Origin of the sequence: Desulfoferrobacter suflitae (assembly GCF_022603395.1) — a bacterium.
GTDB lineage: Bacteria > Desulfobacterota > Syntrophobacteria > Syntrophobacterales > Syntrophobacteraceae > Desulfoferrobacter > Desulfoferrobacter suflitae.
Map to the genome: position 1 here is coordinate 1 of NZ_JAIBKA010000010.1, position 115,343 is coordinate 115,343.

Below are 115,343 nucleotides of genomic sequence, written 5' to 3' on the forward strand. Positions count from 1 at the left end.
CTATCTGAACGAGGGTGCTACGCTCCAAAAACCGGGGGTTTCCGGATGGAAACTAGCTAATGCCGCACAAATATTCTGAAAGCCCTTCCCGAAATTTTCTCTCCGATGCCCAGTGATAAGCACGAGCGGTTGCCCGTTTGCCATCAATTCAGCGGGGAGTTCGGGTATCAGAGGTGGGTTTGCATTGATTTTCTCAACTGCCATATATAATGCATCAATCACAGTGTTTCCGGTTACGTGAATGCTGTCAGGTTGAACACCTTCTCTTATCAAATTAGCCCGCGAGACTTTGGTAGGAGCAAAGTGCAGGTCCGAAAGGATAACTTAGAAGTGAAAAGTGCAAAACCAGAGCAGTCAAGCTAACTCTGGCTTGGATACCTAAAGGAGATTCATTTTACCGGCTGGAATTTTACAAGGCGTTGTTCCCTATGGCGTGCTAATGCTTAACCTCAAGTTTGCAGGCGGTTTTACTTCTTGTTTTGCAGTATCCAGATTAAATTTCAACACCCTATACCCGAAGGGTTCTAGATCCCCTACACTGAACAAGCCATCTTTGATAGTCGGAGCATCGCCACCACTGCTGTCCGCAATAATTGTTGCAACCTGATCCTGAACACCACTTAAAATGACAGATACCGAACCGCACGCCTTGGAAAAGTGGCCATTGACAATAACAAAATATACTCGGTCCTCATGAGCCAGACAGATAGAAGACACATACGGATTGGATCCGGTCAAAAGGTCACTGTTTGTTTTGGCACTTAGCGTCAGGCTGTTATCCGCCTTTAAAGAACGAGCCAGCCACTCTTGATTAGGAATTACGTCGTTCTTAATCAGATTATACGCATCGTTCCTAACATCCGTATTTGTCTGCATTCCATCGCTGCTTATCCCCCAGCCATAGATCTGATAAGCTCCTTTTGCAAAATAGGACACTGAAGCCCAAAATTCTAACGCCATATCCCGATACGTAGGAATTCTCTGATAACTCCCGGAACTGCTTCCCTGAGCAAATTGCCAGATAGCCTTACAGTTATCACCGGCAAGAGTGTCGGTTTGTAACGTCTTCATAATACCTTGCCAACTGTGGAATGAATTCCAACCAGGATCAATGACAAAAGGGTAGTAATCGATCCCAAAAGCATCCACTACATCGCCAATATCACCCCAAGTGACTCCATTATCTTCCTTGTAATGGTCAAATATCACAAGCAAATTCGGTGCAATTTCTTTTATTTTGTTATATGCAGCCAGCATCTCCTCTTTGGTATTACCCACACCTAATTCCTCGTATGATGTAGTACCCTCATCTGGAAACGTTATGGCAAAGAGTGCCTCATGATTCTTGATTCCATTTATGTAAGAAGAGAGTTTTGCTATGTCCCTCACCAAATTCCTTCCGATTCCACAAATCCCGAAAATGCCTGCATTGGAACAAGCATCAAGCATAGTCAAGGTGCGGTTGACGTCTCCAGAATAACCAGCCCACATGTCCAACACTACATTAAACCCATTGGCCGCAACCTCTTTCATAGATTCAGCACCGCAATTCCAAATGATCTTGGGATAAAAGAAAGATCCATTGGCGGTAATTGCACCAGTGCTTTTGTTGATAGAAGTAGCAACGTACGCGTGACTTAGTCCCAAAAAATATGTTGGAATCAAAAGCAAAAACACAGTTATCAGAAGCTTTCTCATATTACCCTCCAGTCAGGCCACCATCTAACCTTGTCACTCACCCAAAACGCGTGTTCATCAGATGTCTTTTTGCATAGGCAGAGCAAATTCTGTACCAGAAAAATAAGCTGAGTTCTGATCACATAAACTTTTGGGGTCAGGTCTTGAAATATCATTTTTTTCTCTTGACGGCTGCTATCTTGCTGACTGTCGTATAGTGGATTTCGAAACAATGTGTATTTTAGGGGAAGCCGTCGAAGGTGGCAAATCCCGCTGCTGCACCGCTTTTAGTTCGGATGCAAACTGCGTGGGTCAGATTCCGAGACAGTATCGAACAGCGTTTTCTACCTTCTCCATCACAGCACTGGAAACCCTTCCGGCGGCAACCAGTGGAAATCTTGCAGGATCAAGCGAGCGAATCTGAAAGCACAGGAATACCGTTTCCATGGCTAATTCACTGTCTTCCTGCTTTATCCGAACATTGGTCGGATAGTCCCTGGTGATGTTTTCGCCTTTTGTGCCAACCACAACGGTCACCACCAAAGGCAAGCTGTTGATGGCATCGGTGGACAGAACCAACACTGGGCGTTGCCCCGCCTGCTCTCTTCCCATAACCGGATTCAGATTGACGAAGTAGATTTCCCCGCGATGAATGGGCATTAGTTGTTTCCCAATCCATCGTTCTCCGCGCAAAAGAATTCCTCATTGATCATCTGCAGCTCTCTCTGGATGTCCGGGTCGGAGGCCATGATGGCCAATTGATCCTCGCGGCCGACCCATTCGCCACAGCTGTTCTCCCTAATATAACGTGCAAGCCGCTCCATCAGCCGCAGTTGCTCACTTGCGGACAGCCGTCGGATGCTCTCTTCAATTTTGGACAGCAAACCTTCACTCATCTTGTGTCTCCTCGGTTTTTTGTTGCCTCATATTTTACACCAGTTGCCTGGCAACCTTCCAGTCCTTCACTGTTTATGCTGATGGGGTCGGGGACCGTGAGACTTTGGTTTTGGGGGACGTCCATGAAATTATGCGTTTCTTTGTATTTTTCCAGCAGTTCACTTCTTTTGTCAGGGGTCGGACCGAGCCAAGTGTTTGAATTCCTGTATTAAACAGTCGAAAATATGCCGTTTGTTGTTCTTAGGTCCGGCATTTTGGCTCTGAAATGGGGGCGATAAGGAAAAGAGTTTTAAGTTTTAAGGGCTAAGTTTTAAGCAAAAGCAGGGTCTGCTGATGCAACATTTAGGGCTTAGACCGAGAGGGTCACCCATTAAAAGGCTCCGGGGGCTGCTCTTGGACGGCGAATAGGGGACGTTGCCACTATTCCACTATTTGAATATATTTGTCAGCGAATTCCTTGCCTTGTGCTGCTCTTCTTAATGCGCTGTAGCGTCGTATAGTCAGATAGCGCCCAACCTCCCGCCCGGTATAGCCCATCTGTTCGACAGCGATATAGCAAAAGACTGATTTTCCCCTGGACACAACCCTTTTCTTGCTCGCGGATCGAAGCTCCTTAACTTTAATGCCGAAAGAAGCAGCAATTCGAGCACAGAGCGTTTCGAGAGATTGTTTTGCTTGCGCCTGGCCGCAATGATCCGTTTTGCTCAACACCTGCGTTACGAAATGTCCGCTTCCTAATATTCTCTCATCAGCCTGCTCTCGCTCCCCTTTCGGACGTCCGAGCAAACCTTGCTTTTCTCCCCCAGCACTTCTGACCAACCCACCTCCCTGCAGGTCAGGCCTCGTGCCGTGTTTGATCCCATCTTCCACGAAATTACGATAGCTGCTGCGCGCCTCGCTCAGTTTATCCCCAAACTGAATAAGTACATTCGCAACCGTTTTTTCTGCAAGCACTATGATGTGGGACTGCTGAGCTCCCGCCGATGAAACGTCGGATGCGGTATCCCTGCACACGGGTACCTGTGCTGAGGCGATGGTCCCACCGGGTACAGTATGAAAGGGTTCCTGCAATTTCCGAGAATGCTGCTATGACCGGTCCACGGATACACATCGAGCTCTTCGAGATTCTTGACCAAGCGAGCTCTCAGTGGGTTCAGGTGGATGTAACGGATCAGTTCCAAAAAATAAGGATCCTCTTCGCAGACGATGGATTTGTAACGGTTTTGAAATAAATGTCCGACTCTCCTGTGCCGCCTGTTAAAGCTGACGGCGTATCCGGTCATCAAGCGGCGCATGACTTTACTGAGCGGGCTTGCCCCAGTTCGAAGCTACAGGTGGAAATGATTGGGAATTAGAGCCCATGCGTAGCATTGTGTCTGGGTCTCTTCCAGGATGATGCCCAGCCGGTTAAGAAAGTCGTTTCTGTCTTCATCATCTTTGAAGATTTCTTTGCGCTCTATTCCCCTTGCCATCACGTGCTGCAGGGGCCCGGGTGCGTCTAGACGAGGTTGGCGGGGCATGATTGAAGCTCAAAGCTGGAAGGTGAAAGCTGTCAGGGAAAAGGACCAAGGACTGAGTGCTAAGGCCTAAGTAACATCGGGGAATTTTATGCTTCCTCTGTTTGCCCTATAATTCTATAGACCCGGCGTTTTTATTCATGGACTGATTAAGGCCGGATATGCAGGGCTTTTTTCAAAGCAGTTGCGATCCGCTCCATGATATCGGCAGGCATGATCCCAAGTCTATTTTGAAGCACCGATTCGTGTACGACAGCAATCTTTTCTGCTTTCAGTAGAGAGGTCTTCTTAAGTCCTGTGCTCGCAAACTCTGCATGCGAATCATCAAGCAGCAGCCAAGTTTTGCGTAATGTCGCATCCGGTATTCGGGAGAAAACACCCATCACAATCACGTCCTCGCCGTGGACAGCAAGAACTAGAGCAGGCCGAAGTTTTGTAGTGGTTAGATCAGTGAAAGGGAAGCGTACCAGCCAGATCTCTCCGCGCTCAGGACTAGGCATCGTAGATGTCCTCACCCTCTTCTTCCCATTCGCGAAAACCGATGTTCGCCACTTGCATCATGGCTAGAGTCTGTGCGCGATCCTCGATCATATCGTTCAATACAAGCAGCTCATCTGCCGGCAGTTGAAAAACGATCCTCTTGATTTGCTCCAAGCTAAGCTCCATCGTGATGTGGGGCATCTTATTCAGCCTCCATTCCAGTAGCAATTGCAGTCATTTATTTCTCCTCAATGACAAGGCTAACCACAATATATCCGTTTTAAGGGAGAACGTAAATGTGGGTTAAGTTTTCTCATGCAATAGTTCATAGGCAAATAAAGGGGTCACCCATTAAAAAGCTCCGGGGGCTGCTCTTGTCTCTTCTGCACGGGGAAAAGAATGCTGAATTTATTTACTTTTTGGGGGACGTTATGTTGCGAGCTTGATTATGTTGTTTGTTGAGTAACCTTACCCCGCCTATCCTGCTATCCCGCCCCTTCCGCATGGAAGATACCCCGCCTGATACCCCGCTTCCAGTAACCCAACAGCGATTTAAGGGTTTTAGGGGCCGTTCTTTACTTTTACACATTTCACATCTTATAACCGCTACGCGCAATTCGTTTTCTTCCGGTCTTTGTCTTTTCTGCAACAGCAACCCCTGCAGTGTGTCTAAAATGGCGTTGGATTAAGCTATTATTCGTTCCTGGTTCCTGGTTCCTGGTTCGTTGTTCCTGGTTTGCGGTCGATGCTCCAGAGATCGTGCCGGCAGGATCTCGCTGTTGCATGAGCTCATTTTGGATTACGGGCGATTTCCATGTCGAAATGGAATTACGGCTGCAGGTAAATTGAACCACAGAGGCATCACGCAGAGTGTGACTTTGTTTTCAACTCAGCACGGGCATAGAGTTGATTGTTTTTTACCAGCCCAGAGGCGGTCGGTAAAAAGGACGCCCCAAAGGTGCATTTGCGGGGGCGGGCCAAACTATGTCTTTGAAATCTCAACCTTAGTGTCCCAGAAATAGATGCTTTCGAGGCCAATATCCCACTTTTCGGCTACAAAACTTGCGCTATCCGTTCATAATCTTCCGTTTGTTGTTCTCGGTTCTCGAGATTCCGTCTTGTTAAAATTTTTTCGGTAATCCGGCTTGCTTCAGAACACAATTGGCTGTATGGCGAGATTTGATCGTGCCGTCAACTATGAAGTGTCGCTCTGTTATTGGGCTATACCATATCTCATGGTCTCCCTTGCCATGGCGGATAAATTGGCATTCTGCCTGGCGCAGGAGCTTTTTCAATGCCGGACTGTAGTCAGCCATTCATACAGGCCTATAAGTTATAGTCTCGGTGCGTTCCGAAGATATATGCATTGGGATGTCCACCGCTTCGTCCTGGTCCAGCAACCCATTGGCTTCAAGGAGTTCTGGAATCATGGCTCTCAGTTTTCCTATCAGCTCGTCTGCATCTCCTGCTTCCGTGACAAGCCCGGGCACGTCATCGCTCGTTGCCACCCAGACTTCCGCCTCGCTGTCCCAGAATGCTTTAACATGAATTTCTTTCATCGGTGCAGCCCTTCTTGCGAGCAACCTGTCCTTAAAATGTTCTCAAAATCGACTTCAAGCATAAAAAATAGATAAAATTAGGGGACGTTGACAACTTCGAAACTTTTGGGGTCAGGTCTTGAAATATCATTTTTTTCTCTTGACGGCTGCTATCTTGCTGACTGTCGTATAGTGGATTTCGAAACAATGTGTATTTTAGGGGAAGCCGTCGAAGGTGGCAAATCCCGCTGCTGCACCGCTTTTAGTTCGGATGCAAACTGCGTGGGTCAGATTCCGAGACAGTATCGAACAGCGTTTTCTACCTTCTCCATCACAGCACTGGAAACCCTTCCGGCGGCAACCAGTGGAAATCTTGCAGGATCAAGCGAGCGAATCTGAAAGCACAGGAATACCGTTTCCATGGCTAATTCACTGTCTTCCTGCTTTATCCGAACATTGGTCGGATAGTCCCTGGTGATGTTTTCGCCTTTTGTGCCAACCACAACGGTCACCACCAAAGGCAAGCTGTTGATGGCATCGGTGGACAGAACCAACACTGGGCGTTGCCCCGCCTGCTCTCTTCCCATAACCGGATTCAGATTGACGAAGTAGATTTCCCCGCGATGAATGGGCATTAGTTGTTTCCCAATCCATCGTTCTCCGCGCAAAAGAATTCCTCATTGATCATCTGCAGCTCTCTCTGGATGTCCGGGTCGGAGGCCATGATGGCCAATTGATCCTCGCGGCCGACCCATTCGCCACAGCTGTTCTCCCTAATATAACGTGCAAGCCGCTCCATCAGCCGCAGTTGCTCACTTGCGGACAGCCGTCGGATGCTCTCTTCAATTTTGGACAGCAAACCTTCACTCATCTTGTGTCTCCTCGGTTTTTTGTTGCCTCATATTTTACACCAGTTGCCTGGCAACCTTCCAGTCCTTCACTGTTTATGCTGATGGGGTCGGGGACCGTGAGACTTTGGTTTTGGGGGACGTCCATGAAATTATGCGTTTCTTTGTATTTTTCCAGCAGTTCACTTCTTTTGTCAGGGGTCGGACCGAGCCAAGTGTTTGAATTCCTGTATTAAACAGTCGAAAATATGCCGTTTGTTGTTCTTAGGTCCGGCATTTTGGCTCTGAAATGGGGGCGACAAGGAAAAGAGTTTTAAGTTTTAAGGGCTAAGTTTTAAGCAAAAGCAGGGTCTGCTGATGCAACATTTAGGGCTTAGACCGAGAGGGTCACCCATTAAAAGGCTCCGGGGGCTGCTCTTGTCTCTTCTGCACGGGGAAAAGAATGCTGAATTTATTTACTTTTTGGGGGACGTTATGTTGCGAGCTTGATTATGTTGTTTGTTGAGTAACCTTACCCCGCCTATCCTGCTATCCCGCCCCTTCCGCATGGAAGATACCCCGCTTCCAGTAACCCAACAGCGATTTATGATCGACCCGGTTTCATCCTTTTTGCTTGGTGGAAGCGACTGGAACATGGCCTTGCATTCGCTCAAGAAGTGGACGAAAAGAGAAAGGATCGACGTAAATGGCCCCGGGGGCGGTGCAATTTGCACGATTAGCTGACAGCGCCTCCAGGCTAGAGCAAATGGGGTCGGGCCAAGCTATGTGGTTGAAATCCCATCATTAGTGTCGAAAGATAGCGCGTTTTCGGGGCGAATATCGTACCTTTTAGGCTCGGAATTGGCGTTATTCGTTTTTGGTTGTTCATTCTTCGCACTTGGTTCCCAGTCTTTTTGCTAATATTCGAGATCGTGATCGAAACTCTTAAACAGACGATAGCACCAACTCTTCAATTTCTTCCAACACTTCTTTTAAATTGGCAGGAGGTGCTGCCACGACCACGTTTTCAGCACGGTCGTGTTTGTGGTGGGGATAGGTGGGCAGCATTAGTTTCTTGTGATGACCGGTGTTGTCATATCGGAAAATCAGACGCCCGGAGCTGCTGGCGTATTGGTAGACCTACATGAGTCGCTCTTCTACGCCTTCAACGTCAACGAATTCGCGCACATACAAGATCGACTCGTCAATGAAGCTGATTTCCGCTTGAATGAAGCCGGCATGAGTGCTCCTCTTATCCAGAGCGATGCGGATAAGCTGCGCCAAAGAGCACGATTCGATTGATTCGCGGAATTTTGAAAAGTAGATTTCAATTCTCAAACCGGACGTTCCGAAGTGCTTCAATCTTTTCCTGGAGCCGCGCCAACAATCTCACCTCCCCAATCCACTCCGCAAGATCGAGAGTCTCTCCCAGTTCATCATTTTCATATCGAGTTAAGAATTCTGCGGTGGTCAATCCGTACCGTTTTTCAAAGGAATGCAATCTTGATTGGGTGCGGCGAAGGCCAGCCTCAAGAAGGCGCAGCTCATTGACTATCGCTGCTTCAATGAGCGGCTTCAGCTGCCGGTCTGAATCGGTAATTAAGGTGAGGGCTGCCATAATTTGTCCTCAATAACTAGGAAAAAATAGGGGACGCTGGTACTTTTGTTTTTATTCTGGCATAGGTTTGTTCCGCCAGCAATTCGCCCCCGCGATGAAAAACACCATAGCAAATTTGGGGTCAGGTCTTGAAATATCACTTTTTACACGTGCCGGTGGAATCCTTTCCAGAAGCGCCAACCCACTTGAACCTATTCGTTGTATAAAGCTGTTATTCCTTCCAGAAGAGCGGATGCTCACCTGTTTGGCAGTAGTAGCGAAAACGTCTTCTTGGGATAATCTATCGTCAGAACAAAGCTGCACAGAAAACTTTTCACCCCAAGCAAGGGAGTACTGAGATTTGGCATGAAATCTACCAGCACATCTTGTGTTGAGAAATCTTCGATCGCGATACGCGTAGTATGGCCGTATGCGACAGTAATTCCATTTCCGGTGCCAATTCTCCTTACCTGTCCCGCTTGCAGGTTATGATCGAGAATCGGAGCAAAAGAGGCAGGAAACGCGCATTCATCGGCTCCCGTGTCGACCAGGGCATACACCCGCACTTCCTTGCCGGTACTCGGGTTTGTGATTGTAATGGGAAGATATGGTCTGGCGATATCACCGGGCCTGACGATATGGAAAGGATATTCACGTAGCATGATCAAAGCCTAACATGGAATAAACATGTACCACTTCCTTTTCAGGCACATAGAGCAGCACCGGATTCTCATAACCTTTCGCGGCTGCATCCTCTAACGCCGTTTCAGGATCGTCCCCCACGCCAACGATGGTATTGTCGTCAAAGCCCTTCATCGCCACATAGCGACCATCATATTCCTCAGAAGTCACCAGAACCTTCTCCATGATATCTCCTTTTCGCCAGTAAAAAATTTGGGGTCAGGTCTTGAAATATCACTTTTTCACGTGGCGGCGTAATCTTTTTCATAGATAAAAGTAAGAGGGGTCTGCTCTTGACTCTTTTTCTTGTCTCTTGAAGGCATCATCCGCTTTCTATCAACGGACAGAATGGACAGTATTGTTGAAATCATTTCAGAATTGCAATCGTAATTTCACATTTTGAGCCAATTTAAGACGCCTAAACGAGCGCATGGCCGCGATGTGCGGCACCTGCCTTGATGCGATCAACCCAGTTTTGGGGAATTTGCACGCTTCCTAACACCCGTTACCTACCTTATAATCCAGCCCAAGATTGAATGAAATTTTTATTAAAGTAGGGTATTTTTATTATTGACATACATGCTATCAAGGTGGTAGCCTTTCATCACACTACAGGAGCACTTGATGGACCTCAAAGAATGGGCACAATTGCAGGAATCCCTATTGAAATCCCAGCTTAAAGTGATTCGCCAATTCTTGCGTGGTACGGAGCAGCCGGTTCGCAAAAAAACGGGTAGGTCTCAAATGGACGTTGTCCATGACGTACTCCAGGCGGCCGGAAAGCCCCTCCACGTTACCGAGATCATCGCCATGGCAGAAAAAGACTTCGGTGTGCTGCTGGATCGCGAGACCATTGTTTCCGCCCTGACCAAAAAAGTTAAAAGCGGCCGCATGTTCCAAAGAGTTGCTCCCAATACCTTTACACTTTTGGATAGGCAAGTGACATAACCACAAACCATTAACGACAGGTGCACGACAGGGTTGAGAAATCTTGCTGCTTTCAGCCTGGGAAATGTCTTGAGCAAACTCAATCGCATCCGTGTCCGTATCTGTCAAAAACATCACCGTCCATTCCTCTACGAGCCGAAGGCCCAAGCCCGAGATCTTCTGGCTCTCAAGCTACTCCTACCAGTCACGCCAAGGCGTGAGTATATCAGAATCGGCAGTTGCGGCCGCATTCAAGGGGGGACTTTCTCACGCCAATGGCGTGATTTGCTCAATGATCGATTTCTCTTTCGTTCGCTCCCTGGTTGCCGATCGGTACGGCATCTTGGGCATTGCCTATGACCCGGTAAGTCTTTTCCTGCTCTCACGCCTTGGCGTGATTTTGCTACCAGGAAAAGTGTCCAGATCTAAAAGCCTTTCTCGAAGCAGTGCACGATAAGGAAAGGGGAAAGCACTACCGGCTCTACTCAGGGCTTCGCCACTCCAACATCCCTTGCGAAGCAACCTTTACAAACTTCAAAGGGCGGCTGGGAAAAGAGCGCTGCCAAGAGATTTTCCAGGTACTTGTCGAGATCGCGGATCTTTTGGGATTCCTCTCCCATAAGGTTATTGCCATTGACGGTACGCTTTTCCCAACCAATGCCAGGTACAAAGGCTGCGCCTACTTTTCACCCGTATGCCGTTGCATCGAGTTTCATGGGCTGATAGAAAATGTTCGTAAAGGATTATTGTTTTGGGGAAATGGAGCGGTTACAAAGTCATAGCAGCTCTTTAAACTCTTCCAGAGTAAGCCCTGCATCCTTGACAATACCTGCCATCGTGCAGGCATCAACAGGATTTGCTCGAGGAATGGTGACGATCCGTTCACCATTGGTCATTGCTATGTGCTTTCCTTGCCTCGCTACCCAGAACCCCTTCTTTTCAAGAGCTTTCACTGCTCGCAGGTGATTTATCCCTGGCAATTTAGGCATGCGAGACATCGACGTACCTGGATTCCTGGTCAGCACTCAATTGATCGGCCACTTGCAGGTACGCTTCAATGGCATCTCTGATATTTTCCAGCGCCTCGTCTTCGGACTCCCCCTGAGACCAGCATCCTGGTAAGCCGGGAACCCATACAGCGTAGCCCTCTTCGGTCCTCTTAATGCGCACTTTGTATCTCATTCGTGTGCCTCGATTAGTGAAATTTGGGGTCAGGTCTTGAAATATCACTTTTTACACGTGGCGGTGGAATCCTTTCCAGAAGCGCCAACCCACTCAGGGGCGAAGGGCCAGAGGCCAGGGGTTAAAGGACTTTGAATAGTGTAATAGGGGTCGGACCGACTCAAGTAGTTGCAATGTCTTTAAAAGCAGGCAGAAGTATGCGGTTTTTTGCTCTTAGCCCCGCGATTTTGGCCTTGAAAGGAGGGGCCTAAGCAGAGGGATACAGGACTTCATATTATGGTTCAGTCTTTCTATTTTGCTTTTGACTTTAACAGGCAAACAGGATCTTGGCTTGACCTTTTTTACTGGGAAGTGTTAGCCCAATTGGGTTCCGGTACCTCGATGGTCGTCATTTGAGCCCCAGGCTCACAAGCAACTTCAGCTGTCAACATGTCTTCTGCACCAATTCTCAGTGACTCCAGCAGCTCCTGTTGTGTCTTTTCCTGTGCGTTCACCCCGGGGAAATCAATCAGCCATCCGATCCATCAGTCATCAACTTTCTTTATGATCGCCCTATACTTCATCCCCATCACCTCACGAAAGGTATATCCAGATCCTTGCATATCTTACGCGCCAGCTCATCGACGATCTCAGTATGCCCTGGCACTTAGGTCTTCACGGTCTTCAGCCCTTCTCTTTGATAAATACTATGCCGTCTCCCTTCCCGCAACAGGAATGCACCGTAATTCTTCATGTGCTTTACCAGACGGTGTCTTTTCATAACTTATTCTGAAAAGCGGTCATAAAAGTACAATAGGGGACGTTGGCAGGTTTGTCAGGTTATTCAAAAGGTTTTACTTAGCTTCTTCCAGAAGCTCAAAGAAACGTTCTCTGGTCATCCCTGCAGTGATCATGTTAGTGCGGGTATGTGTGGCCGGGACAAGTCTTGGACTGGTTTTGATGACCAGTGGCCGTATTATTCCTGCCTGGTCATTATGATATGGTCACCTTATCGGACCCACCCCAGTCGGCGTGAATAGGGGACGTTCCACTCGCTGCAAACGAAAAGGGTCGCCAAGGATTGGTTCTTCTGAACTGTCAAGATATTGAATGAAGGGCGCTCACACCATCACGTCCTCGTCTTCTCAAGTTTGTCACCAATCCGAAATCACAGCAATGGTCAGCAAGGAATCTCAATCCGTTGCCTCTCAGCCGTAAACAGCCACTTCATTCGCCAAATAGTCGGCTGCAAGATCCCGGGCAGCAAGGATATCTTCCGGTTTGAGATGGGGGTGATCGGCAATGATCTCTTCAGTGGTCATGCCGCCCGCGAGCTTACGCAATATATGTTCGACCGTGATTCGGGTGTTCCGGATCACAGGCTTTCCAAACATGATGCCGGGGTCAATTACGATTCTGTCATGTGCTTTCATTGCCAACTCGTAAAGGGGTCGCTTCTTAAAAGGCTTCGTCGTTGGAATCCCAGTTTACCACCTCGAAAGATCATATCGGCAGAATTGGATGCGGGGTTGAATCGGTTTTGGATTACGGGCGATTTCCATGTCGAAATGAAATTACGGTTGCAGGTAACTTGAACCACAGCGGCACCGAGGAAACAGAGTTGATTTCGTTTTACCGGTCGAGGGGCGGCCGGTAAAACCATGTGTTCAATTCCCTCCCGTGGTTTGACACAGCTCCGCCAACTCGGTTACCGTTCCGCCCCGTGTGCGGTTGATTGCGCATGCCGATGGCCAGTTCCGCAACTGAGCCTAATGCATATCATAGCTTCCAAGCTGGAGTTCCGGCAAAGGCTGGGTTGCCTCACGCGGTGCGCGTGACGCAACTCGACGCCTGTTTTGCTGGGTTTCGTCCCTCAACCCAGCCTACTTGGAAGGCAAGATGATTTTCATGAGCACTGTATCATACCATAAAATGACTTCCTTTAACCTAATTGAATGGGGCGAATTGGATAATGTACCCAACCGTGAATAGAGGATTAGAATTAGATTCAAACGTCTTCTAATTACAGCAGCCTGTCAGAGAACTTGGTTCCCTTGAGGAAGAGGAGTCCGCCGTGCTCGGACGGTCTCCCGGACTCACTGTTTGGCAATTTGGGTCGCCATTTTCTGCAGGTCGGCTACAGAATCCACGATGGTCACCAGGGTACCCGAATCGGCCCACCGATAAACTTCCTGCGCCGGTTCCACGGGTAGGATGATACAGCCGTGGGAACATTTCGGCCCTGTGACGTCACCAGCATGTATCCACACATGATCGTATATGCGCATGGCCCAGGGCATCCAGGCCGGTTCGCCAAACGAATTGGAATAACTTCTGGAAACATGGTCGGGGTCTTTTTCCTCGACCTTATACACACCCACTTCGGTATCTTCTCCCGGCTTCCCGATGCAGGCGTAGCTGTCCTTGACCAGTCGGCCTCTTTCATACCAGCCCATAAAGGGGTGTTGTTTGATAATCAGAATCGCTTTCGGCACCGCAGCGAACTCCGGAACCGATTCGGGCAGTGGGCTCCATTCCTTGTAGGCCCTGAAATCGTTGGGAACCATCAAGGGAAGTTTGTTGCGCATATCATCGGAAATGCGATAAGGCGCCTTGGCATTGAGGCGCGCCAGTATTTCTTTGCACGCGGGCGGCGTCAAGGCAGGGTCCATATGGCCGGCCTGCAACAGTTCATCCATGGTGACCAGGCGAGTGGTCCAGCCGGTTGCAGGAGGCGCGGGTGCGGCAGGCCGGTCTGTTCGAACTGCTTTGCTCCGCGACGACACCTCTGATGAGACGCTCTTGACGGACTCCTGCCTGCCCGCACAGCCACTCAACCACACACACAGTGCCAAAATCACCAACCAAACACCCCGCATCACCATGCTGCCGCTCCTCGCTCCTGCTTCAAATGTCATCCTTTTGAAAATAATATCCCGCTCTTATACACCCGATTCAAAATGTCATTTGAAACGGCATTTTTCAAGGGGAATTTCGTTGCGCGAAGCGTGTGACTCAACCCGACCTTCTACACCAAAAACATTAGCCTGGAAGCTATAGTTGTGGAAACGTTGAGGACGCTTTGTTATGGTTGACATGAGAATTCAGAAACTGCCCGGGGAGAATAACAATCCATGACCAAGCCAGCCAAAGCCCATCTCAATTATGCCCGCCCGGTGCAAATAGCCGACGGCATATTCTGGGTCGGATTTTACGATGTGCAATCGGGTCTGCACTGTAATCCCTACCTCATCACAGACGGCAACGAAGCGGTGGTGATCGACGGCGGCAGCCGACCGGATTTCCCTTCGGTGATGATGAAGATCCTTTCCACGGGGATTGACCCGGCGTCCATTGCAGCACTCATCTATCAGCACTACGACCCGGACCTGTGCGGCAGCATTTCCAACTTTGAAGATATCATCGACCGTGCCGACCTCAGGATCATCTCATCCAAGTCCAATCACATGTTCATCCGGCACTATGCCGCCAGTTCAGAACTTTACTCACTGGAAGACTACCCAGGGGGCTTCCGTTTTTCCTCGGGACGCAAGCTCAGGTTCATTCCCACCCCTTACGCCCATTCGGAAGGAAGTTTCGCAACCTTTGACGAAACCACCGGAGTTCTCTTCACCAGTGACCTGTTCGGCAGTTACGGCCTGCAATGGGACCTGGTCCTGGAACTGGAACCGGTGTGCAAGGACTGCCATGATTACGGCAATTGCCCGAACGGAAAGCCATACTGCCCACTGCCCGACCTTTTAAAATTTCACCAACACATCATTCCTTCCACCAAAGCCCTGCGGTTTGCTCTCGAACAGTTGGCACAGATTCCCTTCTGTGCCATCGCCCCTCAGCACGGCAGCATCATCCGCGGGGAGCATATCATCGACACGGTATGGAATCGGCTGGCCGACCTGGAATCCGTCGGAATCGAGGCGATCGTTGGAAATCGCACACAGTTCAACATGAAGAGAACCACGGCACAGGCGGAAACGAAAAACCATGAAATTTAACCGGTTAATTCGCAAGCACTTGCGACCGGGCGAGGAGGATCATCCTTACACGGACGACTGTCTGCAGCAGCTGATTGAATACAGAGCGCTGGAAGCCGACAACCAGCTCAACAAGCAGCTCCTCAAAGAGCTGGTCTTGAAATATTCCGCGGCAGAACGCGAACTGGTCCGGCTGAACAACGAACTGCTGGAAAAACAGCAGCGACTGGACCAGGACCTAAAGGCCGCTGCAGGAATCCAGCGGACCCTGCTGCCGAGCAAGCTTCCCGAAAGCAACCACCTGCGGGCTGCCTGGAAATTCATTCCGTGTGAACATATCGGCGGAGATATCTTCAATCTGTTTCCCCTGGACGAGGATCACCTGGCTGTTTACATGATCGATGTGAGCGGCCACGGAGTGCCCGCCGCCCTGGTCACCGTGTCGGTCTCGCAGGCGCTGCATCCGGACGGAGGCTATGTGCTCAAGAAACCATCGGCGCCTGCGGTATCCAGGCAGATTGCAGCGCCCAGAGATGTTTTGAGCGGGTTGGACGAACAGTATCCCATCGAACGGTTCGACATGTTCTTCACCATGAACTACGGCATTGTCAATACGCGGGAAGGAATTCTGCAATACGCCAATGCCGGCCACCCGCCGGCAATACTGGTGCATCCCGCGGGCGGCATCGAGATCCTGGAAGCGAAGGGCCCTGTCATCGGCATGGGGGGCATTCCTTTCGAACAGCAACAAACCAACATCGCTCCAGGGGACAAAGTCATATTTTACACGGACGGCATCATCGAATACGAGAACGCCGCGCAGCTTTTTTACGGCAAAGAAAGATTCTATCGACTCTTGGAAAAATCCTGCAGAGAGCCTCTGAGCACACTCATGGAAAGGATCATTGAATCCTTGCGAGATTTCGCAGAAGATGCCGCGCCCCAGGACGACATCAGCCTGCTGGCCTTTGAGTACCTGGGCGGAACCTGACAAACAGTTCATCCTTGCTGCTCCCGGCGCCTTGCGCGGAGCGACAGGTGCACGTTTGCAGCGCGGGAATCACGCTTCCCGCAGGGCCTCGATGATGTTCATCCGGGATGCCCGGAGTGCGGGCAGAATTCCCCCGGCAAAGCCCATGATCAAAGAAAAGCCCATGGCCTTGTAGACAATCTCGGGCGACAGAGCAAAACCGAAGGCCAGTTCAGAAAATGTTTGGAAATTGGTCGTGGAAACGGTAAAAAACTGCAGAAACGAAGCGAAGCAAAGGCCCGCCATGCCCCCCAGGAAACCCAGGATGAGAGATTCCAGCAGGAACGCCGTCAAAATGTTGGAACGTTTGAAGCCAAGCGCCCTGAGGGTGCCTATCTCGGCCGTGCGATTGGCCACCGCCGCGTACATGGTGATCATGGCCCCAACAATGGCACCGATGGAAAAAACCACGGTGAGCGACATGCCGAGAATACGCAAAAACTTGGCCAGGGCTGCCGACTGATCCAGATAATAGGTGGTTTCCCGCTTGGCTTCAAGGGTCAGGCGCGGATCGTTTTCGAGGCGTTCCTTCACTCGCGGAAATTCAGACGCGTCGCGTAGCTTGAAGACGACCGAAGAATAGACCGACCTGCGGAAAGCCTGCATGAGCTGATCGACATCGCCCCAGATTTCCGAGCTGAAACCCGTGTTGCCGGCATCGAAAATCCCCACAACATCCCAGGAGCGCTGGGCAAAATTCATTTTGCTGCCAAGACCGGTATTGGCGAATCGCTTCACAACACTCTGTCCCACCATCACTTCGGTCAGCCCCGGCTTGGGCGCGCGCCCTGCCACAATTTTGACCTGCGGGCGGAGCACCAGGGAAGACTTTGAGATCCCGCGGATGATCAAGTTGGCAGGACTGTTGGTCCCCTTGCGGGGGATGTTGATGAGCACCACCAGTTCTCTGGCCGCCAGTCGCCGGCCATCGTTGCCAAACGCCACCTCAGGGTCGCTTTCCACCACCGCCGCCTGATAGCGGTCAATGCCGCTTTGCACCTCGGTTCCGGCACCTTTACGGATCACCACAACGTTATCCGCAGACCCCGTCTGCACGAGCGTCCGTTGTAGCCCTTCCGCCAGCATGACTATGGAAGCAAAGGAAAAAACCACAAGGGCCATGCCCGCCGCGGTGAGGAACGTGGTCAGCCGCCGGGTCAATAGATTGCGGAAGCTGTAGGCAACCAGTAGCCTCATCTACCCGATCCTGCGCAATCCTTCCGCGATGCGAACACGGATGGCCCGCCAGGCAGGAAAAACGGCAGCAATGATCCCGACAGACAGCGCTGCGGCAGCATCCATGACAATAGTTTCACGCGCCACGTTGAAAACCGGGAACCAGTCTCCCACCGCCTGTCCGAATGCCCTGGCCAGAGGGAATGTCAGAAGAATTCCAATAGCCCCGCCGAGACATGTGATCACCAGGGATTCGCCAAGAATCATTGCGGTCAAATACCAGGGGCCGAATCCCAGGGTTTTGAAGACCGCGTATTCCCCCATTCGCTCTCGCACCGACATGACCATGGTGTTGGCCACCACCGCCATGATGATCACGATGATGACCAGTGAAACCAGTTTAATGGCCGTGATGATGGCCTCGCTCATGGACACAAAACCCATCTGAAAAGCCTTTTCGGTTTCCGTCAAAGTCTCGGCGAACGAGTTCTTGAACATCCGGTCGACAGCCACTGCTGTTCGCGCGGCAAGATCCGGGTTGGTCAGTCCGATGATATAGAATCCTACCTTATCGGCTCTCGATGGAGCACTCTTTTTCAGGCTTTCATTCAAGTAATCCCAGTGGAAAAAAAATTGGCTCTGGTCGGTGGTTTGATCGCGCCCGGCATAAATCGCCCGCAGCACAAACTCCCAGTTGCCCGGGTAAATGGTCCCTTTCAGCGTGATGTTGTCACCGATTTCCCAGCCAAACCGTTTGGCCAGTTTGGCCCCAACAGCGCAGGCTTTCCGATCGCGTAGAAACGTTTCCTGCTGTTCGACCGGAATGATGAATTCCGGATACAACTCCAGATAGGTCTTGGGCTCGACCGCAAAGTTGGCGAAAAAGTTCTTTTCCTCAATGTAGATCCCGCCAAACCAGCTCCCGTAGGAAACCGTCTTGACTCCCTCCACGGCACGAATTTTATCCCGGTAGGAAATCGGCAGGGGGAAGACCAGGGATATGGCATTGCGGGTAATCAGCCGGCTGGTCGAAGAGGCCGCCACCCCTGCATACCAGGCGCTGATAACGGTGCGCAGCATGCCGAACGCCAGAATGGCAATGCACATCCCGCACACGGTGAGGGTATTGCGCAACTTGTGCCTAAAAGCATTCCGCAAGAGTAGCTTCAGGAGCATTGGCCAAGACGCCTTTGTCCAAATATTTCATCGATTGAGCCCGCCTGGCGGCACGTGGATCGTGGGTGACCATGATGATCGTCTTGCCAAGATTTTCGCTCAGCCGTTCCATCAACTTGAGCACCTCCTCGGCCGATCCCCTGTCCAGATCGCCGGTGGGCTCGTCGGCTACCAGTATGGTGGGGTCGGTCACGACCGCTCGAGCGATGGCCACGCGCTGCTGCTGCCCGCCCGAAAGCTGCCTGGGATAGTGATCCATGCGATCCGCCAGCTTGACCAGCTGCAGTGCCGTTTCCACGTGTCGGCGCCGTTCCTTCTTGGAAAGGCTGGTCAGTATGAGAGGCAGTTCGACATTTTCAAAAGCGGTCAAAACGGGAATGAGATTGTAAAATTGAAAAATAAAGCCGACATGGCCGGCACGCCAGTCGGCCAGTTCGGTTTCTGACAAGGTGGTGATATCAACGCCGCCGACTATGACGCTGCCCGAATCCGCCTGGTCGAGACCGGCAATGAGATTCAGCAACGTGCTCTTGCCGGAACCGGAAGGCCCCATGAGCGCAAGGAACTCGCCCTCGTGGATGGTCAGTGAAATATTCTCCAGAACCGGCACAGACTGCCCCCCGCGACGGTAAGACTTACTGAGTTCCCTGATCTCTACGATGACCTCAGCGGCATCGACCATGGTTCACCCGTTCCACCAACCCACCCCCATCCCCTGCCCTCTGCCCTCTGCCCTCTGCCCTCTGCTTTCCGCCTTCCGCTTTCCGCTTTCTGCTTTCTGCTTTCCGCTTTCACTCCGCCACACTGACCTTGTCGCCGGGTTCTACTCCGTCGACAGTCACAATGACCTTTTCTCCAACCGTCAGCCCATCACGTACACTGACCATTCCGTTATATTTCCTGCCGAGCTTGACAGGCACTGCGACGGCTTTGCCGTCCTTGACGATATAAACGGACGCTTCTTGGTCCCGCTCGATTACCGCCGACGCCGGAATGGCCGTAAACGGTTGCTCACCCTGCGCCACCTGCTGCGACAAAAAGGCCACCGTAGCGCTCATTTCCGGCAAAATACGGCGGTCTTTATCGACAAAGGCAACCTTGACCATCACGGTCGCCTTGCTGCGGTCCGCCGTCGGCACAATCATGTGAACCTTCCCGCGAAAACGGATATCGGGCAGAGCATCCAGTTGAATTTCACAAGGTTGACCCACCTTGACCTGCTCAATGTTGGATTCGGATACATCGGCTTCCACCTGCAAGGAATCCATGTCGGCTATGGTCACAACGGCGGCCTTGGCATTGGCCGCTGCCCCAAGGGGAGTGATAATGTCGCCGACATCGGCATCTTTGGTGAGAACCACCGCGTCGAAAGGGGCCTGAATGGCAGCATACGATACCCTCGCCTCGGCCTCGGCAAGCGCCGCCTGACTTGCCCTGAGCTCGGCCTGCCGTGCCGCCACAGCGTCTTGCGCTCTACTGTAGCGCGCCACCGCCTCATCATATTCCAGTTCGGATACGAAGCCTCGATCCACCACCTGCTTTTTTCGCTGGTACGCCAGTTGCGCTACCTTTTGCTCGGCCTGAGCCTCCTGCAACCGATGTTTGGCCGCCTCCACTTCCGCTTTGGCCCGGTCTCGAGCTGCTTCGGCATCCTTGTTTTCCAGCCGTGCTATCACCTGCCCTTCCTTGACCCGGCTTCCTTCTTCCACCCCCAGATAGACGAGCTGGCTGGTAATTTTTGCCGCCACTGCGGCCTTGCGCTGGGCAACCACATAGCCGCTTGCATTCAACAAGGTGACCATCTGGGAAGGGTAGTACCTTTGAACGTTGGCCACCTGGACCTCAATGGACGGAGTGAGAAAGCCCTTTTGGTAGAGCAGCAGCAGGACGAGCAACATGCCTCCGACGAAGGCCATGAGTCCATATCGCCTGGTCCTCCTGCGACGTGGAGTCACCTCCTTCTTATCGATGCGCAGCTTCGACAGGTCTTCTTCCGACACGAGAATTCTCCTTTGGGTGACCAGCAGGTGAAAATTTCAGCGGTATCACCGTCACGTTCTTGCATGCAGTCACAACAGGGCATTTATATCAACTTGTCTGCACTGAAAAGAAAAATTGTGGAGCGCCGGCGGTTTTCAGCAGAATGAGGACGTATAAAAAAAACTTTCCCGGCAATCACCTGGCGGCTGAACGGTTACCAAAACGGTTACCAATCTTCCATTGCATCAGCTGATACCGTGAGGTATAAGCCTTTACTGCACGGCCCCTTTCATCACAGAATGATTGCTGATTTGCATTGAAATATAGATTCTTGCAACACCTGCGGATGTTGCCCCACATTTACCGGGCTGCATCTGATGTGAGCGAGGCGCAAGGTATGGCTGATGAGCACCACTTGAAGGTATTGGGTGAGGGGATAACGGTCTGGAATAGCTGGAGAAGTACAAACAGCGACGTTCAGCCCGATCTGGTCGGAGTCGATCTGCGCGATCTGGACTTGCGGGAAATCAATCTTTCCAGGGCTCGTTTGGAAGGAACCAATTTTGCTCACTCCGACTTGCGTGATGCCAACCTCTCCTCGTCCAACCTGGCGGGGGCCTGCCTCGCCTTCGCGGACCTCGAAAATGCGGTCCTGGCTTTTTCCAATTTAACTTCAACCGATCTAAGAGCCGCCAACCTCAGGAATGCTTCCCTGGAGGATGCCGATCTCAAACATGCCGACATGGCGCACGCATGCCTGGAAGGTGCAAGCCTCGCGTATGCGGACCTTTCGCATGCAAATCTCATGGACAGTGACCTCATGGGAGCCAATTTCAAGGCGGCCAACCTGGAAAACGCCAATGTCTCTATGGTCAAGTACGACCGCAAAATCTTCACGCGCAGCATCAAACAGTTGAGAGGCAATCTCAGGTTGCTCTGGCAGCACAGATACGACCTCATGCTGGATACCACCATACGCTGCAGGGGAGTAAACGCCGCTGCGTGCTTTGGCAGTCAGCGATTCAAGCTGTTTTTGCAGGACCAGGATTACCTCGAGGAATTTTTAGACACTCCCTGGGGCAAGCGGGTCTTCTTTTTCTGGTGGCTCACCGCCGACTGCGGTCGATCGGTTGCGCGCTGGGCCGGCCTGTCGATCAGCATTGCCTTGGTCTACTCGCTGGTCTACTTTCTTCTTGGGGCAGACCACTTTGCTACCACCTACCTGAAGTTCAATGTCTTAAATATGATTTACTACAGTGTGGTGACCTTCACCACACTGGGCTTTGGAGACATAACGCCCAAAACGACCGGGGCTGCAATGCTCGTCATGACCGAGGTGATCATAGGCTACATCATGCTGGGGGGACTGATCACCATCTTTGCAAGCAAGCTTTCCCGCAGAAGCAATTAGCCGTCAAGCCGCCGACCATGGGCTGATTTATCCAACCCCTTCGGGGTATCAGGCCGATCAATGTGGCCACTTCGGGGCGCCAAGCAACCTGCCTCGGTCGGTGAATAAAAGTGGGATCAAATCAGATGGCTTGTGCCAGAATGATTTTCATCAACCCAGGAAGCAACTCTCTGGTGCAGGAGTCACAAACGAGGCCTAATTGCGGGTTTTGAACGTCCGGGCCATAAGGAATGTTGGGTTCAATTCAGATTCGATGGTGGAAAGCGAGCAGGCGCCCTGCTGCATGCAGGCGAAAGCCCCACCCGGGAAGTAGAAAACGCAGCCCGGCAGATACCTGGGAATGCCGGGGGTTTTACCGGGCGGTCCTCTTGTGCCTGATCAACCGCCATAAAGTGAGCAACCGTACCGCCACGATTGCAGTGATGAGACGCGGAATCCACAACCAAAATGCATTCAAGCCGAGGGACAAAAACAGCGTGGGGTCCTCCACCATGGAATGATTGATGCCTATGGAAAGCTGCAATTCTTCGAGTTCCTGTGGGCTCAAGTCTCCTCTTTTGGCTTCTTCCACTATCACCGCCGCGCCGTAAGCCAAGCCAAACACCACCGCCGTCATCCACAGCATGCCGACTTTTGGGCTCAATCCGAGGGCCTTCAAAAACGGCAGCAATACTCTGACGATATGATCGATCCAGCCAAGGGCCTTGAGATTCTCGAGCAGCAACATGATGCCCATGATGATGAAAAATATCTTTACCGCCAGGTGCCACATGGTGACGGCCCAGTTTTTCATGGCAGCCATGAAGGGCTGAGCATCCGCCATTACCTTGCCGACATGCGACATGTTCTGGATTGTCGTGGCATTTAGAAATTGAGCGGCGATGATAACGGTGATGAAGGCGGCCGCCAGGCGGAAAATGGTCGCCTTCAAGGGGTGCAAGCCTGATTTGCCTTGAATCACGCCTTCCTGAATCAAATTGTGGGCAATGAGCAGAAAAATTGCCATGAGAGTCATCTGTTCTTTGGAAAAAGGCAGGACCATCATGGCGGCAATGCCCCCGTAAACCCCGGTGAGCATTCCGATGATCAACGGCAACGCCGCCATGGCGGGCAGACCGATGACACTCATTACCGGCTGGATGAGGAAGTCCATGTGCTTCATCAGGCCGCTCCATTCCAACAACGCCGTCAGCAGTGAAATCGGCACAAGGATTTTCAGCATCCACAGGAAGCCCAGCCAGCCCTTGCGAACGCCGCACGCGGAACCTTCCTTCACTGTCCATACCAGGCTGCCGCGGGCCGTTTCGTCACTGCCGGCGGCCACCACGGTTGCTGAAGCGGCGGCGTGCATCCGCCCATCGCCGTCAGATCCAGGTCGCATCATGTGCATTTTTCCTCTTTCCAATCTTGAACGCCAGGCGATCCTCCGTGGGTCTTTGCAGGAAATATTTGTACAAGAACCCGTACATGCATGGCAAACCAAACCCTATAGTACCGATAACCGACGGTCATTCTATGCGATATTTGGGCTCTACAACATGCTCATTCCTGCAGCGCGGGCAGCGGCTTGGTTTGGTAAAGCGCGTGCGATCGGAAAAGACATACCCGCATTCGCTGCAACGGGACGGCGTCACCAGCAAGCGCTTTTTCTGAGCTGCAACTGATTTGGCAATATGCCCCAGGTGCTGATAGACTTCCTTCTCGGATATGCGCAACGCTTGCGAAATGTCTCTCGCATTGCATTCCGACTGACTCAAGAGCTCCTTGATCTGCTGGCGAGTTGTCTGCACCGGAAACAATGACCTCCCCCCGTGTTGTGCCCGGGTGACCCTAAAACCGTCGGTGCCGAACAAATACTCGACGAACCTCGGCCCTTCATACAAGCTTCCCCCTGGAGGAAACCGGCTTACCTTAACATACCGCGCCTCCAAGACCAACCGCGGTTTTCTCGCTTGCTTTATCATCATGTTATTCGTAGTTTTTAAAGGAAGATTCGGGAGGAAGCCCCTGCAATGCAGAAACACAATTCCCATAGGCATCGCATCATCAACCACAGGGCAGGCCGTCAGCCCTGCCGTCCCTGGAAAGGAGATCGCAAATGTTTGAACTGATTCGCAAAAGTTTGCTGGCAAGTCTGGGAGCAGCCGTTGTCACCAAGGAAAAGATACAGGAAGCAACCTTCTCGCTGGTTGAACAGGGGAAAATCTCCGCCGAAGAAGCGGAAAAGCTCACCGAAGAATTGGTGGAAAGTGGACAGCACCAATGGGAAGAGGTCCATGCCAAGATATCCGAGTCGGTGCGCAAGAGCATGGACAATCTGGACATCGGCAGCAAGACGGAATTCAAGGATCTCAAAGCGCGCGTGGAAAACCTGGAAAAACGAGTGGCCATGCTGGAGGCAGCTGCGCTGAGCGATAAGGAAGCAGGGCATGGAGATTAAGGCCGTCGCCCATTTCGGTCGCTTCAAAGACATTATCATCACCCTGTTCAAATACGGGTTTGATGACATCGTCGAGCGCCTCGATCTACCCGGAAAATTTATTATAGAAAAGATCTATCCCGCGCACACTGAGCTGAACACCTGGCAGCGCATCAGGCATACCCTTGAAGAACTGGGGCCGACCTTCATTAAACTTGGTCAGATACTGAGTCTGCGTCCCGACCTGATGCCGCCGCCTCTCATTTTCGAGCTGCAAAAACTGCAGGACGAAGTGACTCCGGTATCGTTTCCCGAAATAGAAAAGGTCCTGCAAAAGAACCTGTCGGCACCGGTAACAGAAGTCTTCGAGGTCTTCGAGGAAGATCCAATTGCTGCGGCCTCCCTGGCACAGGTTCACCGCGCTGTGCTCAAGGAAAACCACCAGGCCGTGGCGGTGAAGATTCAACGACCGGGAATCCGCCACATCATCGACACGGATCTCTATATCCTCTCCGCTCTTGCCCGGCAGCTGCATGACCGCATGGACGGTGCTCAGATTTATGATCTTCCTGAGCTCGTCAAAGAATTCAAGAGAAATATTTTGCGTGAACTGGATTTTCGCAGAGAAGCCAGGAATATGAAAATATCCCAGGCCAATCTGGCCGATTTTCCCAACGTCCATATTCCCAGACTCTACAAGGATCACTGCACCGAACAGATGATCACCATGGAGCTCATTCACGGCACCAAATTGCGCGACCTGCAGCTGGATACTCTGGCCGACCGCCAAAGTCTGGCCAGGCACGGTCTGCAGGTCACCATCAAGCAAGTGCTGGAAGACGGCTTTTTCCATGCCGATCCCCACCCGGGAAATGTGTTCATCCTGGACAACCACATATTTTGCATTATTGATTGGGGAATGGTCGGCAGGCTCACAGAGCAAACCCGAGCGGATGTCATCGAGCTCATCAAGTCCGTGGTGGACAAGGACAGCGAACGATTGCTCGATATCCTGCTGCGCTTCTCCAGCTGGGAAAGCACCATTAACGAACGGCTTCTACAGAGAGAGATACTGGATATCCTGGACGTCTACCACAACACTCCCATTCGTGAAGTCAACGTCAGTCAGCTTTTAATGGACATCGCCGAGCTTCTGCGCGAACATCAGATCAAACTGCCCGCCGATATGGCCGTCATGATCAAGGCCATGGTGACAGCAGAGGGGACCGCCCGTCTGCTCTACCCCGATCTCAACGTGGTGGCCGAAACGGAGCCCTCTATAGAGAAACTGATCGTGCAGCAATGGAAGCCCAAAGCGGTGTGGAGAAATCTCCGACGCACTCTGACCCATCTGCATAACCTGCAAAAAAAACTGCCCGGCCACATCGAGCGAATCATTCATAAGATCGATCGCGGCGAGCTCAGCATTCAATTCCAGCACAAGAATCTGGACGGCCTGCGCAACACGCTGGAAAACGTAGCTAATCGGATCACCTTCGGATTGATCATCGCCGCCATGATCATCGGATCGTCCATGATCATCACAACCGGGGTCGAGCCGTTGCTCTTCGGTTTTCCCGCTTTCGGCATCATCGGCTACATCATTTCTGCCATCATAGGCCTCTGGCTGATCTACAATATTGTACGCACGCGCAAATACTGACCCCCCTTGTTCCTGCTCACCCTCACTTGCTCCGGCGAAAGTCGGGAGCAGGGAGGATGGAGACGCGCTTTTTGCGTCGCAACCCGCCACACACCGCATCCATTGCGAATTATCACGCGTGCCGCGTGACCTCACCCACCTGCCCCTGTGGTCGAGGTACCAAAAGAGAATTGCTGCATCCAGTGGAGGGGCGGTTGAGTTATTGGATGTTCGAGTGTCATCCCACATCGGACGCCGGCCGCTTCGGCGCAACGACCAGGGTCATCCAGTCCTCCTGTTCCATTACCAGGTTGATTTCGCAAACATCGCCGATTAACGGCATCAATTGAGGCAGCTGGGATTTCAAGAAACCGCTCAGCACCACCTGCCGATATTTGGCCCATTCACTTTCCCGAAGCAGCTGCCTGAGGCAGGGCCATTCGAGATTCAGCAGCAGCAGGTCGGAAGGCTCTTTCAAAATCGATGGATCCCTTGCCACCAGCAGCTCAATCCGCGACCGCCGGCCATTGGCAACCGCATTGGACAATGCAACTCGTATGGCCAGGGGATTGCAATCCACAGCAATGATTCTGGAGGCGCCCAGTTTGGCGCAGGCCAGAGCCAGAATACCGGTTCCGGTACCGAAGTCCACCACCGTCTGGATGCAACTTTGTTCAAACAGGCGTGCAACGGCCAAGAGACAACCCCTGGTTGTGGGGTGCAAACCCGTTCCAAAAACCACTCCGGGATTGATTAGAATGGACAGCTTCCCTCTCATGCCGCCGGCGGTGTCGGTATGATCGCCAACCTGAATCACAAACGGACCGACTTCATGATCCCGCCCGGATACCTGCTGCCATTGAGCATAGTCAAGCTGGTAAGTATTCCTCAGACACCATCCATTGCCGTTCTCCAGGAGCCAACGGCGCACCGGAGAATCCGCCGGTCGCTCAAAAAATACATAATAATAAGGGACTTCCGGCCAGATGCCGAGATACCCCTCTGCTTGGGGCTCGGTTTCGGGGCTTGCCGGCCCCGAGCATTCGTACACATAAAGTTGTTCGGGAAGATTGATTTTCATCGTCCTGACCTTTGACTTTTTTCTCAGGATAGTCCATTGTGCACATCAATGAAAACAACTTTTGCCGGGTGCTGATGTCACGGGGGGAATCATGCAAATCATCCAGACACCGGTCGGACACATGGAAGTCTTTTGTTACCTTGTCTACGACGAGACAAGCGGTGACGGGGTTCTGATCGATCCCGCCGGAGATGAAACCCGGTTGTTACGACTTTTGCGCGCAAAGGGCGTTACCCTGCGCTACATTCTGAACACTCACGGGCATGCCGACCACACGTGCGGCAATGATATTTTGCGCGATGCAACCGGAGCCAAAGTGGTCATGCACCAGCTGGACGATGATTTTTTCCAACAACCGGAGAGTCGGCAGTGGGCCGAAATGATGGGGTTCTGTGCGGTGACGCCGGCGGATGTCCGCATTCAGGACGGCGACGAGATTCAGTTCGGCGGCATCACGGCAAAGTTCATCCATACCCCCGGCCACACGCCCGGCGCGTGCTGCATCTTGATCGACGGCAACCTGTTCACGGGCGACACCCTGTTTGTCAGTGCCGTAGGCCGCACCGATCTGCCCGGTGCTTCTTTCCAGCAACTGCTTGCATCCCTCAAGACAAAAATTCTTCCCCTGCCCCCGCAAACAATTGTCTGGCCGGGCCATGACTACGGGGACCGTCCCAAGTCGACGCTCCGGCATGAAATGGAAACGAACCCATACATCACGGATTTTCTGTTGGATGATGAGTGAGAGAGCCCTTTTAAACTACGTCAGTTTCTCGACCCCCATCGGTCGAATAGCCCTCTGTGCGAGTTCGCGAGGTATCTGCCGGATCGACTTCTGTGGTAACGCGATCCCTTCACTCGAATCGATGCTGGAACGTATGCAAATGCTGTTCGCATCGTTTGATGTTGATGCAGGAGCACACCGTGCATTGCTCAACGCCACCAAAAGCGCCATTCTCCAATATTTCTCCGAACACATCCCCTTGCCGGAAACACCGCTTGACATCAGCGCAGGAACGCCTTTTCAACAAGCGGTATGGCAGGCGCTCTGCCATATCCCCTTCGGAGAAACACGAGCGTATCTCGATATTGCGCGCAGCATCGGCAAACCCAATGCGGCGCGGGCCGTCGGGGGAGCCTGCGCGACCAACCCTATCCCCTTGATCATCCCATGCCATCGAGTCATAACGAGCGGCGGCCAATTAGGAGGCTACAGCGGTGGGCTGGATATCAAGAAAATGCTACTGAAGTTGGAAAACGCTGAATTCAACCCATAGTACCCCGGCAAGTCTTTTGCCCCAAGCCGCCATGATCAAGCGTTCACGCCGTATGAGCGAGCTTCCTGCGGGACCCCGATTCCTATTCCCTTGACATAAGCATACCGCAAGAATATGGTACAGACTCACTCGTTTGCCTTAGATAACGATATCTTATCCAGTTGAGTGGAGGATCGACCTTGAAACTGAACAACTTGAAGCTGAAAGATCAGATAGAAAAACCCGGTGGGAAATTAGGAGTGCTCATCCCAGGTATTGGAGGCGCAGTCAGCACGACATTCATCGCCGGCGTGGAGCTGGTTCGAAAAGGCCTGGCTGAACCCATCGGCTCATTGACCCAGGTGGGAACCATTCGCTTGGGAAAACGATTCGAATATCGAACCCCTTTCATTAAAGATTTTGTTCCGCTGCATTCCGTTGACGACCTGGTTTTCGGCGGCTGGGATCTATATGAAGCCAATGCTTACGAAGCCGCGTTGTATGCCAAGGTGCTGAGCCGGGAACATCTCGAATCCATTAAAGGGTTTCTGGCCGGCATCAAACCGATGCGGGCTGTGTTCGACCGGCGTTTCGTGCGCAACCTGGACGGCACCTATGTCAAGCCGGGCCAAAACCTGCGTCAGCATGTGGACGCGTTGAAGGAAGATATTGTTAAATTCAAGGAGGCAAACGGGCTGCAAAACTGCATTATGATCTGGTGCGGCAGCACGGAAGTCTATCTCAAGTCCGAAGACATTCATACGGCTCCGGAAAAATTTTACGAAGCCCTTGAACAAAACGACTCGCGTATTCCACCCAGCATGCTGTACGCGCTTGCCGCTCTGGAAAGCGGCATCCCCTTCATTAACGGCGCCCCCAACCTCACGGTGGATACGCCCGCCATGCTGGAACTGGCAAACCGGAACAAAGTGCCTATCGCCGGCAAGGATTTCAAAACCGGCCAGACCCTCATGAAAACCATTCTCGCTCCGGGGCTCAAGGCCCGCATGCTGGGGCTCGAGGGCTGGTACTCGACCAACATTCTCGGCAATCGGGACGGATTGGTGCTGGATGATAAGGATTCGTTCAAAACCAAGGAAGAGAGCAAACTGTCAGTATTGGAATATATACTGCAACCGCAGCTCTATCCGACTCTCTACAAGAACTACTACCATAAGGTGACCATCAATTATTATCCCCCTCGTGGAGACAACAAGGAAGGATGGGATTGCATCGATATCTTCGGCTGGCTGGGTTACCCCATGCAAATCAAGGTCGATTTTCAGTGCCGGGACAGTATCCTGGCGGCCCCGCTCATCCTGGACCTGGTGCTGCTGACCGATCTTGCGCAAAGAGTCGGCATGGACGGCATTCAGGAATGGCTCTCATTCTACTTCAAAAGCCCTCTGCACAAGGAAGGGCTGTATCCGGAGCACGATCTCTTCATCCAGCTGATGAAGCTCAAAAATACCCTGCGTTATCTCATGGGCGAAGAACAGATCACCCACTTCGGACTCGACTATTATATGAATAACGCCGGCTCGGCATGATGGGCGTCGGGTTGAGCCACGCGTGCCGCGCGACTCAACCCGACCTGCACCTGTCTGTCACATGATAAAGGCCCCCATGAAAAAACATCAGCATGACTTCGTTGAAGACTATGATCAAATGATCGCCTTTGGCTTTTCCAGGGAAGTCGATGAAAAGTCCCTGATGGTGTACCTGCAAAAGTTTTCTGACGATGACTTCATGAAAATCCTGGTGCCGCGCCTGAGCGACCGGGAAATCACGCAGCTGTTTGATCACATCAGCGGCCTCATGCGCAAGCACATGAGTGAGGACGAATATCATCGCTACTTCCTCAAAGATCGCTCATGACCGGTCAACGCGGCTCTCACACCGCGGCTGGTCATGGCTCGCGGCGCTGGCTGGACGACTGAAGAGCAAGGCTTCGTTTACGTGATCAAGATCCTGTCCGTTTCCGATGTAGCTGAACCGAGCCTTTTGCCTGCTCTGAAAGACAAACGGTTTGACGATATTTCTCTCATACTCTCATGTGGAGATCTTCCCCCCGAGTATCTTGCTTCCCTGACCGATACCCTAAAAGCCCCGCTCTTTTATGTGCTTGGAAATCACGATATCCGCTATGCCGCCAGGCAACCGCACGGCTGTCTGAATCTGCATCGGCGCCTGGTCACGTTCAGGAGACTGAACTTTCTCGGTTTAGAAGGTTCCATGTGGTACAATGGGGGTCCGTATCAGTACACCGAAAACGAAATGCGGCGCCTGATCCGCCGTATGCGCACCACCATCTGGTGGCGGGGGGGCGTCGATGTGGTGATAACCCATGCTCCACCACGCGGTATTCATGACGAGGAAGACCTGTGCCACCAAGGATTTGAAAGCTTTCGTTGGCTCATTAACAAGTACAAGCCTCAATATTTTATTCATGGTCACATTCACAAGAACTTCGCTGCAGCAGCGGAGCGGATATCTCAAGTAGACGCAACCACCGTGATCAACACTTACGGGCATCATATTTTTGTAATCGACGATGCGGCACATCATAGATAGACTGGTCAAGTTTTGCCGAGGCGGTTCATGCCCGGCCGAGTCCAAGAGCTTCAGTGAAACTCAGCGGGCAGCGGACGCCTTTGAAAGCCGGGTGCGGGGCCTTCGGACGGTGCCGCTCGCCAGAATTGTCGGTAGTGTCGGACGTTATCGGGACTTCGACAGCCGCTTCAAGCCCAAGGATCACCTCCCAGCGGAACGGCTGCAGTCCATCAGGGAGGCCATGAGACAAGGCCGGCACATGCCTCCCGTAAAGCTCTGTCAGATCAAAGACGAGTACTACGTGGAAGACGGCAATCATCGCATCGCCGCCGCCAAAGAACTGGGCCACGATGAAATACTTGCCCACGTGGTGGAACTGATTCCCTCCGGCAACAGCCTGGAAGATGTCCTCTACCGGCAGCGATCAGAGTTTTACGATCGAACCAGGCTCCCCGGTGAAATCACCCTCACGGAACCGGGTCAGTACGACCGTTTGCTCAAGCAGATAACCTCTCACCAGGCCTATCTGGAGAACCGTGAGGGGAAGTCTGTCGCCTTTGAGGAGGCGGCGCTGGACTGGTATCGCTGCATCTATCGCCCGCTGTGTGACATCGTCAAGCGGGGAAATCTGCTCGAGCATTTCCCCGGGCGCACCATCGCAGACCTTTACACTTTCGTGTCTGTGCACCTTTGGGAGTTGGGCGAAAGCCGCCATTACGGCATCGGCATCAACCAGCTCATCCCCCCAACCATGGAGGAGTTTCGCAGGCAAATGGACAAAGCTCGGGAACGCGACTATCCGGATATGCATCGGAGGGTAACGGCCTTCGTCCTGATAAACATTCAACCCAAGCGAGAATCAAGGATCGTTGACAAGCTGTTTGAGTTGGACGAAGTCAGCGAGATTCACAGCGTACACGGTGACGTTGACCTGCTCATCAAGGTCAAGCTGACCCGCCATCTGCTCAGCTCGGATGCCGAAATAATCGCCAACTTCGTGCAGGATAAGGTGCGTCAACTGCCGGGAATCATCAGCACCAAAACCTTGATCCCGGGGTTTTCCCGCATCAAGGATTAGCGCCTTTCCCTGGATCACTGGGGGCGCGGCCGGAGCCATTCACTGAGTCGTTGAATGACGACATAAAAAACCGGCACAAACACCACCATCAGCGCCATAGCGGCAAACATGCCACCCAGCACGGCCGTACCGAGGGCCTTGCGGCTGGCGGCCCCGGCCCCCGCGGCAATGACCAGGGGAAAGACGCCCAGGATGAAGGTGAAGCCCGTCATAAGAATCGGGCGAAACCTCAGTCGCGCAGCTTTCAGGGCAGCCTCCTCGATACCCTCCCCCGCCTCTCGCTGCAGCTTGGCAAATTCCACAATTAAGATGGCGGTCTTGCACGCCAGGCCAATGAGCAGCACAATTCCAATTTGGGTATACATGTTCACGTCCATGCCGCGCACCAACAGCGCGACCACGGTGCCAAACAGCGCCAGCGGAACCACCAGAATGACGGAAAAAGAGAGGGACCAGCTCTCATACTGAGCGCACAGCACCAGGTATACGAACACAACGGCGAGAATAAAGATCGGCATAGCCTGCCCGCTGGTCAGCTTTTCCTGATAGGACATTCCGGTCCACTCAAAACCCATGGCCGGAGGCAGCTTGGCTTCCGCCATCTCTTCCATGATGTTGAGCGCTTCTCCCGAACTGTACCCGGGCGCCGCCGATCCACTGATAGCAGCAGACGGGTACAGGTTGTATCGATTGATGATTTGCGGACCCAGGGTCTTCTCTACTTGGACCATCGTGCCCAGCGGCACCATCTCACCGCGATTGTTTCTCACTTCCAGTTGGCGTATATCCTCGATGCGTCTGCGGAAGGAAGCATCGGCCTGAACATTGACCCGATAGACCCGGTCGAATTTATTGAAATCGTTGACGTATAACGATCCCAGATAAGCCTGAAGAGTGTCGAATACAGAGGAAAGCGGGATGTCCAAAGTTTTCACCTGGGTCCGGTTCACATCGGCATAGAGCTGGGGAACGTTCGCTCTAAATGTTGAATAGACGTTTACCAATCCGGTCTGACTGTTGGCCGCCTGGACCATCTCCTCAGCCAACTGCTGCAGCGCCTGCAGCCCCACTCCGCCGCGGTCCTGCAGTTGCATCTGAAACCCGCCCGCTTCACCCAGGCCGATGATGGCCGGGGGAGGAAAGGCGAATATGTTGGCCTCCCGGATGGCAGCAGCCTCCTGCCACAAACGCCCCACAATGCCCTCCAGGCTCAGTTGAGGCGTTTCCCTCTCATCCCACGGCTTCAAGATGATCCAGTATGCAGCAGCGTTGGAAGCGTTGGCGCCGTCCAACAGAGAATAACCGGAAACCGAGACGAACCCGTCTACACCCTCCAGGCTTTCCAGCCTCTTGTTTATCTTTTGCACGACGGCATCGGTTCGCGGTTTGGAGGCGGCATCGGGCAACTGCACACTGAGCATGGCATAGCCCTGATCCTCGAGGGGCAGAAAACCGGTCGGCAGCGTGATGAAGCCCCAATAGGCGGCGGCCAGCAAGGCAATAAACGGCAGAAGCATCAACACCGCGCGCCGCACCATTACCCCGACTACCCGCACATAAAAGGCCTGCCCCAGGTCATAGGCCCAATTGAACGCGCGAAAGAACCAGTTGCGCCGCTGTGACGTGGGTCGCAGTAGAAGGGCGCACAGCGCAGGACTCATGGTGAGCGCGTTGATGGAACTGAAAACGGTGGCTGTGGATATGGTCAGCGCAAACTGGCGGTAAAGCCGACCGGTAATACCTCCCAGGAAAGCGGTCGGCAGGAAGACCGCCAGAAGCACCAGCGTAGTCGCGATGACCGGCCCGGTGACTTCCTGCATCGCTTTTATGGTGGCATCGCGGGCGTTCAACCCCGTTTCATCGATATTGCGCACCGCATTTTCCACAACGACTATGGCGTCATCGACCACCACCCCGATAGCCAGGACAATTCCAAACAGGGAAATCATATTGAGAGAGAATCCCAGCAGTCCCATGACGGCAAAGGTACCGATCAGGGATACGGGAATAGTGATGCCCGGGACGAGCGAAGCACGCCAGTCCTCGAGAAAAACAAGAATCGTGATGAAGACCAGCAGAGACGCGATGATCAGTGTCAGCAAAACTTCTTTTATGGCGGAATTGACAAACTTGGTGGTGTCAAAGGGAATACTGTAGGCCAGATCCTCAGGAAACCCCCTGCTGAGCTCCTCCATCTTATCGGCAATGCGCCTGGAAACGTCCAAAGCGTTGGCTCCCGGCAGCTGAAACACGGCCAGCGCCGCCGACGGTTGGTCGTTGTAGCGGCTGCTGACATCGTAGGTCACGGAGCCGAGCTCGACACGAGCGACGTCTGCCACGCGGGTGATGCGTGTGCCCTCGCCGGTTTTTATGATAATCTGTTCAAATTGTCGGACGTCGCTCAGACGTCCCAGCGTATTGATGGTGTACTGGAAGCTTTGATCCGAGGGAACAGGTGGCTGGCCGATTTGACCGGCCGCCACCTGAATATTTTGTTCTCGGATTGCCGCGACCACATCGTTGGTCGTCAGCGCGCGGGCCTTAAGCTTATCCGGGTCGAGCCAGATGCGCATGCTGTAGTTTCCGGCGCCAAACACCAGCACCTCGCCAACGCCATCCAGCCGGGCAAGCTCGTCCCTTATGCGCAGCGTCGCATAGTTGCTCAGGTAAAGCTCATCCAAGGTGTTGCCGGGGGAAGTCAGAGTCACGAACAGCACGATGTTGGACGATTGCTTCTGCACAGTAATGCCCAGTCGCCTCACCTCCTCGGGCAGCATCGGCTCCGCCACTGCCACCCGGTTTTGCGTGCGCACCGCGGCCATATCCAGGTCCGTGCCGGTAGCGAAGGTTATTGTCAGCTGGTACTGCCCATTGTTGGAGCAGGTGCTCGACATGTACAGCATGCCTTCCACACCATTGACCTGCTCTTCGATGGGCTGCGCTACAGTCTGCGCCAAAACGGTCGCATTGGAGCCGGGATAAGCGGCGGATACCACCACGGTCGGGGGCAGTATGTCCGGATACTGGGCGATGGGAAGTGTCCTGAAGGTGACCAGTCCGGCAATGACAATGACAATCGAAACCACACTGGCAAAGATAGGACGATCAATAAAAAATCGGCTGAACATATGCTATTCCATGACTCGTGCTGAGAGAATTGCGATCATGGGGGTCAGTGGGAGGCATCGCCGCCACTTGCCGGATCAGTAACTGGAGTGGCAGCGCTTTCCCCGGCGGCGGGCGGCACCGGAGCGACGGTCATGCCCGGCCGGGCCCGCTGCAATCCCTCCACAATAATCCGATCATCGAGCGTCACTCCCGTTTCAATAACGCGCATTCCCCGTTCTACAGGACCCCGCTTCACGGAACGGTATTCCACTTTGTCGGCGGCATTGACCACCAACACAAAATCACCGCGCTGATCCGTTCCTACCGCCAGGTCAGGAACCAGCAGGGCATTCTCATAAATGCCCACAGGCACCCGAACACGGGCAAAGAGCCCCGGCCACAGTTGGTGATCAGAATTCTCGAACACGCCGCGCACTTGAATGGTACCGGTAGAAGGATCGAGCCTGTTGTCCACAAAATCGATGCGACCCTCAAACGGGTACCCCTGCTGAGTCGACAATCCCAGATACACGGGGTTTTTGCCTTTGTGATTGGTGAGAGAATTGTCTCGCGAGGCAAGCTCCTGGTAGTCAAGCAGGTCGCGCTCGTTCAAGTTGAAGTAGACGTAAATGGGATTATCCTGCACGATGGTGGTCAGCAAGGTACGCTCGCTTGCCCCCACCAGATTGCCTTCGTCCACCAATTGCCGGCCCACTCGCCCGCTTATGGGCGCATGCACTCTCGTGTAAGATAAATTCAGCTGAGCCGTCTCGATGGCTGCCAGAGCAGCCTGAATGGCTGCTTTGGCCACATCCCGATCGGCTCTGGACTGGATGACCTCCACTTCACTGACTGCATTGGCCTTATAGGCAAGCTCTTTTCTCCTCAAAGTTGCCTCAGCCTGCTTCAACTCCGCCCGGCGCCGCGCAAGCTCTGCCTTGGCTTCATCCAGTTTGGCCTGGTATGGCTTCGGGTCAATGACGAAAAGCAGATCCCCCTGTTTCACCCGGCTGCCCTCGATGAAATTCATGCTCTCCAGATACCCTTCGACGCGCGCCCGCACTTCTACAAAATTTACGGCTTCCGTCAGACCATTGAAGTCCGCATACTCCGTTACGTTTCTTTGAATTGGATTGCTGACGGTCACCTGTGGAGGGGGAGGGGGAGCATATTCATTCTTCCTGTCACATCCGGCCGGCAACCAGGCAAAGGCCACCAGAACGATGATCCAGATTTGATTTCTAGAAACTCTTCGGCACACGGTAGACCACACGAAATGTCCTCCCATGTCAGGATGAATGGGCTGGTTGCGGATGTTCCCGCAAATGCCTGCCGATTCCTTCCCCGGTTTGGCTTACTTCCGCTTCCCAGCCGCCTCCCAGTGCCCTATAGATCTGCACCAGGTTTATGGCAAGGTTGCCCTGCGCCATGGCAAGCTGATTTTCCACATCGAACACGTTGCGCTCAGCATCCAGCACATTCTGGAAATCTCTCAGTCCATCCTTGTACAGCTGGACGGCCAGCTTGAGTGTGCGTCGAGCGGCGGATACCGAGCGTTTCAAAGCTTCCAGCCGCCTTCGTTCTTCCAGGTAGGCGGTCATGGCATTTTCCACTTCATTGAGGGCGCGCAGCACCGTCTGCTCGTATTGCAGCAGAGCCTGCTCCGCTTTGGCATCTTCCACCTGAATCCGGCTGCGAATGCTGCCGCCGGCAAACACGTTCCAGCGCAACGACGGGCCAAGGGTGTAGAAATGGCTGCCACCGGAAAACAAATCACCGACGTTTTCCGCTTCCAGACCGACGGTTCCCAGCAGGGTCAAGGTTGGATAGAGGTCGGCTGTGGCGATCCCTATGCGCGCTGTCTGAGCGGCCACTTCCCGTTCCGCCCTGCGGATATCCGGTCGCTGTCGCAGCAAATCCGCCGGGACACCCACCGCCACCTCGAGGGGCGGGAGCGGGATGGGTTTTGCTTCGCTCAACTCTGCGTGAACAGCCCCCGGCGCCTGCCCCAGAAGCAGGGCAACCGTGTTGATCGTCTGACTCAGTGCCGAGCGCAACGGCGGCACCTGCGCTTCCGAGTTGGCCAGAACATCCTCTGCCTGAGCCACATCGAGGTCCGTTGCCAACCCGTATCTAAACCGGGTCCTGGTCAGATCCAAAATCTGTCTTTGCGATTTGATATTGCCCAGTGTAGCCGCCAGCCTCGCCTGCAGGGTTCTCACCGTGAGGTAATTGCGCGCTACTTCAGCGTAGAGGCTCACCTGCACATCGCGACGATCTTCGCGAGTAGCCTGGTATACCGCTGCAGCGGCCTCCACCGAGCGAGTGATGCGGCCGAACAGATCGATCTCCCAGATGGAATCGAGTCCCAGTGCATAGCGATTGCCTTCCAGGCCGATTCCCGCCAGGGCGTTCTCACTCCCACGCTGTGCGGCCAGTTCCGCTTGCGCGTCAATCTGAGGGAAATAGACCCCCGTCACTACTCCAACGCCGGCTCGTGCTTCTTTGACCCGAGCGACCGCGGTTTTCAGATCCAGATTGCCGGTTGAGGCCCTCTCGATCAGCCGGTCGAGCACAGGATCATCAAACACCGACCACCAGGCGGGATTCATTCGCCTGTCGGTAGCGAGAGAGACATCGGACACCGAGCGCCACGCCTCAGGCATTTCGGAAGTGGGTGGCAGGTGGTCCGGCCCGACCGTCGTGCAGCTTGTCAGAAACAAGGCGAGAAATAAAAGGAAAGCCTGGTGAAGAAAAGGCCCGACGCAGGATTGTTTCACCGTCGCATCTCTACAGTCTTTAAGAACCTGTCCGAAAAAGGAAAATTCCTCTTCCCCGTGCGGCGGATAGGTTAGGTGAGAAAGTGAGATTTCAATCACTTACACCCTCACGCAACCCCCTCCCTCAAGGGAAAGGGAGCTCCCGGACAAGCCTTCGGGAAACTGGCAAATGCCGATTTACCACCAAATATTTATTATGCCGGCCCCCCAACTGAAGATTGGGAGCCGGCAAACGATATTTCAGTGAATACCGCATCGCTTAAATGTTCTTTAGATGCTTCCAAGCACAGCGGCACACAATTGAGCAGCCGAATCCCGCAGGTTGGTTGAGTCACACGAAACGCGTGACGAAATCCGACATGAGCCGGGCCGGCTAACATTTTCGTTGGGTTTCGCTGCGCCCAACCCGACCTACACCCCTGCAGGTCCGCTGCATTTTGGCCGCTCTATTGTGTGCACCCGTACTCAGCAGAGGGATGCTAGTTAACATGGATCGATGAGGGATTCAAGCAATTAGGCAAGGGCCGCCCGCTGTGGTCCATCACGGATCAGCGCAATTGCTCGAGGGGGAGGGGTTCGGAAAATCCGCGATGAACCGCTCGGTTTCAAGGAGGAATCAATCCTGCTTCCCTGGACAGCAGAATCTATTTTACCGTGAGATCTTCCAGTGCTTCCCGCAGAGTCGCAAATTGGAATTGAAACCCTTCATCCAACAGTCGCCTGGGAACCACCCGCTGTCCTTTGAGAACCACATCTCCGAATTCACCCAGCAGGGCTTTCAGCATAAAGCCCGGCACCGGAGGCATAAACACGGGGCAGCCCAGAACATCCGCCAGGGTATGCGTCAATTCCTTGTTGGTCACCGGATGAGGAGCAGTGCAATTGAAGGGTCCGGCAATATTCCTTTCGAGCAGGAAAGCAATAATGTTGCACAGATCCTCCAGGTGAATCCAGGAAAACCATTGCTTTCCACTGCCCAGACTACTGCCAAGGCATTTTTTAAACGCCGGCAGCATTTTTTCGAACGCGCCGCCCCCCTTGCCCAACACAATGCCGAATCGAGTTATGACCACGCGAACACCAAAATTTTCGGCCCTGTGCGCTTCGCCTTCCCAGTTGAGGCTCACCTCCGTCAGAAAATCGTTGCCGGGAGGGCTTTGCTCATTCAATACCATGTCATCCTTCCGTCCTCCGTAGTAGCCGACGGCTGAGCCGCTTATCAGGGCAATGTTTCTCCCCGAAGCGTCCGCAAGGGCATCCACAATGTTTCGTGTGGTCAAAACCCGGCTGTCCAAAATCATCTGCCGATTCTTGGCCGTCCACACGGTGAAAATGGAAGCCCCCGCCAGATTGATCACCGCATCGTGCTCCAATACCTTCTCCTGCCACGGCCCCGCTTTTACCGGGTCACCCTCGAGAAATTCGGCTCCCGCAGGCAGCCTTTTGCCGGCGCGCACCGAGCGCGTTAATAGAGTGACGGAATGTCCCGACCCAACAAGCTTCTCCGTCAGATGACTGCCCACGAAACCCGTTCCACCCGTCATGAAGATCTTCATGGAACACTCCTTGTTCTATGATGTTTAAGAAAATGATTCTGGCTATCCACCAAAAACATTATCTTGGAAGCTACTTTTCTGGACCCATCGCTTTTGCACCTATCAAGCCAAGAATCCTCGCTGCCAACCCTCGCAAGACGGGGTTTTTCGACCGCAGGAAGGGTTCGATATGAAGTGCCGCACTTTTCAACAAACCGGGCCTTGCCTCAGCCAGCCGCACAAGGCCTGAGAGCACACCCTGCTGGAGAGGCTCATACTCCAGAAAATTGCCGTCTTCGCGAACATAGGAAACCAGCACATGCGCATATTCCCGGGCCAACTTTTCGCTGACCGCCATGATTTCGCCCAGGGCCTCGGGGGCTCCCCAGCCGATGCAGCCGGATTCATCATTGAGATTCCACATGAAGCGTCGCATGATGACCCGCGCGGACTCCGCATCGTGCTCGGCCAGGTTGCCGACAATCACTCCAAGAGCCTTGACCGCTCTCATTTTCACCCGCTCATCCGGGTCGCACAAATGGGCAAACAGGGGATTGACGGCCTTACGGGCCGGTATCTCAAGGAGTTCCGGGAGTCTTGATTCAAAATCAGGAGCTGCCAGCAACTGATCGATGACCCTCCTGATGCTCTCTTTTTTAGCGCTCGATTGCAATTCCCACTCCAGTTGACGGTTCCGGCCTCAGTTGATCCTGCGGAGGGATCGAGTGCCCGTTCCCATCCGACCGGCAGCCTGCCCGTGAATGTCGGCTCATGGATTCAACACTTCCCCATCCATTATTCCGCTTCTTCCCAACCAATGCAGTCGCTGGGGCAGCAGTTGATGGCCTCCTGTATGCACTGCTCGAATTGCGGGCCGCTTTCCAGCACTTCGATATAGCCGGCTTCATTTTTCCGGAAGACCTCGGGGCAGACCTCCACACACGCATCACAATCAACACATCGGCTCAGATCAAGAACGGGAAACCTGGCCATACGGGGCAAAGCACTTTCCACCGGGAAACCCTGATGGGTTTCCCGGCAAACGGTTCATAAAACGTCAAAGGGCGGTCAACAACCGCCCCCGCTACCATTGCCTCATCGCTTGCCGCCGAATCTCATGCAGCGATGAAAATTTATCACTTGCGGCTCACCCTGCGGAGCTCCGCGGACAGCCGACGCAGATGTTCCTGTTCTTCCTTCACCAGCAGGTTGATGAGCTCTTTGCCTTTTCCGTCTGCTGCATCCTGCATGCTCAAAAAGAAAATTACCGAGTCCTTCTCGAAATCGATGGCAAGCTTCAGCGCCTCTTTCATGTCCGTCAGCTTGCACACCTCGTCATCGACACTGCTGCCTTTAACGAATACGTGCTGGTCCGCCATCATCTTGATGTAGTCGTCTGCCCTGTTTTCGGGATCAAAAACCGTCGGGGTAGCCGCCTCTTTGGGAAGTTGAGCCAAAATCGACTCGAACTTTTTTCTGTGTTCAACCTCTTCGCGAGCCAGCTCTTCAAACAGTTTCTTCACCTCCGGATCATTGATGCAGCCCAAACTCTGCTCGTAAAACCGTTTGCCATTCTCCTCAATTTGAACAGCGATGCGGAAAACTTCGGCAGCATTAAAATTAAAAATCATGGATTCCACTCCCGCTCATCAGTGCAAGCCTATTCTTTCTCGAAATCACTCTTGCCCGCCCCGCACACCGGGCACACCCAGTCATCGGGCAAATCGGCGAAGGCAGTCCCCGGAGCAATACCGCTGTCCGGATCACCTTTTTCGGGATCATACACATAGCCACAGATTGTGCACACATAACGGTCCATTCACATCCTCCCCTCATCATTCCTTTTCAAAATCATCCTTACCCGCCCCGCATACAGGACATACCCAGTCATCGGGCAAATCGGCGAAGGCAGTCCCCGGAGCAACCCCGCTGTCCGGATCACCTTTTTCAGGGTCATACACATAGCCACAGATTGTGCACACATAACGGTCCATTCACATCCTCCTTGCAAGCGCATTCTTGATAAAGGTCTCTCTTCGGCAGTTTCCGCTCGTTTCCATCTATTCAGAAGGTACCCAACAGCCATAATAAACGGTGTTTTACAGTGAACTCAGTGAAAGGATGCATCCGGAAATGCACATCGATCTTACTAAAAACCGCAACTTAAATTAATACTTTTCCAATCCAATGCAATCCAAACTTCGTCGGAAAATCTACTTTTGCTGCTTGGAGTGCGGCACAGCCCGTCCTCACTCTCCCCACCTGCCGCTATCCCTGGCCCACAGACGCCTCAGACGCAAGGCGTTGCTGACCACGGAAACGGAACTCATAGCCATTGCAGCAGCGGCGAACATGGGGTTGAGCAGAATGCCGAAAAATGGGTACAGCACTCCTGCCGCAATGGGGATCCCGAGGGAATTATAGAAGAACGCCCAGAAAAGATTCTGCTTAATCACCTTCATGGTCAGCCCCGAGAGTCTGATGGACGACGCAACCAGCCGCAGGTCGTCTTTGATCAGAGTGATATCACTGGCCTCGACAGCTACATCCGTGCCGGCCCCGATGGCGATGCCCACGTCGGCAGCGGCGAGTGCCGGCGCATCGTTGATTCCGTCCCCCACCATGGCAACCACTCTGCCCGTCTGCTGCAGCCTGCGAATTTCTCCCGCCTTGTCGCCCGGCAGCACTTCCGCCATAACACTGCCGATGCCCAATTCCCCGGCAATGGTCAGTGCCGTTTCCCTGCGGTCGCCGGTGATCATGGCCACCTGGAGGTTCATCTTCTTGAGCCTGGCAATGGCCGGCTGGGATGACGGCTTGGGGCCGTCCGCCAGGGCAATGGCACCCACCGGCCGGTCGTCCACGACCATATAGACACAGGTTTCGCCTGCTGCTATGGACTGGTCCATTTTGCTGATGAGTTCGCCAATGTCCACCCCCATGTTCTGCATGAGACGCTGATTGCCCAGAAGGACCCGCGACCCGTTGACCATGCCTCGTGCTCCCAGCCCGGAGAGCGCTTCAAATTGTTCCACCTCGAACGGTGTCAAACCCTCGGCACGTCCCTTCTCAACAATGGCCCGCGCCAGCGGATGTTCCGACAAGGCTTCCACGGAAACCGCCATCTGCAGTAGCTTCGTGCGATTCTCGCCCGAATCCAACAGCACCTGCGTCACTTGCGGGCTACCGCGCGTCAAGGTGCCGGTTTTGTCGAACACCACCGTATGGAGTTGATGCGCTCTTTCCAGGCTCTCACCGCCTTTGATCAAGATGCCGTTTTCTGCACCGATACCCGTTCCCACCATGACGGCGGTGGGAGTAGCCAGTCCCATGGAACAGGGGCAGGCGATGATCAAAACCGACACAAAATTGAGCAACGCCCGGCTGAAAAGAGGATCAGGAACGACCAACCACCAAACCGCAAAGGTAATTATGGCGATGCCTATGACTACCGGTACAAAGATCGCCGCAACTTTGTCGGCGAATCTTTGAATTGGGGCTTTGGATCCCTGCGCCTCCTCCACCAGCAGGATAATTTGCGCCAGGGCTGTCTCCGCTCCCACTTTGGTGGCTTTGAAAGTGAAACTGCCACTCTGGTTGATGGCACCGGCAAACACTTCATCACCCCGCTCTTTGAACACGGGCAGGCTCTCGCCGGTGAGCATGGATTCATCCACCGAAGACGTCCCGGCCTCAACCACGCCGTCCGTGGGAATTTTTTCGCCCGGTCGCACAACGACGACATCCCCGTGCACCACTTGTTCGACAGGAATATCCAATTCCTGATCGCCTCGGACCACCCGTGCCGTTTTCGGCGCCAGTCTGACGAGCTTCTTGATGGCATCGGAGGTCCTCCCGCGCGCTTTATGCTCGAGCAAACGTCCCAGCAGGACCAGAGTGACAATCATCGCAGCCCCGTCAAAATAAACATGGGCTGCCTGGCCTGGTGCAGCCGCGGCGAAGAAGCCGGGCCACAGGGTGACCGCAGCCGAATAGCAGTAGGCGGAAAGAGCCCCTATGGCGACCAGGGTGTTCATGTCTGCGGTTTTCTGACGGGCCGCCTTGAGGGCACCGATAAAAAAACGGCTCCCCACCCAGAAGACCGCGGGAGTGGTCAAGACAAGCAGAATAAAAAGCATGATGGATCTGGGAACAGCGTCAAGCAGGGGGAACCATTCCTGCATGGTTCCCGCCATGATCACAAGACTCAGCCCAATTCCCACAATCAGCCTGGCCTTTAGATCTTTTGCCTCCTTTTGGCTTGCAATCTCAGAAGGATCTCCGAAACTCTCGCGAAAAAGTCCAAGGTATTCATACCCCGACTTTTCGACAACCTCCTTCAGCCGGGCGGTATCAACATTCTGCCCCGGATGCAAGAGAGTAGCTCTGGAAGTGGCCAGGTTGACGAGCGCATCTGTGACGCCCGGAACGGTCTTCAGAGCCTGCTCGACTCGACGAACACAGGCGGCGCAGGTCATGCCCCCAATGATGATCTCGGTTTTGTCGGCAGGAGCCTGAGAAACCACGGGAAGATCCGCCGCCTCATAGCCGATGTCCCTGATTCTCCGCTTGATGTCCGCGTCGCTGACGACCGCCGAGTCATATTCGACCGTCGCCTTGGAGGTGGCAAAGTTCACCACCGCACTGCGCACCCCCGGCACATCGTTCAAGCCGCCTTCCAACCGCCTGACGCAGGCTGCACAGCTTATGCCCTCGATATGAAAATCCTTTTTAGCCAAGTTCGTAACCCGCCTTCTGGATTCGATCGCGCAGCACACTCTCCTCAACAGGTTCGGCCTCCTCGAAACTGGCCTCGCCCCTGGCCAGGTCAACGGTCACATTGGAGATGCCCTCGATCTCACTGAGCCCTTTGATCACAGCCTTGGCGCAGTGTTCGCAGGACATTCCCCGAATCTTTACAGTGCGCATAAATTTTCTCCTTCTTCAGGTTTGAGGCAGAGATCACCGGGTTCTCCTGCCCCCGAGCACCATTCACCGGCTACCGCACAAATCTCCTCCACCGTGTCATCCGGCATCAGCCTCCCCACGGCATATGCGCATAGACATCGGAGAGTTTATCTCGATATTCACGGAAAAAAGCTTCATGTCCCTTTTCCCAGGATGAAAGCATTGACAGGGCTTCTCTCGCCTTTCCGTCAGTTTGCTTGGCCATCTTTGCATAAAACTCGCTCAAATCCTTCTCAATGAGCCAAGCGGTGTTGAACACGGTCACATCGGGAATCATGGAACCTTCCACACACTGCTGCAAAAACTCCTTTTTGGCCCGCTCGTCAAAATAGTTGGTCGGCTCCAGCACGACATCTTTCAGTTGAGAAGGCTCCAAGTCGTGGCCCTGCTTTAAATCGGACAAAATTCGATTGATGAATACAATGTGCTTTTCCTCCTCCTGGATCAGGCGCTTGAAGGCGCTCACCGCAGCACCTACTCCCATTCTTTGCAGGGAATACTCAAAGAAGCTCATGCCGGTTTGCTCCTGGTTGAGCGCGTACTCAAAAATCTTAATCAATTGCTCCTTTGTTGCCATAAAGCTCTTCTCCTTTCGATGCGTGCTGTCAATGCTATCCGTTTTAGCCAATTTTTAATTTTAGTGTTTCTATATCGGCAGAGGGAGCCTGACACGCAAAATTTTCACAAATGTAGGCAAGCGGCTCACCCCCCTTCGATTTCATCGCACCCACATAATGAGACAGTGCAGCAAGCCGGTCCCCCTGCTCACCGCCATCTTTCACCAGCACCACCCGGTTGGGCGAAAATGTCCTGTGCAGCAGTTCCACCATGGTTCGCGTGCGGGGGTTTTCCAGGTCCCCTGCGATGACCACCTCCTGGGCAGGGCCCAGAACAAAATCCACGGCATTGAGAAATTGCGTGTAGGCCGAAGGATAGTCTGCAATCATCGCGGAAAATCGCTGAAGCAAACGATCCGCTCGATCTTCCAGCACCGCATCTCCGGTCAATCTGGCCAGTCGCAGCAGATTGAGGGCCGCGACCGAGTTGCTCGAGGGAACCGCCCCGTCATAGATTTCCTTATCCCTGATGATGAGGCTTTCGCTGTCCTGGGCGGTATAGAAAAATCCACCTTCTTTTTCATCCCAAAACAGATCAAGGGCCTGCCGGTTCAGCTGCACCGCCCGCTCCAGACAGCCAACATCAAACGTCGATTCATACAGCTCGATGAACGCCCACACCATGAAGGCATAATCATCCATGTAACCGGGGTTGGCCACCTCTCCCTCGCGAAAGCGGCGAAACAGCCGGCCGGAATCGAGTCGGAGCTCCCGCAAGATAAACTCTGCAGCATTGCCAGCCGCCTTCAGGTACCTTTCATCCCCAACAGCCCGATAACCCTTTGCCAGGGCAACAATCATCAGACCGTTCCAGGAAGTCAGTATCTTATCGTCTTTGAGCGGATGGATGCGCTTTTCTCGTGCATGAAAGAGCTCCTGTCTGCACTCTTCGAGCAGCCTCTCGAGCGCCACCCGATCCATTCCGACCACTTGCGCAAAAACATGGGGCGGCTTGGGCACATGCAAAATACTGCGGCCGTGCTCGAAGTTTCCTGCCTCGGTGACATCGTAATAGCGGCACAATAGATCCCCTCTCTCTGCTCCGAGCACATCCTTGAGCTGGCGCGGCGTCCACAGATAGAAAAGCCCTTCGACCCCCTCACTGTCGGCATCTTCGGCGGAATAGAAAGCCCCCCCGGAGTCCGTCATATCCCTCAGAACGTATTCGAATATCTCTTTGGCCACACCCGCGTAGCGTTCCCTGCCAGTCACCTGGTACGCTTCCAGATACGCCATGGCCAGCATGGCCTGATCGTAGAGCATTTTCTCGAAATGGGGAGCGAACCACCGCTCATCCACAGAATAGCGCGCAAAGCCAAATCCGAGGTGATCAAATATTCCCCCACAGCGCATGGCATCAAGGGTCTTTTCAACCATTGCCAGCGCCTGAGAATCAGGCTTTCGCCGATGCCAGCGCAGCAGGAAAGTCAGCTGGTGCGGCGTTGGGAACTTGGGTGCCGAGCCAAATCCTCCCCATTGGCTGTCGAAAGCAGCGTTGAGCTGCCTGTAGCCCTTCTCCAATACGGCCAAATCAACCGCTGGGCCTGCCTGGACCGCACTTTTTGGTTGAATCGCCGCGGTGATCTGTTCAGCGGCATCCAGGGCCCGCTCCCGGTTACTCTTCCACAGCCCGGCAATTTGTCGCAGAACATCTACGAACCCCGGCATCCCCATGCGACTGTTCCTGGGGAAATAGGTGCCCGCATAAAACGGCTTCCTCTCGGGAGTCATGAAAATTGACAGGGGCCAACCTCCTCTCCCTGTCAGTGCCTGGCAGACGGACATATAAATCTGATCGATGTCGGGGCGCTCTTCCCGATCCACTTTGATGGATATGAAGTTTTCATTCAGAACTTGCGCCACCTCTTCATCTTCGAACGATTCATGTTCCATCACATGGCACCAGTGGCATGTGGCATAACCGACGGACAGGAAAACCGGTTTGTCTTCGTCCAGGGCCTTCTTGAAGGCTTCGCCTTTCCAGGGAAACCAGTTTACCGGATTGTCGGCATGCTGCAGCAGATAAGGGCTTTTTTCCTGACTCAATCGATTGGACATGAATTCAGCTCCGGTCGAAATATAATTGTTTTCGAGTTGATGAGGGGACATGGAGGAAAATATGAGTGCCTTTTCCTCCATGAAAATGAGGGCGTTCGAAGAAGAAGAATGGAAATTTACACTGGCAGCGCTACGATTTCCGCTGCCACAGTGTTGCTGCAAGACGCTGCAAACCCGGGGATCCGCACAGACTGTCAGCGAGGACCGGCCGCCGAGCCACCCGCTTCAAAACTGCACTTGGTGAAGTCGATTTCCTTCTGGCATCCGGGGCAAACGTGCTTCTTGTCGAACTCGTCTGAGAAGATCTCCTTTTCCTTGCCGCATTCCGGGCACTTGCACACAAAAGAACTCAGGTTCTTGAAACTTTCCCATCCGGGGCAGTGTTGAGGTGTCGTCATCTATCTCCCTCCTTATAGTCCGTCAGACCGGTTAACTTTGAACCACCAAGGGATGGTCGATCCATCCAGCCGCACATCCGCAATCTCCGTATTTTGAAATTGCAATTTATTCGTCTACTTCCTCTTCTTCCACAATCAATTTTCCCCTGTGCCTGGTCCCGCAGCTCGGACAGCGGATCTCAATTTCCTCTTCGGGGCCAATGTACTTATCCTTCATGGTCTCCGGCGGAATAAATGTCACATCACCGCATGCACATTGGGGGCACTCCCCTCGAACTTTATGCCTTTTTCTCTTAGCCATCATTTCCTCCTAAAGTTAACGATCACGTCAACCATTGTCATCCCGATCACCCAGTATGCGGTCATACAAAAAAAGCAATTGATCACTGCCGAAGCTTTTCGAGCTCTCTGACCAGCACCTCGAGCTGGGGCCTTTGGTTTATGTCATGGACATCAATATAACGAATTGCGCCCTGCTTATCTATCACAAAAATCGCCCGCTCCGCAGTGCCGTCGGAGCGTAGCACTCCGTATTCTTTGGCCACCTTTCCATGGGGCCAGAAATCGGACAAGACCGGAAACCATACCCCTCCCATCTCCTGCGTCCAGGCATACAGGGTCGGGAGATTGTCGACACTTATTCCGAGCAGAATCGCCTCATGCTTCTCGAAAATGTCCCTGGCAATGTTGTACCCCGGCCATTGTCCGGAACAGACCGGGGTCCAGGCGGCAGGCACAAAAGACAGTACAATATGCTTCTCGCCCAGGTACCCGCTCAGCGACACTTTTTCCCCTCCAATGGAAGGCAGGATGAAGTCGGGAGCCTGGTCCCCGACCCTCAAGTGAGTCTGACTGTCCACCGGCTTGAGTTGGCCCACAGCGTATATTTGGCCTCCATCCTGAGGTCCGGATCCATAGACGGCGCCCGCGCAGGCGACAAAGAAAATGGTGAGCACCAATGATTTGCTCCAATGGAATCTCATGCTTGACATGGTTCATGCTCCCTTTTTTATTTTCGCCCGCTCCAGCAGGAGGTCGAGAAAATCCTGAGGATCCCCAAAGCTGCCGAGCTGGGAGTAAATCACCTGATGGGATCCGTCCTGGTTGATCTTAACGGCAATGAAATAAGGCGTTCTTACCTCTCCCAAGATTTTGTGAATAGAAAAGTCGGGATCGGCAAACAACGGGAAAGGCACTTCATACCGATCCTCGAATACCCCGACTTCATAGGGCGTATTGCCCACCCCGATGCCGATCAATTTGACTTTATCCTTGAGACTTTTGTTGGCTTGAATGATTTGAAAGAGCCTCTCTACGTTGGGAGCTTCCGCCTGGCAATAGGGGCAATACATACTGAAAATTTCAACTATTACGACTTCGGCCCGGATCTCCGGCAGCGTGAAAGAGCTTTTGCCGGCCAGCCCAAGGTAGTTACTTGCCGCAGGGCTCTCCGGAGAAGGCAGGCTCATTTCCGGCAAAACCCCGCCTACAGAGGGTGCTTCGGTCGCCGCAAAACTTTCCGGTACCCGGAGGCGGGGACTGTCGACAGCCAACGCCAGCACCATCAGAAGGAGCCATATCGCCTTGCCCGAGACCCTCCTCGAAAATCTGCAAGTGCCGGAGTGTGCGCGACGTTTCTCTTCATTTCCGCTTCCGAGACAATTTCGGCGGAATGCGTGGTTTGGCTCGCCAGATCGGCCGGCAGACGCTCTTAGCATGGACCCTTTCCTTTCCTTCCAAGTGGTCAAGGATGGTGCTATCGTTTCCTCAGAGCCGTGTGAATCTGCAACCAGTCATTCATTTCCTGTATGTTTTTGGACAAATTCCATCTGCCATTCTCAAACACGCCGTAGTCCGCCCCGCACATCGCCGAAGAAAACCGCGTCGAATTGGCAAAAAACAGCCACTGCTCAACCCACATTTTCTCGATGAGGTCGTCAAAAACATTGTCGTTATGCGGCAGCCCTCGAACCAGATCCTGCTTCCAGGCCGAGCTCAGGATCTGCGTCGCAGTGAGGGTCATGGCATTGGAAGTCCTTAGGGTATTCTCAAACCTTGCCCAGTGTCCGTTTACCCAGCCCTCTCCATGGCAGGCCAGACAAATCTTCTGCATGGTTTTCCGGCGCTTGAACTGCTCATCCGCATCGATCAAAAACTCACCGACCGGTTCCCCGGTCAGCTCAGTGGGCAAGGGCAAACCGGCCTTATTCTTAATGTTGCTGACGTCGGCCGATGTGGGATGCGGATGGGCATAAATCAGGCCAAAGATCCTCCAGGGAAGCCGATCGCCAACCTCATGGCTCCTTTGGGCAACCATTTGCCCTTCTTCGTCGACCACCAGGCTCATGTGACAACCGGCACAGGTGGGCGTTGTGAAGTCTTTCCCCACGGTCCAGGGCACCTTCTTGAAATCCCACTGGTGCTTCAGCGAATTGTATATGTTCCCGTGTTTGCTCACGTCATACACTTTATAAGCCGGTACATCGGGACCCTTGTGACATTCCGAGCAGGTGTAGGGCTTGCGGGCCGTTTCAATGGCAAACTGATGACGCGCGTGACAGGCGGCACAGGAACCCCGGCTCCCGTCCGGGTTCAGGCGCCCCACCCCCTGATTAGGCCAGCCGGACAAAATCGGAAAGGTCATTTCTCCGAACTCGGTCTCCTTGGTTTGAGTCCCCTTCACTTCGACCTTGGTTCCATGACAAAACAGGCATGAATCTGCAGTGGTCTGATCATCCGGCGGCTGCAGGGCTGTCGTCATGTCCGCAAAAGTCTGATGGCCGTTCACCGATTTCATGAAATCCTGATAGAGACTGTTGTGCACAAGATTCCCATAGGCATGCGCCATCATACTGCGGGAAAACTGTTCGGTTTCCTGGGAATGGCAGGTCGAGCAATCGACCGGGGTCACAACCACATGAACGTCGTACCCGTTGTGTTCAAAGGTATCCTGATGCTTATCATAATTCATGGTGTGGCATTCGGAGCACCCCACGGCGTAAGCCAAAAGTTGTTCAGGGATTTTTTCACTGGAAACTTTCTTTTCCAACCCTGACTGCTTCAGTGCTTCTCCCGGGCTGGTTTCAGCATGGCGGCTTCTCTCCCAGTCGGCTACTATCCCTGGGGAAATGGAAATATGGCAGCCAATGCATTCGTCGGTCGCAGGGCTCACTTTTGCAGCGTACCCATCAGCAGCCCAGGCGGCGGTTAGAAAAACCAAGCCAATCAGTAAACCAGTCTGTCTCATTGTCATTCCCCCTAGGTTCCGCTCCTCGTCTCAATGGCCGGCCCCATGGCTCAGCCGGGAGGCTGCTGGGCAACACCGGTCCGATGTCATCCCGGCGCCATGGCAGTAATCCAGAACTGCACACGGCTGCTGGATTCCGGCGCCCGGTCCTGTTTTTGACCGTCATTAACCAAATGCCACATCCAGAATCATCATCACTGCAAATCCAACCATAAAGGCCATAGTCGCCAGGTCCGTGTTGCCTTCTCGCTGAGCTTCGGGGATCACTTCCTCCACCACTACGAAGATCATTGCTCCGGCAGCGAAGCTGAGAGCGTAAGGAAGCATGGCTTGAGACAATAATACGACGGCGGCGCCGGCCACTCCGGCCACAGGCTCTACCATTCCCGACAGCTGTCCGTACCAAAAGCTCTTGCCGGCAGACATGCCGTCTCTGCGAAGAGGCATGGAGACGGCCAATCCTTCCGGAAAATTTTGGATGCCAATTCCAGCGGCAAGCGCCACAGCCCCGGCAAAAGTGGCTGAAGGCAAACCAGCAGCACTGGCTCCAAAGGCGACTCCGACAGCAAGACCTTCAGGGATGTTATGCAGGGTGATGGCCAGTACCAGCAGGGTGGCCCTGCGCCATTTGGTGGCGATCCCCTCAGCCTCCGAAGTTGGGAAGCCGAGGTGCAGATGCGGCAAGACTCTGTCAATAACGCGCAGGAAAACACCGCCGAGAAGAAACCCGAGGGCTGCGGGCAACCAAACCGGCCCACCCCGGCCTTCCGACATCGCCAGGGCAGGCGCCAGGAGGGACCAGAAACTCGCAGCAACCATGACTCCACCGGCAAAACCGAGCATCCCGTCAAACAGCTTGCGGTTCATGCCCCTGGAGAAAAACACCAGGGCCGCCCCCATGGCGGTCATGGCCCAGGTGAACCCGGTAGCCAGGAGCGCCTGAACGACTGGGTTAAGGTGTTCGAGCGTCGACATAACTCAATGCGCAGCGTCAAACGGCCGCTGAACACCACGTGAGACGGCGCGAGCAACATCAGACATAAAACCGAAGATCCTTTATCTTCCGTTCACAATCACACCACTCCCGGGTCCCTCACCAGGCAGCGAAAGGGAGTTTGTTTTGCCGTCGGCAGGTCGATCACGTCACCGCCCCGGCACCATCCAGCCTGGCTCTGCTCTTTTCCATGAACCATGCTTCCGGGTCAGTGTAATAGAACTTGAGATCGGCAAGCAGGATATAGTGATCTCTTTCTTCCGCCAGCATGCGGTTGATGAACTCGCGCTCGAGGGCATCCATTGACCCCTGCAGCTGTTTTTGAAAGAAGTCGATGCTGGAATTCTCCAGCTGCATGCCCGTTTCGATCGCAACCACATCGTCAAGGCAGGCTCTTGGCATCTTGCCGTGCTCTTGCGCAATTTTTCTCAAAATGGCCTGCTTGTCCTGATCCTCTATCGGATGATATTTGCACGCATCAGCCCAGACTTTGCCCTTCTTAAGTTCTTCATAGGTTTCGTGGATCTGTTTGAGATGCCCGGCCTCAGCGTCCCTGAGCATGCGAAATGTTTCAATGCCGACCTGATCGGGGCAGGTACCCATAGCGTCTTCATAAAGCGCTTTCTTCTTTTCCTTCATCTCCATAACCGTGCAAAACATTTCAAATGCTGCATCACGCTCGTTAGTCATACTGAACTCCTGCGAATGTTAAGGGATTTTCCGATGAGTCGAACACGCACTTCCATTTGTTTATAATGGCTATCATCCATGGTGTCCATGCAAACCTGGAGCGGCACTGCCCGGGAAAAGAGCGACTGACCGGGATCCACCGGCGCCGAACATTCCGCTAGCTTTTCCACATTCCGTGAATGTTGCAGTGTTCGCGCGCTGTCACCTTTTGCGCATCGATGCAGAAGACCGCCTCCGGAGCCTGCCCCGGCGTCAAGAATTGACGGTACGCCTTACCCTGCTCATCGATCACCTCGATCCACTCGATGAAATGCTTGTCCTCCATCGGGTGAGGCACATCTCCTACCTTGACTCTAAACCCCTGATCGGTCTTCTCAACCACGGGCACATGTTTTTCTTTGCCTTCGTCGACGCTTCTTTCTTCCAACAGCTTCATATTTTCGCCACAGCAGACCAGGTCCCCGTCTCCCCCATGCAGCACTTCGACGATGTTACCACATGCTTCACACTTATAGACCTGCAGTTTTTTCGCACCCATTGATTGACCTCCTGTCTGAAATTGATAAAAAATCACCGCCCTGTCTCGAATCAGGGTTCCGCATACATTCTACTCTTGCCATGCTGCGACGGATTCTCAACGAAAAAGAAGCTCTTGGCCGTTGAAAAGAAACCGTCAGTCCCGCGGTACTCGGGGGACGATCCCTCTCCCCCGGCGGAGGAGAGGGGGAATTGTCGGAAAGCATCCTCGCGTTATTCAGCATTTTGATCAGACTCGTGAAAACCGGGATGCCACAACGCTATGCATCATGTACTGCGGTGTCAAGGCGAAATGGTAATGGACCGATAAGGCATTGGGAGGCAAAAAGTCATTGCGGCAGTTTAATCGCTTATTATCTTGACGCGGATTTTGCGCGTTCGCGGTCCATCGAATTCGCACAGGAAGATGTGCTCCCAGGTGCCCAGCTGGAGCCGACCGTTGTCTATCAGGATGTGGGCGCTGCCGCCCACCAGGATCGCTTTGATGTGGGCCGCCGAGTTCCCCTCCCTGTGTTTGTAGCCTGCCCGCCAGGGCACCAGGCTGTCCAGGCTGCTTATCACATCTTCCATCACGGCGGGATCGGCGCCCTCGTTGACAGTGACCGCGGCAGTGGTATGTGGAACATAAACGATGCAAATGCCGCCCAACACTCCGCTATCGCGCACTTTCCGCTCAACCAGGCCGGTGATGTCAACGGCGGCGCTGTGGTCCGGCGTGTTTACCTGAATCGTTTCAACCATTGTGCTTCCTCCCCCCATTAGCGCGGTACGATCAGGCCCGATTCCGTCTCCTGGTAAGACCCCTCGCGCTCTTCCTGCCGGGCAAATTCCTCGGACCAATAAAATTGCATAGAGAGAACAACCACCTGATTCATAACCGGATTTTCGCTCACCCTGGCCGAACTTGCAAGATGCCGGGCGACAAGCCAGGCCTGTCGAGCCAGCTCCATCTGTTTCGATTCCTTGAGGATCAATGCATGCTCTTCAAACAACCGCTGATAATAGTATCTGTTCTCTTCGATGACCAGTTCATCCACGGCTCTGTTCAGCTGTTCCGTCAACCGTTCCTGCTGGATTTCCGGAGGCACCACCAGTACCGATTGCTCCAACTGCCGCAATTTATAAAAATATGGGGATAAGTCCTCTTTCGGCAAGAGCAGGGAAGGCAAAAAAACGCCGTCGAGCAGAGCCTCGACGTCGATTTCCTGCAGTCGTTCCTGGGCATGCTCGATATCGTTAAAAAACTGATAGACGTAGGGCGGTTTGTTCGGGTCATGGTAGGGTTGAAAAAACTGCTTTGCCTTGTCGATATCAGGAGAAGCGCTCTTTTCCCGATTGAATCGGATCATCTCGAAAAAGATTCGCGCCGCATGCCATATCGGCACCTCAAAAGGGAGTCTTTCGGGCAACTGTCGGGTAAGTTTTTGAATGAATTCTTTGTAAAGCTTTTGTGAGCTTCCCACCGCGCGCACGCTGAGCAAGGCAAAATGATCGTCCGCGTAGGCGGTGACCGCAACCGGCTCATCGCCCCCCTCTCCAGGGAAGAAAGCACAAATCAACCGATCCACATCCGGCGCGGGAATCAGATGGGCCACCACCTGCCGAGTCTCTTTGGGGATCAGCACCACTCTGGACGCAGCCTCGTCAGCATCCGAATCCTCGGCGTAGCCCCTCTGGCGGAAGCGGTAGGCCGCCTGCTTTACCACTCGTTTGTATTGTTTGTTTTGTATCCCGTCACGCAACGTCAAAAAGGCCTGAAACCCCACCGGCGAAGGATCTCTGCTCAGGGCGGCGAGCAAGGCCGCCGTCAGATTCTCGCGCCCGGACAAAGCGCTGCCCAGTGACTGGAGATAGCTCTGCAGGCTTTCCCCCTGAGGATCTTGCACCCGCAGCCGGTCCAAAATCATCTGCAGTTCATGCTGCTCTTCCGGATCGAGGCTGATTTCTATTTTCATATTCTTCTTAGGGTCTGGTTTTGCGCTCATGTGACACCACCCCGTCAGCAAACAAAAAAGCCCCATAGGCCGCGCATCAGCGCAGTTCTGGGGCCGACTTAATAGAGGAATAAGGAGTCTTATTCCGATTCTTCTTCCCGCGGCTCAATGATCAATGAATCTGCCACCAGCTCCCACAAATACTTAACTTCGACATCCATGAAGTCGTATTCTTTGCGCAAACTCTTCATGATCTGGTCACGGCAATTGTGGCAGGGGGCTATGAGAAGCTTGGCACCCGTGTCCTTAATCTGCTTTGCCTTGGTCCGGCCATAGTAGATTCGCTCTTCCACGTACGGCGAAGCCCAAGCCCCACCACCGGCTCCGCAGCAGAAGTTATTGGCACGATTGGGATACATGTCCACAAAGTTCTCACAACACTGCTGGGTAACCCAGCGCGGCTCTTCGTAATACCCGTGGCCAAACGCTCGTTCACTCTTGCGCGCGTAGTTGCACGGATCATGATAGGTCGTCAATTCGTGGTGAATCGACTTGTCCAGTTTGATTCGCCCCTCTTCGATGTATTGCTTGAGCAGATCGTGAACGCTGAGAAACTTGACGCCTTCATTGGGAAACCATTTTTGCAGACCAAGCCTGGTCGCATAGTAGGCGTGCCCTCATTCGGGCAAGACGAGATACTCGCATTCGAGATCTTTGTAATTCTTGACGATGCGGCCGACTATTTCTTTCATCGATTCGTCATCACCGGTGAAAAGACCCCAGTTTACGCCCTCCCAGTTCTCCGAAGTGGTGGTCCAGGACTCTTTGGCAGCGTACAGGATCCGCCACCAGAACATCATGTCCTCCGGCTCGCCAAAAGGTTCTTTGGAATTGATGGTGAACAGGTATTTGGCACCCTTCTTGTCAACGGGAACTTCAAAACCGGGAAGCTCTTCCGCCAGCTCCACACCCAGGTCTTCCAACAGGAACAGAAAGTCTTCCTTAGGGATACCAACATTGTTTCCGCTCTTCAGGCATTGCTCCACACCTTTGTGCAGCACACCAGGCACCTGCTCTCGGGCTCTCTTCCCCCGGGCGGACCTCAGCAATGCCAACAGATCAATGTTCATGGGGCAGGCGTGCTCGCAGCGCCCGCACAGCGTACAGACCCAGGGGAATTTGGAATCAATCACTTCCTGATCCATACCCAACAAGGCCAGGCGCACGCACTTTCGAACATCCAGTCCGTCCACCCCGGTAACCGGACAGCCGCCCGCACAGGTGCCGCAGGTGAGGCACAAATCGGCGTACTGGCTGGCCAGCTTGCGTTTTTCACGCTTTGTCAATAACAATGGCTCCATAATTCTCTCCCCTAACGTTTCATGATTGTAAGCAGCGCTTTTTCCTATAACACAGAAGGCCTTGGGTTTAAAGCTTTTTTTCTCAAAGTCATGAAGGCTTAGGCGTGATCAAGTAATCTCATTGATGCGCGACCGAAACCCTGAGTCGCGCTGCTGCAGCGCACACCTCTCAGTACTCGTTGGGCAGGCGCGAGAGCTGTTCAAGGGTAAAAACGGGACCGTCCTTGCACACATATTCCGTTCCGATGTTGCATCTTCCGCAGATGCCAATGCCGCATTTCATCCGCATCTCCAGACTGGTAATGATGCGCTCGGCAGGAAATCCCAAATCGGTGAGCACGGGCAATGTGAACTTGATCATGATGGGGGGACCGCACACAATGGCGTAAGCGTTTTCGGAACTGGGAGCTTTCTCCTTGGTTATGGCCGGGACAAAGCCGATATTGTATTTCCAGTTTGGATCATCCGTGCCATCCACCGTGATGTGCATGTTGATGTCGTCACGCTGCTCCCAGGCTGCCAGTTCCTCTTTGTAGAGCAGCAGCCCCGGGCTGCGCGCACCATAAACCACGGTGATGTCGCCGAAGCGCGACCGGTTGGCGGAATCAAGCATGTAGACAATAGACGATCGAAGGGTCGTGAAGGCGAAACCGCCGCCGATGATGACCACATTTTTACCTTCAAGTACGTCCCATGGATACCAATTGCCAAGGGGACCACGGACGCCCATGATCTCGCCCGCCTGCATGTTGTGCAGGTGATTGGTCACTTTGCCCACTTTATTCACGGTGAACATGATGTAACCTTTTTCAGTGGGCGAAGTGGCAATGCCGATGGGAATTTCTCCCAGACCGGCGATGGAAAGTTCGGCAAATTGACCCGGCGTGTAGTTGAATCCGGCCTCATCGTCGGGGTTGAGGAAAACCAGCTTGAACGTTTTAAGATTGCGATCTTCAGTTTCCGTTACAACAGAATCAATTTTAACAGGATAAGGCAAGTAAGGGTTGTTCACCTCTATTCCTCCATTATCAAATATCTAGACCGGGCAGACACAGCTTTCGGCCATCAAACGAGCCACCTGGCGGATGTCGATATTGACCGGGCAATGCTGCACGCATCGCCCGCAGCCGACACAGGCAATCCCGTCCGCATACTTGTCCGGATAGTACTTCAGCTTGTGCATGAACCGCTGCCGCACCCGCTTGAGCTTCTGGTCGCGCGGATTGTGTCCGGCCCCGTGCAGGGTGAACAAAGGAAACATGCACGAATCCCAGATGCGAATGCGCTCGCCACGGCTTTGGTAAACCTCATCCTGAATGTCAAAACACCAGCAGGTCGGGCAGAGGAAAGTACATGTCCCGCAGTTGATACAGGAAAATTGCACGTCCTCCCAAAACGGCGCATCGAACAGCTCGACCATGCTCTTTTGCTTGACGGGGTCCAGGTTGAATTGAATCCCCAGCTGTGCCTCAGCGGATTGCTTCAGGGCAGCTGCCTGCTCAGTGCAATGCTCCGGAACCGATTCGCCCCCCGCAAGATCACCCATCAGCTGCTCGCCTTTATGCGTCACCGCCTGGAGCAAATAGCCTTCGCCCAAATCCACCAGCAAGACGTCGAGACTACTGGTATCGAACGGACCGCTGCCGGCTGAGGTGCAAAAACACGTGCTGCACGGATCATTACAGGCGAGTCCCACCAGGGTCGTACTTTCCCTGCGCTGCACCCACCATGGGTCTTTAAACTGATCGGTTATGAAGTTTCTGTCGTCCAGTTTGAACGCATAGGCATCGCACGGCCGAATGCCCAACACAATCCGCGACCTGTAATCCTTGGGAACCTCTTTGAGAATTCCCGCATCCGGATTTCCCTTCTCCAGAGTGAACTCGAACATCCTTTCGGAATGAGGGTGAAACAACGCCTTGGGGGAAAGACGCGTATTGCGGAAGGCCAAATCCAGATCCGCGCTCTCTTCGAGCAGCGCAAATTGATGATACTGACCTTTAAGAATCGGTCCGAACACCCGGTGAGTCCCCATCAATTGCTCTACTATTCCGGGCAACTTTTCTTTACTGACATATGTTTCCGACATCACCATTTCCTTCTATCGCCGTAGGTGTAGTTTGGGTTGAGTCACGCGTTTCGCGTAACGAAACCCAACGCCTATTTTGCCGGGTTTCGTCCCTCCACCCAGCCTACTTGAAAGCCCAAATCATTTGCTTAAACACTATATCACCGTAATGGGCAGTCACATTCAGCCTGCAACTTCGCATTTGGGGTACCGTGGTATGGCAAATGCTCCGGATATGCAATGCCTTGCTCAATCACTTAAAAAATGGCTCGGGATCGCCCGGTCGATAGGTATCCAGCGGGGGTCTCTCGTCGGTGCTCAAACCGACCTCGTAGCCATAGAGTTCCTTGATGTCCTTTTCCAGTTTCTTGGTGAACCGCCGCACTTTGATTCCCACCGGACAGGCCCTCTCACAGGCCCCGCAGTCAGTGCAGCGGCCGGCAACATGATAAGCGCGCAGAAAGTGGAAGGTGCGCGTGTCGGTGCGATCGATGCTCTTCCCAACCCATTGAGGCCGCGATTCGTCCACAAAGCAGGTGGGGCAGTAGCAAAGCGGGCAGGCGTTGCGGCAGGCATAACAACGGATACAGGGAGCGATCAGATCATCGAAATACTGCCAGCGCTGTTCCGAAGACATGGCCTCAACACGCCGCACGTCGGAATAGCGGTCGACATTTTCCTGCTCCGCCACCAGATCTCCCAGAAGCTCGTCATAGACGACGGGATTCCGGTGAATGCAGATGGCACAGTTATCCTGCAGACAGCTCGAGCGCTCCAGGGTCTCTTCAAAATCCCGGCCGATGAGCTTGATCGTGCCGTTGGCCTCCTCGACCTGCAATGGTTCTTTTCCATCAAGTGCGGCCAGGATGCGCCGCCGATCGATCATACCGTGACAGGGGGCCCCCAGAATGTAGAGCTGTTCGCGTTTGATCTGGTTTTCCAATAAATGGACCACAATGTTTCTCGAATCGCAGCCCTTGGCCACAATGGCCACCCTGTCGGGCCTCTTGGGGAGGTAGTTGGCCAGATTGATTCCACAATTGCCGTCCCAGTAGAGGCGGTCAACCTGATCGAGGCTTTTCACCAGAAAAGGTTCATTCATCAAAGCAACCGTCCCTTTACGAAAGCCAATCACAACATCCACCCGATCTTCAGACAGTAAGCGCTTAGCCGCCTCTCGAATCTTCTCCGTATATGCTCGCATCTATGCTACCTCAGCTTGCTTCTTGATAAAGTGTTGGGCCGGTCCCGCTTTTTTCACTGCATCGACCACCTGTTTTGCGGTCTCCGCAAATTTGGTTGCTTCGGCAGAAGAGATCCATGAAAAGTGCAGCCGCCCGGGTTCGATTCCCGTATGCTCGAGTAAATTGTTCAGCAGCGTAAACTTGCGCCTGGCATAGAGGTTGCCTTCAATGTAATGGCAGTCTCCGGGGTGGCAGCCGGACACCCAGACTCCGTCCGCACCGTGGCGAAACGCCGCCAAAATGAACTTGGGATTGACGCGCCCGGAACAAGGCACCCGGATCACCCTTATATTGGCCGGGTATTGCATCCTGCTCACACCGGCAAGATCCGCCCCGCCATAGGAACACCAATTGCACAAGAATGCGACGATTTTCGGCTCCCAATCGGTCATTTACAATTCTCCCTATATGCTGTCAATCATGGCAAAGATTTGAGCGTCATCAAAACCCTTCAGCCGAATGGCCCCGGAGCGGCAGGAAGCCACACAAAGACCGCAGCCCTTGCACAGCGCCGGGTTGATTTCGGCTTTGCCCTTCTCGTTGAAGCTGGGCGCAGAATATGGGCAGATGCTCACACAGGTGCCGCAGCTGCTGCACATCACCTGCACTGTACCGGCCACCATTCCGCTGAACTGAATGGTTTCCCGGGCAAGCAGCGTCCCCGCTCGAGACGCAGCCGCCTGGGCCTGCGCTATGCTTTCATCGATGGGTTTGGGATAGTGTGCCAGCCCGCAGACGAATACCCCGTCAGTGGCAAAATCCACCGGTCTCAACTTGGCATGCGCCTCAACAAAAAAGCCGTCCTCGTTGACGGGCACCTTGAAAAACTGCGCGAGGCTTTCGTTCCGGTTCGGCAGTATGGCCGTCGCCAGCGTCAGCAGATCCGGTGTCAGTGTTACCGGCCGCTGCAGAACATGATCCATGACGGTCACCTGGATCGTACCATTGTCAAGCTCCACCTGCGGCTTTTGATCCACATCGAAGCGGATAAAAAGGACCCCGGCTTTGCGGGCCTCCAGGTACAGTGCCTCACGTTCCCCATAACTTCTGAGATCGCGGTAAAGCACATACACGTCGCAATCGGGATTGATCTTTTTGAGCTCCAGTGCACTCTCCACCGAATGGGTGCAACATACCCGACTGCAGTACGGTCGGTCAGGCTCGCGCGAGCCAACGCATTGGATGAACACTGCGCTGTTTGCTTCCCTGAGGCGGGCATCACCTTCCCGGAAACGCCTGTCAAGCTCCTGATGGGTCATGATGCGGGGGTCGCGGCCGTACTGATACTCGTCCGGCTTCCATTCGACGGCGCCGGTGGCAACAATCGCGACCCCGTGCTCGACAACTTGGGATGCGTCTCCAGTGACAAGCGTCGTTTTGAAATTGCCGACAAATCCTTCCACTGCCTGGACCGAACTGGAAAGGTAGACGGTCACATTGGGATGCGCCTGGATCTCCTCCGTCAACTGCCTGACATAGGGCTGAATTTCCTCGCCGCGCCAGGTCTTGTGCAGATGCAGGGCCTGCCCGCCGAGCGCCTCGGACTGCTCGACCAGATAAACCGGATATCCCTGATCGGCAATGGCCCTGGCGGCGACCATGCCCGCCACTCCGCCGCCGATGACCAGGGCCCGCTGATCAACCCTCAGCTCGGACTCATGCAACGGTTCCAGCAGCGTCACCTTGGATACCGCCATACGCACCAGGTCTTTGGCCTTCTCGGTGGCCAATTCCGGGTTGGCGCTATGCACCCAGGAATTTTGATTGCGGATATTGGCCATCTCGAAAAGATACTTGTTCAAACCCGCATCTGCCATGGTTTCCTGGAATAGCGGCTCATGGGTGCGCGGTGTGCACGCCGCGACCACGATGCGGTTGAGACGGTGCTCCTGGATGAGGTCCTTCATGGCAACCTGCGTGTCCTGCGAACAGGTATACAGGTTGTCGGTGACGTATTCCACATACGGCAGCGTCCCGGCATAATCGCGTACCGCCTGGACATCCACGACGCCGCTGATGTTGATGCCGCAATGGCAGACAAACACTCCAATGCGCGGACGCTCGCCGGTCACATTGACCTGATCCGGCGCCTGCTTTTCCTTGGTCAGAGTGGCGCGCGCCGCTGCCAGCAAGCCACCCGCCGCAGATGCCGCTGCACTTGCCTCCACTACCGACTGCGGAATGTCCTTGGGAGCCTGAAATGATCCGCACACAAAAATACCGTCGCGACTGCTCGCCACAGGCGCAAAGGAGGATGTCTTGCAGAATTGGTTGTCGTTTACCTTTAAATTGAGCCGTTCGGCCAGTTCCAGCGCAGACCGGGAGGTCTCGAGGCCAACCGAGAGCACCACCATGTCAAACACTTCGCCCCGGATCTCACCCGCCTCACTCACAAAATGGATTTCCAAATCATCACTGCCCGGCAGCGGCTCGATGCTGTGCACGCGCGACCTTACAAACCGCACTCCGTGCTCTCCGCGGGCGCGGTTGTAATACTTCTCGAAATCTTTTCCGTGGGTGCGCATGTCCATAAAAAAGATAGCGGCATCCAACTCGCCGCCCGCGTGCTCCTTGGCAATCACCGCCTCCTTTATGGCATACATGCAGCAAACGCCGGAACAGTAGGCATGATCACAATGGTTGATGTCCCTGGAACCGACGCACTGCAGCCAGGCTATCTTCTTGGGCGCCTGGTGGTCCGACGGACGAGCCAGGTGACCCTGAGTCGGTCCGGAAGCCGACAACAGCCGTTCGAATTCCATGGACGTCACCACATTGGGCAGCCTCGCATAAGCGTAAGTGTCGAAAGCCGTCGGATCGAACGGGTGAAAACCGGGTGCAACAATCATGGCGCCTACCCGGATGGTTCTCTCCTGCGCCTGCTGCTCATGCTCGACGGCATCGGCCAGACACGCCTCGACACATTGGTAACATTCGGAACAAATACCGCAGTTCAGGCACCGTTCCGCTTCCTTTTTAACCTGCTCCTCAGTGAAGCCCAACTGCACCTCGTCAAAGCCGTGCTTTCTGGTGTGGGGCGCCAGACGCGGCATCTGTTCCCGCGGAACTCGGTCGTAGCCTTCCGTGCGCACCTCTTGAACGGCGGTCCACTCCTTCTCGCGCCCTTCCCGCAAATCCTTGCCCTGCAGAAAACGCTCGATGGAGACGGCCGCCTGCTTGCCGGCCGCAATGGCTTCGATAACCGTCCTCGGACCGGTCACTGCATCGCCGCCCGCAAAAATATCGGCATCATCCGACTGCAGCGTCAACGGATCGACCCGCATGGTTCCCCAGTCGGAAAGCCGGCAGGAGCATTCCGGCGTCAGACATGCCCAGTCGGATTCCTGGCCAATGGCGGGGATGACGACATCCACTTCCATTTGGAATTGCGAACCGGGAATCGTTTCCGGTCGTCGCCGGCCGCTCGCATCGGGCTCCCCGAGGCGCATCTTGACGCACTCAATGGCCTTGACCCGGCCATTCTCGCCGATGATTCGAATGGGGTTGGTTTGCGTCAGGATATGAATGCCTTCCTCGTGGCACTCTTCGATTTCTTCCTGATTGGCGGGCATTTCCTGGTAACTGCGCCGATAAATGACCATCGGCTCTTTGGAGCCGAGCCTGAGGGCTGTCCGCACGGCATCCATGGCGACATTGCCGCCGCCGATCACGGCCACCCGATCGCCCAGGGCAACCTTCCTGCCAAGATTGACGTCGCGCAGGAAATCCACTCCGGGATAGACCCCCTGCAGATCTTCTCCCTCGATGCCGAGCATTTTGCACTCATGCGCACCGATCGCCACAAAAAACGCCTTGTATCCCTGTTCACGCAGTTGCGCGATGGTGACGTCCGTGCCGACTTCGACACCGGTTTTGAATTCGACTCCCAGGGCTTTGACGACGTCGATTTCAGCCTGGATGATGTCGCGGGGAAGCCGGTAGGAAGGAATGCCCACCGTGAGCATGCCGCCCAGCACCGGAAGCTTTTCGAAAACGGTAACCTGATAGCCGGCGATGGCAAGATAATAGGCACAGCTCACGCCTGCAGGACCGGACCCGATAATGGCGACCTTTGCCTCGTGCCTTTCTTTGATTTCCGGAATGAAACGGCTCTCAGAGCGCAAATCCAGATCCGCGATGTAACGCTTGATGAAATCAATGGCTACAGGCTGATCCACTGTTCCCCGCTTGCACACCGATTCGCACGGATGATGGCACACACGCCCACAGATCGCGGGCAGCGGATTTTCTTCCTTGACCAGCTTGAGCGCCTCGCCGTATTTGCCTTCGGCTGCCAGCGCAATGTATCCCTGGACCGAAATATGCGCAGGGCATGCCACCTTGCACGGCGAAGTTCCGCTCTTTTCAATGGCAAACGCCCCGGGAACCGCCTGGGCATACCTGCGATAGGCCGCGCGCCGTTCGCTCAAAGCCATATCGTACTCGTTCTTGCGAACAATGGGGCACACCTGCGCGCACTCACCGCAACCCGTGCATTTATCCGAATTGATGTAGCGGGGTTTCCGCACTACCTTCACATCGAAGTTGCCCGGTTCTCCGGCCACTTCCCGTACTTCCGTCAGTGTCAACAGTTCAATATTCAGGTGCCGGCCGACCTCGACCAGTTTGGGCGAGATAATTCACATGGCACAATCATTGGTGGGAAAGGTCTTGTCCAGTTGAGCCATGGCTCCGCCGATGGACGGCTCCTTTTCCACAAGGTAGACGTAATAGCCTGAATCCGCCAAATCGAGAGACGCCTGCATCCCTGCAATGCCGCCCCCCACAACCATGACTGCGCCGGTCACCGGCCGGTTTTTGTTGATTGCATTCATATAGATTCACTCCAATAATGAAATTCTCTGATAAATCCTTGACTTACCAGGATGCGTTGGTGTATCCACTGCCACTTTTCCGATTCATGTGATAAGGGTCACAAGGATTGCGGTTTCATAACAAAATTGAAACACTATTTAAACCTTTTTTTGCTTCGAGATCAACGAAGCGACACTTGGTGAGGCATTAATCATTTCATCTCATACAGGTTATTGACAACTGACTTTATCTATTCATTTCACGCAGCTCAGAGAACTTCACGACGACGGCAGCGGCAATCCGGAAAAGGGGAACAGCCCGCTGCCCTCCCCACCCCTCAAAAGTCGCCGTAGGGAATATCGTCCGCAGGGTCATACACGGCATCATAGTATTCGATCACCTGAGCGTCCTGCAGGGCCGCAAAGCGATGAGCGCAGTTGGGGTGAAGCGCCACCTTGTGACCCGCCCGTACCTCCACATGGCTTCTCTCTTTACATTCCAGATCCACCAGGTCGATTCGAATCCTGCCCCTGACAACGTAGAAGTGTTCGATTTTGTTCAGATGGTAATGACCGCCACGATAGAGGCCTTTGCCGGCCTTGAGGGAAAAATAGCCCAGATGACGGAACGTCCTGCCGTCCTCTATCAATGCCAGTTCCCCTCTCTCCTGGATCAGCCGCTTTTGCCGAATAAACTCCTCAGTCACGGGAAGCTCTTCAATCTGAATTTTTGTAGTCAAGGTTCTTTCTCCTTAATTTCTTGAGGGATTGACCAGTCTCTTTTTGCTTTTATCTATAGCACAATGCCTGATATTTTTATCGACTCCACACCCCATGCCGACAATAAGGGAGGTATCCCCATGCTCAAGACCTTGGCAGTGATGACCAGTGGCGGTGATTCACCGGGTATGAACGCCGCCATTCGTGCCGTAGTGCGTCGCGCCCTTGACGGGGGGTTGACGGTATACGGCGTGCGCGACGGTTACGAGGGACTGGTTCAGGGAGGCGATGCCATTCGCCCGCTTGAATGGAAGGATGTGGGAGGCATTCTGGCGAAGGGCGGCACTTTTCTTGGCACAGCTCGCTGCCAGGAATTCAAGAGCAGGCCAGGCAGGCGGCAGGCCGTGGGTAATCTGCTGGAGCATCGGATTGAAGCGCTGGTGGTGATCGGAGGCGACGGTTCGCTGATGGGTGCACACATTCTGGCGACCGAATGGCTGGAACACCTGCAGGAATTGAACGGTCTCGCTGCCCAGACAGGCGCTGAGCCCTTTCCTGACTATACGCTTCAGGTGGTTGGTCTGCCGGGCTCTATCGACAACGATCTGTACGGCACCGACATGTGCATTGGAGCCGACACGGCGCTCAACCACATTGTCCGCGCTCTGGACGATCTCAGCTCTACCGCGGCGTCCCATCAGCGCACCTTTGTGGTTGAGACCATGGGACGCCACTGCGGCTACCTGGCCCTGGCATCCGCCCTGGCCGGTGGCGCATCATGGGTGCTGTTGCCCGAGGAAGAGCTCGATCCGCGTTGGCATCAGAAAATGACCGGCGCCATCGAGAACGAGCGAAAAGTTGGGCGCCCGCATCACATGGTGGTTGTGGCGGAAGGGACCCGTCACCTGGATGGGTTGCCCATTCACACCGAAGAAATTAAAGAAATCCTGACCAGGCGGCTGGGGATCGATGTGCGCGTTACCGTTTTGGGCCACGTCCAGCGTGGGGGAACCCCCACCGCTTTTGATCGCAATTTGGCCACACGGCTCGGAGTTGCCGCGGTAGACATTCTCATTAAGAATCCCACTACATCCCATCGTCATATGGTTGGCTTGATCCGCAACAATATTACCGCTACTCCGCTGGTAGAGGTGGTGGAAAAGAGCCGCGCGGTGGGGGAACAGCTCGAGCTTGGCAACTACGAAAAGGCTAGAGAACTGCGCGGGGAGACATTTTCCAAGACCCTCGAACTGGTTAAAACTTTGACTCGCATAACACCGGCCCAGGAGAAGCACATGGACGGCGCCGTCGCCATTCTTACCGGTGGAGCGGACGGACCGGGCATGAACGCAGCCGTCAGCGTGGCTGCGCGCTGCCTGCTGAACCAGGGGATATCGGTGGTCGGCGTCAAAGACGCCTTTCTCGGTCTTATCCGCGATAATCTTGTGGAACTCAACTGGAATGACCTGGTCGGGTGGCTCAACCGGCCGGCGTCCGAAATCGGTACAGCGCGCTTTGATTTTCTTTCGGAACACTTTGCAGCGATCGCACAAAACCTTAAGAGACACAACATCCGAGGCATAATAGCCATCGGCGGCTGGGGTACTTACGCCAAGGTCGCCGAGTTGATCGAACGGCGCCCCCGGTTTGATGCCTTCAACATCCCGATGATTCTCGTTCCCGCCACCATCGACAACAATCTGCCCTGCACCGAAGCGAGCATTGGGGCGGACACGGCCCTCAACACCATTGTTGAAGCGGTCGATAGAATCCGTCATACCGCCGGTGCCACGCATCGGGTGTTTATCGTCGAGATCATGGGACGCGATTGCGGTTTTCTTGCCTTGATGGGAGCACTGGCATCCGGTGCGGAAAAGGCTTACCTTCCTGAAAACGGCATCTCCCTGGCGGAATTGAGCGGGGATATGGAATCGTTGCGCAAGGCTTTTGCCTCGGGAAAACGCATGGTGATCTACCTGCGCAATGAGAATTCATCAGACTTTTATACCACGGACTTTATTCGCAGGGTGGTACAGGCGGAGAGCAATAATGAATTTGAGGTCAGAACGGCCGTGCTCGGACATATCCAGCGCGGGGGCGTGCCCATGGCGTTCGATCGCATCCTCGCCTGCCGCATGGGAGCCGCGGCAGCCTTTACCATCGCCGAGTGCATGCAAAATGCCAGCAGCGATGTGCAAGCCGTTGGGCTGCGTGGACGCGGCGTGGAGACCAGGCCCTTTTCCGAAGCACTCAGAGAAATGGACGTGCAGCGGGGACGTCCCAAGGATCAATGGTTCCTGCAATTGGTGGAAGTTGCCGATGCACTCGCCAAGTACGCCCCCTTCAACCACCCCGGGCAGCAAAGCGCAAAACCACGGATGCGCTCTTCGGCATAAACCGCAGCCAACCCAGAAACCAGAAACCAGAAACCAGAAAAAAATGCTCGACCTACACAGCCACATACTTCCCGGACTCGATGACGGCGCCGCCGACTGGCGGGAAAGCCTTGCCATGGCCCGATCGGCGGCAGACGACGGCATCCGCGGTATGGTATGTACGCCCCACTGGATGATCGGCGTGTATGATAATACGCGCCCCATCGTTTTTGAGCAGGTGGCGGCTCTCAGGAGAAAATTGCAGAACCACGGCATCCCCCTGACACTTTATCCCGGCTCGGAACTGCGCCTCGATGCCTCCCTTTTGCAGAGGATCAGGCGGCGAGAGATACTCACTGTGAACGACGGGGGGCGGTATGCCCTGATCGAGTTGCCTGAAGCTATCATGTCCGAACGTCTGGAAATGTTTTTGTGGGACATGATTGTACACGGCATTACACCGGTCATCGCCCATCCCGAAAGAAATGCATTCGTTCAACAGCATCCGGAGAAGTTGGCAAACTGGATCCGCATGGGGATCATGACACAAATCACGGCGGCCAGTCTGCTGGGGCTGTTTGGCAGCCGAACCCTGGAGTTCACCAGGATGATGCTCGAACACCGGCTGGTGCACATCATGGCAACCGATTCTCACGGACTGCACACTCGTCCTCCAATACTCTCCAGGGCCGCAGAGCGACTGGAAGAAATAGTCGGAAAGGATGAGGCACAGCGGATGACGATGGTCACCCCGCACAGAATCGTCTCAGGTCAACCGTTCAGCGTCGCATCACCACGACCGCTCCAAAGGCGGGCATCCCTCTGGAAAAAATTTCTTGTCAACATCGGTATGGAGCATAAAACATAGCAGCTGTAGCAATGTTATGAGCCGGCTTTTGCTGATGCCGTAACTGAACCATCCGTAAGAAATCCCTGCAACGAAAGGAGATGAACAACCCATGTCCAAATTATTCGATACGACTTCAATAGGAACCATGACACTGGCTAACCGTTTCGTGCGCTCGGCTACCTGGGAGGGAATGGCTGCAAAGGACGGGGCGCCTACCCAGAAGCTCATGAATCTGATGGTACGCCTGGCAGAGGGCGGAGTCGGGCTGATTATCACCGGACATGCCTATGTCAGCCCCGAAGGCCAGGCGGGTCCCTGGCAGCTGGGAATTCACCGAGATGATTTTGTCGAAGACCTGCAGGAATTGACCAATGCGGTGCACGATGCCGGCGGCAAAATTGTCATGCAGATCGCCCATGCGGGCTGCCATGCAAACACGGAACTGTCCGGTCTGGAAGCCCTCGGCCCGTCGGTTGTGACGGATGAGAAAGGCCCCATCTGCCGGGAAATGAGCCCTGAGGAGATTGACAGACTGTCGCGGGCCTTCGGGGAGGCAGCCCTTAGAGCCCTGCGGGCGGGATTTGACGGAGTCCAGATGCATGCGGCTCACGGCTATCTCTTGAGCCAATTCTTGTCGCCCTTTTACAATCAGAGAAGCGATCGGTACGGCGGCAGCCTGGAAAACAGAATGCGCTTTGTCATGGAGGCTTATCGCGAGATCCGGCAAAAAGTCGGCCCCCAGTTTCCCGTTCTGATCAAGATGAACTCGGAGGATTTTGTCGACAGAGGTTTGACGGTGGACGAGATGCTTGAGGCGGCCACTGCGTTGGAACAGGCGGGTATCGATGCCGTCGAATTGAGCGGCGGCACCATGTACTCGGGCAAATATGTCGCCGTCAGGCGAGGCAGGCTCAAGAACCGGGAAGATGAAGTGTATTACCTGGAAGCGGCCAGGCAGTACAAGGCCCGCGTCAAGACACCCCTGATGTTGGTTGGAGGAATCAGGTCGCTGGAAGTGGCTGAGCACCTGGTCAATGAAGATATTGCCGATTACATTTCGCTCGCCCGCCCACTGATTCGGGAACCCGACCTGGTCAACCGCTGGAAGTCCGGAGATAGGGCCAGGGCCACCTGCCAGTCGGATAATTTGTGTTTTAAACCGGCCATGCAGGGAGAAGGGATATACTGTGTGACGGCGGCCAAAGGATGAAGGAGCGGGACCGGAACGACATCGCCATGTGGGCCTGCCTTTGCCATTTCAGCGCATTGCTGGGACTCATTTGGTGGATGCCCATGAGCACCATCTGGATACCCTTTGGACATCTGGTCGGCCCCCTGGTGGTGTGGCTCCTGAAAAGAAAGGAATCCGCCTTTATTGACGAAGCGGGCCGCGAGTCCTTGAACTTCCAGCTGACAATGACGCTGTACGGTGCGGTATTCGGCCTGGCTTTCATGGGCGGTATCGGCAAGTTTGTGGTGATGGCTCTGGTAGCGGTCGATAGTTTGCTGGTTGTGCAGGCCGGCATGGCGGCGAGCAGAAGCAAAGCGTACCGCTATCCGCTGATATTCCGGCGTATGCTGTGACCTAATCGATCTCTCTCCATTACAGCTTTCAACCCCCGAACAGGGCCTCTGACTTTGGACCATCCTAAACCTCTCAACGACGCCACTATCACCGCCTGCACTCTCGACTGCCCCGATGCATGCTCCTTGCTGGTGAGCGGGAACCGGATAACAGGCAACCCGGACCATCCGTTCACTTCCGGGTTTATTTGCAGGAAAGGGAAAAATTTTCTGCAGCGGCTGCGCAGTCCACACCGCATCACTTCGCCTCTCCTGCGGTCCGGTGCTCGATGGCACGGCATCAGCTGGCAGGAAGCCCTTGATCTTTGCGCGCAAAAAATTCAGCAGTATCGACAACAGCCGGCTTCCATACTGCATTTTCATGGTGAAGGAGCCAAAGGGGTTCTCAAGCAGGCAAGCAGGTTGTTCTTTGCACTTCTCGGTTCCAGCCGGGTGAAGGGGTCTCTGTGCGATGCAGCAGGCTACCTTGCCTTTGTTGCGGATTTTGGTTCAAGAGATAATAATGACATAACCGACCTACTCAACGCGCGGACCATCGTCAACTGGGGCAAGGACCTTTCCAGAAGCTCCATACACACGGCGGCTCTGGTGCGCCAGGCACGGCGCCAGGGCACCACGGTCATCAGCATCTCTCCGGGGGGCGACGGAAACGGCCCCTTTTCCGACGTATTTCTGCGCATTCGCCCCGGCACCGACAGATTTCTGGCTGCTGCCGTAATCCGCCTTTTCATTGAGCGCCACCGGTTGCGCTCGGACATTCTGCAGCACACCCGTGGATGGCAAGATTTCCGCCGCGCCGTCATGGCGCGGCCATGGGAGGCATGGGCAGCCAAATGCGACGTGGCCCCCCTTGAAATCGAAAAGTTGTTCGCCTGCTATGCCTCTGAACACCCGACGGCAAGTCTTCTCGGCGCCGGTTTGCAGCGCTACCTCCACGGCGGCGAAAACGTGCGGTTTATCAATGCACTTGCCGTTCTTTCCGGCAATATGGGGCGTTCCGGGGGAGGCAGCTATTTTCATCTGCACTCCCTCAGAAACGTCAACCTCGCCTGGACTAAAGACCCGGAGCGAAAACCGCGACGCCCGCTGCTTATGCCGACCATCGGTGCGGATATTCGCGCGGCTCAGGAGCCTCCCATCAAAATGATTTGGGTCGACGGCTCCAACGTCATCAACCAGGCCCCCGATTCCAAGGCAGTCGTGCGCGCCTTCCAGTCCATTGATTTCAAGGTGGTGGTGGACGCTTTCCTGACCGATACGGCGGAGCACGCCGACCTTATCCTTCCATGCAAACTCATGCTGGAGCAGGAAGACATCGTGGCCTCCTACCTGCACGACTTTGTACACTCTGTGAGAGCGGTATTCGCCCCACCGGGGGAAGCCAGATCAGACTATGAGATCCTTTCCCAACTGGGACGCAAGCTGCATCCACCCATCCTGCTGCCGGAACCGGAAGCCATTTTGCAGGCTGCCCTGGACACGCCTCACCTGGATATTTCCTTGCAGGAACTGCGCGCTCAGGGATTTGTCAGAGCCAGAAGGGCTCCCATTGCTTATGCCGACATGCGCTTCAATCATGCCGACGGCAAATATCGCTTCCCCTCCACACTCAGCGGCGCAACACCGCTACCGGAACGGTTTCCGCTGCGCCTCATTTCCGCACTGCGCCGAGACACCATCCATTCGCAAATCCTGCCGGAGCGGCAGGAAATTCCTCCACGCCTTTGGGTTTCACCGGATAACCCGCTTCTGAATGATCTCGATACATCCCGGGCGATATTTGTGGTTTCACCTTTGGGCCGGTTGCGGGTAACATTAGAACTGATGCCCGGCCTGCATCCACAAGCTGTGCTTTACCGGCGGGGCGACTGGATGAAGCTGGGAGGGGGCATTAATCAGATTGTTGCCGCAGGCCTGACGGATGTTGGCAACGGCGCCCCCTACTACGAGCAGTGTGTGAGGATTGAGAATTGAAAGCGGAAACGATATTGCCGGTTGAAGCGCTTCGGCTTTGAGGAGTTGACGGAACGTTATGAAAATCTTGGACGATGGGGTTCGCACAGCGATAACAGATTTTTGCATGATTTTTTCCAAGCGGCTCCAGGGTTTGCGCCGTTATAGCGAGTGCCTTGAACTGGCCGGCAACCAATTGCCACAGTTGCTGCTCGACAGGTCACTCATGACGACACTCGTGGAACATATTGCCGCCGGGGCGGATTATCCCGACGTTCGCGTCCCGACTTTGTTTGACAATGAATTGTTGCTCTATCAGGAACAATCGCGCCTCTTTTCGCTGCGCATGTACCTTTGGGGGCCCGGTGAATACACCGCCCCGCACGACCACAATTCCTGGGGGGTGATCGGCACCGTAACGGCAGGCTTTGAAGTGATCAATTACCGGCGGGAAGATGACGGATCACGCGAGGGCTATGCCCGCCTTGCAGCACAACCGGCAATCCAATTGCAGGCCGGCCAGACCGCTTCCACATTGCCCCTTAACGATGGGATTCATAAGACGGGTAATCCGGGCGGGGAAACCATCATTACCCTGAGCATCTACGGGCGGCCGCTGAGTAGAGGATATCTGCAGGGTTTTAATGTGGCCACTGCTCGAGTCTACCGGATACTCTCCCCCAAACGCAAGAAGATCGCCCTTGCCTGTCAAGCGCTGCAAGGGCTCGAGCGCGCAGAGGGAAGCCGGGGTTGAAGTCAAGCCGACGGCACCGCATGAGTTCATGGCACCCTTTACAAGCAAAGGAGAATGATTATTGTATTTTTGACAATCTTCTCAAGGAGGTGTCAATGATGTTCAAAACAAGTCCCTACATATGGGCTAAAGATGAAGAGGGAAGACGGTATCTGTGCCCGTTCGATGAGCTGAAGGATGCCAACTTCGTGAGCTCTATGGAAACGAACCGTTGTATTCACGACGATTCGGAGCTGGCGAGCCGCAAGTTCGTTCCCTCCAATGATCCGGAGGGCAAACTTCATTTTGCCCGATCGGTGAGTTTGAATTAACGCGCAACACCAAAGAAAAGTGATGCAAACCCAGGCCGGGCCACCAGTGGCTCGGCTTTTTTAATTGCTGCTTTATTTTCTCGGGTGGATTGTAACTCCTTCAAAAATCGTTCAATATAAGGAGGATTTCACTGAACTTGAGAGGGCTGCACTTTCCCGGTTATCGGCATACTATTCAGGGCTGTCGGCCTTGCCGGCGCGGAAAGAGCCTCAGGATAAGGAGAGAGCCATGGCCGTAGCAACAGGTAAGAAGCGGGTTGCAGATCTCCCATCTGCCCTGGATCAAACCGACGTCATCAAGCAGCAGACGAAGCACAAGCGTATAGCTGTTTTTCTGGATTACGACGGGACCCTGACACCAATTGTCGAGCGTCCTGAAGATGCCGTGCTGTCCGATGATTCACGCCAGGTGGTGAAAAAACTGGCCGAACACTGCACGGTTGCCGTGGTGAGTGGCAGGGATCTCCAGGACGTTCAACAACTGGTGGCCATCGACGGCATTTTTTTTGCCGGCAGTCACGGTTTCGACATCGCGGGACCAAGGGACTGGCGGCTGCAAAACGAGACCGGAACAGAATTCATCCCCCTGCTCGACCAGGCAGAGGAACAATTGCGCAGCCGGCTCGGTAACATTCAAGGGGCTCTGGTCGAACGTAAGAAATTCTCCATAGCAGTGCATTTCCGGCAGGTTGCCGAAGAGCGGATCGCTTCAGTGGAACAGGCAGTCGACGAGGTGATCACTGAGCACCGGGAGTTGCGCAAGGGTTTCGGCAAGAAGGTGTTCGAACTGCAGCCCGCCATCGAGTGGCACAAAGGGAAGGCTTTACTGTGGCTGCTTGAGGCTCTCAATCTTGACAAACAGGACGTGCTGCCGATCTATTTGGGCGATGACGTCACCGATGAAGATGCTTTTGAAGCATTGCAAAACACGGGCATCGGTATTTTCGTCAAGGGGAATGAAGGGCCACGGAAGACGGCCGCTCATTACGCCCTCGAAGACCCCCAGCAGGTGCGGCGGTTTCTACAGACTCTGGCGGAAATGAGAACCGGTTAGGAAGTTGCGTGAGGGCCAGGAGCGTCGTTTGGATCGATTTCGACCGAACGCGTGCGGGAATAAGGACCGTTTTACCAATTCATGAACGAACTTTTCCGATGGCTGACGGCAATGACATGCAAAGTGCATCCGTAACATTGAAACATCGCCATTTGCAGCAGATTTTGCAGGAAATGCAGAGTGTGCTGGTTGCCTTTTCGGGTGGAGTGGACAGCTCGCTGCTGCTGCAAGTTGCCGGAGAGCAGCTTGGTGAAGAGCGCATCCTGGCGGTAACCGCCCAATCGGAAACTACCGCCCGGCATGAGATGGATGCAGCCATCCAAATGGCGGCTCGTTTGAGAGTATCGCACCTTGTCATTGCCGGGGCGGAAATGAGTTTACCCGAATTTGTCAACAACCCACCGGACAGATGCTATGTTTGCAAAAAGCACCGGTTCACTCGAATGCTGCAATTGGCAGGAGAAAAGAGATTTGCCTGGGTGGTCGACGGTACCAATTTTGCCGATCACGCAGACTATCGGCCGGGCATCAGGGCAATCCGCGAGCTCGGGGTCAGGAGCCCCCTGAGTGAGGCCGGCTTCAGCAAAGGGGAGATCAGGGCACTTTCAAAACAGCTCGGTCTGCCCACCTGGAACAAAGCGTCCCATGCCTGTCTTGCCTCCAGAATACCTTACGGGACGCCGATCACAGCCGAAACACTGCGGCAGGTGGATGCCTGCGAGGAATTCATGCGCAAATCAGGACTGTCTCACCAGGTGCGGGTTCGACATTACGGCCATATGGTGCGCATCGAAGTGGACGTCGAGAGCATCGCGCGCGTGGCGGAACCCGCGACTAGGAAGAAGTTGGTCGAATACTTCAAGACGATCGGAATCAAGCACATCGGCCTCGACCTGGAAGGCTATCGCATGGGCAGCATGAACACAGCGCTCGATGTGGAAAGGGTGAAACTTGGACAGCAGCCTGCTTAGAATCCTTCTGGAAGACCTCCAGAAGGGAGAATTGGATATTGATTCTGCCCTGCGGAAACTGAAGACGCTGCCCTTTGAAGACTTGGGTTACGCCCGGATTGACAGTCATCGCTGTCTGCGTACAGGAGTATCCGAAGTAGTTCTTTGCGCCGGCAAAACCATCGAGCAAATCGTCGGCATTGCTCAAAGGATAGCTCAGAATCACCGGAATATTCTGCTCACCCGCGCATCAAAAGAGGTTTTTACGGCCGTCGAAGCGGCCATTGACAGCTGTCAATATCACGCAACGGCGCGCATCATTGTCGTCAACCCGACACGGCTGAACCGGTTGGGGAAGATAGCCGTGGTGAGCGCCGGCACTTCGGATATGCCGGTCGCCGAGGAGGCGGCCGTTACCGCTGAAACGCTGGGAAGCGACGTGGATCGTTTTTATGACGTTGGAGTGGCCGGTATTCACCGGCTATTGCACGTGTGCGATGATTTGATGAAGGCCAATGCCGCCGTGGTGGCTGCCGGCATGGAGGGGGCGCTGGCCAGCGTGGTGGGAGGGCTGGTCGCCTGTCCGGTCATCGGGGTTCCCACCAGTGTTGGCTATGGTGCCAGTTTCGGCGGCCTGGCGGCGCTCCTCGGCATGCTCAACAGCTGTGCTCCCGGCGTTTCGGTGGTCAACATCGACAACGGTTTTGGCGCCGGCTACCAGGCCCACCTGATCAATAAGGCCGTATGCTGCGCAAGCTCTTGATCGCCGCCCGTCCGACGCTCGTGCCCCAGCCCGCAATGCGCAACCGGCGCCAACCCAACACAGCCGAGGTTCTCCGGGATTTTCCGCTCGGCTCGTTAAGAGACCCCAACCGAATGGCGGTTTAAGAGACGTTTTCAACCTCGACCAACATTAATTTTAACAGGATCATCGGAGGCTTTCCCATCATCGGAAGGGGTCAGCATTGCAACCAGTTTTTCCACGGCGAAGAGCAATGCCTTGATCTCGTCCTTTTCGAGCTTTTTCAATCGGTCGGCAAATCGTTCCTCGAGAGGTGCCGGAGCTACAGCGATGAACTTCTGGCCCTTATCCGTGATTTCCGCATGTATTTGCCGGCGGTCTTTGCTCACGCGAGTGCGGCGAACAAGACCCCGCTTTTCCAGACGATCAACGATACCTGTCACCGTACTGCTGTTCACATAAACTATTTTGCTCAAAGCGCCCAGCGAGATGGGACCATTGTCATGAATTTCCCGCAGACAAACCAGTTGAGGGATGGTTATCTGGTAGTTCTCCTGGAGATACTTGGAATATCGGTCCACTTCGTGCATGATTTGGCGCAACCGCTTGGCAATCTGTAACACTACCGGATCAATCATTGTAGCACCTCGGGCATATTAAGAAGATGCGGGAATCCACCCGCGCGAACGGGCATAATAATACCCGCGGATTGAAAGGCCGCAAATCAAAATTTGCGCTGAAGCCACTTGGCACTGGCTGCTCATGCCACTGGGTGACACTGGTGCACAAAGGACCGGGCAAAGTCATCCGCGGGTGCGCTTGCCGGGAATCCTTCAACAGTCGCACGTGAAATCCCGCTTAAAGATTGCGGCAAGCGTAGTCTGAGGTTAATCTGACAAGGTAGAAGCGGAACTGAAAAGACCGAACATTGCGGATTTGAAGGAAGCAGCTTGAAGACTCTGATCTTAACGGAAAAGCCGTCCATCGCACGAGATTTCGCCAAGGCCCTGGGGGTGAAAGGCAAAAGGGAGGGATACCTGGAAGGCGGCGACCACGTGATTGTCTGGGCGATAGGTCACCTGGTGGAGCTTGCCGACCCGCAGGACTACGCCGCCAAGTGGAAGCGATGGAGCCTCAACACCCTTCCCATTCTGCCGCAACAGCTGAAATACAAACCCATAGCTAATGTTCGAAAACAACTCAAAGTCGTTCAACAACAGCTCCAGCGCAGCGACATCGGCCGGATCATCATTGCAACGGATGCCGGACGGGAAGGAGAAGTGATTGCCCGCACCATTCTCCAGACCGTCGGCCGGGTCGGCTCTGAACTGGTTCGATTCTGGACCTCGCAGGCGTTGACGCCGCAGGTCATCAGGGAGACTCTCGAAAGTGTCAGGCCTGCCGCTGAATACGATCGACTCTGGCATGCTGGACAAGCCCGGCAGGCGGCGGACTGGCTGGTAGGAATGAATCTCACCCGGGCGGCAACACTCAGAATGGGAAACTATCCGAATGTTTTTTCCATCGGGCGGGTCCAAACCGCTGTCCTGGCGCTCCTGGTCGATCGACAGATGGAACGGGACAATTTCAAATCCGAGCCCTACTGGCTGCTTGCAGCCAACTTTTTCAACCCGGCCAAAGGAACCTGGCGTGGAACCTGGTTCAACAGGGAAACCAACCGGTTCACCAGCAAGCACGAGGCCGACCGCATAACCGCCCTCCTGCAGGGGCAAACCGGGTCGGTCAAATCGGTCAAACGCGAAAAGAAGAAGCAGCCGCCGCAGTTGCTCTATTCCCTGACGGATCTCCAGCGGGATGCCAATTCCAAGTACGCCTTTCCCGCCAAACAAACCCTCGATATTGCACAAAAACTGTACGAACAGAGGAAATGCCTCTCCTACCCCAGAACAGACTCCCGGGTGCTCGGCTCGAAGAATGTCTCCCTGGCCGCAAAGTTGATCGGCAAGCTTTCATCCGTCTACCCCGAGCTGTTTGCGGGAATCAACGAGCAACTGATCGTTGCCTCCAATAAGAGGGTTTTTAACGATGCCAAACTCACGGATCATCACGCTCTCATCCCTCTCGCCCCCCTGCCGGAGCAGGCCGCTCGCAGTGAGAGACTCGTTTACCACCTGGTTCTGCGGCGTTTTGCCGCCGCGTTTCATCCGGACTATGAATACGAGGCCACCACGATCATCACCGAGGTTGAGGGTGAAACGTTCCGCACCCAAGGGAGCCGGCCCGTTGTGCTCGGCTGGAAAACCGTCTACAGCAGAGCTGAAAAGGCTGAAGAGCACACTGGCAAGGACGGAGAAGAACCCGAAGTACAGGATCTTCCGCTGCTCGAAAAGGGTGATACGGCGCAGGTGAAGGATGCTCGACTGGAAGAGAAGATGACCCAACCGCCGCCGGAATATACGGAAGCGCTTCTGCTCAAGGACATGACCAACCCTGCCCGCTACGTCTCCGAGGATGAACTCAAGAAAATTTTTAAAGGCGAGATTGGATTGGGCACCCAGGCGACCCGTGCTCAGATCATCGAGACATTGCTTGCACGCCACTATGTGGTTCGCGCAAAAAAGCTGCTCAGTCCAACCGCCAAAGGCCGCCTGCTGATCGACCGCCTGCGTCTTCTTTCCAGCGCAAAAGCCATTGCAACTCCTGAGGAAACGGCCCGCTGGGAAATGGAATTGGAAAGGATTGCTCAGGGCATGGGAAACTCGGAAGCATTCATGGATGCCATCCGAAAGTTTGTTATAAAAGGAGTCGAGGAGTTTAAAATGAATGAGATGCAGCAACAAATCGAGGAGCCTTTGGGAAAGTGTCCAGCCTGTGGAGGCAATGTCATTGAAGGGAAAAAGGGATTCGGCTGCGCCAACTGGCGGCAGCAGGACGGAGCATGCCGGTTTGTGGTGTGGAAGAAAATTGCCGGCCAGACCATAACTCCAGACCAGGTGAGAATGCTCCTGGCCGGTGAATCGATTCCCGCCATGGAATTCATCTCCAAAGAGGGCAGGAGATTTTCGGCCGGTCTAAAGTTGGAGCAGGAGGGCGAGGAGGGGCGATGGACCACACGATTTGCCTTTGGCGACCAGGACGCTGCGCCCTCCGACTCGGTTTCCGCCGAGCCGTCGCGAGCAAAGCAATCCCTCGGCACATGCCCGCTCTGCGGAGGAGCCATTGTCGAAGGGCGTAAGGGGTTTGGCTGCGCCAATTGGCGTAGCCAGGACGGAGGTTGCCGGTTTGTCATCTGGAAAGAAATTGCAGGCAGGAAACTAAGTCCGGACGACGTAGTCATGCTTCTGAAAAAGGGCGAGACGGGGGTGATATCCGGATTCAAGTCCAGGAAGGGGAAAGATTTTTCCGCCCGGCTGAAGCTGGAAGGGGAAGATTACAAGACGGTTTTTGTGTTCTCATAATCAATCATCTGTTGAGGTGACAACATGCATCCACCCATCATCGATGCACACGCTCATTGCGGACGTATGGATCAATACCCTCCCCAGGATTTACAGGACTATCTGCAGTATGCCGGAGGCAGCGGCATTCAAGGTGCAGTGATGTTCCCCCCGGTCATGGAGATTTACAACCGCTACGATCCCCATTTTGAAGATGACCCGCAATGGTCGGCAAGAAGACGGGCAGCCAACGAGTATCTGGTTCACCTGGCCACCGGGCAGCGTCAAAAATTTAAGGTTTATCCCTTCTTTTTCATTTGGAACGATTTTGCGGTAGAGCAACTGGCGGCCGAACATCGCGGCATCAAATGGCACCGCCACTCGGATGAACCCCGCTACCGCTACGACGCCCCACGCTGCGCGGCGGCTATTGAAGAAATTCGCAACAGGCGCATGCCCGTCTGCCTCGAGGAAGAATGGCCAAATACGCTCCGGTTCATAGACCAATTGGCACCGGACGTGAGGGTGATCATCCCCCACTGCGGTCTTCTAAACGGCGGATACGAACGCTTCTGTAACGCCGGGGTGTGGGAGCGGCCAAACATCTTTGCCGATACGGCGCTGGCACCCTCCCACGTGATCGCCGATTATGTTAGAAGGTATGGAGTGGACAGGATCATGTTCGGATCGGATTTTCCCTTCGGTGATCCCAAGAGCGAGCTTCACAAGATCTTGCGGCTTGATTTGACCGAGCCGCAGAAACGGGCGATCTTGTCGGACAATATCGAGCGGCTGATGGCGGACAGCAACCGATGAAGAAATGGGGAAGCGAGATTGTTGCGCGTCAATGAAATTTTCTACAGCCTTCAGGGCGAATCCAGTTATGCCGGATGGCCGTGCGTCTTCATTCGACTGACCGGGTGCAACCTGCGCTGTTCCTACTGTGATACCCAATACGCGTATGCGGCCGGTGAAGCCATGAGCATCGGCGACATTCTCTCGGCCATTCGGCCGTTTGCCTGCAATCTGGTGGAAATCACCGGAGGTGAGCCGTTGATTCAGGATGAGACCCCGGCCTTGGCGGCCAGCCTGCTCGATGATGGAAACATTGTGCTGGTGGAAACCAATGGGAGCATCGACATCAATCGGGTGCAGCCTCGCTGTATCAGAATAGTGGACTTCAAATGCCCGTCCAGCGGTGAGGCCGACTCCAACGACTACTCCAACATCGACCGCTTGCAGCTTCATGATGAAGTGAAATGTGTCATAGGCAATCGCCGCGACTACGAATTTGCGCGCACGCTGCTGCAGCGTGTGAGGGACAATGGGAAAGGCGGGAGCACGGTGCTGTTTTCGCCGGTCTTCGGCAAGCTGGCACCCCGGGTGCTTGCCGGATGGATTCTGGATGACCGCTTGCCGGTGCGCTTTAACTTGCCGCTCCACAAGTATATATGGAACCCCGAGCAGCGCGGCGTGTAGCATCGACGCGCGCGGGAAAAGCGCGAAACGAGGCAAAGGACGGGCCGCTTCGACGGTGTGAGCTGCACACCCTGCGGGGTTGCAGCCCGGTGAATCGGATTGTAACGAAATCAACGAAATAGGGCAGACATATGGAATCATCCAGGGCGGTTGTGTTGTTTTCCGGAGGGCTGGATTCGACCACTTGTGTGGCCGTTGCCAAATCCATGGGATTCGAAGTCTTTGCCTTGAGTTTCGATTATCATCAGCGCCATCGGGTGGAAACGGAAATGGCCGGAAAGGCGGCTCTGGCGATGGGAGTCGCACAGCATTTGACATTGACGTTGCCGCTCGACCGCATTGGCGGTTCGGCATTGACGGCCGACCTGGCTGTTCCCAAGGACGTGCCCCTGGATGAAATCAAGAAGCGTATCCCGGTCACTTACGTGCCGGCCAGAAACACCATCTTTCTGTCGCTGGCCGTGGCCTGGGCGGAAGTTCTCCAAGCGCAGGACATCTTTATCGGGGTGAACGCACTGGACTACTCCGGCTACCCCGACTGCCGCCCGCAATTTATCGAAGCGTTCCAACGGGTGGCCAACCTCGGCACCAAGGTTGCCGCGGAAGGCCGGCTTCAGTTCAAAATTCACACGCCGCTGATCGAGCTCAGCAAAGCTCAAATCATCCAAACGGGCACAGCCCTGGGTGTCGATTACAGCCTGACGCATTCGTGTTATGACCCGGATGATGGCGGACGCGCATGCGGCCGCTGTGACAGCTGTCTGCTGCGCAGGAAGGGATTCATCGAGGCGGCCGTAACGGATCCAACCAGATATGCAGAGGAGGCCCCACCATGACGCTCCAGGAAAAGCCCCAACTGACCCAACTGGGCCACCATGTCGAACAGCCGGCAACCCCCGCGGAAGCGATTCTGGAAACCTTCGCAAACCCCCACCCGAACCGGAACTACGTGGTTCGCTTGACGGCTCCCGAATTCACCAGCCTCTGCCCTGTAACGGGACAGCCGGACTTTGCCTGCATCATCGTGGACTATGTTCCACAAAACAGCCTGGTGGAAAGCAAGTCGTTTAAGCTGTTTCTGGGTAGTTTCCGCAACTGGCGAACCTTTCAGGAGGATTGCACCGTTTACATCCACAACCGCCTGCAGGAGGCGACTCAGCCGCAATTCCTGCGAGTGGTGGCACTCTGGTATGCGCGCGGCGGAATCACCATCGATGTCACCATTCAAAGCGGGGCACTCCCTCCCCAATGCACGCCGCTGCCTTTGGGCAGGACCGCCTACCGGGGCGGGAGAGACTAGATCCGCCTGCCTGCTTCCACCATCGGTTGTGCGCTCAGCGTGCACTTGATGCGTATGGGGCGGCGGGCACCCCCTTGCAGACGGGCCGATCAACTCACCTGCTGGAGGCGAGCCCCTTGGAAAATTGGCCGGCAAACGCTTTGTTCAAAAAATAGTCGACCCGATGCCCCTTCATGGCAATGTCTTCCTCGATCAGCTGCTGCACCAGTTCTTCTCGATTGTTTTCAAGAAACCGGGCCTTTGACCGATTCAAGTCGGCGTAATCGCATAAAGCGGTGGAGCGGCTGGCGCTGAAATTCGAAATTGACTCGCATTGAGCGATTTGCTGATCGATGCAGGTGTTGTAGAAACGCTCCTGCTGACTTTGGTCCGACATTGCCGTGCCTGCACTTGCCAGCACAATCAGGATAAAGCAGGTAGTGACAATTGTGGATTTCATTACCGTACTCCTTTTTTGGTGAGGGGGTTAGCGGCACTGCAACAAGGTTCTTATCCCCCCTCCCGGGTCTTTGGAAGAGCGGATCGCGGTGATGGGGTGTCGCGGGACGATCCTCCTTCACCTCGGCCCTCTCTGCGAAGGAGAGGCAGCGTCTGTGGCCGCAGACGATGTGAGAAACCTTGTCCAAGTAGTCATATGGATCAAATCCTTTGGCATGAGCTGTGCCAGGTGGCGGAAGGGACGTCGGCCAAAATGATTAAGCAATTGATATTCAAGTACATATTTTCTTATTCATCGGCTATTCAATGGAATTCAACAGGCAGAGCTCTCCATGAAAAAAAGTCAACAAAGTTGATCTTTCTCATCTGCCCTGCACGCAGTTTGAGATGCTCGGAGCTTTTCCGGAAACGGTAAAACCTTTTTCCCCTCGAAGGCTGACAAAAAGACACACCTGACCCCGTGAGTGGGGCGCAGTGTCTCAATCCGAGCAATTCCAGCGTACTGGGTTTTCTCTCCTCCCGGGGTGAGAGGGCGCGTCCCGCGCGCACCGCCGGACCATGTTCAGGTAAGTGCCGGTCTTGAAGCGGGTAGGCATAACCTGACAGCCCGCAAGCAGGTCCCCACCAAGGGCGCCGCAATACCCTGCTGAAAATGGCCCCGAGTGAGGCGTGCATGCAAAAAAAAGGTTGAAACCGACGGTTGCATTTGCCATGAAGAGGCCCTTATAGTTTTGACTAATCGAGCCCATCTGGTTTATTGCTGATGCCTCCGAGACGCTGCGCCAACGGTTGGCTCCTCAGTGTCAACCTGATTGGCAGCCATGAGTCCGGCAGTTCTCGTCCGTACTGCTGCAGCCCGTGCAAAGACGAGCCATGGACTCGCTCCAGTGCGACGCACGCCCGCTGGTCGGAACCCGGCCATTAATGCCTGCAGCTGCACCGTCCGGAGCCGCTTTCATCAGGAACCTCGCAATTCCTCAGCCCCCGGGATGCAGGGGGATGGGGGAAAGAAAGATAGCTTGCCATGACAAGAGATAAACTTGGCGCGCCTCCTGCCCAACCTGGTGACACCGTCACGCCCCAAGCCGCGGTCCAGAAGCATCCCCCGGAGCCGCATCGCGGTTCTTGCGGGAGGGGCACTGGAGGACCCTTGCAGGGGGCTCTCGGGGTATGGATGATTGGCGCTCTGGGTTCAATCGCGACTACGGTGATCATCGGCACACTGGCTCTGCGCAAGGGCTTGACCGAACCTCTGGGAATGCTCACGACAGGCGATCCATTTAAGGACATGGCACTTGCAGACCTTACCGCCATTGAGTTCGGCGGCTGTGACATACGCCCGACGGAGCAGCGGAGTGTGGCGCGACAGGTGCTGAACCTGTCGGATATAGCGGATCCCGCAGGCTGCCGGGAAATCGAGAATGCATTCCTCCAGATTGTTTCACGCATTGACAAGGGAACGGCGCGGAACTGTGGCGACGCAATCCAGCAGTTGACCGACTCATCGGTCATGAGAGATTGCTCCCTGCGCGAAGAGGTAGCCGAGATCAGACGCTGCCTGCAGCAGTTCAAGCGGGAAAGATCGCTCACGGAAGTAGTGGTGGTGAACCTGGCATCGACTGAACCGCCGCTCGAGCTCGACCGATGTCACATGGACCTGCAAGCATTTGAAACGTGTTTGGATCGCAACGACGCCGCCGCAGTCAAAGCCAGCACCATCTATGCCTACGCCGCGGTCCGGGAGGGTTGTCCCTACATCAACTTCACTCCCTCCAGCGGAGCCCTTGTTCCTGCCATCATCCAACTGGCGGAAAAGAATAAGGTTCCGGTCATGGGAAACGACGGCAAAACCGGAGAGACGCTGGTCAAGTCGGCCCTGGCTCCCATGTTCACCTGCCGCAATCTTGCCGTCCTCAGTTGGGAAGGCTTTAATATTCTTGGCAATATGGATGGCTCGATTCTCAGGCATCCGGATAACCGCGAGTCAAAAATCAAGACAAAAGACCAGATCCTTTCCAGAATACTGGGCTACGCGCCGCATTCCAGAGTTCACATAGATTATGTGCCGTCGCTGGACGATCAGAAGACGGCGTGGGATTTCATTCATTTTAAGGGATTTTTGGGCGCCAAGATGTCTCTGCAGTTTGTCTGGCAGGGCTACGATTCGATGCTGGCGGCCCCCCTGGTGTTGGATCTGGTGCGCCTGGCCGACCTCGCCAAAAGAAGAGGAGAAGGCGGCCTCATGCCGCAATTGGCCTGTTATTTTAAAGCCCCCCTGGGAGTGGAAGAACAGCGTTTGTATGAACAATTCAAGATGTTGCTCGATTATGCGGAATTGGCCACAGCCACAAGGAGTCACCATGAGATTTGCGTTTAGTTCCAATGCGTTTCGTCGCTACAGCCTGATCGAAGCCATGAAGATTCTGACGGCGACCGGTTACGAAGGAATCGAAATCATGGCCGATGTACCCCATGCATTTCCGCTGCATTTGAACGCAAGAGACCTTAAGGAAATTCGCGCAGCCTTGCGCGATACCGGCCTGGCCGTTGCCAACATCAACGCATTCATGCACCATGCGGATGGCGACACCTATCATCCATCCTGGATTGAAAAAGATGCGGCTCTGCGCGCCAAGCGGGTGGACTACACGCTGCGCTGCATTGATCTGGCCAACGAACTGGGTGCCCAAACCATCTCCACCGAACCGGGAGGACCGCTCCAGGACATGACCCGAGAGCAGGGGCTGGAGCTGTTTCTGGAAGGTCTGAGGCAGGTCGGGCAGAGAGCCAAAGATCAGGGTGTCCGGATACTCATCGAACCGGAACCGGACCTTCTCATTGAAAACAGCAGTCAATTCCGGGAGCTCTTCAGAATGCTCGACGCCGATGCATTCGGGCTCAATTTCGATATAGGCCACTTTTATTGTGTCAACGAGGATCCCGTTCAACTGATCACCCGCTTGAAAGACTATACCTATCATTATCACCTGGAAGACATCGCCGCGACGCGCCAGCACTATCATCTCAAACTGGGTGAGGGGGCAATCGATCTGCCGGCCGTGCTGAAAACAATCGAGGGCATTGGTTTTGAGGGGTTCGTGACCGTAGAGCTCTACACTTACGAAGACCGGCCGGGGGAAGCGGCCTTCGACGCCTACAGGTACCTCGACCAGTGGCGCCAGGCGACCCAATGAACGACAGAGATCTGGGCCGTTGGCCGCAGCTGAGCGCAGCCATCTGTGCCCGGCTGGTTCTATACCGGGCTCTGTTCCCCGCTAAACGCCGTGGGGGGAAAACAATTCCCTACTCAGCAGAGCGGCTTCATCAGTCGCCCGGTTTAGGACTGCATGATCGTCGATGCGGCAAACCGGCATGATTCCAAGCAGCGAATTGAGTACCCACACGGTTTCGGCGCGCAGCAAGTCCTGCAGAGTCGCTTCCCTTGCTCGAACGACCGTCCCTCGGCCCGCCAGCAGGTTTGTCACCTGCCTGACAGTTATGCTCGGCAACTGGTGTGCATTGACGGGAGTCCACCAGCTTCCACCGGTCCTGGCAAGGAGTGATCCTGCCGATGTTTCGGCGACATTGCCATGCGCATCCAGGATGAGCGCTTCGTCCGCACCCGCATCGAAAGCCTGCTGCCGAGCCAGCATGAAGTAAAGATAGTTGAGGCTTTTGTGCCCGGCCAACGGCGGCGCAAAGCCGGCAAGCGCAACCTGCAGACGCCACCCGCGCCGGTAGACCTGGCTTGCGGGAAGATGGTAGGGCCGAACCATCAGGCACACGGTGGGCGATTCACAGGCGGGCAAACCAAATCCCTGGCAGGTGCCCCGGGTGACAATGATCTTCAGGCTCGCCACGGTGTCGGACAAGCCGTTTTCTATTAACAGTTCCCCCGCCAGTTGCTGCCAGTTTAGTTGGGGCAGGGGTGCGATGCGCAGGGTCTCGAGCGAATCAAACATGCGCTCCAGGTGATCCTGTAGATAAAGAATGCGACCATTCTGGCAGCGGATGGTCTCAAAGACACCGTCACCATACAGGAATCCCCGGTCCAGGGGGGAAATCGCGGCTTCCCGCACGGACACAAAGCGCCCGTTCAGCCACACGACTTGCCCGGCGTTGACGGGCTCACAGGTCATCGGGAACGTTCTCCTATCCTGTTAATGACTTGGAAGAGAGTGCGGCCTTTGTGCAGGGTTTCCTGGTACTCGTCTTCTTCGTTGGAGTCGTACACAATGCCGCCGCCCACGGAAAAGTAGCAGACCCCTTTATGGACCAGGGCGGTGCGGATGGCAATGTTCAGGTCCATGTTTTGATGCCAGCCCAAATAGCCGATGGAGCCGGTGTAGATGTGCCTCACCGTGGGTTCGAGCTCGTCGATGATCTCCATGGAGCGAATCTTCGGACACCCGGTTATGGATCCCCCGGGAAATGTCGCCCGAATCAGGTCTCCATAAGTGGCTCGTTCTGCGAGTGAACCGATAACAATGGAAACCAGATGATGCACGTTTTGATAGCTCTCGAGACGTTTATGTTCGGCTACTCGAATGGTTCGCGGCAGGCAGACGCGTCCGAGATCATTGCGCAGAAGGTCGACAATCATCGACAGTTCCGCATCATCCTTGGCACTGTGCAACAGTTCCTGTTTGAGCCGTTGATCTTCCCAATCCGTGCCGCCTCGTTTACGGGTTCCCTTGATGGGTCGGGTTTCGAGGTATTGCCCCTGGCGTCGCAAAAAGCGCTCCATGGACGTTGAGAGCACCTGGTGATCCCCGGCCTGTACCAGGGCATAAAAAGGGGCGGGATTGATTTCATGCAGGGAACGCCAGAGCTGAAACGGATCGCCTGCAAAGGGAAATTGATAGCGCTGGGAAAGATTCACCTGGTAGACATCACCCGCACGGATGTATTGCCTGACCCGGCGCACTGCCTGCAGGTATTCGGCATGACTGAAATTGCTGGTAAGGGGCCCGAGCACAAATCGATCCCCTGCCTCCCCCTCCAACAATTTTTCAGGGGCCGACGTCACATCGACCCTGCCCGACGTCTTTTCTTGCCGCACGGCATTTTTTAGGCCGTCACCTTGGTAAACCAATTCCAGCCAGCGGCTCTGTTGTGAGAATCGATCATAAATCACCAGGCGGCGGGGCCAGAAGAGCAGCACATCGGGCAGCTGCAGATCATCGACGGCGGTTTGGGGAAGCCTTTCGAGGACATTTTTCAGGTCGTAGGAAAAATAGCCGACAGCGCCGCCGCTGAAGGGCGCAGAGACCAAAGAAAATTGCGGCTGAAAAGCGGCGCTGAGCTCATCCAGCAGCTCCAGGGGATGAGTGTTGGAGGAGAGTGTGCCGCAGGATGATATGATTTTTGCCGAATGCCCCTTGCTGGAAAAAATCAGCTGGGGATCCCACGCCACCATGGAATAGCGATTTTCTTCCTGCGCTTGTACCGGTCCCCCGCTGAGTAGCACTGCGGCGTAAGGTTGCGCCGAGACCCGGTGGGCAAAACGCAAGAATTGTTCATCGCTTTCAACCACACGGGTAAAATCCTCATGGACCAGGTCGACGGGGCAAGGTGCCAAAGGAAAACCCTTCATGGCATGCTCCCCGGTTGCCGCACAGCGCCTGAAGGCATTGGCTGGCTCGGCCGACCGAATCGCGGAAAGCGGTCTTCGCTGCTGTGTTTGGCAGCCATGCGGAAACGGAATCCTTCTTTCAATGAAAGGAAATTGATCACCAGCTCCATACCGAATTCCGTCATGAAGGATTCCGGGTGAAACTGCACCCCGCAAAGGGGCCACACGCGGTGCTGGATCGCCATAATGACGCCATCGGCAGCGCGGGCGGTGAGCAGGAGTTCCTGGGAGGACGGCCGCTTCTGCGCTGCTCCTTTCGGGTTGCGGGGAACGTGAGGTTCAATGGCGAGCGAATGATAGCGTGCCGCCCAAAAAGGCGAAGGAATATTGGCAAGTATCCCCTGACCCGCGTGATGCACTTGACAGCGCTTGCCGTGCATGGGTACAGGCGCCTTACGGGTTTTGCCCCCGAACACTTCGTTGATCACCTGCATCCCCAGGCAGACCCCAAGGATCGGTATACGGTGAGCGAAATGTTTCACCACCAGCTTGCTGATTCCGGCATGGGCGGGATCCTTTGGCCCCGGCGAAATGCAGATCCAGTCCGGATTCAGGGATTCAATACCGGCCAGTGTGATTTGATCGTGGCGATAAACCGCCACCTCCAGGTCGAATTCATAGAACAATTGAACCAGGTTGAAGGTGAAAGAGTCGTAATTGTCGATCATCACCAGCCGCATTGGCTCTACTCCGAATCTGGCGCATAAAAAAAGCCATCCGGACCAATGAGTCTGGATGGCCTGCGCCTGGCATAACTCATGTTAATGTGTGGGCTCTGCGCGGATCAGCGCGATAGAGCACCCCGTTTTCTTGTCGCATTGCTGTAAAGTTTTCTTCCCAAAAAAGCAAAAAATTGTCAAGTAGTGTTTATGCCGATGCAGGCCAGGGAACAGGATGGAGACATGACCAGCGAACGACGGAGAGAGCCGGTGAAAGCCATTGATGTTCTGTGCGTGGGGCTGGCGACCCACGATCTCGTCATGACGATCGATCACCACCCCGGAGCGGATGAAAAATGTTTTGCCTCCAGCCTGCTGAGTTGCGGAGGAGGACCGGCAGCCAATGCCGCCGTTACCGTGTCGCGCCTTGCAGGCAGAAGCGCTTTCGCCGGTTGTCTGGGCCGTGATGTTTTCGGAGACGAGCATCACCGGGAGCTCCTGTCTGAAAGGGTGGATACGGGATGGGTGGTGCGCCGGGCAGAACCGACCCCGCTATCGGTCATTCTGGTGAAACCGGACGGAAACAGATCGGTAGCGTGTTACAAGTCTGCAACAGCCCCCTTGAAAATATCGGACATCAACCCAGCCGAGCACAATCCTCTGACCATGCTTTTTGATGGACATGAACCCACCCTTTCAATCGCGCTGGGACAAATTGCAAGACGGAGAGGAATCCCGACCGTTCTGGATGCCGGCTCGGTGCACCAGGGGACGGTGGAATTGCTTCCCCATACCGACTACCTGGTTGCTTCGGCAACATTCGCCCGCCAGTTTACCGGCCAAAGCAATATGCAGGCCGCTGCCGAAATACTGAGTCGCCATGCCCCTTTTGTTGTCGTCACCCTGGGTGGGCAAGGTCTGATCTGGAGACTCGGCGCCCAACGGGGTAAAATGCCCGCGTTCCGCGTGGAAGCAGTGGACACGACCGGGGCCGGCGACACGTTTCACGGCGCCTTCGCTCTGGCCATCGCCCGCGGCCTCGAATTCTCCAGCGCCATGCGCATAGCAAGCGCCGCCGGAGCCCTGTGCTGCACCCGACTGGGGGCTCGTCCCGCCATTCCCACACTTGCCGAATTGAACAGCTTCCTCAACTCTAGAGGTCTACGATCTCTACCTCAGACTCGACAATAGGTTCCCCGAGGAATGTTTGGCCCACCCGAGCAAACCGCTCCGCCCCATCGGTTGCATAAAAGCGCACATGACCCGGATGGGTGGGCATGGTGCGCAGGAGCTTTCTGGTCTCAAGTTCGTGCGTTACGGCAGCTGCGGTGGTATGTGCCGAATCCACCAGGGTGATGTGCAGCCCGACAACTTTTCGGATGGACTCGGTCAGCACCGGAAAATGCGTGCACCCCAGAACGAGGCAGTCTATCGGTTGCGTGCGCGAACTCTTGAACAACGGGTCGAGGTAATGCGCAACAATTCCTTCTACGAGATGCCCCGCCACCCAGCCCTCCTCGGCGAGAGCCACAAACAGAGGACAGGCAATGGACACCACGGAAGCGTCCGATCGGATGCGCGCGATCGCCTGCGAGTACGCTCCCTGGCGCACGGTGCTTTCTGTGGCGATGATCGCTATGCTGCCGCCGACGGATGCCTTGCAGGCCGCATCGGCACCCGGATCAATGACGCCGATGATGGGGAGAGGATGAAACAGCTCCTGGAGCGAAGGCAATGCGATGGCGGAGGCGGTGTTGCAGGCTGTCACCAGGAGCTTCACATGCCTTTCGACGAGCAGTCCAGCCGCCTGCTGCGCATAGCGTGTGACCGACTGCGCACTCTTGGTGCCGTAGGGAAGCCGCGCGGTATCCCCGAGATAGAGGAAATCCTCGTTCGGCAGCTGCTCTCTGAGAGCCTTCAAAACCGTCAAACCGCCAACCCCGGAATCGAAGACGCCAATGGGCCGTTGCATGATATGTTCGCTCATCACCTTTCCCGTTCCGTCACCAGGAGTCACACACCACTTAAGCGTCCTGCCAAAAATGCAGGTCGGAGCTCGAACAACCGTCTCCCAGGACGTCGCTGCACAAACTCCCGGACCTGCTGCCACAGGGTCCCTGCAATTTGTTGGGATCAGCAGGATACAACCAAAACAGGCGGTGGAAAATCAACTCTTTTTCGCGTTGACGTTCATTGAATGATTCAGCTTTGCCCTAAATCATGCTATCAGATCAATTTTACTCGACATATTTCAGGAGGGATTGCTATGCGCACATTTGGCGGCGGAAATGCCGCAATGCCCTTTGGCGGCAGCATTGTTGGGTTCAGAGGAGCAATAGCCAGTGAACATTACTTGTCCGCTCAAGCCGGCATGGACGTTTTAAAGCAGGGGGGCAACGCGTTTGATGCAGCCGCTGCGGCAACGCTGGTGGAAGGTGTTGTCAATCCTCATATGTTCACCATTGGCGGTGAATGCCCGATGCTCCTCTACGCGGCGCAGGAAGACAGGGTGGTGGCCATCAACGGCAATACCGAAGCACCGGCTGGAGCAACTCCGGAGGTTTACCAGCAGCGCGGCTTTCAGCTGATTCCTCCCGAGGGGGTCTTGGCCGCCGGAGTGCCGTCGGCTTTTGGCGCCTTGATCACCATGCTCCTGCGCTACGGAACACTGCCCTTTGAAACCATCGCGGAACCGGCTTGTTGGATCGCGCGCGACGGATTCCCCGTACATGCCGGGCTGGCTCACATGCCGAGATTTTCCATCCGGGCCAACCGCGAAAAGTTTCTCGACCTATGGCCATCTTCCGCCAAGCTTTACCTGGATTCGCATCAATCCGTGCCCCTGCCTGGGCAGAGACTGAAGAATCAAGCCATGGCAGATCTTTTGGAGGCGTTGACCAGGGCAGCTGGAAATGGTCGGAAAAACGGGCGCCAGGCGGGTCTCAAAGCTGCCCTCGAGATGTTCTACAGGGGAGATGTCGCTGCTGAAATCGAGGCGTTTGTGGTTGCTCAGGGGGGCTTGCTGCATCGGAGTGATCTGGCCCGATTCCAAACCTTTGTGGAGGAGCCTGCTGTCGTTGATTTTCACGACACGACCGTGTTCAAGTGTGGACCCTGGTCTCAGGGACCGGTTTTTCTGCAGCTGCTCAAGTTGCTGGAGGGATTCGATCTGGCCGGCATGGGGCACAACTCGGCCGACTACCTTCATGTCTGGATCGAAGCGGCCAAACTGGCCTATGCCGACAGGGAACAGTTTTACGCCGATCCGCGCTTTTTCGATGTGCCCCTGGGAGAGCTTTTGAGTGCCGATTACGGCGATGCAAGGCGTTCCCTCATTGACCACCGTCATGCCAGCGGGCAGCATCGGCCGGGCGATCCGCGGCGGTCGGCGCCGCTTTTGCCGGAAAATGAGGTGTTTTCCTGGTCGAGCTGGGGATACGGCACCGTCCATGTTGCCGTAATCGACAAATGGGGAAACATGGCGGCGTTGACTCCAAGCGGCGGATGGATTTCCGGAAACGAAGTCATACCTTCGCTGGGATTTCCCCTCACCACGCGCCTGCAGACCTTTTATCTCGACGCTCGCCACCCCAACGTGATCGCCCCGGGCAAGCGTCCGCGCACCACTCTGAGCCCGTCTTTGGCGTTTCGCTGGGGAAAGCCCTGGATGGTTTTTGGAACCATGGGCGGTGACCAGCAGGACCAGTGGACCAGCCAATTTTTTCTGAATCGGGTGCTGTTCAATATGTCCGTTCAGGAGGCCATCGAAGCTCCCAAAGTGACTTTCGACCACAGCCCGGCGATCTTTTATCCACACGATGCATTTCCCAAACAAGTGCGCCTGGAGGGGCGCATACCGGGGCCGGTGGTCGATCGGCTCAACAGCCGAGGACACCTTGCCCGACATGAAGCCGATTGGGCTGCCGGTTTCATCTGCGCCGTAGGGCGCGACACCGACGGCATGCTTGAAGCCGGCGCCGACCCCAGGGGCAACAAGGCCGCAGTGTTCCCCGCATGCGCCTTGGCCTGGTGAAATTTCAACGTCAACGGTTGCGGCTTGAACCATATCTGCTATTATGCTGCGACTTTGCTCCCCCAACGCATTGGGTTCCCTCTTCCCGTCAAGGGAGAGGGGCGGGGTGAGGGAGACATGATACGCAGCATCTGAGTTGAGGGCGGCAGCCCGCAGGAATCGGATGGAGGAAAGATGTGGCGGATAACGAAAATTGTTGGCGGCATTGACCGGCTCAATCAAAGGGTGGGCAGGGCGGTATCCTGGCTGAGCGGGCTCATGGTCGTGGTGGTGACCGTTGATGTCGTCATGCGCTACCTGTTTCGAACCAGCTATGTTTTTGTTCAGGAGCTGGAGTGGCACCTTTTCGGGGCGCTTTTTTTGCTCGGTGCAGGCTATACACTGCTGCACGATGCCCATGTGCGCGTCGACATCTTCTACCAGAGACTCACCGCCAGGCAGCAGGCGTGGGTCGATTTGCTCGGGACCCTGCTCTTTCTTTTGCCCGGCTGCATACTGGTCATCTCAACCTCCTGGGAGTTCTTTATCAATTCCTGGTCCATCGGTGAAGGATCGCCCGATCCCGGTGGCATTCCGGCACGCTATATCCTGAAAGCGGTGATTCCCATCGGCTTTTTTCTCGTCGCCCTGCAGGGAATATCCCTCGCGCTCAAGTCTCTAACGGCACTCTTAGGCTATTCGTTGAAGACCGATGAGGAGGAGGCGCTATGATGGAGTCCCTGCCAATCATCATGTTTGCGGTTCTTACGGTGCTCCTGATGATCGGCTTCCCGGTGGCGTTCACCTTGTTGGGAACCGCGCTGTTTTTCGGGCTCATCGGTTTTGGATGGAACTTTTTCAACCTTCTGCCCCTGCGCATCTGGGGCATCATGACCAACTTCACGCTGCTTGCCGTGCCGCTCTTTGTGTTCATGGGAGTCATGCTCGAGCGCTCGGGAATTGCCGAAGAGCTGCTGGAAACCATGGCGCTGCTGTTCGGCCGCATACGCGGCGGGCTGGCCATATCCGTTGTGATTGTGGGGGCTCTGCTGGGGGCATCGACGGGCATTGTCGGTGCAACGGTTGTCACCATGGGTTTGCTTTCCCTGCCCACCATGCTGCGCCGCGGCTACCAGGCCGAATTGGCCACGGGAACCATTGCCGCTTCGGGGACCCTGGGACAAATCATCCCTCCCAGCATTGTGCTGGTGCTGCTTGGCGACATAGTCGGAGTGCCGGTCGGGAACCTCTTCGTCGGAGCCATCATACCCGGCATGATCCTGGTCACCCTTTATTCCCTTTACGTGCTGGTGATCGCACGGCTGAAGCCACACTGGGCGCCTCTCATCCCCGACAGGGAATGGCGCGAGATTCTTGCCGGGGGATTGGGGAAGAGAGTCCTCAAGGCGCTCTTCCCACCCATGTTTCTCATGGTTTCAGTGTTGGGATCGATCTTCTTTGGCATCGCATCGCCCACCGAAGCCGCTGCCGTAGGCGCCACCGGCGCAACCCTGCTGTCCATAGCCAACCGAAGGTTCGATTTTAACGTCCTGCAGCAGGTCATGGCCTCCACCACCAGGCTCACCTGTATGGTGTTCATCATTCTCGTCGGCGCGGGAGCCTTTGGCCTGGTATTCCGCGGTCTGGGCGGAGACCACGTGGTGCGCAGCTACATTCAGCACATTCCCTACGGAAAATGGGGAGTGGTCTTCATTGTCATGTGCATTATTTTTGTCATCGGGTTTTTTCTTGATTTCATCGAGATCACTTTCATCCACATTCCCGTACTCGCACCGATTATGGCACACTTGGGCTTCGATCCCCTGTGGTTTTCCATCCTGTTTGCGGTGAACCTGCAGACATCGTTCATGACTCCCCCCTTCGGGTTTTCCCTGTTTTACCTCAAAGGGGTCTCCCCGCCCGAAATAACCACCGGGCACATCTATCGAGGGATCATACCGTATGTCGTTTTGCAGTTGATCGGATTGCTGCTGGTGGTGTTCTTTCCGGAAACGGCAACCTGGCTGCCGCGCGCATTGGCTGGTCGCTGAGCACCTCCTTCCCACGGCAGGGCCGGCAAGCGTACACATGGTTCCGCAGGAACGGCACGGTGAGGCGGCAAGATATTACGGGCAGGCGAAAAGTCCTTGCGACATGGCGGATTGTCAGGGAGTGCCGGCGCACCCCCTGACCCCCTGCCGGCACTGCAGCTTACTGCTGCGGACCAAAAGCGATGTAGTCCTGGTATGCTTTTTCGGAAACCTTGTTCCAACCTCCCAGCTTCTTCCTGTACGCTTTGAAAGCTTCATTTACTTTTTTCGCCGCAGCATCCTTTTCAGCCTCTTCCTCCAAAACCTCTGCGGAAAGCTTCTGGAAGTCCGTCAGGACCGAATCGGGGAAACGCAGGAGCTCAACCTTGTGCTCATTCACCAGCGTCTCGAGGGCTTCACCGTTGCGACTTTCAAACTCGCACAGACTCCACATGTTCGTTTCGGCCGCCGCAGCATCCAGAATGGCTTTCAGATCGCTTGGCAGTGCATCGTAGGCCTTCTTGTTGAAGATCACCTCGAGGCATGTCCCGGGCTCATGCCAGCCGGGATAATAATAATACTTGGCCGCCTGGTAGAAGCCCATGCGCAGGTCATGCAGGGGGCCGACCCATTCGGTGGCATCAATCACGCCGCGCTCCAGTGACGTGTAGATCTCGCCTCCGGCCAGCAGCACCACGGTGGCGCCCGCCTTGGCGACCACTTTGCCCCCCAGGCCGGGAATCCTGATCTTCAGTCCCTTAAAATCATCAACGCTTTCTATTTTCTTGTTGAACCAGCCGCCCATCTGTACGCCGGTGTTTCCCTGCGGCCGCGGAACAACATTGAAAGGAGCATAGACTTCCTCCCACAGCTGCAGGCCCCCTCCCGAATAAAACCAGGCATTGATCATCTGCGGATTGAACCCGAACGGCACCGCCGAGAACCACTGGGCTGCGGGGACTTTGCCGGCCCAGTAGTAGGCTGCGCCGCTGCCGCATTCCACGGTACCCTGTGAGACCGCATCAAAGGTGCCGAGGGGGGGCACCAACTCGCCTCCGGCATACACCTGGATCTTCATGCGGCCGTTGCTCATCTCTTCGACACGTCTGGCAAAACGCTCGGACCCGGTTTGAAGAATCGGAAGCTCCGGAGGCCAGGTCGTGACCATCTTCCAATTGTAGGTCTTCCCCTGAGCCCACACATAGGGGGCTGAAACCGCCGTCGTGGCGACTGCCGCCGCACCGACTGCGCCCACCTTTTTGATGAAATCCCGCCTGCTCTTGTCCACCTTTGCTGTTTGATCCTTGGGCATCTCCAAAACAGACAAAAGACTCATACGATCCTCCCTGCATGATGTGAATGATACGGCCCGGAACATCCGGGCCGGCAGAACACCAACCGCCTTGATTGAACGCCGTGGGACTGCGGGCAAGGCCCCCCTACCCTGCTGTTGAAGGCCATCGTAGAGAGTCATTTGAAGCACTGGAAGTTTGAAGTGTGAGGAGAAGTCAGCAGATCATTCCGCAGCCACTGGAACAAGGAGAGCGCAATCGCCGGGTGCCGCCCAGAGTCGGGTTCATCACGCATACCACATTACCGCTCATCCAGCAAATGATTACACCGCGGTGTGACGGCACCCGTTTCAGAGCGACTCGGTTTTCAATACCGAGTCGCTCTTGGAGTCGGTCTTGTTCAATTGGACCGCGGCGCCGCAGGTCCGGGCTTCAACAATCTGCCGAACGCCCGCATCGGGCAGTGAAAGGAAGCATCGTTGTAGTGCTAACGAAGCTCAACGATGCCGCGGCTCCGTTCGGAGACGCGGCCAATGATGGCGGATTGCTCGATCCCCGCCGCATGGAGATTCTCCAGGGCTCTTGCCGCCACTTCGGGCGGCAGGCTGACCAGTAATCCGCCGGACGTTTGCGCGTCTGCCATGACATCGAGCAAAAGCGGATCAATGGTCCCCGTCTCGCGCACGCTCGACGCACAGAAGTTGCGGTTGGCGTAGCTGCCCGCGGGCACCAGGCCCATGCCCGCATGATCGAGCACTTCTGCCATGATGGGAACTTCTGCCGTTTCAATGGTCAGCGTCACCCTGCTGGCCTGAGCCATCTCCAGGGCATGCCCCAACAGACCGAAGCCGGTGATATCGGTGCAGCCGTGGACGGGATAGAGCAACAAGACTTCCGCCGCCTGCTTGTTGAGGGTCGCCATCAGCTCGATGGCGGCGGCCTCAGCGGCGGCCGAAGCCAGGCCGGCCTTGATGGCGGTCGCCAGAATCCCGGTGCCGAGCGGCTTAGTCAAAATCAACACATCCCCGGGCTTGGCCCCGGCGTTGGCCCATACACGGTCCGGGTGCACCAGCCCGGTGACCGAAAGCCCATATTTCAGTTCCAGATCGTCTACGCTGTGCCCGCCGGCAAGCGCTGCCCCGGCTTCATAAATCTTCTCCAGACCACCCCGCAGAATTTCTTTGAGGATCGACTTGTCGAGCTTGCCGATGGGGAAGCAGACAATGTTCATGGCCGTAATGGGGCGGCCACCCATGGCGTAGACATCGCTCAGGGCGTTGGCCGCGGCAATCCTTCCGAAATCAAACGGGTCATTGACGATGGGGGTGAAAAAATCAACGGTTTGGATCAGCGCCAGATCTTCACTTATGCGATAGACTCCCGCATCCTCGCAATGTTCCAGGCCGACAATGAGGTTTGCATCCGGCTTCAGCGGCAGTTCCAGTAAAATTTCAGCCAGGTCCCCTGGACTGATCTTTGCCGCTCAGCCCGCAGCCCGCACGCCTTTTGCAAGTTCTACTGTGGTTTTTTCCATAAATCCAATGTCACCCTTCATGTCATGCTGATCACTCGGTCGGCCAGTTGCATGGAGGTCACAATATCCAGCATGTTGGTGGTCTCACCGACCTTTTTCCGCTCCAGCAGCTCAAAGTGGTTCAGGCAGGTACCGCATACCAGAATACCGATGCCTTCCTGTTCCAATTCCTGCAGCGCCGGCAAAGCGGCGGAATCTTCCACGGCCAGTTTCACGCCGGAATTGAGCAGCACCAGACGCCACAGGCTCGATCCCATTTCTTTCAAAGTTCCCAAAAAACTGATCATCAGCTTGGTGCCGAGCTCGTCGTCGCCTCTGCCCAACCGATCGGCTCCTACCAAAACAAGCACCTTCTGTTCGCTTTTTTCAGCAGTCTCGGGCAAAGCGATTTCACACACAGCCTGTTGTGAACGGCTGCCGCTTACGGCAATATCCTCTCCATTCCGTTCCGACTGCACCTGGTATCCGCTGCGCACCAGGAAACGACGCACGTTCTCTCCCGCTGCCTCATTGTCGACAACAACGGTCAACCGCTCCACGTCCCCCCGATCGATCAGCTCCCTGGTTTTGAGAACCGGGTTGGGGCACGCCAGCCCCCTGCAATCCAGTCTTACCTCTGCCATACCTTCCATCCATTCTGCGTCAATGATTTTAGTCATGCAACTTGCCTTCGGTTTCCAGCAAATCCGCCAGCGCCCTGTGGATCATCGCAACGATTTGCCCTATCTGCGTGGCGGGGGTCGGCTCTGCGTAGCAGCCCGCAATGCGATTGGCCCGAGCGGCAGCAACGCAGGCTTGGGCAATCTTCACACCGGACTCGATCAGCGCGGAAACGATGCCCGTGAGCACATCTCCCGTACCTCCAATGGCCTCCATCGCCTCCTCGCAGGGCTGATCGACGACCGCCAAAATGCCGTTCCGATCCGCAAGGTAATCACGATCTCCCTTCACCAAAAGATAGCGCGCGCCGTTTTCATGCCTGTAGGTTCTCTCGATAAGCTTCGCTACCCGGTTGTCCTGGTGCAGGATGAACCCGCGCGTGTAAAAGGGATGAGGTGCTTGTTCATCAGCCAGAAAGGCAAGCTCACCGGCGTCGGGAGTAAACAGGTCATAGGCTGCCGCCTGCCCGCTCATCTTGGCGGCATACATGTAGCCCGCGTCGGCGATCAAGACGGGTCTGACTTCCATTTCTTCTATAGCGAACAAAATCTTGTTGTGCCAGTCGACATCCGGTTGCAGATAATGAAACACAAGGGTCTGAAACTCAACCTGCGAGAGATGGCGGGCGAGATGCTCATAGAGCCGGCGGCTGCCCTCTCCCAAACCGATGTCGCCCACCAGGTAGGCGAAGGGAGCCGGTTGGGCCAGAGATTCGGCGGTCCTTACGGCGGCGGCGAGCAGAGCCGGGGTTCCGCGCAGGATCGGCACCAGTCTGTCGGCAATTCGGAGATGCCCGCCGGCAATCTGCACCTCACCCCAAAGCAGAGGAAAGTCCTGATCCGGCACCGTTCCCACTACGCCAAGCATCGGCGTGATAGCTCCTCATAGGCGAGATGGAGGGCGTAGCCGCAGAGAGTATGTCCGATCTCTTTGGGGTTGGGTGCTTCGCCAAGGGACTTCCCCACCATCTGTGCGGCAAGGTAGGGCACATCCGGACAGCCGCCGCCCGATACATTCACGATAACACGGGTCTCCTTTTCGACGGTGAGCTTCATGTTGGCGGCTCGAACCATCAGGTAAGGACCAAAGTCTTTGACCTGGAAGAGGTTCACCGGCTGCAACAGAGGGCTGCTCACCGGCACCGCCCCTCTGGGGCGTATCCCGGCGGCTTCAACGGCACGCAGGATATTGAGCTTTTCTATCAGCGGAAACTCGATGACCAGGTCACATCCGCTTCGTATCTCCGGCGGCGGCCCCATAACCCGGATTGTCCACCCGTGACTCCGAAGGATCTGCTCCGCCCGTATCACGTCGCTGGTATGGTCAAAGACAAGAATTCCTCGATCTCGACCATCCCGTGAAGGCGCCGCCTTAGTTCGGAAACGTTTGAAAAAGTGCAGTATTGACAAGGTCAAACCTTTGCCACAGTGATTCGATATTCAATCCCTTCCGGTTGAACACTCCTCACCTGCCATCCTTTGCTCGAGGCCGCACGAATCACATTTTCTTTGGAAGTGTCGGTATCAACGAGAATAACAATTTCGCCATGATCCACTGTCTTGAGCGTGTCCAAAGTCATTAGAACCGGTTGAGGACAGGAAAGTCCTCTGGCATCGACCGTTGCACTCATCTTTTGTACTCCTCAATTTGTGCTCAAGCTGTTTTTGTAGCGGCAGTCAACTCTTCCTTGAGCGGCTGTCGAACCGATTTCTGCCTCATGGTGAAGCCGATCACAAGGCAAACGGCGAAACCGATGATAACCGCCGCCATGCCGTGCGGACCAATGCCTTTGGGAGAACTGGCAAGTCCGAAATTGTGCGCAATTCCCGCCCCAACAATCATCCCGAGAACAAACACCGCTGCATCCCCGTCGCCCTCGCCGGCCAGGAAAAGCTGGCGCCCGGGGCAGCCTCCCGCCAGTGCAAAGGCCAGTCCGGCCAGCGCCATGCCGGCGAAATTCCACAGCTGCATGGTGTGAGCGACCGGCTGTCCGGCAAATCCAAAATGAAACTGTTTGAGGATCAGATTGGTGAGAAAGGCGCTGACTGTCAGAGCAACCACGCCCATGAAGAGATGCGATTGACGAAACAGGATCAGGTCGCGGAAAGCACCCATGGTGCAGAAGCGGCTTCGCTGAGCCAAAAATCCAATGACAAGGCCGGTAATCAGCGAGATGAGCACAGGGGCGTGCATTGATCCGGGTCCTTCCACACTGTAGAAGAGAATCCCGCTCTGCGGCTGTCCCTCAACCTGTGGATAAACAATCAGGAGCGCCAAAAAACCGACCATGATCATGGGTAGCAGCCATCCGACTGAGGAATGGTTGGCCTGTGTACGCCCCAGGTTGTAGCCGGTTCTGAAAAAAAGAGTGCCGATCCATATGCCGGCCGCCAGTCCCAGCAGACCCAGGATCGCATTTCCGTCTCCGCCCGCAAGCCGCAGCATGGCGCGCCACGGACAACCCAGGAAAACCAGCGCGCCGATCATGGCAAAAACTCCCAGCACAAAGCGCGCTATGGGAGCAGAACCGGATTGGGCACGAAATTCCTTGAAGAGATAGGCCGCCACCAAAGAACCAAGCACAAATCCGATTATCTCCGGGCGCATGTACTGAACCACGGCAGCCCGGTGTAAGCCGATGGCCCCGGCTATATCCCGCTCAAAACAGGCCACACAGACGCCCATATTGCCTGGATTGCCGAGCTTTTGCAGAAGCGGAGCCAACACGCCGATGGCGGCCCCGACAAGGATGATTCCCCAGCGGGTCGCGAGCAGGTTTCTATTGCTGAACATCTCGAATCCTCCCCTCGTTCTATGAAGCCATAAGTTCCAGAGCAAACACCCTCCTTTCCCGACGGCTTTTTCATATACATAGGGCGGCCGAATAATACAAATTGATATTCTTGATCATTTGCAACAAACGCATAGACCACAGGCATGCATCAGGATAGTATCGCGTTCCCGTCAATATGGAATTTTCTCATGCGCGTCGCAGCACCGGTTTCACTTCACGCCCTTTTGCGAGATGATCGCATCCCAATGCAGACAAAGCGAACAAAGGCTCCTCGGGTAGAACCCCTTCGCAACCCTTCGACTGAAGGATGGTGCAGCCAGGAAGATCAGCCGCAACGCCCCCTGCCCCTGTGGCAGCGGCAAAAAAATATAAGAAGTGCTGTCTGCCCAGGAAGGTGGTAACAGCGGAACAAATGGATTAGGGAAGGAAGCCGTCGGAAAGTCGGAAAACCTCAGTCACTCCCCGAGGGGTGCGGGCTCATAGCCCGGCGGGTATTTGCGCCACGGCTGACCCCGACGGGCCAGTTGGTAACCCAATTGAAAAAGCTGGTTCATGTAGGCCGTATCGAATGACGAGATGGGCCTGGAGGTAAAGTCTGGGGGGATGTAGGCCAGGTTATAGTCAAACTGATCACGCTGAGCAAAAACATAGAGGCGAAAGAGGTCGCCGACCCCCTGGGATTTAAGGAGGGTGTCAATGCTCCTGATAGCGATGTATTTCAACTGTCTCTTGACGTCCTGCCATTCGGGGTGAACCTGCTCGTTGCGAATAATAAAGAGTCTACGGGAGCGCCTGGATGACACCGTTAGAAACCTGATGGAAGACTCGTACAGCATCACCTGCGCTCTGGTGCCGCCATCCACATGCATTTCCTGGAAATTTTGTCCTGCTGCCTCCACTTCGAAGTTCTGTGGAGGAAACATGACAGGAATGGAGGCCGATGCCACCATGATTTTCCGGAACAGCTCAAGGGCTTGGGGATGGGCGCTGACAGCGATGGCCCCCATGTTCCAGATAACCAACCGCTGAGCGTCCAATTGGGTCGTCCCAATGAGCAACCGCCGCCCCTTCAAATGCTCTTGGGCGACTTTTTGCAGTAAATTCGCATCGATGACCCGAGCCACCAGGCGGGTCAGGGGGCGGCTGTCGGCCATTGACGGCAGCGCTTTCAGGTTAGCCAGCGACAGCAGGATCGTGAGCGGCCCGTATGGTTGATAGATGTCGTCACTCGATATGGTCGTGTAGAATTTTTCGAGCTGTTGATCATAATCTGAACCGAGAAAAGCGAACGGCGCCATCAGCGCCCCGGTACTGATGCCGGTCACCATTTTGAATTGAGGACGGGTGCCGGCCTTGGTCCAGCCGCACAGAATGCCCGCCCCGAATGCCCCTTCGGCTCCGCCGCCCGACAGTGACAGCACGTAAACCACCGGCTCCAGTTCGCCATTATTGGCCACTTTCTCTTCCTCGACGGATTCTAACGCACTCCGTTCGAAGCTTTTGCTGTACTCATCACCCCACGCCCTCACTCCAGGCATGCCCGGCATCTGGACCCGATTTTCGAGATCAACGGGCAACGGATTATTGAGCTTCAAAATGGCGCAGTTCTGAAAACTCAGTGATACCGCGGCGCAGCACACCAGTAACGCCAATTTCCCGAGATCCAAAGTTAGACAACCCTTGACGGCTCGCCTTCTACCTCCTCTCCGTGCAGTTATATCCTGGCAGGTCACCTCGTCTCCTTTTATCGGCATCAGCCACCTCACGGGCTTCTCCGGCCCCCCTGACAGCCTTGATGGAAATTCCTGTGACTCATTCCAGGTGAGCGGCAATGACGACGAGGGCGGCGGCTGCGCCGAACAGCCCTAACAGCAGCGGCCACATAAACCGCAGGTACTTGTCGTAGCCAACCTTTGCGATGGCCAGACCAGCAACCACCACCACATTGGTCGGTGAAACCAGCAGGGTCAGACCGTGGGCCATAATCCAGGCGGTGATGGTGGTGGCTCGACTCACACCGGCAAAATCGGCCAGAGGGGAGAGCAGGGGCATGGCCAAGGTGGCGTGACCGGAGCTGGACGGGATCAGGAACGCCAGGGGAATGTTCACCAGCATCGTGGCTACCGCAAAGGTTCCTACCGAGGCGCCGGCCATGAGCTTCTCAATAGAGTAAAGGATTGTGCCGAGGGTCTGGGTGTTGGTCATGATGACGGAAACTCCCCCTGCCAGCAGCATAACGATGGCCGGCTTCATCATATCCGAGGCGCCCACCGCGATCAGCCGCACGATCTCCTTTTCGTCCATTCGCGCCACCAGCCCAACGAGAACCGACATGAGCATGAACAGCATCGCCAGTTGCGGGAACCACCAGTCCAGTTCAAACCAGAAGGGCTCGGCGCCGGCCACCTTATGCGTCCCGTAGTAGTCGGCCGGCCCGGTGGTGCCGCCGATGAGACTCGACCAGGGGATCACCGAGAAGATCATGAGGCCGAAGGCGAAGACCGTGATAGCGAGCACCCATTTCTGAGTGCTTGTCAGGCGCTCATCGGCAATTGTGGGATTGGCCGTCAGGTCTTCAGCCATAAGATCAGCAGCCGACTCGTCCTCGGTGCGGACATCCTCGAACCCGATCAACGAGGCACTCGGATCCCGGCGCACCTTGGCGGCATAGCGCAGCACCCAACCCACGGCCATAGTAGTCAAGACCGCCCAAAGAAACAAACGCAGCACAATACCGTCGCCGATGCCGACTCCGGCCTCGCCCGCAGCCACACCAATGGAAAAGGGATTTACCGTAGAGCCCATGATGCCGATGGTGGCGCCGACGATAATCATCGCAGCGGTAACCAGGCGGTCGTAGCCCAGCGCAGACATGAGCGGGATGAACAGCGCGTAGAACCCGAGGGTCTCTACCGAAAAGCCCATGGTGGAACCGAGCAGAGAAAACAGCACCATGACGACGCTTATGAGCAGCCAGCCGCGTGTGCGCAGCCGGCTGGCAAGTGCAGCAACGGCCACTTCGAGGCTGCGGGTTGCAAAGCTGATGGAAATGAAGGCGCCGATGGACATGATGAAGACGATAACGCCGATCTGACCGAACAGGCGCCCGACTCTCTCGGTACCGATCATGCCGGTTTCGGGGTTGAACAGGCCGTAAGTGCCGTTGACGGGTGCCAGAACCAGTTGCCCGATCCTTTCGCCGAAGGTGAGCGGCGATTCGACCCTGTGGTAGGTGCCGGGGATAGCGGAACCGTCAGCATCGATGAGATATTTGCCGGGGGGAATGAACAGAGCGGCAAGCCAGACCAAAATGGTGACAATCACCAGCATCGTCACGGGACCCGGAAATTCGAACTCGCGCTTGCGCGGTTGAGCCATATAGCCGGCATTCAGTGTTTTTTCAGCCATAATTACACCTGGCCATTTCTGAGCTGTTCAAGAGCCTCATGCAAAGGTTCATAAGCGTCATGCGGCGCACCCCGGATCAGGCGCTCCGGGGCCGTCGCCGGTTTTGGCACTAGAAGTCGATGGGATCTCGAATCAGGGGGCAGGTCATGCAGTGTCCGCCACCCCGCCCGCGGCCGAGCTCGGCCCCGACAATGGTGATGACTTCGACCCCGGCCTTGCGTAGCTCCGTGTTCGTCCAGGTGCTGCGGTCATAGGCGACCACCACCCCAGGGGACAGAGCGACCAGATTGTTGCCGCTGTCCCATTGTCCGCGCTCGGCGGCGTAGTGATCCCCACCGGTCTCGATGACCCGGAGCTTCTTCAGGTTCAGCGCCTCCGCGACCACGTCGACGAAAGGCTTCTTCTCCAGGGTCTTTTCGATCCCGGAGGGCTTGTCGCTGGGGCGCAGTGAGATGGTATGGACCTGGTCCATGATCGGCGGGTAGAGGGTCACGAGGTCACGGTCGGCGAAAGTAAAGACCGTGTCCAGGTGCATGGCGGCACGCAGCTTGGGCATGCCCGCCACGATCACCCGCTCGGCGGCGCCATTTTCAAACAGGGCGGCGGCGAGCTGAGCGATCCCCTGGCGGGAAGTCCGCTCGCTCATGCCGATCAACACCACTTTATTGCCCGCAACCAAAACATCCCCGCCCTCCACAGTCGCCAGTCCGAAGTTCTGGTCCGGGTCGCCCCACCAGACTTTGATTCCGGCGTTGGCAAAACTCGGGTGAAACTTGTAAATGGCGGTGGTCAGCAGGGTCTCTTCCCGCCGCACCGGCCAGAACAGAGGATTCAGGGAGACGCCGCCATAGATCCAGCAGGTCGTGTCCCGGGTGTAAAGAGTGTTGGGCAGGGGCGGCAGCAGATATTCATAAACACCGTGGGCCTCGCGCACCAGGGACAAGTATTCGGACGTTGCGTATTCTTCCGGAATGTCGACGACCGAAAGACCGCCGATCAGAAATTCCGCCAGCGCCCGGGGCTTCAGGCTTTCCAGGTAAGCCCGGGTGTCTTCCATCAGTCCCAAACCAACGTTGTTCGGGGTGATCTTGCGGTCGAGGATCCAGGATCGCGCCTCCGGGATGGCAACTGTCTCCGCCAGCAGGTTATGCATCTCCACGACTTCCACTCCGCGCTCGCGCATCTTGTTCATGAAGTCGAAGTGGTCGCGTTTGGCCATCTCGACCCACAAAACATCATCGAACAGCAGATCGTCGTTGTTGCTCGGAGTGAGGCGGATGTGCCCCAGCCCGGGAGCGCAGACCAAGACCTTGCGCAGGATGCCCACTTCCGAATGAACGCCATAAACGGGCTCCGTGTTGCTTGTGTCACTCATCTCAATTTCCTCCGTAATTACATGGTGATCATGCCAGTGGCGAGGGCGGTGACACCGACACCCGCCCCGCACAGTATCAGGGCCAACAAGCCCCATTCAGACGCGGTAAACAGTCGTCCGGCCTGCTCCCGTTTGGCAAAGACGAACAACAGGGTGCCGGGCGCAAAAAGTATGCAGGAAAGGAGTACATGTTTGAGTCCGCCCGCAATGAGCATGAAAACGGCATAGATGGTGGCGACCGCGGCAAAGATCATGTCCTTACCAAGATCTGCGGATCCTTGCTGATAAGTTTCCCGGGTCAGAGTCAGTTTAAGACCGTAGCCGGCCACCAGAACGTAAGGGATGAGCGTCATGGCGCTGGTCATCTCCAGCGCCAAATCAAAGGCATATTGGGCAAAAAGGGTCAGGATCAGGAAGACCTGCACCAGGATGTTGGTGATCCACAGAGCCACTGACGGGACCTGGTGCGGGTTTTGGCGGCCCAGCGAGGATGGCACCAGCCCGTACTTGGCGGCGGAGTAGAGGACTTCAGCGGCCAGCAGCGACCATGCCAGATAGGCTCCCAGTACCGAAACGATGAGCCCCGCGCTGACGAACTTGAGTCCCCAGGGGCCAACTACGGCGGCAAAAGCCCCCGCCATGGAGGGCTGCCGTAATGCTCCCAGTTCAGGTCGCGGCAGAACGCCATAGGGCAGAAGGGTCACCAGCACCAGCAGACAGAGCACGCCGATAAAGCCGGCCACAGTGGCCCAGCCCACGTCCTCGCGTCGTTTGGCGTAGCGGGAGTAGACACTGGCGCCCTCGATGCCGATGAACACGAACACCGTTACCAGCATGGTGCTGCGCACCTGATTGAATATATCGGCGCCGGTGTAATCGCCCCCGCCCCAAAAACTGGCGGCGAACAGGTCGTATTGGAACGTAAAGGCCATGACCACAATAAAAAGAATGATGGGAATAATCTTTGCAATAGTTACGACTTTATTGATGAACGCCGCCTCCTTGATGCCCCGCAGGACCATGAAGTGCACCGCCCACAGGACAATGGAGGAGACAAACACCGCGGCCGGCGTGTTGCCGTCGCCAAAGACCGGAAAGAAAGCCCCGAGGGTGGATTTGATCAGCACGAAGTAGGTGGTGTTGCCAAGGCAGGTCCCGGCCCAGAAACCGAAAGCTGCCGCAAACCCCAGGTAGTCACCGAACCCCTCCTTGGCGTAGGCGAAAATGCCCGCATCGAGGTCAGGCTTGCGCACCGCCAGGGACTGAAACACAAAAGCCAGCATCAACATGCCGAATCCCGCAATAAGCCAGGCAACGATCGCCCCGAAGGGCCCGGTGGCTGCTCCTATACGGGCCGGCAGAGAAAAGATGCCGGCCCCCACCATGGACCCGACGACCATGGCGGTCAGCGTCATGCGTGAAAATTTCTGTTCCGATGCCATACTTTACTCTCCTCTGTCATAAGATTTGCAGCGGCCTACTCAGACGTTAAACCGCCAAGTCCTGCACTAAGGATGCATTGTGATCGGCTCCCACCCGCCCCCTAATGCCTTGTAGAGCTGCACCACGGTCAAGAGCTGAGCCAGGTGCACCGAAGCCAGATCCAGCTCAGCTGAAAACAGCTGACGGTCTGAATCCAGCACGGTCAGAAAAGTCTCAAGCCCGCCTTTGAAGCGCTTCCGTGCCAGTTTGGAGTACAGTTCGTAACTCGCAACCAGCGCTTCCTGTTCGTTGCGTACTTCCTCCAATTTGCTGTGGGCCACCAGCCCGTCGGATACCTCGCGGAACGCCTGGCGCACGGTCAATTGGTAAAGGACCAGCGCCTGCTCCTGCTGGGCCTGGGTGCTCTTGAGGGTAAAGTAGTTGAAGCCACTGGTGAAAATAGGAACGGTCATGGTGGGTCCAATATTCCAGATGCTGGACGGCCCCGTGAACAGTTTCCCCAGATCGACACTTCGCGTGCCCGCCAGGCCGGTAAGAAAAATCCGCGGGAAAAAATTCGCCCGGGCGGAGCCGATGCGATAATTGGCGGCGATGAGCGTTTCTTCAGACTGACGGATGTCGGGTCGCCGCTCCAGCAGGACGGAGGGGAGCCCGGCGGGGACAGTGGGGCGCACCGCCAGCTCGCTCAAGGACTTGCCCCGTTGAATGGGTTGCGGGTTGTCTCCCAAAAGAATGCAGATTTGATTTTCTTTTTGGGCTATCTGGCGCTCCAGATCAGGAATTTTGACACCGGCGGTATGGATGAGGACGTCCGCCTGAGCGACGTCCTCCCCGGAAACCAGGCCCTGCCGCTTGCGTAACTTTACGAGGTGTCGAGATGTCTCGAAGGACTCGAGCGTGCTGCGGGCAATCTCCAACTGGCGATCCAGAGTGCGCAGTTCAAAGTAGGCACGGGCCACGTCAGCGACCACCGCTGCCCAGACGGCCCGCTGCCCCCATTCGGAGGCGTAAAAATCTGCCTGGGCGGCTTGGGTCAGATTGCGCAGACGCCCGAAGATGTCGATTTCCCAGAAGAGATCAAAGTTGAATTGGGCCAGGCTCTCAGTAACGCTGACCTCCGGCGGGATCGGCGGATTAGAGCCGGTCCGGCTCACTTTTTCCCGGCGATAGAGGGCCGTGCCGCTGAAATCGGGGAGCCACGAGGAGCGGCTGACGCCCACCTGGGCTCGGGATTCGGCCACTCGGGCGACTGCCAGCCGGACATCGTAGTTTTGCACAAGGGCGGTGCGAATCAGATTCTGCAGTACCGGGTCGTCAAATATTTGCCACCAGGAGAGGTCCGCCAGACTGTTGAGGTCAGGCTGCGCTTGGCCCTGGGCAGACTGAAAGCGATAATCCTGGGGAACCACTCCAGGGTCGCGTTGGTATTTCGGTGCCATGCAGCCGCTCAGGAGCAAAACGGTGATCAGGAGCAAAACCAGGCGTCTCATGACCGTCCCCCTTCTCCCCAGCCGGGCGGGTTGGATATTTCGGTTTTGACCGCGACGGCTGCAGTTTGAGATTTGCGCCGTTTATCCACGAGAGTCTGGACCATGTAGTAGAGCACCGGAATGAAGAACAGGCTCAGGACCGTGGCCGTGGCCATACCGGTGACGACGGCCGTGCCCACCGACCAGCGGGCTGCGGCACCGGCCCCGGAGGAGAGAACCAGGGGCATCAATCCGAAGACTTCGGCCAGGGCGGTCATCAAAACGGCCCGGAAGCGCAGCCGTGCACCTTCCGCCGCTGCATCAAAGGTGGAATAGTCCTCCATGTCACGCTTGTTCTTGGCAAATTCCACGATCATGATGGAGAGCTTGGCGTTCAGGCCGATGAGCATGACAATGCCGACCTGCACGTAGACGTCGTTGGCCAGACCTCTGAACCAAATCCCGGACAGTGCGCCGAAGACGGTGATGGGAAGGCCCATCAGCACCCCAATTGGTATTGCCCAGCTCTCGTACAAGGCCGCCAGGGTCAGGAACACGAACAGCAGGGAAAAAGCGAAGATATAGCCTGCCTGACCGCCCGCCAGCTTTTCTTGATAGGCCAGCCCGGTCCACTCGTAGCCAAAGCCACGGGGCAGATCCTTGGACAGGCGCTCCATGGCGGTGATGGCCTGTCCGGAACTGTAGCCCGGGGCGTATTGGCCTGAAAGTTCGGCGGAGCGAAACATATTGTACCGATTGATGTGGGTTGGGCCGCTCTGAGTGTTGACTTTCGCCAGGGTGCTGAGGGGGACCATGCCGCCGGCCGTGTTGCGCACATAAATGTTGCCGATGTCCTCCGGGTTTTCACGGAATTGCGGCTCCGCCTGAAGCATAACCCGGTAGACCCGGCCAAACTTATTGAAGTCGTTGATCGTGTAACCGCCCAGGTAAAGCTGCAGGCCGTCAAAAACATTTCTCAAGGGGATGCCCAAAGTCTGGACCTTGTCGCGATCGATATCCAACTTCAACTGCGGCACATTGACCTGAAAGGTGTTGAACAGTGCGGCAATGGCGGGTTCCCTGGTGGATGCGGCCACCAGACTCTGGGCCACCTGGAAGAGCTCCTCCGGAGTGCGCGCCGAACGGTCCTGCAGTTGGTACTGGAAACCGCTCACATTGCCCATACCGGGGATGGAGGGTAACGAGTAAACGAATGCGCGAACCTCTGAATATCCGGCAAATTCCCGGCGCAGCTGCTGCATGATGGCCGAAATTTTCATATCGTCGGACGTGCGTTCATCCCAGGGCTTCAGGGTCATGACCAGAGTGGCGGCATCCGAGCTGAAGGTGTTGGTCATGAGATTGAAGCCGCCCCAGCCAAGGACGGTCTGGATGCCGTTGACTTCTGCGGCAAATTGCTCAGCCCGCGTCAATATGACACCCGACCTCTCCAGGGAAGCCCCCGGCGGCAGGTTGAAAGTGGCAAAGATGACTCCCTGGTCTTCCTCGGGCACCAAACCTCCGGGTAGGGTTTGCAGCAGTCCGCCGGCCCCAAAGTACACTGCCAAGAGAAGGATCAAGGCCACCACCAGACGGCGCATAAGGAACTTCACGCCATTGAGATAGCCGGAGGTGGTGAGATCAAACAATTTATTGAATTTGCGATTAAAGGCTGCCAAAAGTCCCTTGGAATCTCTTTTGGGACGGAGGATTTTAACGCACAGCGCCGGCGTAAGGGTCAGAGTCACCAGGATGGAGAGGAAGGCGGCGCAGCACAGGGTGATGGCGAACTGCCGGTAAAGCTGACCGGTAATGCCGCCCAGAAAAAGGATCGGAAGATAAACCGAGAGGAGTGCGCAGGCCACGCCGATAATCGGTCGGGTGACTTCGTCCATGGATTTTTCAGTGGCCTCGAGCGGGCTCAAACCCTGAGCCATGTGGGCCTTTACCGCCTCGACCACGACGATGGCGTCGTCCACTACGGAGCCGATGGCCAGGACCAGTCCAAATAGCGAGAGGGTGTTGATAGACAATCCCAGCGCCGCAAAGGCCGCAAAGGTGCCCACCATGGGCACCGGCACAACCAAACAGGGAATCAGCGTGGCGCGGAAGTTTCCCAGGAAGACCAGAACAACCAGCATGACCAGACCCAGGGCCTTGAAGATGGTAAACACCACTTCCTTGAGTGCAGCCCGCACAAACAAGGTGTTGTCGTAGGAGACTTCATATTCCAAACCCGAGGGGAAGCTTCCTTTCGCCTCTTCCATGAAGGTCCGGACGCGGTTGGCCACGTCCAGGGCGTTGGCCCCCGGAAGTTGATAGATCACCATGGTGGTGGCCGGTAGGCCTGCCCGTCGGGAAAAGGAGGTGTATCTGCGGGCGCCCAGCTCGCTTCGCGCCAAATCCCGCAAACGCAGGATCGAGCCGTCGGGCTGGGTGCGGACGATGATATTGTCAAATTCTTCCTCATCGGTCAGACGTCCTTGAACGTCCACCGAGTACTGGAAGTTCAACCCGGGCGAGGCGGGCGGTTGACCGACCTGGCCGGCCGGGGCCTGAATGTTTTGGTCGCGCACTGCCTGGGCCACATCTCTGGCCGTGAGCCCCAGCCTGGCGAGCTTGTCGGGCCGGACCCACAGCCGCATGGAATACTCCCGCTCGCCAACGATGGCGATGTTGCCGACTCCATAGATGCGGCTGATGCCATCATATAGATTCAGCGACGCGTAGTTGCTGAGAAACAGATCGTCGAAGGTGTTGTCGGGAGAGAATAAAGACAGAACGAGGAGCATGTCCGGCGAGGCTTTTTGCACGGTGATGCCGAAACCCGTCACCTCGGGCGGCAAGGCCCGGTCAGCCCGGCTGACCCGATTCTGTACGTCCACCTGGGCGATATCAATGTCGGTTCCGACGGCAAAAGTGCAGGTCAGGAAATAGCGCCCGTCGCTGGTGCTGTTGGAGGACATGTAGAGCATGTTCTCCGCCCCGTTCACCTCCTGTTCGATGGGGATCGCCACGTTTTCTTCCACCACCCGGGCGCTCGCCCCCGTGTAAAACGTTTCTACGGTGATGGTGGGAGGGCTGATGGGAGGGTATTGTGCGATGGGCAGGCTGAAAATGGCCACCAAACCGGCAATGAAAATCACCAGGCCGATAACGATAGCAAAGATGGGCCGATGAATGAAATATCTGGACACTGCCCTAGCTCCCTTTGTTTTCCCGGCCTACAGGCTTCAGCACGGGCGCAACTTTTCCCCCGGCGATGGCCCGCTGCAAACCTTCCACCACCACCCGCTCACCGGACTCGAGCCCCTCGTTGACAATGAAGTAGTCCTGGTAACGGCCTCCCAGCGTGACGGTGCGCAGAGCCACCTTGTTGTCGCTGCCCACCACGAGAACGCTCTGCACTCCCTGCATGATCTGCACTGCCCGCTGCGGCACCAGCAGGGTGTCCGGTCGCTCCTCCAAAACGACCCGGATACGACCGAAAAGACCGGGCCGCAGCAGCCGATCCGGGTTGGGGAAGCTCGCATACATGTTCAAAGTACCGGTGGTAAGGTTCAGAGCGCGGTCCACAAAACTGATCTCGCCACGAAGTGGATAGACGGAATTGTCGGCCAAGACCAATTCAAAGGGGGCGGCGCTCTGTTCCGCCGGGAACGGCTTTCCTTGCTCGAAAAGATGGGCTCGGTCCAGGTAGTCGGCTTCACTGATGCTAAAGACCACTCTCATGGGGTCCCAGGAAGAGATCGTCGTGAGAATGGTCTGGTCTCGTGAAACCAAGTTCCCCACCGCTATTTCTTCCTTGCCAATGATGCCCGTGATGGGAGAGCGTATTTCAGTGAATTTCAAATCCAACTCGGCCCGGTCAACGCCCGCCTTAGTCCGATCGATGGTAGCGGCGGCCAGCTCAACCGCTGATTCGGCATTGTCCAGGTCAACCTGAGGGGCAGCATCTTCAGCGACCAGGGGCCGCAGCCGCGCCACATCCTTCCGGGCTTGCCTCAAAGCTGCCCGGGCCTGTGCCAAAGCGGCTTCAGCCTCCTGCAGAGCCGTTTTGTAAGGCCTTTGATCGATAACAAACAATAGCTGCCCCGCCTTCACCTGGCTGCCTTCCTGGAACAGCACCTTTTCCAGGAATCCCCCCACCCGGGCTCGTATCTCCACCGTCTGGCGGGCTTCGGTGCGGGCCACGTAATCCCCGACAATGGGGACGGTCTGTGAAATCACCGTTGCGACCGCAACCTCTGGAGGTGGGCGATCCTGCACTATTCCCGTCTGCTCCTTGGAGCCACAAGCGCTGATAAAAAGCAACAAAACGATCAGGCCGATATGGCTGAGAGGTGACAGGCTCTGCCGGCCAGTGAAATATCGGGTCTTAGTCATGGATAACCTTTCGCGACCGGAGGTACGCCTGGACCTCGCCTCCGCTTATCAGCTGAAGTCCACCGCCCTATTGACTTTGTCGACCAGCCTGAAAGCCTTGATTGAATGCCCTTTGATTGCTCTCTACATGTTTGCCGTACAGGAACCCGCCGGTTGCGCCGGCCGCGCCACCAATGGCGGCCCCCAGACCAGCATTGCCGGCAAGAGCTCCAATAGCAGCTCCACCGGCGGCACCCATGGCACCTCCACTGAGCGTGCGTTGCTGAGTTTCCGACATGCCCGCACAACCCACCAGCGCCAGGGTAACAGTCAAAACAGCTATGATCACGATCTTCCTCATGGTATACTCCTCTTATTCCTGATGGTTATTCTTTGCAGGGCCAGTGTTCCGTTAAAAACATGAATAGTGTTTCTACCGGTGCTTCCTTCATATGTTCCGGATGGGCTTTGGCCCATTCCACATACATCCCGATTGCCTCGTTGCGCGACGGGGCAGGATCGGGACAACATACCAGGCGGACGCCTTCGGGCCCGGAAGCCAGTGCATTGTGGTAAGCATAAGCGCCGACCAAATAGCCCTGGCAGAAATGAATGGCCGCGGTGTAGAGAGGATCATCCGGGGCGGTAGTGCAGAGATCGACAATATCGTCCGTCGAGTCGACAATGAAATCTTGCTGTTCCGTTGCTGCCGGCGCCAAAGCGGGTATCAGCAGAACCACCACGAACATCATACAAATCAAATTTCGCTTCATAACACTCCTCCTTTTTGGTCTATTGATCACCAGTCAGGCAGCCCCACGCCGCCTCCTGACCAACCCAATGGCAAAAATCAGCACGCCCAGAGCGGCCGCAATGTGTTTAAGAGTATGGCCGCTGATGACTTTCAACATTTGGAAAATGGGTTTATCGAGTAGCTCAAGGAGCTTGGCATACCCATACATGCCCAACAATCCCCAGACGTAAAAGCTTGGCACAAATTTGGGGGGATAAAGCCAAACAATTAAGGGAATGAGAAGCATTGGCAGGAACTGGACGAGTATATAAATGCGCAGATCACCACCGTCATTGTTGTCCGTAAGCCTCCACCATACGACAGAAAAGATCCCAAGAAGCAGAAGGGGGACGAGAAGTTTTCTGGCAGCAGGTTCACTGATATACTCACCGACGATGATGGTTACGAAGCTCATAAAGGAGATCGTCATGGGCAACCTGTCCCAAACGAGCGTGGAATCGTTTGGGTTGAGATGAAAATAACCCGAGCCTAATGCCACAAGAGAAGCCCCGACAAAAAAAGTAAGGTAGGCGAAGCGCAGAGAATCGAGGCTGCCGGGAGGTGTGCTGTTGCGGAAAAGGAGCAGGCCATAGATGCCGACTAAAAGAAACGGCAAATTGGAGATGACGTCGAAAAAATTGGGAATACCGAAAAAAGGGCATTGAGCCGCGAATTGATAATAGGCTTGAGATTGGGGAACGCGACCATGCAGAGCTAATGCCGCAGTGAATACCGCGGCGATGCCTGCCAGCGCTATGAGTCTCTTATCGGAAAAAGGATGCCTGTCCATCGCCGCGCCCCTCATCAATTGCCTTTAAGATGTCCAAGAGCCGTTTAGGTGAATGGAAAATCAGCTTACTTTCGACTGATGGTGACAAGAAAAAGTCCTGAGCAGTTTCCGGTTACCCAGATCCAGTTGTTCCGATAACCCCAGGCGTTGGCATTCCGGCATGACGCTCCGGTTTCAGATGTGTCGGTCAGCAGGCGGGCCCGCACAATTGATCCGGATGCAAAGCATCGCGTCATGCGATTCGTGCGGGCTCCTGCTGATGTGCCGGAACAGGAAATCCGTGTTTCAAATGTACCGACAACGGCTTCGCCGCCTGCTGCAGTGCCGCTCGACGTACTCTCTTGCTTCGAATTCATCCCTGTGCAGCTGAGGACGAAGGTCAGCAGGAAAAGGAATAGCAAAACCTTGCTCTTGATATAGTTTTTGGGGTTGATCATGGATAATCTCCGCACTGGCTGCCCCTGCCAACATTGGAAACGGCTTGGCGCCCACCGGCGTTATCCACCCATTCCAGGGTGCGGCTTTCAAGGAAATCGTAGAAAGGATTGAACCTCAAACGCAGCAACCACTCAGAGGAAATTCTCAGCAAACCGCGCTCGCCGCGGATCGCCATTTGTCCGAGAAACAGGACCTTGTCATCTTTCGGAAAATGCTGCCCGTAGAGAGGGTCATCCGGCGGAAATGGCAGTGCGACATGGGATAGGGAGATCACCTCGGTCGGCCA

114 protein-coding genes and 1 pseudogene (1 of these 115 running past the window's edge) are annotated in these 115,343 nt (G+C 55.2%); 34 read left to right on the forward strand and 81 right to left on the reverse strand.

What is annotated here, in order from left to right; genetic code table 11:
• The 16 genes and pseudogenes from K1V27_RS22905 to K1V27_RS16655 all read right to left on the reverse strand — a co-directional run bounded on the left by K1V27_RS22905 (position 1) and on the right by K1V27_RS16655 (position 9,400).
• Positions 1-321, reverse strand: coding sequence for a UDP-N-acetylglucosamine 2-epimerase (locus K1V27_RS22905; protein WP_353740607.1), 321 nt, complete (start codon positions 319-321; stop codon positions 1-3).
• Between the two features lie 105 nt (positions 322-426).
• A complete protein-coding gene (locus tag K1V27_RS16595; RefSeq protein ID WP_258931168.1) occupies positions 427-1,698 on the reverse strand; it encodes a hypothetical protein in 1,272 nt (423 codons plus the stop codon).
• 291 nt (positions 1,699-1,989) lie between these two features.
• Positions 1,990-2,337, reverse strand: a complete 348-nt coding sequence (locus tag K1V27_RS16600) for a type II toxin-antitoxin system PemK/MazF family toxin (RefSeq protein WP_258931169.1) — start codon at positions 2,335-2,337, stop codon at positions 1,990-1,992.
• Positions 2,337-2,573, reverse strand: a complete 237-nt coding sequence (locus K1V27_RS16605; RefSeq protein WP_258931170.1) for a hypothetical protein — start codon at positions 2,571-2,573, stop codon at positions 2,337-2,339. The genes K1V27_RS16600 and K1V27_RS16605 overlap by 1 nt, the downstream gene beginning before the upstream one ends.
• Positions 2,574-2,994: 421 nt before the next feature.
• On the reverse strand, positions 2,995-3,528 hold the full coding sequence (locus K1V27_RS16610) for a hypothetical protein (RefSeq protein ID WP_258931171.1): 534 nt from the start codon (positions 3,526-3,528) through the stop codon (positions 2,995-2,997).
• A 374-nt stretch (positions 3,529-3,902) separates the two neighbouring features.
• Positions 3,903-4,094: a hypothetical protein gene (locus tag K1V27_RS23180; RefSeq protein WP_258931172.1), complete on the reverse strand. Its 192-nt coding sequence runs from the start codon at positions 4,092-4,094 to the stop codon at positions 3,903-3,905.
• Positions 4,095-4,240: 146 nt separating this feature from the next.
• Positions 4,241-4,591 (reverse strand): type II toxin-antitoxin system PemK/MazF family toxin, encoded by a 351-nt coding sequence (locus tag K1V27_RS16620; protein ID WP_258931173.1) that lies wholly within the window; start codon positions 4,589-4,591, stop codon positions 4,241-4,243.
• A complete protein-coding gene (locus K1V27_RS16625) occupies positions 4,584-4,772 on the reverse strand; it encodes a hypothetical protein (protein ID WP_258931174.1) in 189 nt (62 codons plus the stop codon). Before K1V27_RS16625 ends, K1V27_RS16620 begins: the two co-directional genes overlap by 8 nt.
• A 920-nt stretch (positions 4,773-5,692) precedes the next feature.
• Complete coding sequence (locus K1V27_RS22915) at positions 5,693-5,887, reverse strand: type II toxin-antitoxin system HicA family toxin (protein WP_353740605.1); 195 nt, start codon at positions 5,885-5,887, stop codon at positions 5,693-5,695.
• Complete coding sequence (locus tag K1V27_RS16630) at positions 5,888-6,130, reverse strand: DUF1902 domain-containing protein (RefSeq protein ID WP_258931175.1); 243 nt, start codon at positions 6,128-6,130, stop codon at positions 5,888-5,890.
• Positions 6,131-6,396: 266 nt separating this feature from the next.
• Positions 6,397-6,744, reverse strand: a complete 348-nt coding sequence (locus K1V27_RS16635) for a type II toxin-antitoxin system PemK/MazF family toxin (RefSeq protein WP_258931169.1) — start codon at positions 6,742-6,744, stop codon at positions 6,397-6,399.
• A complete protein-coding gene (locus K1V27_RS16640) occupies positions 6,744-6,980 on the reverse strand; it encodes a hypothetical protein (protein WP_258931170.1) in 237 nt (78 codons plus the stop codon). Before K1V27_RS16640 ends, K1V27_RS16635 begins: the two co-directional genes overlap by 1 nt.
• 901 nt (positions 6,981-7,881) lie before the next feature.
• Positions 7,882-8,061, reverse strand: a pseudogene (locus tag K1V27_RS22920) (toxin-antitoxin system TumE family protein); the annotation flags it as partial.
• A 15-nt stretch (positions 8,062-8,076) separates the two neighbouring features.
• A complete protein-coding gene (locus K1V27_RS16645) occupies positions 8,077-8,298 on the reverse strand; it encodes a hypothetical protein (RefSeq protein ID WP_258931176.1) in 222 nt (73 codons plus the stop codon).
• Between the two features lie 492 nt (positions 8,299-8,790).
• Positions 8,791-9,195 carry a retroviral-like aspartic protease family protein gene (locus K1V27_RS16650; protein WP_258931177.1) on the reverse strand — a complete coding sequence of 135 codons (405 nt, stop codon included), beginning with the start codon at positions 9,193-9,195 and terminating at the stop codon, positions 8,791-8,793.
• The gene (locus K1V27_RS16655; RefSeq protein ID WP_258931178.1) at positions 9,185-9,400 is read right to left on the reverse strand and encodes a DUF5678 domain-containing protein; all 216 of its coding nucleotides are present in this window, start codon (positions 9,398-9,400) and stop codon (positions 9,185-9,187) included. The genes K1V27_RS16650 and K1V27_RS16655 overlap by 11 nt, the downstream gene beginning before the upstream one ends.
• A 438-nt stretch (positions 9,401-9,838) precedes the next feature.
• On the opposite strand from K1V27_RS16655, the gene K1V27_RS16660 reads away from it, so the two are divergent.
• Complete coding sequence (locus tag K1V27_RS16660) at positions 9,839-10,162, forward strand: winged helix-turn-helix domain-containing protein (RefSeq protein ID WP_258931179.1); 324 nt, start codon at positions 9,839-9,841, stop codon at positions 10,160-10,162.
• A 755-nt stretch (positions 10,163-10,917) separates the two neighbouring features.
• On the opposite strand, the gene K1V27_RS16665 is transcribed toward K1V27_RS16660, so the two are convergent.
• From K1V27_RS16665 to K1V27_RS16680, 4 genes are all read right to left on the reverse strand, one after another.
• Positions 10,918-11,130, reverse strand: a complete 213-nt coding sequence (locus tag K1V27_RS16665) for a type II toxin-antitoxin system HicA family toxin (RefSeq protein WP_258931180.1) — start codon at positions 11,128-11,130, stop codon at positions 10,918-10,920.
• A complete protein-coding gene (locus tag K1V27_RS16670; protein WP_258931181.1) occupies positions 11,123-11,323 on the reverse strand; it encodes a type II toxin-antitoxin system HicB family antitoxin in 201 nt (66 codons plus the stop codon). The genes K1V27_RS16665 and K1V27_RS16670 overlap by 8 nt, the downstream gene beginning before the upstream one ends.
• A 1,187-nt stretch (positions 11,324-12,510) precedes the next feature.
• Entirely contained in the window at positions 12,511-12,735 is a 225-nt protein-coding gene (locus tag K1V27_RS16675; protein WP_258931182.1) for a DUF433 domain-containing protein, read from the reverse strand.
• Between the two features lie 663 nt (positions 12,736-13,398).
• On the reverse strand, positions 13,399-14,187 hold the full coding sequence (locus tag K1V27_RS16680) for a L,D-transpeptidase (RefSeq protein WP_258931183.1): 789 nt from the start codon (positions 14,185-14,187) through the stop codon (positions 13,399-13,401).
• Between the two features lie 249 nt (positions 14,188-14,436).
• Here K1V27_RS16680 and K1V27_RS16685 point away from each other — a divergent pair, with 249 nt between their 5' ends.
• Both K1V27_RS16685 and K1V27_RS16690 read left to right on the forward strand, forming a co-directional pair.
• A complete protein-coding gene (locus tag K1V27_RS16685; RefSeq protein WP_258931184.1) occupies positions 14,437-15,318 on the forward strand; it encodes an oxygen-binding di-iron domain-containing protein in 882 nt (293 codons plus the stop codon).
• Positions 15,308-16,288 carry a PP2C family protein-serine/threonine phosphatase gene (locus tag K1V27_RS16690; RefSeq protein WP_258931185.1) on the forward strand — a complete coding sequence of 327 codons (981 nt, stop codon included), beginning with the start codon at positions 15,308-15,310 and terminating at the stop codon, positions 16,286-16,288. Before K1V27_RS16685 ends, K1V27_RS16690 begins: the two co-directional genes overlap by 11 nt.
• Positions 16,289-16,357: 69 nt before the next feature.
• Here K1V27_RS16690 and K1V27_RS16695 read toward each other — a convergent pair whose 3' ends face one another.
• The 4 genes from K1V27_RS16695 to K1V27_RS16710 all read right to left on the reverse strand — a co-directional run bounded on the left by K1V27_RS16695 (position 16,358) and on the right by K1V27_RS16710 (position 20,679).
• Positions 16,358-17,524 (reverse strand): ABC transporter permease, encoded by a 1,167-nt coding sequence (locus K1V27_RS16695; protein WP_258931186.1) that lies wholly within the window; start codon positions 17,522-17,524, stop codon positions 16,358-16,360.
• Positions 17,525-18,679: an ABC transporter permease gene (locus K1V27_RS16700; protein ID WP_258931187.1), complete on the reverse strand. Its 1,155-nt coding sequence runs from the start codon at positions 18,677-18,679 to the stop codon at positions 17,525-17,527. It abuts the gene before it with no gap.
• Positions 18,645-19,361, reverse strand: a complete 717-nt coding sequence (locus K1V27_RS16705) for an ABC transporter ATP-binding protein (RefSeq protein ID WP_258931188.1) — start codon at positions 19,359-19,361, stop codon at positions 18,645-18,647. The genes K1V27_RS16700 and K1V27_RS16705 overlap by 35 nt, the downstream gene beginning before the upstream one ends.
• A gap of 109 nt (positions 19,362-19,470) precedes the next feature.
• The gene (locus K1V27_RS16710; RefSeq protein ID WP_258931189.1) at positions 19,471-20,679 is read right to left on the reverse strand and encodes an efflux RND transporter periplasmic adaptor subunit; all 1,209 of its coding nucleotides are present in this window, start codon (positions 20,677-20,679) and stop codon (positions 19,471-19,473) included.
• A 377-nt stretch (positions 20,680-21,056) separates the two neighbouring features.
• On the opposite strand from K1V27_RS16710, the gene K1V27_RS16715 reads away from it, so the two are divergent.
• Positions 21,057-22,070 (forward strand): pentapeptide repeat-containing protein, encoded by a 1,014-nt coding sequence (locus K1V27_RS16715; protein WP_258931190.1) that lies wholly within the window; start codon positions 21,057-21,059, stop codon positions 22,068-22,070.
• Positions 22,071-22,422: 352 nt separating this feature from the next.
• On the opposite strand, the gene K1V27_RS16720 is transcribed toward K1V27_RS16715, so the two are convergent.
• Entirely contained in the window at positions 22,423-23,454 is a 1,032-nt protein-coding gene (locus K1V27_RS16720; RefSeq protein WP_258931191.1) for a nucleoside recognition domain-containing protein, read from the reverse strand.
• 124 nt (positions 23,455-23,578) lie between these two features.
• Positions 23,579-23,860, reverse strand: a complete 282-nt coding sequence (locus tag K1V27_RS16725) for a transcriptional regulator (protein WP_258931192.1) — start codon at positions 23,858-23,860, stop codon at positions 23,579-23,581.
• A 308-nt stretch (positions 23,861-24,168) separates the two neighbouring features.
• Here K1V27_RS16725 and K1V27_RS16730 point away from each other — a divergent pair, with 308 nt between their 5' ends.
• Together K1V27_RS16730 and K1V27_RS16735 are read left to right on the forward strand one after the other, a co-directional pair.
• The gene (locus K1V27_RS16730) at positions 24,169-24,510 is read left to right on the forward strand and encodes a phasin family protein (RefSeq protein ID WP_258931193.1); all 342 of its coding nucleotides are present in this window, start codon (positions 24,169-24,171) and stop codon (positions 24,508-24,510) included.
• Positions 24,500-26,152, forward strand: a complete 1,653-nt coding sequence (locus tag K1V27_RS16735) for an ABC1 kinase family protein (protein WP_258931194.1) — start codon at positions 24,500-24,502, stop codon at positions 26,150-26,152. Before K1V27_RS16730 ends, K1V27_RS16735 begins: the two co-directional genes overlap by 11 nt.
• 217 nt (positions 26,153-26,369) lie before the next feature.
• On the opposite strand, the gene K1V27_RS16740 is transcribed toward K1V27_RS16735, so the two are convergent.
• Positions 26,370-27,212 (reverse strand): 50S ribosomal protein L11 methyltransferase, encoded by an 843-nt coding sequence (locus K1V27_RS16740; RefSeq protein WP_258931195.1) that lies wholly within the window; start codon positions 27,210-27,212, stop codon positions 26,370-26,372.
• 91 nt (positions 27,213-27,303) lie between these two features.
• Here K1V27_RS16740 and K1V27_RS16745 point away from each other — a divergent pair, with 91 nt between their 5' ends.
• From K1V27_RS16745 to K1V27_RS16770, 6 genes are all read left to right on the forward strand, one after another.
• Positions 27,304-27,957 (forward strand): MBL fold metallo-hydrolase, encoded by a 654-nt coding sequence (locus K1V27_RS16745; RefSeq protein ID WP_258931196.1) that lies wholly within the window; start codon positions 27,304-27,306, stop codon positions 27,955-27,957.
• Complete coding sequence (locus K1V27_RS16750; protein ID WP_258931197.1) at positions 27,905-28,489, forward strand: methylated-DNA--[protein]-cysteine S-methyltransferase; 585 nt, start codon at positions 27,905-27,907, stop codon at positions 28,487-28,489. Before K1V27_RS16745 ends, K1V27_RS16750 begins: the two co-directional genes overlap by 53 nt.
• A gap of 200 nt (positions 28,490-28,689) precedes the next feature.
• Positions 28,690-30,018, forward strand: coding sequence for an inositol-3-phosphate synthase (locus tag K1V27_RS16755; protein WP_435051675.1), 1,329 nt, complete (start codon positions 28,690-28,692; stop codon positions 30,016-30,018).
• A gap of 76 nt (positions 30,019-30,094) precedes the next feature.
• Positions 30,095-30,346 (forward strand): cytoplasmic protein, encoded by a 252-nt coding sequence (locus tag K1V27_RS16760; RefSeq protein ID WP_258931199.1) that lies wholly within the window; start codon positions 30,095-30,097, stop codon positions 30,344-30,346.
• 33 nt (positions 30,347-30,379) lie between these two features.
• The gene (locus K1V27_RS16765) at positions 30,380-31,042 is read left to right on the forward strand and encodes a metallophosphoesterase family protein (protein ID WP_258931200.1); all 663 of its coding nucleotides are present in this window, start codon (positions 30,380-30,382) and stop codon (positions 31,040-31,042) included.
• On the forward strand, positions 31,023-32,099 hold the full coding sequence (locus K1V27_RS16770; protein ID WP_258931201.1) for an Lrp/AsnC ligand binding domain-containing protein: 1,077 nt from the start codon (positions 31,023-31,025) through the stop codon (positions 32,097-32,099). Before K1V27_RS16765 ends, K1V27_RS16770 begins: the two co-directional genes overlap by 20 nt.
• Positions 32,100-32,113: 14 nt before the next feature.
• On the opposite strand, the gene K1V27_RS16775 is transcribed toward K1V27_RS16770, so the two are convergent.
• The 30 genes from K1V27_RS16775 to K1V27_RS16925 all read right to left on the reverse strand — a co-directional run bounded on the left by K1V27_RS16775 (position 32,114) and on the right by K1V27_RS16925 (position 65,192).
• Entirely contained in the window at positions 32,114-35,227 is a 3,114-nt protein-coding gene (locus K1V27_RS16775; RefSeq protein WP_258931202.1) for an efflux RND transporter permease subunit, read from the reverse strand.
• 44 nt (positions 35,228-35,271) lie between these two features.
• On the reverse strand, positions 35,272-36,480 hold the full coding sequence (locus K1V27_RS16780) for an efflux RND transporter periplasmic adaptor subunit (protein ID WP_258931203.1): 1,209 nt from the start codon (positions 36,478-36,480) through the stop codon (positions 35,272-35,274).
• A 16-nt stretch (positions 36,481-36,496) separates the two neighbouring features.
• Entirely contained in the window at positions 36,497-38,086 is a 1,590-nt protein-coding gene (locus K1V27_RS16785; protein WP_258931204.1) for an efflux transporter outer membrane subunit, read from the reverse strand.
• Between the two features lie 545 nt (positions 38,087-38,631).
• Positions 38,632-39,543: a TIGR01777 family oxidoreductase gene (locus tag K1V27_RS16790; protein ID WP_258931205.1), complete on the reverse strand. Its 912-nt coding sequence runs from the start codon at positions 39,541-39,543 to the stop codon at positions 38,632-38,634.
• A gap of 70 nt (positions 39,544-39,613) precedes the next feature.
• On the reverse strand, positions 39,614-40,195 hold the full coding sequence (locus K1V27_RS16795) for a DVU0298 family protein (protein ID WP_258931206.1): 582 nt from the start codon (positions 40,193-40,195) through the stop codon (positions 39,614-39,616).
• A 122-nt stretch (positions 40,196-40,317) separates the two neighbouring features.
• Entirely contained in the window at positions 40,318-40,515 is a 198-nt protein-coding gene (locus tag K1V27_RS16800; RefSeq protein ID WP_258931207.1) for a ferredoxin, read from the reverse strand.
• 143 nt (positions 40,516-40,658) lie between these two features.
• On the reverse strand, positions 40,659-41,153 hold the full coding sequence (locus K1V27_RS16805; RefSeq protein WP_258931208.1) for a ferritin-like domain-containing protein: 495 nt from the start codon (positions 41,151-41,153) through the stop codon (positions 40,659-40,661).
• Positions 41,154-41,182: 29 nt separating this feature from the next.
• On the reverse strand, positions 41,183-41,341 hold the full coding sequence (gene rd, locus K1V27_RS16810) for a rubredoxin (protein ID WP_258931209.1): 159 nt from the start codon (positions 41,339-41,341) through the stop codon (positions 41,183-41,185).
• A gap of 16 nt (positions 41,342-41,357) precedes the next feature.
• Positions 41,358-41,516, reverse strand: a complete 159-nt coding sequence (rd, locus tag K1V27_RS16815; protein WP_258931210.1) for a rubredoxin — start codon at positions 41,514-41,516, stop codon at positions 41,358-41,360.
• Positions 41,517-41,771: 255 nt separating this feature from the next.
• On the reverse strand, positions 41,772-44,261 hold the full coding sequence (locus tag K1V27_RS16820; RefSeq protein WP_258931211.1) for a heavy metal translocating P-type ATPase: 2,490 nt from the start codon (positions 44,259-44,261) through the stop codon (positions 41,772-41,774).
• Positions 44,254-44,451: a heavy-metal-associated domain-containing protein gene (locus K1V27_RS16825; RefSeq protein ID WP_258931212.1), complete on the reverse strand. Its 198-nt coding sequence runs from the start codon at positions 44,449-44,451 to the stop codon at positions 44,254-44,256. The genes K1V27_RS16820 and K1V27_RS16825 overlap by 8 nt, the downstream gene beginning before the upstream one ends.
• Before the next feature lie 106 nt (positions 44,452-44,557).
• A complete protein-coding gene (locus tag K1V27_RS16830; RefSeq protein ID WP_258931213.1) occupies positions 44,558-45,067 on the reverse strand; it encodes a ferritin family protein in 510 nt (169 codons plus the stop codon).
• Positions 45,068-45,110: 43 nt separating this feature from the next.
• Complete coding sequence (locus tag K1V27_RS16835) at positions 45,111-47,165, reverse strand: thioredoxin domain-containing protein (protein ID WP_258931214.1); 2,055 nt, start codon at positions 47,163-47,165, stop codon at positions 45,111-45,113.
• A gap of 194 nt (positions 47,166-47,359) precedes the next feature.
• Positions 47,360-47,563, reverse strand: coding sequence for a hypothetical protein (locus tag K1V27_RS16840; protein WP_258931215.1), 204 nt, complete (start codon positions 47,561-47,563; stop codon positions 47,360-47,362).
• Positions 47,564-47,669: 106 nt separating this feature from the next.
• A complete protein-coding gene (locus K1V27_RS16845; RefSeq protein ID WP_258931216.1) occupies positions 47,670-47,864 on the reverse strand; it encodes a hypothetical protein in 195 nt (64 codons plus the stop codon).
• 82 nt (positions 47,865-47,946) lie between these two features.
• Positions 47,947-48,555 (reverse strand): peroxiredoxin, encoded by a 609-nt coding sequence (locus tag K1V27_RS16850; protein ID WP_258931217.1) that lies wholly within the window; start codon positions 48,553-48,555, stop codon positions 47,947-47,949.
• Positions 48,556-48,558: 3 nt separating this feature from the next.
• Entirely contained in the window at positions 48,559-49,032 is a 474-nt protein-coding gene (locus tag K1V27_RS16855) for a peroxiredoxin family protein (RefSeq protein ID WP_258931354.1), read from the reverse strand.
• 287 nt (positions 49,033-49,319) lie between these two features.
• The gene (locus K1V27_RS16860) at positions 49,320-50,810 is read right to left on the reverse strand and encodes a multiheme c-type cytochrome (RefSeq protein ID WP_258931218.1); all 1,491 of its coding nucleotides are present in this window, start codon (positions 50,808-50,810) and stop codon (positions 49,320-49,322) included.
• A gap of 165 nt (positions 50,811-50,975) precedes the next feature.
• Positions 50,976-51,785, reverse strand: a complete 810-nt coding sequence (locus tag K1V27_RS16865) for a ZIP family metal transporter (RefSeq protein ID WP_258931219.1) — start codon at positions 51,783-51,785, stop codon at positions 50,976-50,978.
• Between the two features lie 163 nt (positions 51,786-51,948).
• On the reverse strand, positions 51,949-52,494 hold the full coding sequence (locus tag K1V27_RS16870; protein WP_258931220.1) for a hypothetical protein: 546 nt from the start codon (positions 52,492-52,494) through the stop codon (positions 51,949-51,951).
• Between the two features lie 157 nt (positions 52,495-52,651).
• On the reverse strand, positions 52,652-53,032 hold the full coding sequence (locus K1V27_RS16875; protein WP_258931221.1) for a desulfoferrodoxin: 381 nt from the start codon (positions 53,030-53,032) through the stop codon (positions 52,652-52,654).
• A gap of 341 nt (positions 53,033-53,373) precedes the next feature.
• Complete coding sequence (locus tag K1V27_RS16880) at positions 53,374-53,772, reverse strand: secondary thiamine-phosphate synthase enzyme YjbQ (protein WP_258931222.1); 399 nt, start codon at positions 53,770-53,772, stop codon at positions 53,374-53,376.
• 17 nt (positions 53,773-53,789) lie between these two features.
• Positions 53,790-55,016 (reverse strand): hypothetical protein, encoded by a 1,227-nt coding sequence (locus K1V27_RS16885; protein ID WP_258931223.1) that lies wholly within the window; start codon positions 55,014-55,016, stop codon positions 53,790-53,792.
• A gap of 89 nt (positions 55,017-55,105) precedes the next feature.
• The gene (locus K1V27_RS22645) at positions 55,106-56,326 is read right to left on the reverse strand and encodes a (Fe-S)-binding protein (RefSeq protein ID WP_309574021.1); all 1,221 of its coding nucleotides are present in this window, start codon (positions 56,324-56,326) and stop codon (positions 55,106-55,108) included.
• Between the two features lie 169 nt (positions 56,327-56,495).
• Positions 56,496-57,338: an FAD/NAD(P)-binding protein gene (locus tag K1V27_RS16900; protein ID WP_258931226.1), complete on the reverse strand. Its 843-nt coding sequence runs from the start codon at positions 57,336-57,338 to the stop codon at positions 56,496-56,498.
• A 24-nt stretch (positions 57,339-57,362) separates the two neighbouring features.
• Positions 57,363-58,415 carry a 4Fe-4S dicluster domain-containing protein gene (locus K1V27_RS16905; protein WP_258931227.1) on the reverse strand — a complete coding sequence of 351 codons (1,053 nt, stop codon included), beginning with the start codon at positions 58,413-58,415 and terminating at the stop codon, positions 57,363-57,365.
• A 232-nt stretch (positions 58,416-58,647) separates the two neighbouring features.
• Positions 58,648-59,598: a 4Fe-4S dicluster domain-containing protein gene (locus K1V27_RS16910; RefSeq protein ID WP_258931228.1), complete on the reverse strand. Its 951-nt coding sequence runs from the start codon at positions 59,596-59,598 to the stop codon at positions 58,648-58,650.
• Positions 59,599-60,030 carry a hydrogenase iron-sulfur subunit gene (locus tag K1V27_RS16915; RefSeq protein WP_258931229.1) on the reverse strand — a complete coding sequence of 144 codons (432 nt, stop codon included), beginning with the start codon at positions 60,028-60,030 and terminating at the stop codon, positions 59,599-59,601.
• Between the two features lie 12 nt (positions 60,031-60,042).
• Positions 60,043-64,473: an NAD(P)-binding protein gene (locus K1V27_RS16920; protein ID WP_258931230.1), complete on the reverse strand. Its 4,431-nt coding sequence runs from the start codon at positions 64,471-64,473 to the stop codon at positions 60,043-60,045.
• Between the two features lie 317 nt (positions 64,474-64,790).
• A complete protein-coding gene (locus K1V27_RS16925) occupies positions 64,791-65,192 on the reverse strand; it encodes a polysaccharide biosynthesis C-terminal domain-containing protein (protein ID WP_258931231.1) in 402 nt (133 codons plus the stop codon).
• A 120-nt stretch (positions 65,193-65,312) separates the two neighbouring features.
• Between K1V27_RS16925 and K1V27_RS16930 the strand changes: the two genes are divergently transcribed.
• The 10 genes from K1V27_RS16930 (at position 65,313) to larB (ending at position 75,766) form a co-directional block, all read left to right on the forward strand.
• Complete coding sequence (locus K1V27_RS16930) at positions 65,313-67,568, forward strand: 6-phosphofructokinase (RefSeq protein ID WP_258931232.1); 2,256 nt, start codon at positions 65,313-65,315, stop codon at positions 67,566-67,568.
• A gap of 43 nt (positions 67,569-67,611) precedes the next feature.
• On the forward strand, positions 67,612-68,415 hold the full coding sequence (locus tag K1V27_RS16935) for a tyrosine-protein phosphatase (protein WP_258931233.1): 804 nt from the start codon (positions 67,612-67,614) through the stop codon (positions 68,413-68,415).
• A 91-nt stretch (positions 68,416-68,506) separates the two neighbouring features.
• Positions 68,507-69,607 carry an NADH:flavin oxidoreductase gene (locus K1V27_RS16940; protein WP_258931234.1) on the forward strand — a complete coding sequence of 367 codons (1,101 nt, stop codon included), beginning with the start codon at positions 68,507-68,509 and terminating at the stop codon, positions 69,605-69,607.
• The gene (locus K1V27_RS16945; RefSeq protein ID WP_258931235.1) at positions 69,604-69,981 is read left to right on the forward strand and encodes a DUF4870 domain-containing protein; all 378 of its coding nucleotides are present in this window, start codon (positions 69,604-69,606) and stop codon (positions 69,979-69,981) included. Before K1V27_RS16940 ends, K1V27_RS16945 begins: the two co-directional genes overlap by 4 nt.
• A 54-nt stretch (positions 69,982-70,035) precedes the next feature.
• Entirely contained in the window at positions 70,036-71,955 is a 1,920-nt protein-coding gene (locus tag K1V27_RS16950) for a molybdopterin-dependent oxidoreductase (RefSeq protein ID WP_258931236.1), read from the forward strand.
• A gap of 58 nt (positions 71,956-72,013) precedes the next feature.
• On the forward strand, positions 72,014-72,688 hold the full coding sequence (locus tag K1V27_RS16955) for a cysteine dioxygenase (protein WP_258931237.1): 675 nt from the start codon (positions 72,014-72,016) through the stop codon (positions 72,686-72,688).
• 95 nt (positions 72,689-72,783) lie between these two features.
• Positions 72,784-72,999 carry a hypothetical protein gene (locus K1V27_RS16960; protein WP_258931238.1) on the forward strand — a complete coding sequence of 72 codons (216 nt, stop codon included), beginning with the start codon at positions 72,784-72,786 and terminating at the stop codon, positions 72,997-72,999.
• 229 nt (positions 73,000-73,228) lie between these two features.
• The gene (gene otsB, locus K1V27_RS16965; protein ID WP_258931239.1) at positions 73,229-74,053 is read left to right on the forward strand and encodes a trehalose-phosphatase; all 825 of its coding nucleotides are present in this window, start codon (positions 73,229-73,231) and stop codon (positions 74,051-74,053) included.
• A gap of 98 nt (positions 74,054-74,151) precedes the next feature.
• Positions 74,152-75,024, forward strand: coding sequence for an ATP-dependent sacrificial sulfur transferase LarE (gene larE / locus K1V27_RS16970; RefSeq protein ID WP_258931240.1), 873 nt, complete (start codon positions 74,152-74,154; stop codon positions 75,022-75,024).
• Positions 75,005-75,766: a nickel pincer cofactor biosynthesis protein LarB gene (gene larB / locus K1V27_RS16975; protein ID WP_258931241.1), complete on the forward strand. Its 762-nt coding sequence runs from the start codon at positions 75,005-75,007 to the stop codon at positions 75,764-75,766. The genes larE and larB overlap by 20 nt, the downstream gene beginning before the upstream one ends.
• A gap of 134 nt (positions 75,767-75,900) precedes the next feature.
• On the opposite strand, the gene K1V27_RS16980 is transcribed toward larB, so the two are convergent.
• Positions 75,901-76,383 carry a MarR family winged helix-turn-helix transcriptional regulator gene (locus K1V27_RS16980; RefSeq protein WP_258931242.1) on the reverse strand — a complete coding sequence of 161 codons (483 nt, stop codon included), beginning with the start codon at positions 76,381-76,383 and terminating at the stop codon, positions 75,901-75,903.
• 312 nt (positions 76,384-76,695) lie between these two features.
• Here K1V27_RS16980 and K1V27_RS16985 point away from each other — a divergent pair, with 312 nt between their 5' ends.
• The 5 genes from K1V27_RS16985 to queF all read left to right on the forward strand — a co-directional run bounded on the left by K1V27_RS16985 (position 76,696) and on the right by queF (position 81,922).
• Positions 76,696-79,164: a type IA DNA topoisomerase gene (locus K1V27_RS16985; protein ID WP_258931243.1), complete on the forward strand. Its 2,469-nt coding sequence runs from the start codon at positions 76,696-76,698 to the stop codon at positions 79,162-79,164.
• A gap of 24 nt (positions 79,165-79,188) precedes the next feature.
• Positions 79,189-79,959: an amidohydrolase family protein gene (locus K1V27_RS16990; protein WP_258931244.1), complete on the forward strand. Its 771-nt coding sequence runs from the start codon at positions 79,189-79,191 to the stop codon at positions 79,957-79,959.
• A gap of 21 nt (positions 79,960-79,980) precedes the next feature.
• Positions 79,981-80,622, forward strand: coding sequence for a radical SAM protein (locus K1V27_RS16995; RefSeq protein ID WP_258931245.1), 642 nt, complete (start codon positions 79,981-79,983; stop codon positions 80,620-80,622).
• A gap of 131 nt (positions 80,623-80,753) precedes the next feature.
• On the forward strand, positions 80,754-81,458 hold the full coding sequence (gene queC, locus K1V27_RS17000; RefSeq protein WP_258931246.1) for a 7-cyano-7-deazaguanine synthase QueC: 705 nt from the start codon (positions 80,754-80,756) through the stop codon (positions 81,456-81,458).
• Positions 81,455-81,922 (forward strand): preQ(1) synthase, encoded by a 468-nt coding sequence (gene queF / locus K1V27_RS17005; protein WP_258931247.1) that lies wholly within the window; start codon positions 81,455-81,457, stop codon positions 81,920-81,922. The genes queC and queF overlap by 4 nt, the downstream gene beginning before the upstream one ends.
• A gap of 94 nt (positions 81,923-82,016) precedes the next feature.
• On the opposite strand, the gene K1V27_RS17010 is transcribed toward queF, so the two are convergent.
• Entirely contained in the window at positions 82,017-82,361 is a 345-nt protein-coding gene (locus K1V27_RS17010; RefSeq protein WP_258931248.1) for a hypothetical protein, read from the reverse strand.
• Positions 82,362-83,384: 1,023 nt separating this feature from the next.
• On the opposite strand from K1V27_RS17010, the gene K1V27_RS17015 reads away from it, so the two are divergent.
• Positions 83,385-84,737: an inositol-3-phosphate synthase gene (locus K1V27_RS17015; protein ID WP_258931249.1), complete on the forward strand. Its 1,353-nt coding sequence runs from the start codon at positions 83,385-83,387 to the stop codon at positions 84,735-84,737.
• The gene (locus tag K1V27_RS17020) at positions 84,721-85,554 is read left to right on the forward strand and encodes a sugar phosphate isomerase/epimerase family protein (protein ID WP_258931250.1); all 834 of its coding nucleotides are present in this window, start codon (positions 84,721-84,723) and stop codon (positions 85,552-85,554) included. Before K1V27_RS17015 ends, K1V27_RS17020 begins: the two co-directional genes overlap by 17 nt.
• 81 nt (positions 85,555-85,635) lie before the next feature.
• On the opposite strand, the gene K1V27_RS17025 is transcribed toward K1V27_RS17020, so the two are convergent.
• Genes K1V27_RS17025 through K1V27_RS17035 form a run of 3 tightly spaced genes read right to left on the reverse strand, consistent with a single transcriptional unit; the run spans position 85,636 to position 88,675 of the window.
• Positions 85,636-86,499, reverse strand: a complete 864-nt coding sequence (locus K1V27_RS17025; protein WP_258931251.1) for an aminotransferase class IV — start codon at positions 86,497-86,499, stop codon at positions 85,636-85,638.
• The gene (gene pabB / locus K1V27_RS17030; protein WP_258931252.1) at positions 86,496-87,956 is read right to left on the reverse strand and encodes an aminodeoxychorismate synthase component I; all 1,461 of its coding nucleotides are present in this window, start codon (positions 87,954-87,956) and stop codon (positions 86,496-86,498) included. The genes K1V27_RS17025 and pabB overlap by 4 nt, the downstream gene beginning before the upstream one ends.
• Positions 87,953-88,675: an anthranilate synthase component II gene (locus K1V27_RS17035; RefSeq protein WP_258931253.1), complete on the reverse strand. Its 723-nt coding sequence runs from the start codon at positions 88,673-88,675 to the stop codon at positions 87,953-87,955. Before K1V27_RS17035 ends, pabB begins: the two co-directional genes overlap by 4 nt.
• A gap of 222 nt (positions 88,676-88,897) precedes the next feature.
• Between K1V27_RS17035 and K1V27_RS17040 the strand changes: the two genes are divergently transcribed.
• Positions 88,898-89,845: a carbohydrate kinase family protein gene (locus K1V27_RS17040; protein ID WP_258931254.1), complete on the forward strand. Its 948-nt coding sequence runs from the start codon at positions 88,898-88,900 to the stop codon at positions 89,843-89,845.
• On the opposite strand, the gene murI is transcribed toward K1V27_RS17040, so the two are convergent.
• Positions 89,808-90,641: a glutamate racemase gene (gene murI / locus K1V27_RS17045; protein ID WP_258931255.1), complete on the reverse strand. Its 834-nt coding sequence runs from the start codon at positions 90,639-90,641 to the stop codon at positions 89,808-89,810. The genes K1V27_RS17040 and murI overlap by 38 nt on opposite strands.
• Positions 90,642-90,920: 279 nt before the next feature.
• Between murI and K1V27_RS17050 the strand changes: the two genes are divergently transcribed.
• The 3 genes from K1V27_RS17050 (at position 90,921) to K1V27_RS17060 (ending at position 94,717) form a co-directional block, all read left to right on the forward strand.
• On the forward strand, positions 90,921-92,687 hold the full coding sequence (locus tag K1V27_RS17050) for a gamma-glutamyltransferase family protein (protein ID WP_258931256.1): 1,767 nt from the start codon (positions 90,921-90,923) through the stop codon (positions 92,685-92,687).
• A 174-nt stretch (positions 92,688-92,861) separates the two neighbouring features.
• A complete protein-coding gene (locus tag K1V27_RS17055) occupies positions 92,862-93,398 on the forward strand; it encodes a TRAP transporter small permease subunit (RefSeq protein ID WP_258931257.1) in 537 nt (178 codons plus the stop codon).
• Positions 93,395-94,717, forward strand: coding sequence for a TRAP transporter large permease (locus K1V27_RS17060; protein ID WP_258931258.1), 1,323 nt, complete (start codon positions 93,395-93,397; stop codon positions 94,715-94,717). Before K1V27_RS17055 ends, K1V27_RS17060 begins: the two co-directional genes overlap by 4 nt.
• A gap of 160 nt (positions 94,718-94,877) precedes the next feature.
• Here the strand turns inward: K1V27_RS17060 and K1V27_RS17065 are convergent, their stop codons facing one another.
• The 7 genes from K1V27_RS17065 to yedE all read right to left on the reverse strand — a co-directional run bounded on the left by K1V27_RS17065 (position 94,878) and on the right by yedE (position 100,975).
• Positions 94,878-96,032: a TRAP transporter substrate-binding protein gene (locus K1V27_RS17065; RefSeq protein WP_258931259.1), complete on the reverse strand. Its 1,155-nt coding sequence runs from the start codon at positions 96,030-96,032 to the stop codon at positions 94,878-94,880.
• A gap of 443 nt (positions 96,033-96,475) precedes the next feature.
• Positions 96,476-97,522: a selenide, water dikinase SelD gene (selD, locus tag K1V27_RS17070; RefSeq protein ID WP_258931355.1), complete on the reverse strand. Its 1,047-nt coding sequence runs from the start codon at positions 97,520-97,522 to the stop codon at positions 96,476-96,478.
• A 17-nt stretch (positions 97,523-97,539) separates the two neighbouring features.
• Positions 97,540-98,181, reverse strand: a complete 642-nt coding sequence (gene yedF / locus K1V27_RS17075) for a sulfurtransferase-like selenium metabolism protein YedF (protein ID WP_258931260.1) — start codon at positions 98,179-98,181, stop codon at positions 97,540-97,542.
• On the reverse strand, positions 98,174-99,049 hold the full coding sequence (locus K1V27_RS17080; protein WP_258931261.1) for an NAD(P)H-hydrate dehydratase: 876 nt from the start codon (positions 99,047-99,049) through the stop codon (positions 98,174-98,176). The genes yedF and K1V27_RS17080 overlap by 8 nt, the downstream gene beginning before the upstream one ends.
• Entirely contained in the window at positions 99,037-99,597 is a 561-nt protein-coding gene (locus K1V27_RS17085; RefSeq protein ID WP_309574022.1) for a putative Se/S carrier protein, read from the reverse strand. Before K1V27_RS17085 ends, K1V27_RS17080 begins: the two co-directional genes overlap by 13 nt.
• Positions 99,594-99,812, reverse strand: coding sequence for a sulfurtransferase TusA family protein (locus K1V27_RS17090; RefSeq protein WP_258931263.1), 219 nt, complete (start codon positions 99,810-99,812; stop codon positions 99,594-99,596). Before K1V27_RS17090 ends, K1V27_RS17085 begins: the two co-directional genes overlap by 4 nt.
• 23 nt (positions 99,813-99,835) lie before the next feature.
• A complete protein-coding gene (gene yedE / locus K1V27_RS17095) occupies positions 99,836-100,975 on the reverse strand; it encodes a YedE family putative selenium transporter (RefSeq protein WP_258931264.1) in 1,140 nt (379 codons plus the stop codon).
• A gap of 325 nt (positions 100,976-101,300) precedes the next feature.
• Here yedE and K1V27_RS22925 point away from each other — a divergent pair, with 325 nt between their 5' ends.
• On the forward strand, positions 101,301-101,348 hold the full coding sequence (locus K1V27_RS22925; RefSeq protein WP_353740609.1) for an SEC-C metal-binding domain-containing protein: 48 nt from the start codon (positions 101,301-101,303) through the stop codon (positions 101,346-101,348).
• Between the two features lie 83 nt (positions 101,349-101,431).
• Here the strand turns inward: K1V27_RS22925 and K1V27_RS17100 are convergent, their stop codons facing one another.
• The 11 genes from K1V27_RS17100 to K1V27_RS17150 all read right to left on the reverse strand — a co-directional run.
• The gene (locus K1V27_RS17100) at positions 101,432-102,730 is read right to left on the reverse strand and encodes a patatin-like phospholipase family protein (RefSeq protein WP_258931265.1); all 1,299 of its coding nucleotides are present in this window, start codon (positions 102,728-102,730) and stop codon (positions 101,432-101,434) included.
• 58 nt (positions 102,731-102,788) lie between these two features.
• Positions 102,789-104,384, reverse strand: a complete 1,596-nt coding sequence (locus K1V27_RS17105) for a YfcC family protein (protein ID WP_258931266.1) — start codon at positions 104,382-104,384, stop codon at positions 102,789-102,791.
• A 109-nt stretch (positions 104,385-104,493) separates the two neighbouring features.
• Positions 104,494-105,759, reverse strand: coding sequence for an arginine deiminase (gene arcA / locus K1V27_RS17110; protein WP_258931267.1), 1,266 nt, complete (start codon positions 105,757-105,759; stop codon positions 104,494-104,496).
• A 17-nt stretch (positions 105,760-105,776) separates the two neighbouring features.
• Positions 105,777-107,201, reverse strand: a complete 1,425-nt coding sequence (locus tag K1V27_RS17115) for a basic amino acid/polyamine antiporter (RefSeq protein ID WP_258931268.1) — start codon at positions 107,199-107,201, stop codon at positions 105,777-105,779.
• 66 nt (positions 107,202-107,267) lie between these two features.
• Positions 107,268-108,692 (reverse strand): efflux transporter outer membrane subunit, encoded by a 1,425-nt coding sequence (locus tag K1V27_RS17120; RefSeq protein WP_258931269.1) that lies wholly within the window; start codon positions 108,690-108,692, stop codon positions 107,268-107,270.
• Complete coding sequence (locus tag K1V27_RS17125; RefSeq protein WP_258931270.1) at positions 108,689-111,868, reverse strand: efflux RND transporter permease subunit; 3,180 nt, start codon at positions 111,866-111,868, stop codon at positions 108,689-108,691. Before K1V27_RS17125 ends, K1V27_RS17120 begins: the two co-directional genes overlap by 4 nt.
• Before the next feature lie 4 nt (positions 111,869-111,872).
• Positions 111,873-113,057 (reverse strand): efflux RND transporter periplasmic adaptor subunit, encoded by a 1,185-nt coding sequence (locus K1V27_RS17130; RefSeq protein ID WP_258931271.1) that lies wholly within the window; start codon positions 113,055-113,057, stop codon positions 111,873-111,875.
• Between the two features lie 67 nt (positions 113,058-113,124).
• Positions 113,125-113,397: a YMGG-like glycine zipper-containing protein gene (locus K1V27_RS17135; protein ID WP_258931272.1), complete on the reverse strand. Its 273-nt coding sequence runs from the start codon at positions 113,395-113,397 to the stop codon at positions 113,125-113,127.
• A gap of 25 nt (positions 113,398-113,422) precedes the next feature.
• Complete coding sequence (locus tag K1V27_RS17140) at positions 113,423-113,809, reverse strand: Rap1a/Tai family immunity protein (protein WP_258931273.1); 387 nt, start codon at positions 113,807-113,809, stop codon at positions 113,423-113,425.
• 33 nt (positions 113,810-113,842) lie between these two features.
• The gene (locus tag K1V27_RS17145; RefSeq protein WP_258931274.1) at positions 113,843-114,619 is read right to left on the reverse strand and encodes a ceramidase; all 777 of its coding nucleotides are present in this window, start codon (positions 114,617-114,619) and stop codon (positions 113,843-113,845) included.
• Between the two features lie 433 nt (positions 114,620-115,052).
• On the reverse strand, positions 115,053-115,343 hold the 3' portion of the coding sequence (locus K1V27_RS17150) for an alpha/beta hydrolase (protein WP_258931275.1). It continues 1,209 nt past the right edge of the window; the window shows 291 of its 1,500 coding nt (coding positions 1,210-1,500); the start codon falls outside the window, past its right edge — the gene reads right to left on this strand; its stop codon occupies positions 115,053-115,055.

Excerpts from the sequence above, each read along its gene's own strand:
- K1V27_RS16595 (WP_258931168.1), bottom strand. The coding sequence starts at position 1,698 with ATGAGAAAGCTTCTGATAACTGTGTTTTTGCTTTTGATTCCAACATAT.
- K1V27_RS16600 (WP_258931169.1), bottom strand. The coding sequence starts at position 2,337 with ATGCCCATTCATCGCGGGGAAATCTACTTCGTCAATCTGAATCCGGTT.
- K1V27_RS16605 (WP_258931170.1), bottom strand. The coding sequence starts at position 2,573 with ATGAGTGAAGGTTTGCTGTCCAAAATTGAAGAGAGCATCCGACGGCTG.
- K1V27_RS23180 (WP_258931172.1), bottom strand. The coding sequence starts at position 4,094 with ATGCCCCGCCAACCTCGTCTAGACGCACCCGGGCCCCTGCAGCACGTG.
- K1V27_RS16620 (WP_258931173.1), bottom strand. The coding sequence starts at position 4,591 with ATGCCTAGTCCTGAGCGCGGAGAGATCTGGCTGGTACGCTTCCCTTTC.
- K1V27_RS16625 (WP_258931174.1), bottom strand. The coding sequence starts at position 4,772 with ATGCCCCACATCACGATGGAGCTTAGCTTGGAGCAAATCAAGAGGATC.
- K1V27_RS22915 (WP_353740605.1), bottom strand. The coding sequence starts at position 5,887 with ATGGCTGACTACAGTCCGGCATTGAAAAAGCTCCTGCGCCAGGCAGAA.
- K1V27_RS16630 (WP_258931175.1), bottom strand. The coding sequence starts at position 6,130 with ATGAAAGAAATTCATGTTAAAGCATTCTGGGACAGCGAGGCGGAAGTC.
- K1V27_RS16635 (WP_258931169.1), bottom strand. The coding sequence starts at position 6,744 with ATGCCCATTCATCGCGGGGAAATCTACTTCGTCAATCTGAATCCGGTT.
- K1V27_RS16640 (WP_258931170.1), bottom strand. The coding sequence starts at position 6,980 with ATGAGTGAAGGTTTGCTGTCCAAAATTGAAGAGAGCATCCGACGGCTG.
- K1V27_RS16650 (WP_258931177.1), bottom strand. The coding sequence starts at position 9,195 with ATGCTACGTGAATATCCTTTCCATATCGTCAGGCCCGGTGATATCGCC.
- K1V27_RS16655 (WP_258931178.1), bottom strand. The coding sequence starts at position 9,400 with ATGGAGAAGGTTCTGGTGACTTCTGAGGAATATGATGGTCGCTATGTG.
- K1V27_RS16660 (WP_258931179.1), top strand. The coding sequence starts at position 9,839 with ATGGACCTCAAAGAATGGGCACAATTGCAGGAATCCCTATTGAAATCC.
- K1V27_RS16665 (WP_258931180.1), bottom strand. The coding sequence starts at position 11,130 with ATGCCTAAATTGCCAGGGATAAATCACCTGCGAGCAGTGAAAGCTCTT.
- K1V27_RS16670 (WP_258931181.1), bottom strand. The coding sequence starts at position 11,323 with ATGAGATACAAAGTGCGCATTAAGAGGACCGAAGAGGGCTACGCTGTA.
- K1V27_RS16675 (WP_258931182.1), bottom strand. The coding sequence starts at position 12,735 with ATGAAAGCACATGACAGAATCGTAATTGACCCCGGCATCATGTTTGGA.
- K1V27_RS16680 (WP_258931183.1), bottom strand. The coding sequence starts at position 14,187 with ATGGTGATGCGGGGTGTTTGGTTGGTGATTTTGGCACTGTGTGTGTGG.
- K1V27_RS16685 (WP_258931184.1), top strand. The coding sequence starts at position 14,437 with ATGACCAAGCCAGCCAAAGCCCATCTCAATTATGCCCGCCCGGTGCAA.
- K1V27_RS16690 (WP_258931185.1), top strand. The coding sequence starts at position 15,308 with ATGAAATTTAACCGGTTAATTCGCAAGCACTTGCGACCGGGCGAGGAG.
- K1V27_RS16695 (WP_258931186.1), bottom strand. The coding sequence starts at position 17,524 with ATGAGGCTACTGGTTGCCTACAGCTTCCGCAATCTATTGACCCGGCGG.
- K1V27_RS16700 (WP_258931187.1), bottom strand. The coding sequence starts at position 18,679 with ATGCTCCTGAAGCTACTCTTGCGGAATGCTTTTAGGCACAAGTTGCGC.
- K1V27_RS16705 (WP_258931188.1), bottom strand. The coding sequence starts at position 19,361 with ATGGTCGATGCCGCTGAGGTCATCGTAGAGATCAGGGAACTCAGTAAG.
- K1V27_RS16715 (WP_258931190.1), top strand. The coding sequence starts at position 21,057 with ATGGCTGATGAGCACCACTTGAAGGTATTGGGTGAGGGGATAACGGTC.
- K1V27_RS16720 (WP_258931191.1), bottom strand. The coding sequence starts at position 23,454 with ATGATGCGACCTGGATCTGACGGCGATGGGCGGATGCACGCCGCCGCT.
- K1V27_RS16730 (WP_258931193.1), top strand. The coding sequence starts at position 24,169 with ATGTTTGAACTGATTCGCAAAAGTTTGCTGGCAAGTCTGGGAGCAGCC.
- K1V27_RS16735 (WP_258931194.1), top strand. The coding sequence starts at position 24,500 with ATGGAGATTAAGGCCGTCGCCCATTTCGGTCGCTTCAAAGACATTATC.
- K1V27_RS16740 (WP_258931195.1), bottom strand. The coding sequence starts at position 27,212 with ATGAAAATCAATCTTCCCGAACAACTTTATGTGTACGAATGCTCGGGG.
- K1V27_RS16745 (WP_258931196.1), top strand. The coding sequence starts at position 27,304 with ATGCAAATCATCCAGACACCGGTCGGACACATGGAAGTCTTTTGTTAC.
- K1V27_RS16750 (WP_258931197.1), top strand. The coding sequence starts at position 27,905 with ATGAAATGGAAACGAACCCATACATCACGGATTTTCTGTTGGATGATG.
- K1V27_RS16760 (WP_258931199.1), top strand. The coding sequence starts at position 30,095 with ATGAAAAAACATCAGCATGACTTCGTTGAAGACTATGATCAAATGATC.
- K1V27_RS16765 (WP_258931200.1), top strand. The coding sequence starts at position 30,380 with ATGGCTCGCGGCGCTGGCTGGACGACTGAAGAGCAAGGCTTCGTTTAC.
- K1V27_RS16770 (WP_258931201.1), top strand. The coding sequence starts at position 31,023 with ATGCGGCACATCATAGATAGACTGGTCAAGTTTTGCCGAGGCGGTTCA.
- K1V27_RS16775 (WP_258931202.1), bottom strand. The coding sequence starts at position 35,227 with ATGTTCAGCCGATTTTTTATTGATCGTCCTATCTTTGCCAGTGTGGTT.
- K1V27_RS16790 (WP_258931205.1), bottom strand. The coding sequence starts at position 39,543 with ATGAAGATCTTCATGACGGGTGGAACGGGTTTCGTGGGCAGTCATCTG.
- K1V27_RS16800 (WP_258931207.1), bottom strand. The coding sequence starts at position 40,515 with ATGGCCAGGTTTCCCGTTCTTGATCTGAGCCGATGTGTTGATTGTGAT.
- K1V27_RS16805 (WP_258931208.1), bottom strand. The coding sequence starts at position 41,153 with ATGATTTTTAATTTTAATGCTGCCGAAGTTTTCCGCATCGCTGTTCAA.
- rd (WP_258931209.1), bottom strand. The coding sequence starts at position 41,341 with ATGGACCGTTATGTGTGCACAATCTGTGGCTATGTGTATGATCCCGAA.
- rd (WP_258931210.1), bottom strand. The coding sequence starts at position 41,516 with ATGGACCGTTATGTGTGCACAATCTGTGGCTATGTGTATGACCCTGAA.
- K1V27_RS16825 (WP_258931212.1), bottom strand. The coding sequence starts at position 44,451 with ATGCGCACTGTAAAGATTCGGGGAATGTCCTGCGAACACTGCGCCAAG.
- K1V27_RS16830 (WP_258931213.1), bottom strand. The coding sequence starts at position 45,067 with ATGGCAACAAAGGAGCAATTGATTAAGATTTTTGAGTACGCGCTCAAC.
- K1V27_RS16835 (WP_258931214.1), bottom strand. The coding sequence starts at position 47,165 with ATGTCCAATCGATTGAGTCAGGAAAAAAGCCCTTATCTGCTGCAGCAT.
- K1V27_RS16840 (WP_258931215.1), bottom strand. The coding sequence starts at position 47,563 with ATGACGACACCTCAACACTGCCCCGGATGGGAAAGTTTCAAGAACCTG.
- K1V27_RS16845 (WP_258931216.1), bottom strand. The coding sequence starts at position 47,864 with ATGGCTAAGAGAAAAAGGCATAAAGTTCGAGGGGAGTGCCCCCAATGT.
- K1V27_RS16850 (WP_258931217.1), bottom strand. The coding sequence starts at position 48,555 with ATGTCAAGCATGAGATTCCATTGGAGCAAATCATTGGTGCTCACCATT.
- K1V27_RS16855 (WP_258931354.1), bottom strand. The coding sequence starts at position 49,032 with ATGAGCCTGCCTTCTCCGGAGAGCCCTGCGGCAAGTAACTACCTTGGG.
- K1V27_RS16860 (WP_258931218.1), bottom strand. The coding sequence starts at position 50,810 with ATGAGACAGACTGGTTTACTGATTGGCTTGGTTTTTCTAACCGCCGCC.
- K1V27_RS16865 (WP_258931219.1), bottom strand. The coding sequence starts at position 51,785 with ATGTCGACGCTCGAACACCTTAACCCAGTCGTTCAGGCGCTCCTGGCT.
- K1V27_RS16870 (WP_258931220.1), bottom strand. The coding sequence starts at position 52,494 with ATGACTAACGAGCGTGATGCAGCATTTGAAATGTTTTGCACGGTTATG.
- K1V27_RS16875 (WP_258931221.1), bottom strand. The coding sequence starts at position 53,032 with ATGGGTGCGAAAAAACTGCAGGTCTATAAGTGTGAAGCATGTGGTAAC.
- K1V27_RS16880 (WP_258931222.1), bottom strand. The coding sequence starts at position 53,772 with ATGGTTGAAACGATTCAGGTAAACACGCCGGACCACAGCGCCGCCGTT.
- K1V27_RS16885 (WP_258931223.1), bottom strand. The coding sequence starts at position 55,016 with ATGAGCGCAAAACCAGACCCTAAGAAGAATATGAAAATAGAAATCAGC.
- K1V27_RS16905 (WP_258931227.1), bottom strand. The coding sequence starts at position 58,415 with ATGTCGGAAACATATGTCAGTAAAGAAAAGTTGCCCGGAATAGTAGAG.
- K1V27_RS16910 (WP_258931228.1), bottom strand. The coding sequence starts at position 59,598 with ATGCGAGCATATACGGAGAAGATTCGAGAGGCGGCTAAGCGCTTACTG.
- K1V27_RS16915 (WP_258931229.1), bottom strand. The coding sequence starts at position 60,030 with ATGACCGATTGGGAGCCGAAAATCGTCGCATTCTTGTGCAATTGGTGT.
- K1V27_RS16930 (WP_258931232.1), top strand. The coding sequence starts at position 65,313 with ATGCTCAAGACCTTGGCAGTGATGACCAGTGGCGGTGATTCACCGGGT.
- K1V27_RS16935 (WP_258931233.1), top strand. The coding sequence starts at position 67,612 with ATGCTCGACCTACACAGCCACATACTTCCCGGACTCGATGACGGCGCC.
- K1V27_RS16940 (WP_258931234.1), top strand. The coding sequence starts at position 68,507 with ATGTCCAAATTATTCGATACGACTTCAATAGGAACCATGACACTGGCT.
- K1V27_RS16945 (WP_258931235.1), top strand. The coding sequence starts at position 69,604 with ATGAAGGAGCGGGACCGGAACGACATCGCCATGTGGGCCTGCCTTTGC.
- K1V27_RS16955 (WP_258931237.1), top strand. The coding sequence starts at position 72,014 with ATGAAAATCTTGGACGATGGGGTTCGCACAGCGATAACAGATTTTTGC.
- K1V27_RS16960 (WP_258931238.1), top strand. The coding sequence starts at position 72,784 with ATGATGTTCAAAACAAGTCCCTACATATGGGCTAAAGATGAAGAGGGA.
- otsB (WP_258931239.1), top strand. The coding sequence starts at position 73,229 with ATGGCCGTAGCAACAGGTAAGAAGCGGGTTGCAGATCTCCCATCTGCC.
- larE (WP_258931240.1), top strand. The coding sequence starts at position 74,152 with ATGGCTGACGGCAATGACATGCAAAGTGCATCCGTAACATTGAAACAT.
- K1V27_RS16980 (WP_258931242.1), bottom strand. The coding sequence starts at position 76,383 with ATGATTGATCCGGTAGTGTTACAGATTGCCAAGCGGTTGCGCCAAATC.
- K1V27_RS16990 (WP_258931244.1), top strand. The coding sequence starts at position 79,189 with ATGCATCCACCCATCATCGATGCACACGCTCATTGCGGACGTATGGAT.
- queC (WP_258931246.1), top strand. The coding sequence starts at position 80,754 with ATGGAATCATCCAGGGCGGTTGTGTTGTTTTCCGGAGGGCTGGATTCG.
- queF (WP_258931247.1), top strand. The coding sequence starts at position 81,455 with ATGACGCTCCAGGAAAAGCCCCAACTGACCCAACTGGGCCACCATGTC.
- K1V27_RS17010 (WP_258931248.1), bottom strand. The coding sequence starts at position 82,361 with ATGAAATCCACAATTGTCACTACCTGCTTTATCCTGATTGTGCTGGCA.
- K1V27_RS17015 (WP_258931249.1), top strand. The coding sequence starts at position 83,385 with ATGACAAGAGATAAACTTGGCGCGCCTCCTGCCCAACCTGGTGACACC.
- K1V27_RS17020 (WP_258931250.1), top strand. The coding sequence starts at position 84,721 with ATGAGATTTGCGTTTAGTTCCAATGCGTTTCGTCGCTACAGCCTGATC.
- K1V27_RS17025 (WP_258931251.1), bottom strand. The coding sequence starts at position 86,499 with ATGACCTGTGAGCCCGTCAACGCCGGGCAAGTCGTGTGGCTGAACGGG.
- pabB (WP_258931252.1), bottom strand. The coding sequence starts at position 87,956 with ATGAAGGGTTTTCCTTTGGCACCTTGCCCCGTCGACCTGGTCCATGAG.
- K1V27_RS17035 (WP_258931253.1), bottom strand. The coding sequence starts at position 88,675 with ATGCGGCTGGTGATGATCGACAATTACGACTCTTTCACCTTCAACCTG.
- K1V27_RS17040 (WP_258931254.1), top strand. The coding sequence starts at position 88,898 with ATGACCAGCGAACGACGGAGAGAGCCGGTGAAAGCCATTGATGTTCTG.
- murI (WP_258931255.1), bottom strand. The coding sequence starts at position 90,641 with ATGAGCGAACATATCATGCAACGGCCCATTGGCGTCTTCGATTCCGGG.
- K1V27_RS17050 (WP_258931256.1), top strand. The coding sequence starts at position 90,921 with ATGCGCACATTTGGCGGCGGAAATGCCGCAATGCCCTTTGGCGGCAGC.
- K1V27_RS17055 (WP_258931257.1), top strand. The coding sequence starts at position 92,862 with ATGTGGCGGATAACGAAAATTGTTGGCGGCATTGACCGGCTCAATCAA.
- K1V27_RS17060 (WP_258931258.1), top strand. The coding sequence starts at position 93,395 with ATGATGGAGTCCCTGCCAATCATCATGTTTGCGGTTCTTACGGTGCTC.
- K1V27_RS17065 (WP_258931259.1), bottom strand. The coding sequence starts at position 96,032 with ATGAGTCTTTTGTCTGTTTTGGAGATGCCCAAGGATCAAACAGCAAAG.
- yedF (WP_258931260.1), bottom strand. The coding sequence starts at position 98,181 with ATGACTAAAATCATTGACGCAGAATGGATGGAAGGTATGGCAGAGGTA.
- K1V27_RS17080 (WP_258931261.1), bottom strand. The coding sequence starts at position 99,049 with ATGCTTGGCGTAGTGGGAACGGTGCCGGATCAGGACTTTCCTCTGCTT.
- K1V27_RS17090 (WP_258931263.1), bottom strand. The coding sequence starts at position 99,812 with ATGAGTGCAACGGTCGATGCCAGAGGACTTTCCTGTCCTCAACCGGTT.
- yedE (WP_258931264.1), bottom strand. The coding sequence starts at position 100,975 with ATGTTCAGCAATAGAAACCTGCTCGCGACCCGCTGGGGAATCATCCTT.
- K1V27_RS17100 (WP_258931265.1), bottom strand. The coding sequence starts at position 102,730 with ATGCCGATAAAAGGAGACGAGGTGACCTGCCAGGATATAACTGCACGG.
- K1V27_RS17105 (WP_258931266.1), bottom strand. The coding sequence starts at position 104,384 with ATGGCTGAAAAAACACTGAATGCCGGCTATATGGCTCAACCGCGCAAG.
- arcA (WP_258931267.1), bottom strand. The coding sequence starts at position 105,759 with ATGAGTGACACAAGCAACACGGAGCCCGTTTATGGCGTTCATTCGGAA.
- K1V27_RS17115 (WP_258931268.1), bottom strand. The coding sequence starts at position 107,201 with ATGGCATCGGAACAGAAATTTTCACGCATGACGCTGACCGCCATGGTC.
- K1V27_RS17120 (WP_258931269.1), bottom strand. The coding sequence starts at position 108,692 with ATGAGACGCCTGGTTTTGCTCCTGATCACCGTTTTGCTCCTGAGCGGC.
- K1V27_RS17130 (WP_258931271.1), bottom strand. The coding sequence starts at position 113,057 with ATGACTAAGACCCGATATTTCACTGGCCGGCAGAGCCTGTCACCTCTC.
- K1V27_RS17135 (WP_258931272.1), bottom strand. The coding sequence starts at position 113,397 with ATGAGGAAGATCGTGATCATAGCTGTTTTGACTGTTACCCTGGCGCTG.
- K1V27_RS17140 (WP_258931273.1), bottom strand. The coding sequence starts at position 113,809 with ATGAAGCGAAATTTGATTTGTATGATGTTCGTGGTGGTTCTGCTGATA.
- K1V27_RS17145 (WP_258931274.1), bottom strand. The coding sequence starts at position 114,619 with ATGGACAGGCATCCTTTTTCCGATAAGAGACTCATAGCGCTGGCAGGC.